The sequence below is a fragment of the Candidatus Nitrososphaera evergladensis SR1 genome (assembly GCF_000730285.1).
Lineage (GTDB): Archaea > Thermoproteota > Nitrososphaeria > Nitrososphaerales > Nitrososphaeraceae > Nitrososphaera > Nitrososphaera evergladensis.
Map to the genome: position 1 here is coordinate 282,950 of NZ_CP007174.1, position 114,955 is coordinate 397,904.

At 47.9% G+C, this 114,955-nt stretch carries 120 protein-coding genes, 1 tRNA gene and 5 pseudogenes (1 of these 126 only partly in view); 60 read left to right on the forward strand and 66 right to left on the reverse strand.

Annotated features, from left to right (window positions below; translation table 11 throughout):
- Window positions 1-63 carry the start of a sensor histidine kinase gene (locus tag NTE_RS01400; RefSeq protein WP_148699402.1) on the reverse strand. Its footprint begins 1,572 nt before the window's first position, so only the first 63 of its 1,635 coding nucleotides appear in the window; its start codon is at window positions 61-63; the stop codon falls past the left edge of the window.
- 183 nt (window positions 64-246) lie between these two features.
- The gene (locus NTE_RS01405; protein ID WP_148699403.1) at window positions 247-558 is read right to left on the reverse strand and encodes a hypothetical protein; all 312 of its coding nucleotides are present in this window, start codon (window positions 556-558) and stop codon (window positions 247-249) included.
- A 361-nt stretch (window positions 559-919) separates the two neighbouring features.
- Between NTE_RS01405 and NTE_RS01410 the strand changes: the two genes are divergently transcribed.
- The 3 genes from NTE_RS01410 to NTE_RS01420 all read left to right on the forward strand — a co-directional run bounded on the left by NTE_RS01410 (window position 920) and on the right by NTE_RS01420 (window position 4,380).
- The gene (locus tag NTE_RS01410; protein WP_148699404.1) at window positions 920-1,297 is read left to right on the forward strand and encodes a hypothetical protein; all 378 of its coding nucleotides are present in this window, start codon (window positions 920-922) and stop codon (window positions 1,295-1,297) included.
- Between the two features lie 1,134 nt (window positions 1,298-2,431).
- On the forward strand, window positions 2,432-3,385 hold the full coding sequence (locus NTE_RS01415) for an IS481 family transposase (protein WP_148699405.1): 954 nt from the start codon (window positions 2,432-2,434) through the stop codon (window positions 3,383-3,385).
- Between the two features lie 248 nt (window positions 3,386-3,633).
- Window positions 3,634-4,380 (forward strand): hypothetical protein, encoded by a 747-nt coding sequence (locus NTE_RS01420; RefSeq protein ID WP_148699406.1) that lies wholly within the window; start codon window positions 3,634-3,636, stop codon window positions 4,378-4,380.
- Window positions 4,381-4,844: 464 nt separating this feature from the next.
- Here NTE_RS01420 and NTE_RS01425 read toward each other — a convergent pair whose 3' ends face one another.
- The 10 genes from NTE_RS01425 to NTE_RS01480 form a co-directional block, all read right to left on the reverse strand.
- Window positions 4,845-5,027 (reverse strand): hypothetical protein, encoded by a 183-nt coding sequence (locus NTE_RS01425; protein ID WP_148699407.1) that lies wholly within the window; start codon window positions 5,025-5,027, stop codon window positions 4,845-4,847.
- Between the two features lie 2,465 nt (window positions 5,028-7,492).
- Window positions 7,493-7,831 carry a cupin domain-containing protein gene (locus NTE_RS01430; RefSeq protein WP_226987107.1) on the reverse strand — a complete coding sequence of 113 codons (339 nt, stop codon included), beginning with the start codon at window positions 7,829-7,831 and terminating at the stop codon, window positions 7,493-7,495.
- A gap of 820 nt (window positions 7,832-8,651) precedes the next feature.
- The gene (locus NTE_RS01435) at window positions 8,652-9,614 is read right to left on the reverse strand and encodes a S16 family serine protease (RefSeq protein WP_148699409.1); all 963 of its coding nucleotides are present in this window, start codon (window positions 9,612-9,614) and stop codon (window positions 8,652-8,654) included.
- Between the two features lie 298 nt (window positions 9,615-9,912).
- The gene (locus NTE_RS01445) at window positions 9,913-12,093 is read right to left on the reverse strand and encodes a CDC48 family AAA ATPase (protein ID WP_148701977.1); all 2,181 of its coding nucleotides are present in this window, start codon (window positions 12,091-12,093) and stop codon (window positions 9,913-9,915) included.
- Window positions 12,094-12,179: 86 nt separating this feature from the next.
- Window positions 12,180-12,716, reverse strand: coding sequence for an archaeal heat shock protein Hsp20 (gene hsp20, locus NTE_RS01450; RefSeq protein ID WP_148699410.1), 537 nt, complete (start codon window positions 12,714-12,716; stop codon window positions 12,180-12,182).
- A 175-nt stretch (window positions 12,717-12,891) separates the two neighbouring features.
- Window positions 12,892-13,575 (reverse strand): ArsR/SmtB family transcription factor, encoded by a 684-nt coding sequence (locus NTE_RS01455; RefSeq protein WP_226987109.1) that lies wholly within the window; start codon window positions 13,573-13,575, stop codon window positions 12,892-12,894.
- A 53-nt stretch (window positions 13,576-13,628) separates the two neighbouring features.
- Entirely contained in the window at window positions 13,629-15,290 is a 1,662-nt protein-coding gene (thsB, locus tag NTE_RS01460; RefSeq protein ID WP_148699411.1) for a thermosome subunit beta, read from the reverse strand.
- Window positions 15,291-15,736: 446 nt separating this feature from the next.
- Entirely contained in the window at window positions 15,737-16,135 is a 399-nt protein-coding gene (locus NTE_RS01470) for a response regulator (protein WP_148699413.1), read from the reverse strand.
- Window positions 16,136-16,144: 9 nt separating this feature from the next.
- Window positions 16,145-16,873, reverse strand: a complete 729-nt coding sequence (locus NTE_RS01475; protein WP_148699414.1) for an Lrp/AsnC family transcriptional regulator — start codon at window positions 16,871-16,873, stop codon at window positions 16,145-16,147.
- 161 nt (window positions 16,874-17,034) lie between these two features.
- Complete coding sequence (locus NTE_RS01480) at window positions 17,035-17,601, reverse strand: hypothetical protein (RefSeq protein WP_148699415.1); 567 nt, start codon at window positions 17,599-17,601, stop codon at window positions 17,035-17,037.
- Between the two features lie 191 nt (window positions 17,602-17,792).
- Here NTE_RS01480 and NTE_RS01485 point away from each other — a divergent pair, with 191 nt between their 5' ends.
- Together NTE_RS01485 and NTE_RS01490 are read left to right on the forward strand one after the other, a co-directional pair.
- Complete coding sequence (locus NTE_RS01485; RefSeq protein WP_148699416.1) at window positions 17,793-18,110, forward strand: hypothetical protein; 318 nt, start codon at window positions 17,793-17,795, stop codon at window positions 18,108-18,110.
- Between the two features lie 662 nt (window positions 18,111-18,772).
- Window positions 18,773-18,991, forward strand: coding sequence for a hypothetical protein (locus NTE_RS01490; RefSeq protein ID WP_148699417.1), 219 nt, complete (start codon window positions 18,773-18,775; stop codon window positions 18,989-18,991).
- A gap of 515 nt (window positions 18,992-19,506) precedes the next feature.
- On the opposite strand, the gene NTE_RS01495 is transcribed toward NTE_RS01490, so the two are convergent.
- Window positions 19,507-20,031, reverse strand: a complete 525-nt coding sequence (locus tag NTE_RS01495) for a hypothetical protein (RefSeq protein ID WP_148699418.1) — start codon at window positions 20,029-20,031, stop codon at window positions 19,507-19,509.
- Between the two features lie 163 nt (window positions 20,032-20,194).
- Complete coding sequence (locus tag NTE_RS01500; RefSeq protein ID WP_158384956.1) at window positions 20,195-20,860, reverse strand: PepSY domain-containing protein; 666 nt, start codon at window positions 20,858-20,860, stop codon at window positions 20,195-20,197.
- 283 nt (window positions 20,861-21,143) lie between these two features.
- Between NTE_RS01500 and NTE_RS01505 the strand changes: the two genes are divergently transcribed.
- Window positions 21,144-21,599 carry a hypothetical protein gene (locus NTE_RS01505; protein WP_148699420.1) on the forward strand — a complete coding sequence of 152 codons (456 nt, stop codon included), beginning with the start codon at window positions 21,144-21,146 and terminating at the stop codon, window positions 21,597-21,599.
- Between the two features lie 115 nt (window positions 21,600-21,714).
- On the opposite strand, the gene NTE_RS01510 is transcribed toward NTE_RS01505, so the two are convergent.
- Window positions 21,715-21,924 carry a hypothetical protein gene (locus tag NTE_RS01510; protein ID WP_148699421.1) on the reverse strand — a complete coding sequence of 70 codons (210 nt, stop codon included), beginning with the start codon at window positions 21,922-21,924 and terminating at the stop codon, window positions 21,715-21,717.
- 386 nt (window positions 21,925-22,310) lie between these two features.
- A complete protein-coding gene (locus tag NTE_RS16200) occupies window positions 22,311-22,487 on the reverse strand; it encodes a hypothetical protein (RefSeq protein ID WP_158384958.1) in 177 nt (58 codons plus the stop codon).
- Window positions 22,488-22,677: 190 nt separating this feature from the next.
- On the opposite strand from NTE_RS16200, the gene NTE_RS01515 reads away from it, so the two are divergent.
- The gene (locus tag NTE_RS01515; protein WP_148699422.1) at window positions 22,678-23,376 is read left to right on the forward strand and encodes a response regulator; all 699 of its coding nucleotides are present in this window, start codon (window positions 22,678-22,680) and stop codon (window positions 23,374-23,376) included.
- 349 nt (window positions 23,377-23,725) lie between these two features.
- Here NTE_RS01515 and NTE_RS01520 read toward each other — a convergent pair whose 3' ends face one another.
- Window positions 23,726-24,310, reverse strand: a complete 585-nt coding sequence (locus tag NTE_RS01520) for a PepSY domain-containing protein (protein WP_148699423.1) — start codon at window positions 24,308-24,310, stop codon at window positions 23,726-23,728.
- 201 nt (window positions 24,311-24,511) lie between these two features.
- Here NTE_RS01520 and NTE_RS01525 point away from each other — a divergent pair, with 201 nt between their 5' ends.
- Window positions 24,512-25,090, forward strand: coding sequence for a hypothetical protein (locus NTE_RS01525; protein ID WP_148699424.1), 579 nt, complete (start codon window positions 24,512-24,514; stop codon window positions 25,088-25,090).
- A gap of 197 nt (window positions 25,091-25,287) precedes the next feature.
- Here NTE_RS01525 and NTE_RS01530 read toward each other — a convergent pair whose 3' ends face one another.
- Window positions 25,288-27,174, reverse strand: a complete 1,887-nt coding sequence (locus tag NTE_RS01530) for a sensor histidine kinase (protein ID WP_148699425.1) — start codon at window positions 27,172-27,174, stop codon at window positions 25,288-25,290.
- A gap of 266 nt (window positions 27,175-27,440) precedes the next feature.
- Complete coding sequence (locus NTE_RS01535; protein WP_148699426.1) at window positions 27,441-27,794, reverse strand: hypothetical protein; 354 nt, start codon at window positions 27,792-27,794, stop codon at window positions 27,441-27,443.
- Window positions 27,795-28,157: 363 nt separating this feature from the next.
- Here NTE_RS01535 and NTE_RS01540 point away from each other — a divergent pair, with 363 nt between their 5' ends.
- A complete protein-coding gene (locus NTE_RS01540) occupies window positions 28,158-29,333 on the forward strand; it encodes a cytochrome P450 (RefSeq protein WP_226987110.1) in 1,176 nt (391 codons plus the stop codon).
- Window positions 29,334-30,126: 793 nt separating this feature from the next.
- Here the strand turns inward: NTE_RS01540 and NTE_RS01545 are convergent.
- Window positions 30,127-30,690, reverse strand: a complete 564-nt coding sequence (locus NTE_RS01545) for a methane monooxygenase/ammonia monooxygenase subunit C (RefSeq protein WP_148699428.1) — start codon at window positions 30,688-30,690, stop codon at window positions 30,127-30,129.
- A gap of 458 nt (window positions 30,691-31,148) precedes the next feature.
- Window positions 31,149-31,691 (reverse strand): 4Fe-4S dicluster domain-containing protein, encoded by a 543-nt coding sequence (locus NTE_RS01550; RefSeq protein ID WP_148699429.1) that lies wholly within the window; start codon window positions 31,689-31,691, stop codon window positions 31,149-31,151.
- A gap of 699 nt (window positions 31,692-32,390) precedes the next feature.
- Here NTE_RS01550 and NTE_RS01555 point away from each other — a divergent pair.
- The 3 genes from NTE_RS01555 to NTE_RS16205 all read left to right on the forward strand — a co-directional run bounded on the left by NTE_RS01555 (window position 32,391) and on the right by NTE_RS16205 (window position 33,699).
- Window positions 32,391-32,606, forward strand: coding sequence for an Lrp/AsnC ligand binding domain-containing protein (locus NTE_RS01555; protein ID WP_148699430.1), 216 nt, complete (start codon window positions 32,391-32,393; stop codon window positions 32,604-32,606).
- Window positions 32,607-33,398: 792 nt separating this feature from the next.
- Window positions 33,399-33,530: a hypothetical protein gene (locus tag NTE_RS17235; RefSeq protein WP_264357932.1), complete on the forward strand. Its 132-nt coding sequence runs from the start codon at window positions 33,399-33,401 to the stop codon at window positions 33,528-33,530.
- A gap of 4 nt (window positions 33,531-33,534) precedes the next feature.
- Window positions 33,535-33,699, forward strand: coding sequence for a hypothetical protein (locus NTE_RS16205; protein WP_158384962.1), 165 nt, complete (start codon window positions 33,535-33,537; stop codon window positions 33,697-33,699).
- A gap of 141 nt (window positions 33,700-33,840) precedes the next feature.
- On the opposite strand, the gene NTE_RS01565 is transcribed toward NTE_RS16205, so the two are convergent.
- Together NTE_RS01565 and NTE_RS01570 are read right to left on the reverse strand one after the other, a co-directional pair.
- On the reverse strand, window positions 33,841-34,314 hold the full coding sequence (locus NTE_RS01565; protein WP_148699432.1) for an SRPBCC domain-containing protein: 474 nt from the start codon (window positions 34,312-34,314) through the stop codon (window positions 33,841-33,843).
- Between the two features lie 664 nt (window positions 34,315-34,978).
- Entirely contained in the window at window positions 34,979-35,170 is a 192-nt protein-coding gene (locus NTE_RS01570) for a hypothetical protein (RefSeq protein ID WP_148699433.1), read from the reverse strand.
- A gap of 402 nt (window positions 35,171-35,572) precedes the next feature.
- Between NTE_RS01570 and NTE_RS01575 the strand changes: the two genes are divergently transcribed.
- The gene (locus NTE_RS01575; protein WP_148699434.1) at window positions 35,573-36,334 is read left to right on the forward strand and encodes an Lrp/AsnC family transcriptional regulator; all 762 of its coding nucleotides are present in this window, start codon (window positions 35,573-35,575) and stop codon (window positions 36,332-36,334) included.
- Window positions 36,335-36,751: 417 nt separating this feature from the next.
- Window positions 36,752-37,162 carry a hypothetical protein gene (locus NTE_RS01580; protein WP_148699435.1) on the forward strand — a complete coding sequence of 137 codons (411 nt, stop codon included), beginning with the start codon at window positions 36,752-36,754 and terminating at the stop codon, window positions 37,160-37,162.
- Here the strand turns inward: NTE_RS01580 and NTE_RS17495 are convergent.
- Entirely contained in the window at window positions 37,109-37,321 is a 213-nt protein-coding gene (locus NTE_RS17495; RefSeq protein WP_420835299.1) for an archaellin/type IV pilin N-terminal domain-containing protein, read from the reverse strand. The genes NTE_RS01580 and NTE_RS17495 overlap by 54 nt on opposite strands.
- Window positions 37,322-37,662: 341 nt before the next feature.
- Between NTE_RS17495 and NTE_RS01590 the strand changes: the two genes are divergently transcribed.
- Window positions 37,663-38,910: a cation:proton antiporter gene (locus tag NTE_RS01590; RefSeq protein ID WP_226987111.1), complete on the forward strand. Its 1,248-nt coding sequence runs from the start codon at window positions 37,663-37,665 to the stop codon at window positions 38,908-38,910.
- Between the two features lie 77 nt (window positions 38,911-38,987).
- Here NTE_RS01590 and NTE_RS01595 read toward each other — a convergent pair whose 3' ends face one another.
- Together NTE_RS01595 and NTE_RS01600 are read right to left on the reverse strand one after the other, a co-directional pair.
- Window positions 38,988-39,431: a hypothetical protein gene (locus NTE_RS01595; protein WP_148699437.1), complete on the reverse strand. Its 444-nt coding sequence runs from the start codon at window positions 39,429-39,431 to the stop codon at window positions 38,988-38,990.
- Between the two features lie 155 nt (window positions 39,432-39,586).
- Window positions 39,587-41,290 (reverse strand): MCP four helix bundle domain-containing protein, encoded by a 1,704-nt coding sequence (locus NTE_RS01600; RefSeq protein WP_148699438.1) that lies wholly within the window; start codon window positions 41,288-41,290, stop codon window positions 39,587-39,589.
- Between NTE_RS01600 and NTE_RS01605 the strand changes: the two genes are divergently transcribed.
- Window positions 41,284-41,982, forward strand: coding sequence for an RAD55 family ATPase (locus NTE_RS01605; protein ID WP_158384964.1), 699 nt, complete (start codon window positions 41,284-41,286; stop codon window positions 41,980-41,982). The genes NTE_RS01600 and NTE_RS01605 overlap by 7 nt on opposite strands.
- A gap of 115 nt (window positions 41,983-42,097) precedes the next feature.
- On the opposite strand, the gene NTE_RS01610 is transcribed toward NTE_RS01605, so the two are convergent.
- The gene (locus NTE_RS01610; protein ID WP_148699440.1) at window positions 42,098-42,721 is read right to left on the reverse strand and encodes a hypothetical protein; all 624 of its coding nucleotides are present in this window, start codon (window positions 42,719-42,721) and stop codon (window positions 42,098-42,100) included.
- Window positions 42,722-42,851: 130 nt separating this feature from the next.
- On the opposite strand from NTE_RS01610, the gene NTE_RS01615 reads away from it, so the two are divergent.
- A complete protein-coding gene (locus NTE_RS01615; RefSeq protein WP_148699441.1) occupies window positions 42,852-43,646 on the forward strand; it encodes an MEDS domain-containing protein in 795 nt (264 codons plus the stop codon).
- Between the two features lie 1,027 nt (window positions 43,647-44,673).
- On the opposite strand, the gene NTE_RS16210 is transcribed toward NTE_RS01615, so the two are convergent.
- Entirely contained in the window at window positions 44,674-44,814 is a 141-nt protein-coding gene (locus NTE_RS16210; RefSeq protein ID WP_158384966.1) for a hypothetical protein, read from the reverse strand.
- Between the two features lie 230 nt (window positions 44,815-45,044).
- On the opposite strand from NTE_RS16210, the gene NTE_RS01620 reads away from it, so the two are divergent.
- The 3 genes from NTE_RS01620 (at window position 45,045) to NTE_RS16215 (ending at window position 47,065) form a co-directional block, all read left to right on the forward strand.
- The gene (locus NTE_RS01620) at window positions 45,045-45,605 is read left to right on the forward strand and encodes a hypothetical protein (protein WP_226987112.1); all 561 of its coding nucleotides are present in this window, start codon (window positions 45,045-45,047) and stop codon (window positions 45,603-45,605) included.
- Window positions 45,606-45,799: 194 nt separating this feature from the next.
- Window positions 45,800-46,723 carry a zinc ribbon domain-containing protein gene (locus NTE_RS01625; RefSeq protein ID WP_158384968.1) on the forward strand — a complete coding sequence of 308 codons (924 nt, stop codon included), beginning with the start codon at window positions 45,800-45,802 and terminating at the stop codon, window positions 46,721-46,723.
- 186 nt (window positions 46,724-46,909) lie between these two features.
- Entirely contained in the window at window positions 46,910-47,065 is a 156-nt protein-coding gene (locus NTE_RS16215; protein ID WP_158384970.1) for a hypothetical protein, read from the forward strand.
- 184 nt (window positions 47,066-47,249) lie between these two features.
- Here NTE_RS16215 and NTE_RS01630 read toward each other — a convergent pair whose 3' ends face one another.
- From NTE_RS01630 to NTE_RS01645, 4 genes are all read right to left on the reverse strand, one after another.
- Window positions 47,250-49,367 (reverse strand): hypothetical protein, encoded by a 2,118-nt coding sequence (locus tag NTE_RS01630; protein ID WP_148699443.1) that lies wholly within the window; start codon window positions 49,365-49,367, stop codon window positions 47,250-47,252.
- A gap of 225 nt (window positions 49,368-49,592) precedes the next feature.
- On the reverse strand, window positions 49,593-50,414 hold the full coding sequence (gene uppS, locus NTE_RS01635) for a polyprenyl diphosphate synthase (protein ID WP_193354083.1): 822 nt from the start codon (window positions 50,412-50,414) through the stop codon (window positions 49,593-49,595).
- 557 nt (window positions 50,415-50,971) lie between these two features.
- Window positions 50,972-51,772 (reverse strand): glutamate racemase, encoded by an 801-nt coding sequence (murI, locus tag NTE_RS01640; protein WP_148699444.1) that lies wholly within the window; start codon window positions 51,770-51,772, stop codon window positions 50,972-50,974.
- Window positions 51,773-51,799: 27 nt separating this feature from the next.
- Entirely contained in the window at window positions 51,800-52,174 is a 375-nt protein-coding gene (locus tag NTE_RS01645; RefSeq protein ID WP_148699445.1) for a hypothetical protein, read from the reverse strand.
- A 260-nt stretch (window positions 52,175-52,434) separates the two neighbouring features.
- On the opposite strand from NTE_RS01645, the gene NTE_RS01650 reads away from it, so the two are divergent.
- On the forward strand, window positions 52,435-53,922 hold the full coding sequence (locus tag NTE_RS01650) for a polysaccharide deacetylase family protein (protein WP_158384974.1): 1,488 nt from the start codon (window positions 52,435-52,437) through the stop codon (window positions 53,920-53,922).
- A gap of 954 nt (window positions 53,923-54,876) precedes the next feature.
- Window positions 54,877-55,464, forward strand: coding sequence for a hypothetical protein (locus tag NTE_RS01655; RefSeq protein WP_148699447.1), 588 nt, complete (start codon window positions 54,877-54,879; stop codon window positions 55,462-55,464).
- A gap of 71 nt (window positions 55,465-55,535) precedes the next feature.
- Here NTE_RS01655 and NTE_RS01660 read toward each other — a convergent pair whose 3' ends face one another.
- Window positions 55,536-56,006, reverse strand: coding sequence for a hypothetical protein (locus tag NTE_RS01660; RefSeq protein ID WP_148699448.1), 471 nt, complete (start codon window positions 56,004-56,006; stop codon window positions 55,536-55,538).
- 24 nt (window positions 56,007-56,030) lie between these two features.
- A complete protein-coding gene (locus NTE_RS01665) occupies window positions 56,031-56,648 on the reverse strand; it encodes a hypothetical protein (protein WP_148699449.1) in 618 nt (205 codons plus the stop codon).
- Between the two features lie 32 nt (window positions 56,649-56,680).
- On the opposite strand from NTE_RS01665, the gene NTE_RS01670 reads away from it, so the two are divergent.
- From NTE_RS01670 to NTE_RS01685, 4 genes are all read left to right on the forward strand, one after another.
- Window positions 56,681-56,977: a hypothetical protein gene (locus NTE_RS01670; RefSeq protein ID WP_148699450.1), complete on the forward strand. Its 297-nt coding sequence runs from the start codon at window positions 56,681-56,683 to the stop codon at window positions 56,975-56,977.
- 464 nt (window positions 56,978-57,441) lie between these two features.
- Window positions 57,442-58,719 carry a molybdopterin-binding protein gene (locus NTE_RS01675; protein ID WP_148699451.1) on the forward strand — a complete coding sequence of 426 codons (1,278 nt, stop codon included), beginning with the start codon at window positions 57,442-57,444 and terminating at the stop codon, window positions 58,717-58,719.
- Between the two features lie 173 nt (window positions 58,720-58,892).
- Entirely contained in the window at window positions 58,893-59,543 is a 651-nt protein-coding gene (locus tag NTE_RS01680) for a Snf7 family protein (protein WP_148699452.1), read from the forward strand.
- A 22-nt stretch (window positions 59,544-59,565) separates the two neighbouring features.
- Window positions 59,566-59,775 (forward strand): hypothetical protein, encoded by a 210-nt coding sequence (locus NTE_RS01685; RefSeq protein ID WP_148699453.1) that lies wholly within the window; start codon window positions 59,566-59,568, stop codon window positions 59,773-59,775.
- Window positions 59,776-59,959: 184 nt separating this feature from the next.
- Here NTE_RS01685 and cobM read toward each other — a convergent pair whose 3' ends face one another.
- Window positions 59,960-60,772 carry a precorrin-4 C(11)-methyltransferase gene (gene cobM, locus NTE_RS01690; RefSeq protein WP_148699454.1) on the reverse strand — a complete coding sequence of 271 codons (813 nt, stop codon included), beginning with the start codon at window positions 60,770-60,772 and terminating at the stop codon, window positions 59,960-59,962.
- Complete coding sequence (cobI, locus tag NTE_RS01695; RefSeq protein WP_148699455.1) at window positions 60,759-61,484, reverse strand: precorrin-2 C(20)-methyltransferase; 726 nt, start codon at window positions 61,482-61,484, stop codon at window positions 60,759-60,761. The genes cobM and cobI overlap by 14 nt, the downstream gene beginning before the upstream one ends.
- 179 nt (window positions 61,485-61,663) lie before the next feature.
- On the opposite strand from cobI, the pseudogene NTE_RS01700 reads away from it, so the two are divergent.
- Window positions 61,664-62,777, forward strand: a pseudogene (locus NTE_RS01700) (RNA-guided endonuclease InsQ/TnpB family protein).
- 1 nt (window position 62,778) lies between these two features.
- On the opposite strand, the gene NTE_RS01705 reads toward NTE_RS01700, so the two are convergent.
- On the reverse strand, window positions 62,779-63,201 hold the full coding sequence (locus NTE_RS01705) for a ferredoxin (RefSeq protein WP_226987295.1): 423 nt from the start codon (window positions 63,199-63,201) through the stop codon (window positions 62,779-62,781).
- Window positions 63,202-63,393 (reverse strand): annotated as a pseudogene (locus tag NTE_RS17500) (DnaJ domain-containing protein); the annotation flags it as partial.
- A 253-nt stretch (window positions 63,394-63,646) separates the two neighbouring features.
- Between NTE_RS17500 and NTE_RS01710 the strand changes: the two are divergent.
- From NTE_RS01710 to NTE_RS01720, 3 genes are read left to right on the forward strand one after another with little or no spacing between them, the layout of a single operon-like run.
- Entirely contained in the window at window positions 63,647-64,330 is a 684-nt protein-coding gene (locus NTE_RS01710; protein ID WP_148699457.1) for a hypothetical protein, read from the forward strand.
- Window positions 64,331-64,378: 48 nt separating this feature from the next.
- A complete protein-coding gene (locus NTE_RS01715; RefSeq protein ID WP_148699458.1) occupies window positions 64,379-64,972 on the forward strand; it encodes an HD domain-containing protein in 594 nt (197 codons plus the stop codon).
- A 58-nt stretch (window positions 64,973-65,030) separates the two neighbouring features.
- Window positions 65,031-65,834: an SIMPL domain-containing protein gene (locus NTE_RS01720; protein WP_158384976.1), complete on the forward strand. Its 804-nt coding sequence runs from the start codon at window positions 65,031-65,033 to the stop codon at window positions 65,832-65,834.
- 112 nt (window positions 65,835-65,946) lie between these two features.
- Here the strand turns inward: NTE_RS01720 and NTE_RS01725 are convergent, their stop codons facing one another.
- Entirely contained in the window at window positions 65,947-66,249 is a 303-nt protein-coding gene (locus tag NTE_RS01725; RefSeq protein WP_148699460.1) for a hypothetical protein, read from the reverse strand.
- 88 nt (window positions 66,250-66,337) lie between these two features.
- On the opposite strand from NTE_RS01725, the gene NTE_RS01730 reads away from it, so the two are divergent.
- The gene (locus tag NTE_RS01730; RefSeq protein ID WP_148699461.1) at window positions 66,338-66,616 is read left to right on the forward strand and encodes a peptidylprolyl isomerase; all 279 of its coding nucleotides are present in this window, start codon (window positions 66,338-66,340) and stop codon (window positions 66,614-66,616) included.
- Window positions 66,617-66,622: 6 nt separating this feature from the next.
- Window positions 66,623-66,877 carry a hypothetical protein gene (locus NTE_RS01735; protein WP_148699462.1) on the forward strand — a complete coding sequence of 85 codons (255 nt, stop codon included), beginning with the start codon at window positions 66,623-66,625 and terminating at the stop codon, window positions 66,875-66,877.
- 2 nt (window positions 66,878-66,879) lie between these two features.
- Here the strand turns inward: NTE_RS01735 and NTE_RS01740 are convergent, their stop codons facing one another.
- Window positions 66,880-67,896, reverse strand: coding sequence for a hypothetical protein (locus tag NTE_RS01740; RefSeq protein ID WP_148699463.1), 1,017 nt, complete (start codon window positions 67,894-67,896; stop codon window positions 66,880-66,882).
- Window positions 67,897-68,034: 138 nt separating this feature from the next.
- The gene (glnA, locus tag NTE_RS01745) at window positions 68,035-69,441 is read right to left on the reverse strand and encodes a type I glutamate--ammonia ligase (protein ID WP_193354096.1); all 1,407 of its coding nucleotides are present in this window, start codon (window positions 69,439-69,441) and stop codon (window positions 68,035-68,037) included.
- Window positions 69,442-69,579: 138 nt separating this feature from the next.
- Between glnA and NTE_RS01750 the strand changes: the two genes are divergently transcribed.
- The 3 genes from NTE_RS01750 to NTE_RS01760 all read left to right on the forward strand — a co-directional run bounded on the left by NTE_RS01750 (window position 69,580) and on the right by NTE_RS01760 (window position 71,177).
- Window positions 69,580-70,149, forward strand: a complete 570-nt coding sequence (locus tag NTE_RS01750) for a DNA replication complex GINS family protein (protein ID WP_148699465.1) — start codon at window positions 69,580-69,582, stop codon at window positions 70,147-70,149.
- 38 nt (window positions 70,150-70,187) lie between these two features.
- Window positions 70,188-70,478 (forward strand): hypothetical protein, encoded by a 291-nt coding sequence (locus tag NTE_RS01755; protein WP_148699466.1) that lies wholly within the window; start codon window positions 70,188-70,190, stop codon window positions 70,476-70,478.
- Window positions 70,479-70,601: 123 nt separating this feature from the next.
- Window positions 70,602-71,177, forward strand: coding sequence for a hypothetical protein (locus NTE_RS01760; RefSeq protein ID WP_148699467.1), 576 nt, complete (start codon window positions 70,602-70,604; stop codon window positions 71,175-71,177).
- Window positions 71,178-71,195: 18 nt separating this feature from the next.
- On the opposite strand, the gene NTE_RS01765 is transcribed toward NTE_RS01760, so the two are convergent.
- Together NTE_RS01765 and NTE_RS01770 are read right to left on the reverse strand one after the other, a co-directional pair.
- Complete coding sequence (locus NTE_RS01765; RefSeq protein WP_148699468.1) at window positions 71,196-71,561, reverse strand: TfoX/Sxy family protein; 366 nt, start codon at window positions 71,559-71,561, stop codon at window positions 71,196-71,198.
- Between the two features lie 170 nt (window positions 71,562-71,731).
- Window positions 71,732-72,235, reverse strand: a complete 504-nt coding sequence (locus tag NTE_RS01770) for a hypothetical protein (RefSeq protein ID WP_148699469.1) — start codon at window positions 72,233-72,235, stop codon at window positions 71,732-71,734.
- A 328-nt stretch (window positions 72,236-72,563) separates the two neighbouring features.
- Between NTE_RS01770 and NTE_RS01775 the strand changes: the two genes are divergently transcribed.
- Window positions 72,564-73,307, forward strand: a complete 744-nt coding sequence (locus NTE_RS01775) for an SDR family oxidoreductase (RefSeq protein WP_148699470.1) — start codon at window positions 72,564-72,566, stop codon at window positions 73,305-73,307.
- Here NTE_RS01775 and NTE_RS16220 read toward each other — a convergent pair.
- Entirely contained in the window at window positions 73,304-73,480 is a 177-nt protein-coding gene (locus NTE_RS16220) for a hypothetical protein (protein ID WP_158384978.1), read from the reverse strand. The two genes, NTE_RS01775 and NTE_RS16220, sit on opposite strands and share 4 nt — an antisense overlap.
- 69 nt (window positions 73,481-73,549) lie before the next feature.
- Between NTE_RS16220 and NTE_RS01780 the strand changes: the two genes are divergently transcribed.
- Window positions 73,550-74,731, forward strand: a complete 1,182-nt coding sequence (locus NTE_RS01780) for an NAD(P)/FAD-dependent oxidoreductase (protein WP_148699471.1) — start codon at window positions 73,550-73,552, stop codon at window positions 74,729-74,731.
- Here the strand turns inward: NTE_RS01780 and NTE_RS01785 are convergent.
- The 3 genes from NTE_RS01785 to NTE_RS16225 form a co-directional block, all read right to left on the reverse strand.
- Entirely contained in the window at window positions 74,723-75,286 is a 564-nt protein-coding gene (locus tag NTE_RS01785; protein ID WP_148699472.1) for a hypothetical protein, read from the reverse strand. The genes NTE_RS01780 and NTE_RS01785 overlap by 9 nt on opposite strands.
- Window positions 75,287-75,325: 39 nt before the next feature.
- Window positions 75,326-77,050 carry a DNA polymerase/3'-5' exonuclease PolX gene (gene polX / locus NTE_RS01790; protein ID WP_148699473.1) on the reverse strand — a complete coding sequence of 575 codons (1,725 nt, stop codon included), beginning with the start codon at window positions 77,048-77,050 and terminating at the stop codon, window positions 75,326-75,328.
- Between the two features lie 248 nt (window positions 77,051-77,298).
- Window positions 77,299-77,454, reverse strand: coding sequence for a hypothetical protein (locus NTE_RS16225; RefSeq protein WP_158384980.1), 156 nt, complete (start codon window positions 77,452-77,454; stop codon window positions 77,299-77,301).
- 161 nt (window positions 77,455-77,615) lie between these two features.
- Between NTE_RS16225 and NTE_RS01795 the strand changes: the two genes are divergently transcribed.
- The 7 genes from NTE_RS01795 to NTE_RS01820 all read left to right on the forward strand — a co-directional run bounded on the left by NTE_RS01795 (window position 77,616) and on the right by NTE_RS01820 (window position 82,726).
- Window positions 77,616-78,698 (forward strand): transcription initiation factor IIB, encoded by a 1,083-nt coding sequence (locus tag NTE_RS01795; RefSeq protein WP_148699474.1) that lies wholly within the window; start codon window positions 77,616-77,618, stop codon window positions 78,696-78,698.
- Between the two features lie 334 nt (window positions 78,699-79,032).
- Window positions 79,033-79,161 (forward strand): hypothetical protein, encoded by a 129-nt coding sequence (locus NTE_RS17240; protein ID WP_264357933.1) that lies wholly within the window; start codon window positions 79,033-79,035, stop codon window positions 79,159-79,161.
- Between the two features lie 162 nt (window positions 79,162-79,323).
- Entirely contained in the window at window positions 79,324-79,746 is a 423-nt protein-coding gene (locus NTE_RS01800; protein WP_148699475.1) for a hypothetical protein, read from the forward strand.
- Window positions 79,747-79,784: 38 nt separating this feature from the next.
- Window positions 79,785-80,324, forward strand: coding sequence for a deoxycytidylate deaminase (locus NTE_RS01805; RefSeq protein ID WP_148701982.1), 540 nt, complete (start codon window positions 79,785-79,787; stop codon window positions 80,322-80,324).
- A gap of 14 nt (window positions 80,325-80,338) precedes the next feature.
- Window positions 80,339-81,013 carry a hypothetical protein gene (locus NTE_RS01810; RefSeq protein WP_148699476.1) on the forward strand — a complete coding sequence of 225 codons (675 nt, stop codon included), beginning with the start codon at window positions 80,339-80,341 and terminating at the stop codon, window positions 81,011-81,013.
- Window positions 81,010-81,885, forward strand: a complete 876-nt coding sequence (locus NTE_RS01815; protein WP_148699477.1) for a GNAT family N-acetyltransferase — start codon at window positions 81,010-81,012, stop codon at window positions 81,883-81,885. The genes NTE_RS01810 and NTE_RS01815 overlap by 4 nt, the downstream gene beginning before the upstream one ends.
- A 13-nt stretch (window positions 81,886-81,898) precedes the next feature.
- Window positions 81,899-82,726: an alpha/beta hydrolase gene (locus tag NTE_RS01820; RefSeq protein ID WP_158384984.1), complete on the forward strand. Its 828-nt coding sequence runs from the start codon at window positions 81,899-81,901 to the stop codon at window positions 82,724-82,726.
- Here NTE_RS01820 and NTE_RS01825 read toward each other — a convergent pair.
- Window positions 82,723-85,209: a M1 family metallopeptidase gene (locus NTE_RS01825; protein WP_148699479.1), complete on the reverse strand. Its 2,487-nt coding sequence runs from the start codon at window positions 85,207-85,209 to the stop codon at window positions 82,723-82,725. The genes NTE_RS01820 and NTE_RS01825 overlap by 4 nt on opposite strands.
- A gap of 57 nt (window positions 85,210-85,266) precedes the next feature.
- Window positions 85,267-87,192 (reverse strand): acetate--CoA ligase, encoded by a 1,926-nt coding sequence (locus NTE_RS01830; RefSeq protein ID WP_226987114.1) that lies wholly within the window; start codon window positions 87,190-87,192, stop codon window positions 85,267-85,269.
- Window positions 87,193-87,323: 131 nt separating this feature from the next.
- On the opposite strand from NTE_RS01830, the gene NTE_RS01835 reads away from it, so the two are divergent.
- From NTE_RS01835 to NTE_RS17515, 5 genes and pseudogenes are all read left to right on the forward strand, one after another.
- On the forward strand, window positions 87,324-87,992 hold the full coding sequence (locus NTE_RS01835) for a hypothetical protein (RefSeq protein ID WP_148699480.1): 669 nt from the start codon (window positions 87,324-87,326) through the stop codon (window positions 87,990-87,992).
- Window positions 87,993-88,030: 38 nt separating this feature from the next.
- Window positions 88,031-88,336, forward strand: a complete 306-nt coding sequence (locus tag NTE_RS01840; RefSeq protein WP_148699481.1) for a metalloregulator ArsR/SmtB family transcription factor — start codon at window positions 88,031-88,033, stop codon at window positions 88,334-88,336.
- Window positions 88,333-88,731, forward strand: a pseudogene (locus NTE_RS17505) (SRPBCC family protein); the annotation flags it as partial. The gene NTE_RS01840 and the pseudogene NTE_RS17505, both read left to right, overlap by 4 nt.
- Before the next feature lie 39 nt (window positions 88,732-88,770).
- Window positions 88,771-89,187 (forward strand): annotated as a pseudogene (locus NTE_RS17510) (SRPBCC family protein); the annotation flags it as partial.
- 54 nt (window positions 89,188-89,241) lie between these two features.
- Window positions 89,242-89,694: pseudogene (locus NTE_RS17515) on the forward strand (SRPBCC family protein); the annotation flags it as partial.
- A gap of 196 nt (window positions 89,695-89,890) precedes the next feature.
- Here the strand turns inward: NTE_RS17515 and NTE_RS01850 are convergent.
- From NTE_RS01850 to NTE_RS01870, 6 genes are all read right to left on the reverse strand, one after another.
- Window positions 89,891-90,427, reverse strand: coding sequence for a tRNA (cytidine(56)-2'-O)-methyltransferase (locus NTE_RS01850; RefSeq protein ID WP_148699483.1), 537 nt, complete (start codon window positions 90,425-90,427; stop codon window positions 89,891-89,893).
- Entirely contained in the window at window positions 90,384-91,523 is a 1,140-nt protein-coding gene (gene hflX, locus NTE_RS01855) for a GTPase HflX (RefSeq protein WP_148699484.1), read from the reverse strand. Before hflX ends, NTE_RS01850 begins: the two co-directional genes overlap by 44 nt.
- A 6-nt stretch (window positions 91,524-91,529) precedes the next feature.
- On the reverse strand, window positions 91,530-91,958 hold the full coding sequence (locus tag NTE_RS01860; protein ID WP_158384986.1) for a multiprotein bridging factor aMBF1: 429 nt from the start codon (window positions 91,956-91,958) through the stop codon (window positions 91,530-91,532).
- A 40-nt stretch (window positions 91,959-91,998) separates the two neighbouring features.
- Window positions 91,999-92,121: a hypothetical protein gene (locus tag NTE_RS17245; protein WP_264357934.1), complete on the reverse strand. Its 123-nt coding sequence runs from the start codon at window positions 92,119-92,121 to the stop codon at window positions 91,999-92,001.
- Between the two features lie 211 nt (window positions 92,122-92,332).
- The gene (locus NTE_RS01865; RefSeq protein ID WP_226987115.1) at window positions 92,333-92,551 is read right to left on the reverse strand and encodes a hypothetical protein; all 219 of its coding nucleotides are present in this window, start codon (window positions 92,549-92,551) and stop codon (window positions 92,333-92,335) included.
- Between the two features lie 81 nt (window positions 92,552-92,632).
- Window positions 92,633-93,712 (reverse strand): phosphate uptake regulator PhoU, encoded by a 1,080-nt coding sequence (locus NTE_RS01870; protein ID WP_148699487.1) that lies wholly within the window; start codon window positions 93,710-93,712, stop codon window positions 92,633-92,635.
- 88 nt (window positions 93,713-93,800) lie between these two features.
- On the opposite strand from NTE_RS01870, the gene NTE_RS01875 reads away from it, so the two are divergent.
- The 4 genes from NTE_RS01875 (at window position 93,801) to NTE_RS01890 (ending at window position 95,904) form a co-directional block, all read left to right on the forward strand.
- On the forward strand, window positions 93,801-94,334 hold the full coding sequence (locus NTE_RS01875) for a PUA domain-containing protein (RefSeq protein WP_226987116.1): 534 nt from the start codon (window positions 93,801-93,803) through the stop codon (window positions 94,332-94,334).
- 10 nt (window positions 94,335-94,344) lie between these two features.
- Window positions 94,345-94,680, forward strand: coding sequence for a nascent polypeptide-associated complex protein (locus tag NTE_RS01880; protein WP_075054939.1), 336 nt, complete (start codon window positions 94,345-94,347; stop codon window positions 94,678-94,680).
- A 48-nt stretch (window positions 94,681-94,728) separates the two neighbouring features.
- A complete protein-coding gene (locus NTE_RS01885; protein WP_148699488.1) occupies window positions 94,729-95,169 on the forward strand; it encodes a hypothetical protein in 441 nt (146 codons plus the stop codon).
- Between the two features lie 75 nt (window positions 95,170-95,244).
- On the forward strand, window positions 95,245-95,904 hold the full coding sequence (locus tag NTE_RS01890) for a RuvC family protein (RefSeq protein ID WP_148699489.1): 660 nt from the start codon (window positions 95,245-95,247) through the stop codon (window positions 95,902-95,904).
- 65 nt (window positions 95,905-95,969) lie between these two features.
- Here the strand turns inward: NTE_RS01890 and NTE_RS01895 are convergent, their stop codons facing one another.
- Window positions 95,970-97,010 carry a hypothetical protein gene (locus NTE_RS01895; protein WP_148699490.1) on the reverse strand — a complete coding sequence of 347 codons (1,041 nt, stop codon included), beginning with the start codon at window positions 97,008-97,010 and terminating at the stop codon, window positions 95,970-95,972.
- Between the two features lie 367 nt (window positions 97,011-97,377).
- Between NTE_RS01895 and NTE_RS01900 the strand changes: the two genes are divergently transcribed.
- A complete protein-coding gene (locus tag NTE_RS01900) occupies window positions 97,378-98,151 on the forward strand; it encodes a hypothetical protein (protein ID WP_148699491.1) in 774 nt (257 codons plus the stop codon).
- Window positions 98,152-98,342: 191 nt separating this feature from the next.
- On the opposite strand, the gene NTE_RS01905 is transcribed toward NTE_RS01900, so the two are convergent.
- A complete protein-coding gene (locus NTE_RS01905; protein ID WP_148699492.1) occupies window positions 98,343-98,867 on the reverse strand; it encodes a hypothetical protein in 525 nt (174 codons plus the stop codon).
- Between the two features lie 390 nt (window positions 98,868-99,257).
- On the opposite strand from NTE_RS01905, the gene NTE_RS01910 reads away from it, so the two are divergent.
- Entirely contained in the window at window positions 99,258-99,890 is a 633-nt protein-coding gene (locus tag NTE_RS01910) for an adenylate/guanylate cyclase domain-containing protein (RefSeq protein WP_148699493.1), read from the forward strand.
- 362 nt (window positions 99,891-100,252) lie between these two features.
- Here the strand turns inward: NTE_RS01910 and NTE_RS01915 are convergent, their stop codons facing one another.
- Window positions 100,253-101,149 (reverse strand): MinD/ParA family ATP-binding protein, encoded by an 897-nt coding sequence (locus tag NTE_RS01915; protein WP_148699494.1) that lies wholly within the window; start codon window positions 101,147-101,149, stop codon window positions 100,253-100,255.
- Between the two features lie 412 nt (window positions 101,150-101,561).
- Here NTE_RS01915 and NTE_RS01920 point away from each other — a divergent pair, with 412 nt between their 5' ends.
- Window positions 101,562-102,338 (forward strand): Fic family protein, encoded by a 777-nt coding sequence (locus NTE_RS01920; RefSeq protein WP_158384988.1) that lies wholly within the window; start codon window positions 101,562-101,564, stop codon window positions 102,336-102,338.
- A 185-nt stretch (window positions 102,339-102,523) separates the two neighbouring features.
- Here the strand turns inward: NTE_RS01920 and NTE_RS01925 are convergent, their stop codons facing one another.
- Genes NTE_RS01925 through NTE_RS01935 form a run of 3 tightly spaced genes read right to left on the reverse strand, consistent with a single transcriptional unit; the run spans window position 102,524 to window position 104,946 of the window.
- Window positions 102,524-103,231 (reverse strand): iron-containing redox enzyme family protein, encoded by a 708-nt coding sequence (locus NTE_RS01925; RefSeq protein WP_158384990.1) that lies wholly within the window; start codon window positions 103,229-103,231, stop codon window positions 102,524-102,526.
- 31 nt (window positions 103,232-103,262) lie between these two features.
- Window positions 103,263-104,648 (reverse strand): hypothetical protein, encoded by a 1,386-nt coding sequence (locus NTE_RS01930; protein WP_226987117.1) that lies wholly within the window; start codon window positions 104,646-104,648, stop codon window positions 103,263-103,265.
- 19 nt (window positions 104,649-104,667) lie between these two features.
- Window positions 104,668-104,946 (reverse strand): hypothetical protein, encoded by a 279-nt coding sequence (locus tag NTE_RS01935; RefSeq protein ID WP_148699498.1) that lies wholly within the window; start codon window positions 104,944-104,946, stop codon window positions 104,668-104,670.
- A 311-nt stretch (window positions 104,947-105,257) separates the two neighbouring features.
- Between NTE_RS01935 and NTE_RS01940 the strand changes: the two genes are divergently transcribed.
- Entirely contained in the window at window positions 105,258-105,911 is a 654-nt protein-coding gene (locus tag NTE_RS01940) for a class I SAM-dependent methyltransferase (RefSeq protein ID WP_148699499.1), read from the forward strand.
- 135 nt (window positions 105,912-106,046) lie between these two features.
- On the opposite strand, the gene NTE_RS01945 is transcribed toward NTE_RS01940, so the two are convergent.
- Both NTE_RS01945 and NTE_RS01950 read right to left on the reverse strand, forming a co-directional pair.
- On the reverse strand, window positions 106,047-107,969 hold the full coding sequence (locus NTE_RS01945; RefSeq protein ID WP_148699500.1) for a sensor histidine kinase: 1,923 nt from the start codon (window positions 107,967-107,969) through the stop codon (window positions 106,047-106,049).
- 122 nt (window positions 107,970-108,091) lie between these two features.
- Entirely contained in the window at window positions 108,092-109,063 is a 972-nt protein-coding gene (locus tag NTE_RS01950) for an adenylate/guanylate cyclase domain-containing protein (protein WP_148699501.1), read from the reverse strand.
- 818 nt (window positions 109,064-109,881) lie between these two features.
- On the opposite strand from NTE_RS01950, the gene NTE_RS01955 reads away from it, so the two are divergent.
- Window positions 109,882-110,793 (forward strand): ADP-polyphosphate phosphotransferase, encoded by a 912-nt coding sequence (locus NTE_RS01955; RefSeq protein ID WP_148699502.1) that lies wholly within the window; start codon window positions 109,882-109,884, stop codon window positions 110,791-110,793.
- 256 nt (window positions 110,794-111,049) lie between these two features.
- Here the strand turns inward: NTE_RS01955 and NTE_RS01960 are convergent, their stop codons facing one another.
- Both NTE_RS01960 and NTE_RS01965 read right to left on the reverse strand, forming a co-directional pair.
- Window positions 111,050-111,439 carry a type II toxin-antitoxin system VapC family toxin gene (locus NTE_RS01960; RefSeq protein WP_148699503.1) on the reverse strand — a complete coding sequence of 130 codons (390 nt, stop codon included), beginning with the start codon at window positions 111,437-111,439 and terminating at the stop codon, window positions 111,050-111,052.
- A 19-nt stretch (window positions 111,440-111,458) separates the two neighbouring features.
- Window positions 111,459-111,692, reverse strand: a complete 234-nt coding sequence (locus NTE_RS01965; RefSeq protein ID WP_148699504.1) for an antitoxin VapB family protein — start codon at window positions 111,690-111,692, stop codon at window positions 111,459-111,461.
- Window positions 111,693-111,889: 197 nt separating this feature from the next.
- On the opposite strand from NTE_RS01965, the gene NTE_RS01970 reads away from it, so the two are divergent.
- A tRNA-Gly gene (locus NTE_RS01970) sits at window positions 111,890-111,964 on the forward strand.
- 361 nt (window positions 111,965-112,325) lie between these two features.
- Here NTE_RS01970 and NTE_RS01975 read toward each other — a convergent pair.
- Complete coding sequence (locus tag NTE_RS01975) at window positions 112,326-113,978, reverse strand: phytoene desaturase family protein (protein ID WP_148699505.1); 1,653 nt, start codon at window positions 113,976-113,978, stop codon at window positions 112,326-112,328.
- A 158-nt stretch (window positions 113,979-114,136) separates the two neighbouring features.
- On the opposite strand from NTE_RS01975, the gene NTE_RS01980 reads away from it, so the two are divergent.
- Window positions 114,137-114,838, forward strand: coding sequence for a TetR/AcrR family transcriptional regulator (locus NTE_RS01980; protein WP_148699506.1), 702 nt, complete (start codon window positions 114,137-114,139; stop codon window positions 114,836-114,838).
- Window positions 114,839-114,955 lie beyond the last annotated feature (117 nt).

Here is a 114,955-nt window from a genome sequence, read left to right on the forward strand (position 1 = left end):
AGCCTGGACAATATTATCGAAACCTTGAACCATGGTCACTTTATCCTCTGAAGAGTCCCCCATGAGCCTATATAACGAAGAATCTTTTGCCTTTTAAGGTCATTGTTTAGGAATATGCCATTCTTGGGCTTTTCTGATGATTGATGACTAATGTATTTGCCTGTCCCGAGGTTGATATAGTTTTGTATGAGCTAGACCGTGCTACTGAGGTTTTGTAGGATAATGCCCAAGGCGTAGAAAATGATTTCACTTGTCCGCCAGTGAATCCATGCTTGTATTATATTTTGAATATTCTTCGTCGCTGGGAGGATACTCTCGCCTAAATCGTCCCTTTTGGTCTTGCGTAATGTTGAACCATACCGTCCTTCCGTCGTACTTCTGGGCCAAAGCCTTGGGAAGATAATATGTGTCCTTCGTTGCCAAGCCTTTCTTTGTCACAATATAAGTATTTCCCATTTCATGAATTTCTCCAAAGTCGACATTTTCATTTACTCCGCGTGCTTCTTTTCCTTTAAGCACCTTCCAATCTATACGGTCAATCGCGTGATCCTTAGACATAAGGTATGTACCTGCAGCACCAGAATTATAATGACATACGTCAAACGTCCAACTTTAGCCAAAGGTCCGCCAGCTGGTAATTCATTGCATGTGTATTAAAGTTAAATGTAGACCTTCGGTTTCTGCCGAAATTTTTTCGGAGACATTAATGAACCAAATCGCGATATCTGTCATGTGCCTTAATTTTGATATTTGTGAACAATTGTTATGTTATTTGGGGATATTGGATTTTTTATGTGAAAAACATATTTTTAGTATATCAAACTAGTTACATACTATATGGAGTTTGGCATGAAGAGGGGTACTCTGTCTGATTTATTGGACATCGAGTCGCACATTGCGTAGGAGGATAATACTCTCCTTGTCTGTAGATATTCTATTGAAGGAAATAATGGACGCAAACCGAGATGTAGTTGCCGCTCTCTTCATGGAAGACGGAGAATTGACTGCCTGGCGAGGGAGGGATGATGTGGCTTTGCCTCCTGATGACAAAGTAAAAGACCTGCTTTTTCATAGATTCCTGATAAACGCATTACTTGGTACTAGGAAAGAATATGTGGGAAAAGTGCATTTCAACTTGACTCGATATGATCTTATCGACATTGTGCACTTTGGATGGTTCAGTGCAGAAAAAGAAGTCATCCTAGTTGTAATGATGTCAAAATCAGCAAATACCCTTGAAGAGATCGAGAAACTTCAGACTTTGATAACTCGTTGGAAATCGATGTCGGAAACTTGAGTCTAGCATCACAGACATTGCGTATGTTTCTTGCACAAGCCCTGAAACTAGCTACTTCAATCATTCAGAGAAGAAGTTGTCATGTATACACATGAAGCGATAACTGATAGGATTAAAGATGAAGCGAAGAGGAACACCTTCTAAGGCTTGTCTACTCAGAGGTTATTTACTGTCTCTATAAACCCAACATCGCATGCACGCGTGAACAAACCACCATGTGTACATGCACATATTTGCCGAACATCCGCACCCGCGCTCTCTGTGCAGGCAAAAAACCTCTCCACGTCTGACATGGTTCCACAAGTCTAATTGGAAGGCGCGGGTATTCGTCTCTATCTCTGATTCAATACAAGCAGAATTAAAAGTGCAAGGCCAAGAAAGCCGGCTAATGATTCACCACCACGCGAACCTTGGTCAGGTTTTCCTGGCCCTGTAACGGTCTTTGGGGTTAACGACTGTTGCCTGAATATATGCTGGCAAGTAGATAAAGTGTCAGATTACATAGAAATAATATTCTGGAATTTCATAGAATTATTGCAGTGTACATGCTTTGCATGCCTAATCTCGACCAAAGCATGAAGCAAGATCATAATATATTCCGGAATTAGACACCACTATTTTTATTATTTTCAAAAGTATAGTTCTTTCAGAGTCATACCATTCCTGCGTCCCTTCAATAACACCCCTGTTGTACTACTGGTTATCTCGCTGGACAGAGGGACGCGGGGAATAATTTCGATTATGGTTGTTCGAACTCAAACGACCTTCTAAATTTTGTCTACTGAGAGATTATTTATCATCACATTGTAGCAATATCGCTCTGGGGTAGATCAGAGCAAGGGCACCCGCGTCCTTTTGCGTACGCTTTGTACCTGATCTGCAGACAGTCATAGCAGGGGCGCGGGTGTGTTTTTAATCCATATAACACAAAGAGGGAGAGACCCTATCATTTACTTTCTAACCCCAAGCTTTCAGACCTAACGAGCAGGTAGGTGTGTATGTATGTGTATGTGTGCCTATCTTTCTTTCTTCTTGGAGGCGAGTCTTCGTGGACTAGTTGTTGTACTACCGGACATGGTTGACATTTTAGCTACCCAACATGGCTGACACTCCAGTCTTGGAGTGTAGCAACAAATGGATAGAATAGAAACACGACTCAGAATGATAACCATGCTGGAGTATTCTGGCAAAACAGTATCAGACGTTTGTGCAGAATTTGGAGTTTCCAGAGAAACATGGTACAAATGGAAGAAACGCTATGACACGTACGGCCTGGACGGGCTGAAGGACCTGTCGAGAAGGCCGCACCACATCAAATATGTCAAGGTGACAGCTGATGTGGAAAAGCTCATCCTCGAACTGCGGCTGAATCACCGGTTTGGTCCAAGGAGGATAGGCTTCAGACTAAGGAAAAAGTACGGTGTGGTATTAGCTGCAAAGACCATTTACCACGTCCTGAAGAAGCACAAGCTGAATGTACTGTCAGTCAAGCTAAAGAGAAAGTACAAACGGTTTGAGAAGAAACACTCCAATGACATGGTCCAGATGGATACCAAGGGGCCATTCTACTTGAGAGGATCGAGAGAAAAGCAGTACCTGACCCATTGCATAGACGACTGCTCAAGAAAGGTGGTGAGCGAATGGGTAAACAGGCGTTCAACAGAAGAGTCGCTTATGGTGCTCAAAAAGTGGATTGCAGAGAATGGAAAGCCAAAGAAAGTGATGCATGACGGCGGAAAGCAGTTTGTATCCCGGGGATTCCAGAAATTCCTTCAGGACAACGACAGCATCAAAGACAAGCAAATTCCACCAGGTTACCCACAGGCGCAGGGGAAGGTTGAGGCGTACAACAAGATAGTCATATCGGAATTTCTGGAAGTAGAGGAGCTAAAGGGCAAAGAAGATGGCAAGAAAAAGTATGAGGCATTTGTCTGGTTCTACAACAATGAAAGGGAACATGGCGGCATAGGCGGCATGACACCGGCCGAGAAATTCAGAAAACGGTTAAAGCAACCGGGGTTGCAGGCAAAAGCAAGACAAAAAGTGTCAGTGATGTCGGTACATCAATTTGTCAACCATGTCCGGTAGTACAACAACTAGTTATTAATTGTAGAACGCGAGAAACTAGAACAGTAATATCCTGTGCTATGCGGCAGTCGCTATCTTTTATCTTATTATTACAGATGAATATTATCCTTCATAAGATACAGAAATTTTTAGATACTACTAATATGGAAAAGAGAAACTCTAGGGTAATTCCATATTAAATTTACAACATGGTGGTGTTATAGGCGGATCTTGCTCAAGGCTTTAAAAACATCGTAGCATGTCAGCGCATGAACAACAAGATGTCAAGTATCGCAGGAAACAAAAAGGTATTCGTCATCTTTTCCGTGCTAGCTTTGAGCATTGCACTTGCATCGTCGACCATAGTGTCGCCGACTGCTGCGTTTGCAAGCTCTAGCTACGGGGAAGAAGATGATCATCACCACCACAAAAAATACACCAAGGATGATGTACGCAAATGGCTAGAAGATCACGAGGATGAATGTTCCGACAACCACATCTATCGCTGGATCGCCAACCACTTTTACAAATGGGAAGACGACCACAAATCAAAGTGGATCGTCAAGCACTTCCAGTGGGTAGTTGACAATGTAGACTGCTCGGATGACGAGGACCACGACTACAACTACTACGGCGAAGACGACCACAAATACTATGGAGACAAGGACTACAAGTACTATGGTGATGACGATGACGAAGAAGGCCACAAGTACTACAGGGACAACAGTGAAGATCACAAATCCTACGATGATCACAAGGACTACAACAAGTACAACAGCAACGACGACGATAATAATGGCAAAGATCACGAGTACAGTAAGGACGGCAACAATGAAGATCACAAATCATATGATGATGATCACAAAGACTACATCAAGTACAACAATTACGAGGAAGGCAACGACAAGGATCACAAAGACTACAAAAAGTATGAAGATGACAACAACAAGAATGGCAAGGAACACAACATAGAAGTTGCACTCAACCTTCCGCTGGTTAGCGTCGCAGTGAACTGATCCAACAACAGCAAAATAGCGATTTCATAATCCGTCCAAAAAATACCCAACACGTAAAAGGATAGGCTGCAGCAAAAAGCCTCTCTTTCTTTCTATCTTTTTCTTGAACATTTCCAAGAATAACAAAAATTGAGTGTCGCAGTATCGTGCACATTTGTATCTAGATATTTTTGTGTAACAGCGACGACAGTACCTTTCTTCCTCTGAGAATCTGTTGTGCTATTTCGTCTCGCGGAGGACACGAGTGTTTTTTCGTTCGTTGGTCTCAGCTCAGCAAATGGAAGTATCATCTTCTAGGATTTGGCTTCTCAGAAATTTTTGTCATCCTGTGTGTGTGATTCTGCAGATACATGACGTAACTACAAGCATATGCATACACGCACACATCGCATCCGTGTCCTTCTCTCATAAACAAAGGTGCATGTACATAGCTCTAGACAGAGAGATGGGCACGTGTGAGCGTGCTATCCAACAGGAGATCCGGTCCATGACCACGAACTGGTCACTAGCCGCGTTACTATTTTCTGACGTATGACATCAATTCGAGTGACGTACATCTGTCGCTCTTTATTCTCTTCAATATCGTCAGGATTGTTCTTGATGGTTTCCTCAATATTCGCGATTTCCTTGGCTAGGATAAACCTCAATAGTTCGAGATCTCCTGGAGTTAGCGAACTTTGCCTTTCTATGCGCATACGCTTTATGATCTCATCGAGTGTGCCGGCCTCTAAAAAAGTTGTTGAAAAAGGAACTTTCCACATCTTTATCCCTTATCTGGAAGTCAGTATGTGACTAGATTTAGCAATGGTAGGATAATGGAGGCTGCTGACCTTTGCATAGTTATACCTCTCTTCTACCAATGGGACAGCAGAGTCCCGTAGTATGGTTTGCGTTGACATTGGGGTATGTCCTGCTAATTGCCGGAGTATAAGAGCTTGGTTAACAAGGTCCATGCTCTTATCTGGAGCTGTGTACAATGTGGATGGCGTGGGAATATATTCTTCTTTTCTTTATCCTCTACTACAATCAAGTTATAACCAAGAGGTATTTGAGCTCAAATGAACAGGAAAACCTTCTGAGGTTTGCTTCCTTGGAGACTTAATTACTATTATTATCCATAGACAATTGCATGCACATAGACGAGGATATATGCACACACATGCCCGCGCCCTCCCAAGCACGCGTGCACACGCACGTACACCTATCAGGGTCTGACATGATGGTGTTGTACTCGTCTAATTCAAGGACGCGGGTTTTTGTGTGTATGATTTTTTCATTCACGTACAAGAAAGATATAGAACAATCGGAGGGAGCGCCCTTGCGTTGTCAATATTAATGCAATGTTTGAAAACATTATCAAGTTAGCCTCGTTCATTAAACCCGCGCTCCTCATGATCAACGTCTGGACTGGCATCTCACTCTGGGAGCGCGGGTATATATCCATTCTTCATTATTTTACAACAAACGAATAGAACAATCGGCAGGAGCGCCGATGCATTGGTAATATTAAGAGATGCTGCCTCTAAATGTTATGACGACGTTACCTGGGACCACTATACCCGCGCTACTCTATTTGGCTTGGCATTGCAATGTAGCGCGGGTATCCTCACCTCTTTTTCATCAAACTTTGAAAATGAGAGAGGCCGGAGATAATTTAAACTTTAATAGCATTCAATTAATGTGGACCTGTGGCTAGTCGGCATCAATTTTAATAATTATTATTTCAAAAGCAGAATCACGTACGCAGACAAATACACACACGCGTATACGCGTGTGTGTACATAACAATAACCACCCAAAATCCACTTGTGCCTCCCTCCTTCCCCCCCCCAACCTACAAACATATGTGCGCATCGAACAGTTGCTCTCCGTCTCTGCTCTCTAGAGGGGTGCAGGAATTCTTACTGTCGAAGCTGTCTTTTGCGGATGTCTCTACAGTATTACTCTTGCATTAATTTTAATAGTCTTTTCCAAAAAGAGGACTCGCGACCCAACTTTGGGTACATCCTGCCCGCGTTCCTTGCTGTTGTGCTTCGAATCGACATGATGTTTAAGGACGCGGGTAGTTTCCTTATCCTTACTAAATATTATCCCTACAGTACTATGGATTTCTTCTAGAATTAAGGAATGAGTGGAAGATAAGCTCCTATACTCTGGCAGGCTCTAGGTTGAGCCTGCATGACGGTTAATACATTTTCGATTCTTACTATAGAACACTTTGACATGTCACCCGCGCCCTTGTTAGCGCTTGACATTGCAGCTAAGAACGCGAGGAAGGGCGCGGGCACTTATCAATTACTTGATCTTTTCAGGATAACAAACTAATTCACTTGCAGGGCTCCGCCATCAGCACATCAGGGCAATAGATAGAGTATGCAATGTAATTTGGAGCAAAACAGGGCGCTGGGTTTAGAGCGGGAAAGAACCTCTTCTTCCTGTTTTTTTTTTTGCGTGTGATTACACCTACTCAATTGCTGCTTAGCTCCCTTTTGATCCTCTTGTTTTCTATAGCCAAGATAGCAAGCTGAATCCGATAAAGGCAAGCTGGAGCGCTTCTGTGACAATGTCTATGGCATCCAGATCTCCTGCCCTATGCGTGATTGGATTGCCGGGCATGCGTGTTATGGTCCATATCGCAATAAAGACTGTCGTGCCTGCGATGCCTATAGAATACCAAACCTTTCCCCATCTCCTTAGAATAGGGAGGATCCAAAAGATCTGGGCAATGCCACCGACCAAGAAGAGTATATGACGCTGTTCCCAAAACGGTGATGCGATATGGAATTAGCAGCCAAGTACAGGTGGATTATTCCCGCCAAGGCAGTCGTCGTTGCGGCTGCTAAATAACAGAAGCGATTCATCAAATTACTGTCGTTGTTACTTCTGTTCATTTTTTATGCTGTCACAAGAATGAACTTTAAGTATTACGTAGATTTGCTATATTGTGTACAGCTAGTAACTGAGCATTATTCTCGTCATGGGCCAACGAAGGTTTTTGCTCTCTCCCTCTCTCCTCCCACAATGTTCGATCAGATTTCTTCAGCTGCCGGAGCGCATCATCGAGTTTCCAAAAGATTGAACTCTACATGACCGCCGCAATAGCCATTCTGAATCAGGGTTTACCTTGAGCGTATGTCTTGGCACCGGTGAAATCAATTGCCACACAGGGTTCGTTTCCGACTACCCATGCATCATGTCCTGGAGGAACTAATCCTGTATCGCCAGCGGAAAATTCCTGTTCGCTTCCATCGTCCATCCTAACTTTCATTCTACCAGAAATCACATACATCGTGTGGGATTGCTTGCAAGAATCCGTCTTGACGATGGGCTTCACCGACGTAGACCACTTCCAACCTGGCTCAAATGTTGCTTTGCCGATTGTCGCTTCTCCAAGATTTGTTAGGTCGATTTTTCCATTATCGAATTTTCTTGTCTCGTCCGGACTTGACATACTCTTTCTTTGCATTTCCACCATATTGTAATTAAAAGAATGACGATGGTTTCTAAAATCGATTGTGAAAGTTACTACCTAGCTCTTCTTCTAGAATTTGCTCGTAAAACGATAGTGGCAAATATGGAAAATAACCGATAGCCATCGAATTTATAAAATCATTTTGCTTCTGATAAGTTTTGAATAAAAATTTAAAAACTCACAATGACAGAGTGCCATGGGGCAATCCTACAATGCCTTTGGTATCTTCCTAACCTTAGGAAAATTGTCTAATTATTAAGAATTGTGGAACGAGTGCTTGGTGCAAGGCGTGCAGTTTTGTCGCCCTATCATTCAGAAAGAGTCGTTTGCTTATGCGCATGTAGGCCGTGCATTGGCATTGCCAGAAGGTAGAAAGGCTATATCAATCTCGTGATAATACGATGCTAGGAGGTCTAGTTTCAGGCGCTCCATAATATATGGAGGGAAGTCATAAAAATCACGTTCAGCTTGAAATCTTTTTCTGCAAGTCAGATTGAATCGTCAACAGTTCGATGTAAGGACGTATGTCATGTATGTTGATGAAAGCTACGACGGACATGCAAATTCATTATCCTTGCCAGCTTCGAAAAATTAAAATATTTTCTCTTAGCATCACAGCGTGCCCGTGAGCGGTTTCGTCCGTTCGTTCGTACGTTAGGTAAAGACTTCACGTCCGTTCAATGTCCGTTGTCGCTCACGGGTCCCCGCCATCGTCACTCTGCCCCGTATGCATTGTGGGGGCGGCGGGGTATTTTACAGTGGTAATTGAGTATTGCTTAGCTCAGATTGGTATAATAAGTCAAGATTGGAAATATGTTAATGCATCCTTGATATTCTTGACCTCTATTACTTTCATGCCATAGTTTTTCTCCGTGTAATCTGAAAGTGGCTTTTCCTGAGAACGACAGGTCTGATAAATGAAAATTCCTTCTTGCTTCTTTTCGCAAGTTTGCTCGTTATAAACTGCTTGCCCCGAAGGAACTAGAAAGATTTTGGCACCGTATTGACCAGCCGCTATTGCCTTTTCAGGCACACCGCCAACAGGGCCTATTGTTCCGTCAGGTTCTATCGTTCCGGTCATCACAACATCCTGCTTTAGTTCTGCATTGTTGTTTCCAATGGCGCCAAGTTCTGCAGCAAGCAGGGCAGTCATCGCCGCCCCTGCGCTTGGACCGTCTACTGCTTGAAGGTCAGTTGAAGTGCTATTTCCTCCCTTTGACTTGATAGAAAAGATGACATCTTTGTTGCTCAAATCGGCCTTTGTCATTGATTGCGCTACCTTTACTGCAGTTCTTGCCGATGTCTGAAAGTCCACGCCTGTTGGTATCTCTGTATTAACTAGAACAAGACCCTTACCATTATCCCGAATGTCGACGGTTATGTCTATAGCCACTCCTTGATATTGAACGGTCTGAAAGAATCCATCTGTCACAGGAACTGCCTTGACAGCAACAGCTGTTATTGACTGGCTCGTCGTGTTCAGTAAGAATTTGCTGTTTTGTTGCTGCGATCTATTGGACGTAGGTGGTAATACTCCAGTAGCTGGAGGTGGTGGAGAAGAAGAACCTATTGTTGTTGAATTCTGGTTGTTGTTATTATTGTTGCTATTTGCATTTCCAAGACTATCAGTCAATTTTCTATTTGTGTTTTGGAGCTGAGTAACGGTATTCTCAAGAGATGCAGTCTTTTGATACAAATAAACATTGGCAAATGCAGATGCAATAATTAGAATCCCCAACAGGATTGTAATTTTTGCAGTCATATGATTGCCTTTTTTTACTTCTCTTCAATTATTATTGTCTTTACTGTACCGGTCTTGTGGCCTGCCCCGATTGTTCTTGGTCGCGATCTCGCCAGCAATATTCTCTTTTTAGATTTAGGGTTGTGGGGCTTGACTCTTAGTCTGTAGTGGCAGCAAGGGCACCGCAGACCTTCATAAAGGATAAAAAGACTGCAGATCTGACATCTCTTTTGACCAATGCCATATCGTCCGCCGGCATGTGATGGAGGTCTTGGTGCCTTGTATCTAATGCACAACCCTTTGCAGCTCATATTATATGTTAACTACCTGCTCCCCGGAAAGTTCTATGAGCGCCAGTCTTGGTTATTGACCTTCCTACCTTCATTTTGTCTAATGCAGACTCGAAGTGTTTCATCGAAATCTTTAGTTTTCCCGCCTTTTTGCCCTCATTCTTGTTGCTGCTGCTGACAACGTGCTCTTTTATTGCAGACATGGCTGCCGCATTTACTATTGCGGCAATGTCAGCCCCTGTCATGCCGTCTGTCATTTCCACTAGTTTGTCCAGGTTAACATCAGAATCGATAGGCTTTCTCTCGGTATGAACTTGGAATATCTGTCTTCTCGCCTCCTTGTCAGGTATTGGAATCTCAAGTATCCTGTCAAACCTACCCGGCCTGAGCAGTGCTTCGTCAATAATGTCCGGCCTGTTGGTTGCTCCGATAACTACGACACCCTTCAGGTCTTCTAAGCCGTCCATTTCTGTCAGCATCTGGCTTATCACCCGCTCTGTCACACGAGCATCTCCTTCCGACTCTCCTCCTCTTCTTGGTGCAATAGAATCTAGCTCGTCAAAGAATACTACACATGGCGCTGCTTGCCGAGCCTTTCTAAAGACTTCTCTGACGCCTTTTTCGGATTCTCCAACCCACTTGCTTATCAATTCGGGTCCCTTAATGCTTATGAAATTAGCCTCCGATGTTGTCGCAACAGCTTTGGCCATCATCGTCTTGCCCGTTCCAGGCGGGCCATAAAGCAAGATGCCCTTTGGAGGCCGGACATCGGCCTCAGTAAAGAGGTCGCCATGTTTGAGGGGCCATTCTATTGCTTCTGCCAATTCATCCTTTACTTGCTGCAGTCCGCCAATGTCCTCCCACCTCACGTTTGGCTTTTGTATCAAGACCTCTCTCATTGCAGAGGGCTGAATATCTCTTAGCGCCCCTTCGAAGTCCTGCTTTGTGACTTTGATCTTGTTCAATATTTCAGCAGGAATGTTTGGCTGCTCTAGATTAATCTCTGGCAGTATTCTTCTAAGAGAGCGCATGGCGGCTTCTTTGCTTAATGCTTCCAAGTCAGCACCAACAAAGCCGTGTGTGACTCTCGCAATCGATGCAAGGTCAACGTCTTCCGTCAACGGCATCCCCCGGGTGTGAATCATGAGTATGTCCAGACGACCTTGTTCATCCGGTATTCCTATCTCTATCTCCCTGTCGAACCTGCCGGGGCGTCTAAGTGCAGGGTCGATCGCATTTGGTCTGTTGGTAGCGCCAATTACTACAAGCTTGCCCCTAGACTTTATGCCATCCATCAAAGTCAGGAGTTGCGATACGACTCTTTTTTCAACGTCGCCACTGACCTCCTCTCTCTTTGGCGCAATCGAGTCTATTTCGTCAATGAATATGATTGACGGCGCATTTTCTTCGGCCTCTTTGAATACTTCCCTTAACCTTTCCTCGCTTTCGCCGTAGAACTTGCTCATTATCTCCGGCCCGCCAATAGAGTAAAAATTGGCGTTGGTCTCGTTGGCCACCGCCTTGGCAAGCAGCGTTTTTCCTGTCCCCGGAGGGCCATGGAGTAGTACCCCTTTAGGGGCTTCAATCCCTATTCGCTCAAATATTTCAGGATGTCTCAGAGGTAGCTCTATCATCTCCCTGACCTTTTGCACTTCGTTCTTAAGGCCGCCAATGTCTTCGTACGATACCCGTGGTACTCCTTTGGCAGCGGATTTTGGCACGGATCCGATTACGAATTCAGTATTGCTGTCAATTAGTGATGCCACGTCTGATGGGGAAGTACCTGTGACAGCAAAGCCGATTCTTCTACCCATTATGTTAAGCGGGATTATGTCACCTTTTCCAACTACACGACCTTCCAGCAGTTCTGGTAGGTGCTCTTCAAGGCCGACGATATTGAGCTCTTCTGTTGGAGCAAGAATAACTTGATGTGCTTTTTTCACGCTGACTTTTTGTACAGTTACAGTATCGTCAATTCCAACTCCAATGTTATTGCGGGTATACCCATCTATCCGGATAAGCTTCTTGTCATAGTCGTCTCTCTGACTTGACCAGAGTAACACGTAGCTTTTCTTGCCCTTGGCGCTGACTTCCAATACATCCCCTGCAGATAAATTCAGCTCTTCTACGACTTTCGGATCAACTAGTGCCATCCCTCTGCCGACAAATTTTGCGTTAGTTTCGGCTACTCTCAATGTTATTCTATCCACACCAGTCTTACCATCACTATTTTTTGCCAATCCGATTTTCACCTCTTTTTTCAGTACAACAAATTAAGGGAGGTTTTGACCCGTTTTCACTCCACTTTCACGTCTGTTGCCTTTGGTTTCGGAGCCTCTTTCAGCTTTATCTTCAACTCCAGTATGCCGTTTGCATATGTCGCCTTTGCAGACTTGTCGTCCAGTGCCATGTTGACAGGAATTTCGGTGTGGTACTTTTTGTTGTCTTTTTCTGCGTGTATGCTGACTTGCTCTTCAGACACGCTAACCTTGATGTCCTGCTTTGTTACACCAGGCATCTCTGCTGTGATGGTCAGGACGTTCTCTTTTTCATCAAGCGCCGTGTCTACAAGTGGCTCTCTCGTTTCACTAGGTGCCACCAAGCCTTTTGTGCTGGGCTTGATGTTGCCGAATTCCCTCACATGTGGCCTGCCGTCAGGACCCACAGTCACCTGATAGCCATAATAATATGGGAAGTTCGTGGCTATTTCTTCAGGTCTCAGATCTCTGACTGTCCTGAACATTCTGTTCAGCATTTCCTCTGCTTCTGCGAACTCTCTGTCAATGTCTTCAAACAGCCGTCTTCCAAAACTAAAGTCTCGATCTCTCCACATATGTCTGTAAGTTCACCTGCGTTATAGAATGTGTAAGAGATATTTATTCATTACTCACATCATGTGAGTAACACATAGAGGCGGAAGCAAACTGACTGCATTGAAGGTGGCGCTGGAATTCGCTGCTGCCATTGTCTTCCCTTATCAGCGTAAAGAGTTAGTCTATCTTTTGCTGCTATTGTAGGTCGAGCAAGGTCTTTGCATTGTCCTTGTTCATCTTGTTTCTCATTGCACTTATGGTGGTTTTCAGTCTAGATTCTTTTTCGTCCATCATCTCTGACAGCTCTGCAATAGAGCTTGGCGATTCTGTCACTATCTTGTAGAGGATCTTCCTCTCATCTTCTTCAAAGCTGTTTATTCCAATTTTATGGAGTTTACTTAGGATAAGCTGCTTTAGCGCACGTAGGTCACTGAGGCGCGATTCTAAAGCAGACATTTCTGCTTCTATGTCAGATAGGCTTTCTTGTAGCGAAGCTAGTGCTTCTCCAGCATCTTCAGGCATTAAATCAAGCACCTTGTAATATTTCTTCGACTCCTTATGCCGTGACTCTACAATCTCTTGCTTTGTTACCGTGAAGTCATCTTCAGATAGCGAGATAGTCAAAATGAACGAATTATTGAGACGGTAGTATTTTCTATCCGGAGCACCAAGCTTGCTTTTTTCTGTATAAGTTTCAACTAGGCCACTCTCTTCAAGCGCCTGTAAATGCCGGAGCACCGCCTGCTGGCCAATGTCTAACTCCTTTGCCAGTTGGTTGAAGTACATCGGCTCTTGAGACAGAGTGGCCAGTATCTTTCGCCTAGTTTCATTTCCCAAGATGTCTAAAATAATGTCAGAGTCCATTTGTGCATGCTCCACTAAACCAGGTCACCGTGCCAAAATAAAAAGGAAGGGCTATTGGACATTTTTTGCTACATGTCCATGTCGCCCATTCCGCCCATGCCACCACCCATACCGCCTCCGGGACCTCCAGGCTTTGGCATGTCTTTTGACTTTGACGAGGCGGCTATCACATCGTCTATGCGCAGTATCATGCATGCAGCCTCTGTTGCCGCATTGATGACTTGTTCTTTGACTGCTAGGGGCTCGTAGATATCCTTAGCTGCCAGGTCAGCCACCTTTCCATTCGTTACATCAATTCCATAGCGCGCCTTTCCAGTACTGCTCTTTGACCGAAGCTGCACCTGGGTATCGAGCGGATCCATACCTGCATTTTCCGCCAAGACGATGGGTATGGTCTCTATGCCATCTGCAAATTTCTCTGCCGCTAGTTGTGCTCTTCCAGATAACGTAGCCGCCCAATCTCTTAGCTTCAGTGAGGCCAGCGCTTCAGGGGCTCCGCCTCCAACCAGCACGTACGGGTACTCGACCACATCTTTGACAGCCATTATTGCGTCATGTACCGACCTTTCTGCTTCGTCCACTACCCTCTGTGAACCACCGCGGACAAGTATGCTTACAGACTTGGGGTTCTTGCATCCCTCGACAAAGACCCACTTGTCCGTCTCCACCTTGCGCTCCTCAACTACCTTGGCAAATCCCAAGTCTCCTGCAGCAAGCTCATCGAGGTTGTTTACGATTCGCGCGCCTGTAGCTCTTGAAAGCTTGTACATGTCGCTTTCCTTTATCCTCCGCACGGCAAGAATTCCGGCCTTCGCAAGATAGTGCTGCGCAATGTCGTCTATTCCTTTTTGGCACAGTAGGATATTTGCACCAGCCGCTACCACCTTGTCTACCATCGCCTTGAGCATGCGATTCTCTTCGTCGATGAACCTCTGCATCTGATCTGGTGAATTGATGTTTATCTTGGCGTCAAATTCGGTCTTTTCAATTTCTAGAGCCGAATTGACGACAGCTATCTTGGCATTTTCAATGCGCTTGGGCATCCCTGCATGAACGACCTCCTTGTCCAGCACAATTCCATGGATGAACTTCGTGTCCCGGACGCTTCCACCTGCTTTCTTTTCTACCTTAATATTGTCGATGTCCACCTTGTGTTGTTCGCCTGACCTTTCGGCGACGGCAAGCACTGCATCAACTACCATGTCGGAGAGCTCTTCCGAGTCAGCCGATACCATCTTAGAAGCCATCGAAGTGCGTGCTATCTTGTTCAGAAAAGCCTTGTCATTTGGGTCTACCTTGGTGGCGATTTCGCGCAATGTCTCGATGGCCTTTTGTGATGCCTTCTTGAAGCCTTCGACAACCACCGTGGGATGCACATTCTTTGTGATCAGCTCTTCCGCTTTCTCTAGCAAAGAACCTGCCAAGACTACGGTAGAGGTTGTGCCGTCGCCCACCTCATTGTCAGTGGCCTTGCTTATCTCCACCATCATCTTTGCAGCAGGATGCTGGATGTCGATTTCTTTTAAAATAGTTGCACCGTCGTTGGTGATAGTAACATCACCAAGAGTGTCCACCAGCATCTTGTCCATTCCGCGTGGTCCCAGGCTTGTGCGTACTATTTCCGCGACTGTCTTTGCTGCAGTGATATTGTTTCTCTGTGCTTGGTTGCCTTTTGTTTCTGAAGTACCTTCTTTCAAAACGACTATGGGAACTTGAGTTGTTGCTGACATAGATTTTGTTTCACCTATGTTAGTAACAATATGTGTGTAATTGGATATTTAAGTTTTATTTTGTGATCTTTGCTTGCGGTCGCCGCCTAATCATTAACGTCTAGATTTGGTAAATTTGTAGAGAAGGAGAGAGATGGAAGGAGCATCATCATATTCATAGTCTATATCCTGGTGGTAAAAAAAATCCAGGTTACTGCCGATTCCTATTGCTTTTGGACAAGGAGATCTCGGTGAGCTGTCCTTATGTGGTTTTTCAGCTGTCCTTGGCTTCCGCCCACATCCTTGTTGCAGTAAACGCATCTCCAAACTTCTTTAATTATGCCCATTTCGTCATTTTGACGAAAGACATGATTTTAAAAAATTTACAATGCTGCAAAAATTGCCATATTCCTTCCGTGCTAAAACCTTTCACAACATTTTTTTAAGGCGGCCGGTCGGCGCCACATTCATGTTAGCGACGATGTGGGTTGGCTTCTCTTTCTTTCGTAAACCGATTTTAATAGCTCCAAAAGACTATCAAGTTCAAAGGGTTTCTGCAGGACTTGGATCTCCTCTATGCCAGAAAACAAACCCTCCAATTCCTTGCTATATGCAGTTATCATTACTATTGTCTGGCCAGGATGAATTGCAAGAATTCTTTTGGCAGCGTCGCGACCGTCCATCTTTGGCATTCGATAATCCATCATGACGACATCAAAAGGCAGATTCTTTTGATTCCAAAGTTCATACTGTTCAACACATTCTATTCCATCCCGAGAAGTGATAACATCATGTCCTTCGCCTTCAAGAAATATTTTGTACATCAAGAGGATATTGGACTCGTCTTCAGCAACAAGAATTCTCAAGCTATATCATTACACTGCTCCTTCCACTATCGAGAGGTCTAATTCTTTTTTCCTCCCCAAGAGCTCAAGTGATTCAAACCAGCATACTTTTTGAATACCCGGGATAGCCTTTATCTTCTCAGACGTCTCCATAAATTCCTGATTACTTTCTAGTATAGCTTCAACTTTCAGGTCTGCACCATCTCCAAATGTACGTGCAACGGCAATCACTTTTTCAAGACCAAGGATTTCATTTGCAATCGCATTCTTATCTACAGCTCCAAGCGAAACAATGAACGTAACCTGTCTCTTGCCAAACTTTTCATATTGAAGGGAGTAGAATTCATTTACAAACTCGTCTTCTAACCTTTTGCGTCTTCTCTGAACCGTACTTAATGGAATGTCAAGCTCTCTGGATAGCTGAAGAGAAGAAGGGTTTCCCCTTAATTCAAGCAATGCCTTCAATATTTTTTTGTCAATTGAAGATAGGGTGCTCCCGGCTAATTTTTTCGTAATTCTTCTGCCTGCTGCTGAACCGGCATTTGCATTTATTGCTCTGTTAAGGCCAAATAGCAAATCGGCGAGTTGGTCTACTGTGAGCGTTTTGAAAAATTCCGGATTCACATCTATTTTTGCCAATTCTTGCTCTAGGGCTAGTCTCGAGGTATTATTGTTGTTATTTTTATTGGATGATGATGATGATGGTGGTGCATATATAGTTGCTTCAACGATTGAAGCTTTCTGTCCGTCGCTAGGCATAGCCCTACCTTATATCGGCAGGATTTAAATCTATCTTTAAATCATTAACTGCATCATTAGAATAGAGAAGCTAAAAAAAGTAGAATAGGGAAAGAATCGGAACAAAAGAAATAGGATGAACAGAAATAAAATATGTGATAGTTAGCGTCCGTGAACGCTAACTATCTCTTTTTCTTGTTTTTCGCTTTATTAGCCTGGTTTAACTTGACTCTTATTTTCTTTGACGCAGATTTTGCATTTTTGGTGATTTTTCGAATGTTTCTTTTTGCCTTCTCCTTGTCTTTTCTTAATGTGCTTCTGGCCTGTTTTTCCATCTTTCTGCCTGTCTTTGCAGCAGTCTTTGCGCCCTTCTTTGCCGCCCTAGTTGTTTTTGGCGCAGATTTTTGAAATTGCTTTGGTGTCTTTTGCACAGCCGCTGCAGTCTTGGTGGCATCGCTGATGGTCTCGTCCATAGCCCTTGCGGTCTCTTCAATGACCCCGCTCTTTTGAATCTCCTCTGTTGTCTCCCTGGCGCTTCGGGTGGAGTCCCGAGCAGCTACCGCTGCGTCCCTTGTTGCTTCAACGACTTCAGTTACAGCACCGCTTTCATTGAATGTTTTTACCGTGTCTCTAACAGCTTTGGAAGCCTCTTTGATCTTTTGGGCGACTTCCTTTACACTTTCAGCCGTCTTTTCTGCATCGTATACTCCTTCTTTAGACGAATTAGTATCTACTTTTGTTTCAGTCAATGATTATAGTGCGAAGTCAGAATATAAAAGAGGGAGGTTTTTTAACAGATATCTTTTCTGCCTGCCATGAAGAAACAGTGCCAAGTCTTTTTGGTGGAAACGGCAGAAAAAGAAGGAAAGCCTGATGTATGTGCATATGTTTGGCCAGTCGCGACAAACCCGTTAATATTTTGCATAAGTAACATTTTCTTGTGTATACACCAAAAAAGATAGAGGATAACGATGATGATAATGACGGGAAGATGATTATTCCTCTGGCAGAACTTGAAAGAATGGAGAAACTGATACACACCCTAGAAATAGTAATCACCATACTCAGGTACTTGCCCATCATAATAGGTGTCCTTGCAGCAATATCGCTTGTTTTAGCCGCGTTCAACTTTGTGGATAAAAGCTATGGGTGGGCCGTGGTTAACCTTCTGCTTGGCTTGGCAGGCGTATCGTTCGTGCTGGGAGTGACAAGGCGTCGTCCAAGGCACTTTGCGAAGCCATCTGACGTAGCCCACTAGTATGCACAGAGTTGAAAAGAGATTTTTCAAGTCCATGTTGTTGTAAGGGTCCAACAATGGCGATGATGCGCCAAAATGGATTTTGGAGAATACACTTTGTGTGTGTATCTTTAAAGTTTGAGGAGGGAAAGAACTAAAATCGTAGGACTCTAAAGCATTAAAAAATAGTGGGAAGGGATAATAATATTCAACCTCCGTCATCCTTGGCAAGACCGGCCGCTTGGAAGTAGCTTGTCAAGGCATGGACGTCGTTTATCCCGTAAGTAGTTTTGCATTGCACTGATCAGTGCGTTGTCGTAGAAAAGATGTGACATATCTCTTTCTGCAGCATTACTTGCGCACTCATCATTGTTAAGTATTATCACAAAAAAAGCAGAGCACTTGATGTCGTTGCATGCTAGGTCTCTGAAAACTCGATGATTGCCCCGCCGGATGCCATGAGCCCGTGAAGCGCGAAGAGGATGCCCCGGCGGGGCTGGGAAGTGACTTGACTGGTAGGCAGACATTATATCTACCAAGCATAAAACTATCAAGTATACACAGCAAACGGATGCAAATTTGCAATACCCAAAAATATCCTTTCAAGGTTGTCAATGGTTTAACCCTTTATGAAATTCGTGTGTTAGTTACAATAGTAGTAGTGGTGGTGGTGCAACTGCCATATGGGTCTGTTAACCTTGGTGCTCATTGTAGCAATAGTCCTGGTGATAATTGGGATAGGTGCCGACGCGTTCTTTTCAGGTCTATGGACGGGCGCACAAAAAGTCGGCAGCAATCCCATTGTCCAGAATATCACCGAGCAAGGTAAACAGTTTGCCAAAGAAGCAGCCCAGAACGCTACGGGCAAGCTTCAGAATGCTACAATTGGAATGCCAAAGTGATGGGCAGGAGAGAGAGGGAGGGGGGAAGAAGAGCAACCGGGTGCTGCAGCAGTCAGGTATTGTCGATGCAGCAACTATTTCTTCTTCTGGCGACGACTAGTTCTGTCAGCGGGTAAATCTTGCTTCATCGTGAGCACCAGTAATTGATAAGCCTCTTCCCTGCCGCGCATCCAAAGAGTTGAGATCAATGTCCTCCTTTGCACATACGCTGGCAGCCTGCTCCTCTCCTATCTACTCGTCATTTGTGCCTCACGCTAGGAACAATCATGGAAGCGAAAAGGCCCTACTTGCCCCCGTCCCAGAGAAGGGGCTTTCGGGACCTAGTCTGAACTTTTGATGTTGCTGTGTGATGTATCGCTTCCGCAGATGGATGATATCTCCCAGCGGATTGTGGCAACAGTATTCTAGTCCAAGCTTCTATTAAGCAGAATCGAATAGCATTCTATGGTTTTCTTATAGGATAGTTTTTGAATAATATCCATGCACTATACCCACTAAATGTAATAACCGTCGTCCTATGATGCAGGATCTAAAATTTCAATTGTCAACGTATTGTCGGTTGCTTGAATTTTTGTCTTGTACCCAACATTATTGATCAATCTCTCGATATAGGTCATTGAAAAAACAGACCAATTGTGCCCGACATCGTGGTGCATCACCAACTTCCTTGCACCCTTCTCTCCACTATCAAATTCCCTCAAGGTAAAACCCGATTTTTTGACCCTGTTCTTTGTAAAAGATATGACCGATTCTAGGTCGACTTTTCCGTACAGCATAATAAGCTCGTTCTCAAAATTATCTGCCGCTCTTGTTGCTATCTCTTTTATTTCTTCTTCAGATACTCTGTCAAACAAGTCTTTCAAGACAGATTTCTGCATGGGAACAAATCCTACTTTTGGAGCAAGGAACTCCCATTCTAGGTACGAGTCTATGATATTGTTTACAAGAGTATTAAGAGACATTTTGCTATCCTCTGCCAGCGTTCTCAGGCTTTCTAACTTCTTGTTAAGGACGCGAAATGTAACACTTGTAGACTCCATTTTTCTCTCTCTCTTCGCCCTGTTGCTATGGGCAATATCACGTATTAATATGGCTTGTCCGTTTGCTGGTGTACAGCTGATGCAATTTTATTGCAATGTACTACTGCAAGCGAAAATTAGAATCTCGTTATTGTGCACCACCTCCGCTGCTAACTTGTTGTTATTATTGGTGCCCAAAAACGCCTTCAATTCCTAGATCGCCAATGGGCATTCCTTTAGATATAGAGGCCGCGTTTCCGGTAGCTGCATCAATATCTACCTTGTAGATTAGCCCCTTGTCCAGGTCTGCCACCATAACGCTATATACAAGGGCGTTTCCCTGCGTGACTGCAAAGCTACCTGCAATTGCCGTACTGTTCTCAATTTGATTCTCCGCTACGTCTGCGGCATCGATCATCGTTGCATTCAGGTCCTCAAAGGACGGTGGAATGCCAAGAGCGCTCACGGGCCTTCCCACAGACGTCGACACTATCTTTCCATCGCTGGGATCAACATACACGCGGTAAGTCACGTTATTGTCTGTGTCTGCAACTGTAATGTTGTATGCTAGATAGCCTTCCACCGCGTCAAGCCTGCCTGCAATTACGGTGCTGTTCTGGACCTGTCTTTCTGCCGCCTCGGCGGCATCGAATAATGTCGCATTCAGGTTGCCGTTGATAAAGTCCACCGCCGCCTGTTTGAGGTTTATTCTGCCGGCCGCTATCGGGCCCCCTTCTGCATGCGTGTTATTGCTGCTACTATTACTCTGCGTAATGGCGCCGTCGCCTCCAGAGTTGGTCGAGGTTTGTGCAAACGCAAGCGATGGCATTATTATTGTTGTCCACGTCATCGTCAATAATGATGCGGCCAAAGACAGTGCAGCAGGGATCAAGAATGATCTGTTATTGTTTCCTCTTGTCCGCGTCGACATGCATATTATCGTTGCAAAAAACGCTGCAATGATTCTTAAAACTTGGGTTAGCAAAGCCGGCTGTCAAGATAACCTAAAATGCTCATAGAAAAATCGCTGCAGATCTGCTACCAGCTACAAAATTCTTTTTTTGTACAATGCCGATTTTCTTCTATGAAAATCAAATTGCAGTTTATATTGTTTTCAGACAAATTTCGCTTTCATGAGTATTAAAAGAAATAGTAGTAGACTCATCCTGGGTCTAGCGTTTGCCGCGGTTTTGATATTTTCCGCGGCATCTATGGGCAAATCAGTGTCTGCGCAAGGCAACAACAATAATAATGCAACAGCAAGCGGCGGCGAGACAGCAGCAACAATTACTCCGCTCCAATACATAGCCAATATCAAACAGCTCTTGGGCGAGATCCAGACTGAATACAACAATGGAAATGCCACGCGGGCCGAGGAACTTGCAGTGCAAGCATATCTGGATAACTTTGAGAATGTAGAAGGTCCACTGGCTCAGGCAGGTCAACGAGATCTCATGGAACAGCTGGAGCATATGTTAAGAGAAGAATTGAGGCAAAAGATCCGTGACAAGGTCTCTTCTGACGAACTGGCAGCGTTCATTTCAACCATAAACACCAAGCTTGGAGAAGCCGAAAAAGCGTTTAGCTGAGAACCGGCTATTGTGTGACTCTGCGTACGTTCCGGCGGAAGAAAAATTCCGCCAAATCGTTTTTCCAAGCACGCTTTGGGATTATTTTGTCATCTGCTCTCTGTGTCCCTCTTGTCTATGACATGATTTTCTTCAAGGCGTCATTGAGCTGATTGCGGGTCCTGTCAATTTCTTTATCAAACCATGCTTCAACCTCATCTGGATTTGCCCTCACTTTGGCCTTCATAGAAGCAAGCTCATCCGCTCGACTAGCAGACATCTCTTTTAATTTGGGGATGTAGGTCGATAACGCGTTTTGTACTAATTTTTCAGTGAACTTATCCATTATGATTTTGTTGATCTCCTTTTGATTCTGATCTTAGAGTATGCCAAACAAGAATTTCAGCAGAAGCACAATAAGGATGATTGCTACAAGTGCGGATACAATCTGCCATAACATATACTAATTGCTGTACCCAATGAAAATACTAATGAGTTGCGTACATATTTCCAATTTTTGTATAGATTCTCTCTCTAAAGATGAAATACCTGATAACATATCACTAATATCTTACTCTTTCTGCTACTAGGCATAAATAACATAAAATGCTGAAGACAAAAAGATTTTCAAGCTCCGATATTTTTTACATCCTCTGCAAAGTCTGGCTCAAGTGCCAAAAGAAAACTACTATGAGGCGCATATTCTATACATTATTGCAAGTGAGCAATTCATCATTTGCCATCTTTTTCCATAAGTTCCATTATTTTGTGTGTCAGCAAGGCAAGCTCTTCGTCCGTTAGGTTGGCTTCTATGACGGCAGGCACATTCACCCCAAGTGACCTGAGACGTTCATAGGCCATGTCGCATGTCAAGTCGCTTTTCACCACTACTTCAACATCTATCTTCATTTTAAACCTAGATGATAAATGGGCCAAACAGGCGCTATGGTTATAGAATAGATATAAAACGAAGTTGTCGCAATGTAAAATATTGCAGTAATAAGCTTTCTTTTGTTAAATCAGAAAGGTTAAATCTTCCAAAAGTATCCAAACCCCGAGCAAATTGAAGTGCGAAATCGTCGAGAATGACACCGACAAGGTGGCGCAATCAATACTGCATAATCTTGAAAACACTTTTGGTGCTCGTGTATTTGATGCACTAATGGCAGAAGTGCTGGATAGTTATCTGGGCAACGAGATGGACGCGCTTGCGGTAATAAAGAAAAGACCCGACCTTTTTGACAGGGCTTTTGTGGAATTCCTTGGTGAGCCTGGAGAGAAGCTGCTTTCAACTGCATGTAAAGATGTCTCTGCAATGTTACACTTGGGCAGAAGCGTCGCCTATTCAAAAGTTGGAGATCTTGTCAAATGGATGAAGGCAGTAGTAGTAGCGTCCCACAATCCGCGAATCATGGTTATTGATGACGAGCAAGACATCTTGACAGTCGTTGAAACGTTTCTTCAGGACGGGGGATGGGAGGTTGATACGTTTGATAACCCTTTGAAGGCATTGGAATATTTTAAGGAAAATAATTGCAGCGACTGCAACGATGATGATAATTATTATTCGATTGTCCTGATTGACGTCAGGATGCCGGCCATGAGCGGACTGGATCTCGCTACCGAATTGCTCAAAATCAGATCCGACACAAAGATATTGCTCATGACTGCATTTGAACTTGAGAAGGAAATGCAAGACAGACTTCCTGTGACAAAGCACGAAGATATACTGAAAAAGCCCTTTCAACTTGAGCAGGTTTGTACTGCCATAAAAAAGACGATGACTCTGACACACTGATGTGTGTGTATATATGTGGCTGTCAAAAACTGAAAGAACACAACGATCTCAGTGACTGACTAAATGATTTGTCCGGGCATTCGCCCCCGACAAGATATGATATAACATTATTATCATAATAATAATTGAAAAATAGGGAAAAGCTCTCTCCCTAGAGAGAGCCTTGGCGTCTATCCGTGCATGTGTGTACATATGACTTCTCTGCAGAGCCTCTTTGCCTTCATTTACTGACTGTCCATTGTCCCGTGTGACTGTTGTTTCTCAAAAGAAGGCAATTGTATTGGAGCCACTGCTGACGCCATCATCATCATCATTTTCCTACTTCCAGTGTTGTGATGATGGCTGGGTCTTATCCTTCCTCTTCTTCACCACTACTCTCTTCTATTGCATTTTGTATTACTGACTTTTCCACCGGTATGGGAGGCGATGTAAAAAGCACGTTTCCGTCGCCGGCGTCAACAATTACCGTGTATGTGGTGCTGTTTGGCACATCGGCTAGAACCACGTTGTACACAAGGTAGCCTTGTATTACAGCTAGGTGGGCATCAACCACTGTGCCGTTGAAAGCCTGGGTTTTTGCAATGTTTGTGGCATTGGCAACCGTTACGTTCAGGTTCTCTTCTGGGAATTCGTCTGCCGTTGCGTTTTCGTTAACGCGTATCGTTCCTACAATCATTTCAGGTCCCTGTTCCGATGCCTGTGCGGTGTTGTTCTCTTCAGGAGCTGTTATGGTACTGTTGTTTTCTTGGTCCGTAGTTGTATTGTTCTCTTCAGGAGCTGTTATGGTACTGTTGTCTCCCTGCTGGTCGGTCATTGTCTGTGCGGAAGCAACTGATGGCAACAACAACAATATTGCCGACGATCCAACAGCGGCCACGACAGCAACCAACAAGACAGGAATAAACAACTTTTTGTTTCCTGTTGGGCTTGACATCAACTCGAGATACCGCGTCCATGATTCTTAAAATTTGAGGAAAAAGCAATAGCTACAAAGATTACCCGGAATAACGCTAGTAGCAAAACTTCTGCGAAGCTTCCAATATCTCCTATTTTTTTTGCTTCAAAGAACATAAAGTAAATGTGATATTGTGCGGTTGCAATAGCTGTAATCATCTACATGCCTCAACATTTTTTTGTGGAAAAGGAAAGCAGCATGGTGGCTCCTTTACCTGCCTCTTGCTCCTCCCTCTCCTCTTCATCATCTTTATCAATGTCGGAGACAGAGAGAATCGACGTACGCGCAAGCAAGATCACCATAAGTCTCTCAAGAATGTTTGAAACCGTTATCGGGTATCATCTTTACATTGTCTACGCAGACAATGAAGGGCAAGAGTTTATCTTCGAGGGCCTCCCATTTGATCCAAAAACTGGGAAAGTGCCCCTCTTTTCTCCCTCGACACTTTTTCTTAACCCTTCTGGCCTGCTAACGCGAGGCCAATGCATCGCTTCTCAATGGAAAAGAGAAAGCTCCTTCTATGTCCCAAGTGCACTCTCCGTGACCGTCATCGCAGGCGCCAAGGCTTCGGAGAAGTATAGGTGCCTTCAAGAACAGACCTGCGCGTTCAATTCCGCAAATATTCCATACTACATGACTACGGGACCTAACAGTAACTCGTATGTACGAACCATGCTTGAAAGATGTCGCATCCCTGCAATAAAGCCGATATCTGCAATCCCTGCACCCGGATGGGATCTTTCTATTGAACTGCATTAATGAAAATCGCTCCTCGGGGTATATGGCGTGCCAGCTTGACATCTATTGCCGAGCTTGTCTCCCAGATGGAAGAAGGAGTGAAAGACCTGCTTGTAAATCGAGTGCTTTTTCGTTTACAATCAAAATAGAGTTGCGTTGTAGTACACGTACCATTAACTTGCTTGTCGTGCAAAGCCTTTGTGTGGTTGCCCGGCAACCTATGGCTTTACAAGCGGCAGCGTGAAAGCAAAAGTTGCACCTTTGCCGTCTTTGTTGTTGTTCTCCGCCCATATCCTTCCCCCGTGAGCTTCGACGATGTTTTTTGCAATGAAAAGGCCAAGGCCCGTGCCTCCCCTTTCCCTGTCGGCCGAAAACCTTGTGAACAGCCTTGGAAAAATGTCGGCACTTATCCCTGCTCCCTGGTCTTTGACCGACACCACGACCATTTCGCCGTCCTTTCTGTCTGTTGTAATTGTAATGACGGTTCCTCCTCCTCCACTACCACCATTACTACCATGACTGCTGCCACTACTACCGCCATTATCATCATCTCTGGCTGAAAACTTGATTGCGTTTCTGAGAAGATTGGAGACGACTTCGAATATTCGCAGTTTGTCCGCCTTGACAAGCAACGGGATTGGTCTGCCTGATTCATCTGCTAATGGCTTGAAATGTATTTTTATGCTTTGGCCGTGAGGGATCAGGCTTTTAGCGTCTGCAATCACGCTTCTCATCCTTTCGTTCATTTCAAGCACTTCAAGGTCTAGCCGGAACGTGCCGCTTTCAATCCTCGTCGTATCCAAGATCTCGGCAGACAGTTTCTGGAGCCTCTTGGCGTTTCTGTCTATTAGCTCCAGCTGTTTTGCCGTAACTTCGACTTTGCCCTTGCCGCCGCTGTCATGAACAAGCCTGTTCTTTAGAATCTCTGTCATGCCGACAATAGGTTGAATGGGCGTCCTCAGTTCGTGCGCGGCAATGTTGATAAATTCAGATTGCATCTTGTCGTGCGACTTGATTTCTTCGTTCGCCTCCCTGAGTCTCTGGTTTGTGTCTGTTAGCTGCTCGTTTGCCTCTGCAAGCGCCCTTGTTCTTTCAGACACTTCTCTGGCAAGCCGCCCGTTCAGTCTGATGAGAAAAAAGATGAGTATGGCAGCAGCGGAAACCAGGCCTGCCATATGGTAAAGGCTCTGCGTGTTCTGTTGAGCCAAGACGGACTCTATGTCCGAATAGATCAAAGAAGTGGGAATGCCTAGCGTTACAAAGTACGCGGCCTTTCCGTTAACGATGACTGGCTGCCCCGTGGCGAGCCTTTCTCCAAACCCTACGTCAAATGTGGCATCCGCAAATTGACCCGACAGAAATTTCCTGTAAAAGTTGTTTATTATTGGATCGTTACGGACAAATTCATCTTGAACGTCTTTGTCAAAAAAACTCTTGCCTACAATGGCAGAATTTGGGCTTGCGACATAGACCGCATTTCTATCCAGAACGTTAAGATAAGTTGATGAGTTGAAATCGTCAACGTTGCCGTATTCCTTAAAGAACGGCTCTGATTGTGCTCCAACTCCGACGAGTCCAAGGTACTGCCCGCTATCTCTGTTGATTATTGGATATGTGATGGTAATTCTCGGCCTGCCGTCGGCTCCGACAAATACGTTAGAAAAAACCGGCCCCAAAGAGGATCTGGTTTCTTTTACGTAATCCCTGCTTGAGGCGTCAAATCCCAAAAATTGCCGAGAATCTGTGTCTTCTTTTGTATTTGCTACCTTGACCACCATGTTGTCCTTGTCCAAGATATAGAATGCGTCAATAGCTCTATGGGCGGCTGTTATTTGCGAAAAGACGCTGCGGGCCAATCTGTCTGCATCTTGTCCCGTCAGATCGCCTCCCTGCAAACCTTGCGAGACTGCCAAGACCTGAAGGCGTGCCGCGATCGAATCTAGATCAGAGCCGATGCGGCTTGCGATGGTTCTTGTGACCCTGCTCTGGTCCTGTTTGGCTTTCTCAAAGAGTTTATCGCGTATGTTTTCATTGGCGATTTGTTGGCTATAGAATAGCACTGATATTGAAATGGCTGACGCAACTATTACAATTGTCAGGGACATGGCCAGCCATTTGGAGTTACCTATCGCATTCACCACCAAGCGTCATACACGCATATGCTCATATCCTTTTTTCTAACTGCTGCAAATTCAAAAAACCTGTACAAGCATCGCGATGACGATGATAACCCGCCTTGACGCGCATTTTATTCCCCAAGGATTGGCGATGATGCAAACCGGGATCTACCTGTACTTCCTCCTACTACTACGAATGGCCTGCAGAGTCAGAGCTATCATCGTCCCGGCCTGCTTTTTTGGCAAGCACTTTCTCACGCAATGATGGTGGCAGTAGCAGCGTGCCGTGGAGCTGAAGGCAAAGCTATGGCTTGCAACTGTTCCTTCTTCTTTTTCTCCCTGTCCCACATGGCTATAATTGCAGCCTTGTATTCGGGGTCCCTGTACAGCCTTCTAAGGGCCTTGTCCTCTATGCAAGAGGGGCATATCAGCTTGTGCATCTTTGCATTAGTGGGATGTGCCACGGCACGGCGGTTCCCAAACCTGTGCCTGCATACAAGGCATACGATCGCAAAATCCTGTACTAGTCTTATAGAAGAGCCGGATGTAGCGGCAATATCTTCATCTTCTTCTCTGGCATAATAGTACATCATAACGACTCTGTGCATAACCAGCGTCGGGCTGACTAATTAGTACCCTGTCCAGCTGCAAGCGCAAAAACCTTGTTTATGGTGAAATAGCCGGCTTTTTCATATTACGCTTGCAAGCCTTCGTAAACTATTATGGTCATTTTTTTGATGTCGATCCTCGCAGCTATGGCGCCGTCGCTAACGGTTTGCGGTTTACCAGCACTGATCGCCGGTCTGTCCAAATATAGCAAATGAAATTACCTTACTTGTACATCTAAGGTCGTTACAGGTTCCCGACGTAACCCATAAAGGCTTTTTATGTGGATCATAGTCTGGATGCAAAAAAGCACAAGCTCGAATTATAATAACGAAAAACTAAACCCTTTTCCCTTCTATTCTGTCATGCGAAAGAACAACCCCGTTGAATACAATGAAAAAGCCGACGTGTGGAACGTCTACAGGTACGACGACATAAAAAAGATACTTACCAACTACGTGGACTTTTCCTCCGACTTTACAAAGGCAGCGACCCGATTTCAAGACGAGCCTTTTAGGCGCTCTCTCTTGTCATCCGATCCTCCGGTGCACAGACACCTGCGCAGCACGATTTCATCGGCGTTTAGCACTACCACCATTGAGAGGCTGGAGCCCAGAATCCGGGAAATTGCAAATGACATGATAGACAAGGTGATTGAAAAGGGCTCGACGGACCTTGTGCGGGACTTTTCGTACCCGCTGCCAGTGACTGTGATAGCTGAATTGCTTGGCATACCGGCCAAGGATCGGGACCTCTTCAAGAGATGGGCTGATGAGCTGCTAAAATCAATAGACGAAGCTGTAGAAACAGGCAATCCCCGGAGAAATAATGACAAGCTACAAAAGCTGCAGAAGGAAATGGACGATTATTTTCTTAAGGTGATTGCTGAAAAGAGGAAAAAGCCGGGGCAGGACCTTGTAACGCAACTTATTAACGCGGAAACCGACAATAAGAAACTCTCCCAGGACGACATACTGAGTTTCTGCGCCTTGCTCTTGCAGGCAGGGCACTTGACGACTGTAAACCTCATAAACAACTGCGTATGGTCGCTCTTGGAACATCCCAAACAACTGGCGCGGCTAAAGAGCAACCCTTCATCGTCATCACCATCATCATCCTCGTCTTCTCTGCTGACGTCTGCAATCGAGGAAACACTGCGCTACCGCTCTCCGGTTCAAGCTCTGGTTCGGTTTACCACAAAAGATGTACAAGTTGGTGGCAAGGCCATAAAATCTGGCCAAAGGGTTATCACATGGATAGGCTCGGCAAATCATGACGAGGTTGTTTTTGGAAACTCTGAAGAATTTGACATCATGCGCAATCCTAATCCGCATGTAGCATTTGGAGCGGGAATTCACCTGTGCTTGGGCGCTCCTCTGGCACGGCTGGAATCTCACATAGCTATGGAAATATTGCTGAGCCGTTTGCAGGGGCTTGAGCTAGGCGACGATCCAAAAAATCTTGAACCCGCCAACGGCAGCGCGTTCCTGTACGGCATAAAGAGCCTGCCACTTTCATTTGAAGCCGCTGCTGCCGGATAACAGCACCGTGGAAAATAGCATGAATGAGATGATGATGTGATAGTTAACATGGTTGGCCTATACTGTAATTGCAGTTCTGCCAATTGCACACGCGTGTACATCATACATGTATGAAACCGGTTTCAATAACAATAACAGCAGTGGTAGTGGAGAACAAGAGAGAGCTTCTTCTATCAATGTTACTTTTCGGGTTAACGTTCGCATAATGAACAAGCTACGCACAGAATCAGAAAAGAGGCAGACAAGCCTTAATGCATACATCAACCAGATTCTGCGACAGCACGTAGAGTGGGACTTGTTTGAGCCCAAGATTGGGATGATACCTCATTCCCAAAGCCGGTGCTGGCCAATATTTTTGCCGGTCTGGACGGCGATGAGATCGTAAAACTGGCAAGCGGTATTGGAAAGAACACTGCAATTGATATGTCGATATTTGTCCAAGGCAAAAATTCAACGTTGAGACGTTCCTTTCGTGGATTGAGATGCGTCTGAAAAACTCGAGGTGCAAAGTTGAGCGGCGGCGCGCAGAGGAAGACGGCACGGAAACCATCATCATAAAGCACGACCTGGGAAAAACTGGTCGCTGTACCTGAAGACCATGCTTGAATCGGCGCTGAATGAAGCCTTTGGAAAAGCGCCGGCCTTTTTCATCACAGACTCGCTCGTGTCCCTCGAATGCAAAATCTGACCTTTTTCTTTTTTTCAAAAAAAGAAAGAGTGAGGACAGAGGCCAAACATGAGATCCTCTGCCCTCGACGCAGATGCATGTGTGTATGTGTACCAGAGCTTGCTCTTACGGTATCGACCTGCTGTACAGCTTGCCTTCAAGCGCTAGCTTGTACATCTCTGCTACATACGGGTTCCTTGCCGGTGTTTCTGCACCCAGTTCCACCAGTCTGGCGTACACCCTTACCACAAATGCTAATGCACCCATGAATGCCACTACGACACCCATGTTGAACATCCAGTGGTTGGGTACTGCAAATATCTCTTCTACGAACCAGAAGTGCCATAGCTCATTCACACCGATTGTGAACATGGTCGCCAGATAGCCGAGGATGGTTATCTTCAAGCCCGTGTTCAACGAGTTGCCTGGACCCCGCAGTACTGGAATCCTTCTGCAGTACATTGCTACCATTCCCCATCCTAGCGGGAGGGCCACGAAGTGGCTGTACAGCCACCAGTGAGCTGGCGTGAATGCAGAGTCACGTATGGTCGTTTGGTGCAGCGAGCCATCGACGAAGTTGTCTACTTCGACGGAGGCTGCAATGGAACCCAGCACTATGCAAAAAATGTAGATCTTTTTCAGTCTCTGGATTTCGACTTCTTTTGGTATCAGTGCGGGCATTTGTGCCATATTTTAGTACCTCGTCATTCTACAGAAAATCATAATTCTAATTGCTTGTGTTGTAAAACCTATAGCAAATGCATATAGGTTTTACAAACCTGCTCTTGACGGTGCGTTATTAGTTGTGTCATGGAAGAGCAATATTATAGAAATTATATGAGAAATTAGGCAATCAATTATGATTTATAATATTGATAGGTATTCTTTGCAAAAAAATGCGTTTCTGTGCAAGTCCATGCAATGTGTTGCATATGGTAGGCTCCTCCGCCTATGCAACGGTCAAGACTGCAAATTGTCAAGGCCAAAACTACTGGATCACAAATCATTCTTTTACCAAAAAAATCTAGCGTTTTAATTCTGTCGATGGGTACGCGCAAAACGCATGTTCAGACGGCCTTTCAAAAAATGAAGTAGGGCAGACAAGAAAAAAGATTTGGTTCGTTGTTGTTGTGATGTATGTGTGTATGTTAATGTGCGTGTGGTGGAGGCGCGCTACCCTTTGCCAGCTCCTCGTTGAAGGTGCCTGCAGCCTTTTCGTGGAACTCCAGGTTGCTCTGGTCAACCTTGACTGCCTGCGGCGGGCACACTGAAACGCACGCCATGCACCATATGCAGTCGTGCTCCCTTATCGGATCCGACTTGTCGGTAAAATCCATGCGCCCATCTTTTGAATGGTCTTCGCCCTTGCCAGCGCTGGTTGCGTTTTGCATTTCTATCGCGGGCACATCCTGATGATCTGTCCTGTACCATTCATACACCTGGACCGGGCACGCCTCTATGCAGGCACCATCGGCAATGCAAGAGTCCCAGTCGATTGCGACCATCGTGCCGTGAACGCCTAATGGAACAATCTGTTCGCCTCTTGTTTCATACGCTTTCTTGACTTCCTCATTCTCCGCTGCTTCTGCTACCTTTCCCGGCCCCCACACAAAATGAAAGTGCTCTCCGTCTGCAAGTTTGTGTTTTCCTATGACCTGGTGGTTTTTAGGAAACTCTGGGTCTATTGGCATCTCTTGTACTCTATGTCGCCAATTCTTTTAACTCTTTAGAAATTATCTGCAATCTGCTCTAATAATTACCTATAATTACATAATAATTTTTATCAGGATAAAATAAATGTACAAAACAGACATGCGACAAAAAAATCTAACGCCAGCTGGGCGGTTAAAGGTGCTGCAAAGTTTATGCCATGTTATTTTTAGAAGGAAAAATACTTCTTGCAGTACACGTGGAAGCAAGCGGCGCGCTGAAATGCAGCTGATTTGAGGAACAAAGTTACCCAGTGATTATATCGTCGGCATTGAGTATTTTGATTATAAATGTCCAAGCCCTTCAAGACAAGGCCTCTGCTACCGATAAAGTATAAACCGCCCCAGCATTGCGGAACTTGCTCAAAAGAAGCGACAACTGAGGCGTTATTTAGGCTGGAAAATTGCATAGTAATCCAGAGATATTGCGATAGCTGTGTGTCCAAGGCCGAATACGAAATTAATCGTCATCAGAGCGCGGAATAAGGGTATAATGCCGGCCAAGAAAGTGGCAAGGTGAATCAGCTGTTATCATATATCGCGCGCCATATTGTGTTCAGTTCCGATTTGCTAGTCAAAACATCCGGTATGCGTGTGTGTATATTTCTGCCTGCTGTAGCAGCCGGAAGCACTTTAATTTGATTAAATTTCTACGAGATCGAATTGATTCCAATCGGCTTTATGTTTATAGAGTGTGTAGAAGGTAGCCAGAATGACCTATTGCAGAGGATAAAGGAAATTCCCGGGGTATCCTACGCTTACAAACTAGACAAGACATACAATCTAGTCGTCAAGGTAGAATCAGACTCGGTCGACAAATTCGCGCTGGCGATAGCGCAGATCAGGAAATTGGGAAATCTCTTGAATACCGATACAATGGTAGGATTCAAAGGCTAGCGGGTTAGAGCCTGTTTTTTTCTTGGCTCTTTCGCTTCCAACTATTGCTTCTTTTGAAAGCCAAAATAGCAAGAGTAGCAATACTGCTTTCCGTATATCACGCCCTGCGAGCCGCAGCCCTGGCATTGCTTCTCGTGCTCAATTGTGGAATTGAGCGACTTTGCCTTTTGCAAGCATTTGCCGCAGATTGGCGCTTCCAGGTGGTAGCTAGACAGAAAGCCTTCTCCACACTGGCCACATCTCAAACTATACATCTTGCCTTTTGGTTTCCAGCCAAATAATCTCATATTCTTAAAGACGTCAATACTGTATTGACACTTCCTACTTAAAAATAAACGGTAACACAGTTCTCCTATTGATCTGTGTATGTGCGTGTACATATGGAGCGCAGCTCAAGCCGAGTTATTCAAATGCTGAGGTTATTGTGTGCGCCGCGTACTGCTTCTCATCATCCGCCTTTGACAGCGGATGAATCCTCCCCATAATGATGCTATCCTTCAATGTTGCAGTATCCGCAATCGCACATGCATTCTCCAAACGATTCACATCTGCTTTCTTCAAAAGCATACGATGCTGTTGTTATTTTTTCTTCTTTTTCCATGGAAAAAGTTAGCCAGAATTCTGTTTAATTACTTGCTAGCACATAGCTTTGAAATTTCAAACACACGTTTGATTTGTCGGTGGCCGTCAGGCTAACGTCAAATCATTTATGATTAATTTGACTGCGTTATGAATGGTAATAACCAAGAGCTAGGATCCTTAATCCCTAATCTCTACGTAACTTGGTCTGCAATGAACCTGCTTGAATCTATTTCATGGGTAGCCCTCGGCTTTGTGCCAACATTTGCGGCAATGGAGGCGGCGTGGAGAATGGCTAAGTGGAGACAGGCAAAACTGTTTGGAGCAACACAGGTGAGGCTGTAAAAAAATGGAACCTGTAGGCCTTGTATCTGTTGTACTGGGATCTATAGTCCTGGCTGCAATGGCAACGTTGATAGTCGTTGATGGGATAAAAAGAAGATCAATGGGCAGACAAGCTATCTCTGCCATAGACGGTAGATGGAAAAAGCTAAAGGTAGAAATCCCTGCCTGACAGCCAAGCCCATATTCTTGCACGACAAGTATGCGCGCAGACTTGCCCGATGTTGCACACGAGCTGCAAGCACGCACCATATATGCACACAACGACAGGGAAAAATATTTTCAGCGTCTTTTGACAAAAACCTGTACTCGGTTAGCCGGCTACATCGCTCTTGTCGGGCGGCGGGTTTTCCTTCCAGCTTTGTTCCGCCCGTTGCTTTAGCGCCACGTTCATGCTTTCTAGCTGCTTGCCAAGCAGCGGCTGCAGGTTTCTTGCAACAAGCGAAACAATGTCTCCTCCAAACCGCACGGTCTGAAGGAACGTCACACGGCTGTACGCAAGAGGCTGTATTGCAAGCCGGTGCTCCACGCCAAAGAGATTTCCTCCATTTTTTCCGCCCCAAGCTATTTCGCGTTCTGTCTCCGCGTCCAACACTACAAATTCGTCGTGCACGATCTTCTCGTTGGCAAGCTTGATCTCCATTTCAAGTTTGGAGTCTATTTTCAGCTCGCCGCTTATCTTTAGGATGAAAGGATTCCATTCGGGATACTTTGGAAAATCTGCAATTATATTCCACACTACAAACGCTGGAGTGTCAATAACGACCGTTGTGTGGATTTCTTCCACGAAAAACTAGATGGCCATGATGCTATTAAGTCAAACTGAACAATATGCATGTTGTTTCAACAAAGACTATGTTGCCCTTACTACTACAACAAAAGACGATATCCCGCAACTCTACATTTCTGTCTAATTACACTAAAAATGTGTTAGTTAGATTGTTTAGTAAAATGCTACCATGGGGTCAGGATTGTCTCACCTAATCCTTAACATAGAAAAAATGTGACTTACCCGCAGGTACAGTGGTCATGAGAAAGAGCGCTTGTATCACGAGTATAACCACTCAAAAGTTGGAGGTGCAACCTCATGATGACTATTCGCAATAATGACATAAGTGAAGGAGTGATTGCATTTAGCATGTGGCTGAGCTTGCATGAAAGGAAGAATTTTTCTGCAACCGAGATATCTCTTACAAATTTGTAGTGGATCGCCTTGTCCAGCTGCATGACTATGTTCGGCAAAAAGATGTCGCTGTTGAAATCTCTGACGGTGTACCATTCTGCACAGAATGCGACTCGAATGATTGTGCACATGTCGGCTTTGCTATTGCGCAGAGCAGATGCATAGGAATTCGGCCTTGGAATAATAATATGATAATACGTTTTTTCAATAATAAAATCTGCAGAAAATCTTTATTGCCGGTTTGTCCTAAATGTTCGTCGTCTTCTATTTACGGCTGTCGCATTTCTCTAGTTTTGCTTCCGACAAGTCCGAATGCATAGTCGGCCTCTTCCGTAATCTCTCTGTTTAGAAACGGCTCGAGCAGGTCATGATCTTCAACTCCAAAATAATCCATCAGCGCGTCAATCTGGTCCCTAGTAAAGAATGGATGTCCATACCTTTGCAAAAGTTCGTGCTCCATAACGTCCTGTTGGTATACGGGCTAGATCTATATCCTGTCCAAAAATGCTCAATATAGAGGGTAATTATGTCATTTAATACTAATAGATAATTCTACCCTTTGAATGTGTAAACGCAAAGGCATGCTGACTCTGCCGTAAGGAGGTTCCCCATATGAAGGAATTGACCTTGTTGTTTATTGCTGGCATAGGAGCCATACAAGCTTATTATTTTTACCTATTATGGAAACAACTATGCATTATATCCCGAGAAAGGATTTGCAGCAAAATCAATTCATCCTGAAACATCCTTAGTGAAAAGTTTAACCATTTACTATAACTCGTAGTGACTAAAATGTTCATTTTGCTGGGTATTTACGAACGCTTTCTCTATATCACTAGCTACTATCTTCTCCTACTAGAAGATGATACCGGTGGCTGCATCGCTAACAACCGAACAATACAATAGCTCTGCATCATCCAAAAAAGCTGACGAATATGCAATTGAAGTAGGAACAAGTCCAGAAATGCACAAGGAATGTCAATCCAGACATGAAATCCTGAAAGAATTGGAGGATCTTGGCGTTAATTCAGAAGAACTGGCTTCAGTGTCGATAGATAGTCTTGCAGGTCTTTTGAAGGGACTGCACGCCTTGATTGACGCTCATAGCGAGCAGCACAGGAGGAGACCTGGAAGGCCAAAAAGAAGTGAAAGCGACATGCCGGTTTTGACAAAGTCGGACAAGACTATACTGCATCATCTGTTCTCATCACAGGGGCACGTCTCATCTCTTAAACTATCAAGAGAACTGGACATTCCCTTAAGTACAATTCAAAGGAGACGAAAGCGTCTGCAAGATGGCCTACTTGAGACCCATTACTCTCTTCGGATAGAAAAGCTTGGTTGGAGAAGTGCGACTCTGTTGATTTCAACAACGAATAGGGCAATAGAAAGTATCGGAACGGAGATTCTAGGCATGAGTGATCTTGTGTCTTCTGTTTCAAGAGCAATGGGAGGCAGTAACTTTGATCTCCGTGTGGAAGTGGTGTTCAAGACAAATGCGGATCTGATGACACTAATAGATAGAATAAAGTTGACCGAAGGGGTAAGTGGCATCATTTGGAGTGAATCTCTAAAGTTAATCGGTAAGAAAGACACCAACGACAAGATTATCAATTCGACCTGATGATGGCGGCAATGATGGTGATGCTGCCGCCACATAGGTCTGCCAACACTTAGTGTCGTGATACGCACGTAAATGAAAAGTTTCCATAGTCAAGAAAGAGATGTCTTTTATTGGAAATTCCCAAGCGATATAACCATTATTGTCATTCTCATCATTTCCTCGGTCATCACCTTGCCCCTTTTCCTCTCTCACTCCTCCTCAAACTCTATCTGTTTTTCTCTGTTGGATGCGAAGACAGAGAGATGAGCGCACTTTCTACCATACCGCAAAAAGCTTAATGCGCATTGTGATTATCATTCCGAATAGAATTTTCTTATCGTTTCAGATGCTAGTATTTAATTAGATAATTACCCACAAAATTCTGCCATAATGAGCCGGGAATTTTCATTGAGCTGCAAGCGACATTGTTGTTGACAAATGAATTCCGTTAGAGACGGTCGCTTCAAGAGTGTTGCAAGAACATTTACAGGCGCGCACAAGACAAGTGTCAACGGCAAGGCTGCTGCTCCCGTTGTGGGCCTGCTGTTGTTAGGAATGCTGGCAACTTCACTGCTCTCCTTTTCAACCAATTCTGCGCTAGCCGCGACGTCTTCTTCTTCTTCGTCATCATTGGTAGGTGATTCTAGCCGCGATGCTTTTCAACTTGCCGTTACCCCTATCGCGCCAAAACTGCCTGCGGACGGCAATGACTATTTGATCATGGTCCAGCTGCAGACGGCCAAGGATGGCAAACCCCGCGAAGCACCCTATGACATCGATGTCACCCTGCTAACTTCAGATAACACCGTAGCTTCGCCACAGGGTAAAGTGACAATAAAGACTGGATGAGAAGCCGGCCAGCGCTGCGGCTATCACGACTGCGACTGCAACGAGTATGACTGTTGCAATGACAGGCGAGATGCCTTTTTTTGCCCTTCTATTGTTGTTTCTTGCGTCAAATGTCTTGTTAGACATAGCATCCGATATAGAATGGAATTCTATAACCATAAGCTCTGTTTTACTTCTATTTTAGTAAGGCAATTACCCACGTAATTCCTTTAAATTGAACAATCTTCTATTCGGTAATACCTAGTTTAAATACTAGTAGCTGCTTTCTGTCAAATTGCAAATCCTGACCTCTGCTTACGGGTAAAGAAGTTCAACTGCTTCTTCTGATCCCGTCGCTTTCCTTTACCAGTCATATCAAGGCAACAGAAAAACATAATGGCAAACCCTGCACTTTTCATAAACACGTATGCACATGTCATTGCAGTTATTGGATAATGCAAACCATGATACCAAAATTTTTCGCGTACATTTTTAACCAATGCTATCTACTACTAACACAGATGGTAGCAGAAGCAGCCCAAGTTATCCAGGATTTTGCAATTGTGATGGTAATTGCTTCTGTCATGGCCCTTGTCTTTTACAAGATAAAGCAACCAATGGTCATAGGCTACATCGCGGCAGGGATGGTCATCGGCCCTTACACCCCGCCGTTTTCATTAATCTCCCATCCAGAGGTTGTCAATCTTCTTGCAGAGATAGGGATTGTCTTGCTGCTATTCGTTGTCGGCCTAGAATATCCTATAGCCAAGCTGCGGTCGGTTGGAAAGAAGGCCCTTGTCATAGCAATGACCGAGGCTTTTGGCACGTTGGCTCTTGGCTATGTCGTAGGCCAGGCGATGGGGCTGGCGCTGTTTGACAGCCTGTTTCTGGCGCTTTCAATCTCTGTCACAAGCACGGTGATAGTGATGCGCGTGCTTGAAGAGCTTGGAATGTTGCAAGACAAGGCATCGGTTCTACTTCTTGGTGTTGCAGTAATCGAAGATATCATCATAGTCTCTATCCTTGCAGTATTGCAGTCAGTTGCATCAACCGGCAGCCTTTCAATACTGGAAATAGGCGTCTCTATCGGCCTTGTTCTAGCGTTCATTGGAGGCGCTTTGTTTATCGGATCCAAGACCGTTCCCAAGTTCGTAGACCTTATTGGCAGGACCAACCACCACGATCTGGTCATAGTAGCTGTTTTGGGCGTGGCCTTTGGCTTGTCGTTCATTGCAAACGAGATAGGGATATCTGTTGCAGCCGGAGCCTTTTTTGCAGGCGTGCTTGTAGCAGAATCCAAGTCTCATGCGGTGGCTCGAGTATTGTCAATGCCTTTGAGGGACATGTTTGCAGCCCTCTTCTTTGTCTCTGTGGGCGCGCTTATGGATATTTCCCTGCTTCCGCTCTTTATAGCACCTGCCCTAATACTTATTGCAACGTCCTTTGGGTCAAAATTTGCAACCGTGTACTTTTCTGCCAAGCTGCTTCGCACTGACAAAAAGACCTCAATGAAGGCGGGCTTTGCCCTGTCCGCATCTGGAGGCGAGCTTGCACTTGTGACAGCCAAGGGTGGCGCTGACGTTGGCGCGACAAGCGCCTTCATACTTCCCATGGTCGGTACGATGACTATAATCACCACATTCCTTTCGCCTTATGTCATCAAGTTTGGCTGGAAGCTTGCCAACTCTTTAAGGGGAGAAAAGAAGGAAGAAGAAGAAAAAGAAAAAGAGGAAAAACGGGAAGAAGGCGGCGACCTGCCTCCATCTTAATCTGTAAAAAATTATCGTACTACATCATCGTTTGGATTTCAAGTATCTGCAGAGAGAGCGTGTGAGTGGAGTGGAGTTCAGTTATGAAGCAACTGATGCAGAGTAGAGTTGTTCTCGACTTGCAATTCTGCCTCTTCACGCCAATCATCCACGTAAATTACAGCAAGATGATGCGCGACTTCTTCTCTTGTATGATCCATCATTAGGTGTCGACGCATACTTTCTGATGCATACGTGCGATTGCATATGTAACACAATGGATGCTTGAGGTCAAGGGTGGTGGATTTGGCTTGATGTCTGTCCAGCACTTTGTTAATTCTTGACGCAACGATTTCTGCGCTATCGCCCAGCATCTCTTCCAGATAATTTGTAAATTCTCCTCTGTATCTGACAAGAGTGTTCAGATCCATCCCATACCTGTCTTGGATGTAATTTAGAATCACGTTTCTTGATTCGGTTCCAACAATTGCCAACGCTTTCTCTATGGCATCCAAGGTTATGCTATGGCTGTCAGAGGACATGTGTTCAAAAAATAAAGTTTCTAATATAAGTATTTTGATGAGGTACGCAACTCTAATTGATTATAGTTTACTTTGTTTTCAAATGATGAAAAAATGTGAAGTTTATTCTAGGTAATATAGTAGTGTGTTTGTCTTTGGATGGTGTCCTTTTCTCCTTATCTTATGAACGCGTTGCAAATAGTCGCAATAGCCTCTACCTCATTTCGAGGATGTGCATTCTCATTGATCAATACAATTATTCTCGAATTTGGATACGGTGAAACTTCATCAGACACACTTTGGATAAGTGAAAATACCTTTGCAAATCCAAGCTTATGAATTAATTCTGTAATATTGTCCAAAACTATTACAGAATTTGGATTTTCCCGTAAGGTGCGTTTGATGGCTTCCAAGATTAGTGACGTCTGGTTGATTGATATGACTAAAAGCCCATCTGCTGATGTTGTAATTGGATCTTGCGATGACGATGACAGGACATAAATTGTTGCACCCGCGTTGCGCCCAAGCGAATACAGATTGCTGGTCCTCTTCGTTATCAGCACGAGATTGGTTTTTTTATCTCTGGCAGAGGATTCTGATGATGGCGACGATGACGATGTTGTTCTTAATGATGTTGATGATGAGGATGGCGATGATGAGGCGTCGCCGGTAGCTGTCGTAAGGTAGTAATCAAGCAGAGAATCGGCTACTGTTCTTATCCTTGTCTGTTGTTGATTATCTTCGGATGCATGCTGTCTCTCCATTAATTCTTTGTATTGGCTGAAATGCAGTAGTATCATTGGTCCTTTCTGCAATAGGTCTCCAACTTGCTCCTCAAGCTCTTCGGGTACAAGATTGTCATTATTATTGTTGTCACTATTGTTCCTACCAGTCTGAATTAATGCAGAGGGAGTTGATTCACTAGTTTTTTCTTTCTGCACGTTGTTGGTCGAGATTGTAGTAGCTAGCTTTGACGAGTCGTCATTGCCTCTTCCTTTGCCGCCAATGCCTTTTGAAATAAACATCTCGATCTTCTTTCTTGCTTCCCTCTGCAATTCGTCGACCGAAGGAGCAAGCCTTTTGGAGATGAGAAAAGCTGCTGCAACTGCAAAGGCGATGGATGAGGCAGACGTAATAACTGCAAATGTATACGCTTGCTTGGCAACTGACTGAGATTCATCAAACATTATGGATGCCAAGTTGTTGTTCAGGTCTACAATTTTGTTGTAGCTTGTTGCCAGCTTTGAGAACCTGTCTGCGGCAACTGTATTGGAATACGCCGTTGCGTTCTCTCTCGATCCTTCGTTGGTTAAAGTGATGACCATGTTTCTCGCTTGCTGATATTCTAGCCAGTCGTCATTAACCTGAGTAAGCAGCGAATCCTCATACGAGGTCATGTTGCTCAGCCCTCGACGTTGAAGTATGTCTATTTGCAATGGAAAGTCATCTATCTCTTTGTATCCTATTAGGGTCCTTAGAAAATTGCCTTCGTTCTGCTCTATTTGCTTTAAAATGCCTTGTTTCTGTTGATCGTCAGTGGCAGAGATAAGACGGCCCACGTTTAGCCTCATTTCTATCAGATCTTTGTGACCATCCGATAGATTGCTGATAATAGTCACGGTTCCAAGGTAAATGTTGGATATACTTTGCTCCAGTCTTGAAAGAGAAAAGAACGATATCGCAGATAGAAGCGAAGCTGGAATTACCGAAATTATTACGAATGACAAGACAAGCAACGCCCTAGTCTGCATTGAAAATGTACTTGCTTGGCTTCGACACTTCCGACTAAAAAGTGCTTGTTTTAGGGCACATATTGCGCCTAAAATAAGAGAGTATAAAAATGCCTTACAAACCGATAATGGTGGGGTACATATTGTCAAACTCTGCAGCGTTGGCCAAAACTTGGATCCCCGGATTTGATAGTTTGATAGGGGGTGGATTTCCCCGCTCAAGCTTTATCATACTTGCGGGTCATCCTGGGACCGGCAAGTCTACTTTTGCAATACAATTCTTGTTAAATGGCGCTATGAATGCAAAGGAGCCGGGTGTTTACGCCTCATTTCTTGAGCGTGAAGAAATTTTTATGCGCAACATGTCAAAGAGCTATGGCTTTGACATCAAAAAATCTATCGAAGAAAATACCCTCCGTTTTCTAGAATTCACGCCCCTAGCATCAGAAGCAGTATCGGATACTCTGAATAAAATTGTCAAGACAGTTATGGAAACTGGCGCCAAGAGGCTGGTAATAGATTCGCTGAATGCGCTCTTTGGTGATGTGCCTCCTACGGAACAGAGAAGGATCCTAGAGATCGTATTAAACAGGATAATAAAAGACCAAGGGTGTACAGTCATCGCCATACTGGAGCAGAGCATAGGCAAAACCGAGATTGGCTTTGGAATTGAGGAATTTGTCGCAGATGGCTTAATTGTCTTTGAGTCTTACATTGAAGGCTACGAGGCAAAGAAAAGAGCAATAATCAGAAAGCTGCGCGGGACCCAGCATAGTTCTAGGTATCAGGCCATTCTCTTGAATCCGAGAGAAGGGATCTCATTTCTACAGTTGGCCGGATAGAGCGACACAAAAGTTTGTTAGTATTTGTACCAGTATTTGTGTGCATATGCACACAGGTCTAGGTGTTCATGTGTGTGTGTTGTGAAGTATGCGTATGCATGCACAGACGTGCACACTACTGTGGCTTTACTACCTGCTGCTTATTGATGCCGACTTCACGGAATGACAGCGAAATTCCACGCTTTTCGTCAACTTCAACTAGGAATTTTTCATTACTCATAACTGGTACGGTAGAAACTATCTTGCTTCCGCATGACAGGCATTTTGGTTCATGACACTCTCGAAGAACCGATGCACACCAGAAGCAGCTATCGCAGATTAGGAAATGCACGACATCTGTTATTCTTTTCCTTTCATATCCCGCTGGCTTGCCGGAAACAGATCTTTTTTGTTCTTGTAAGACAGTAGTGTTGGTATTTTTGTTATGGTTATGGTTATGGTTATGATGGCCGTTGCCATTGGTATTGTTATTACAATTGTCGTTGTAGCGGTTGTTGTTATTATTTCTGGATTCGTACAGTGTCGCATCAATCTTCGAAATTATTATTTCGGCGCTGTCCCCAATTGTCTCGCGCAGATAATTTTCAAATTCATCTTTATAATCTACAATTAGCTTCGTGTTCATGCCGTATCTGACATTCAAGTAATCGAGAATAACTTGCTTTGATCCTTTTCCTATCAGTTCAAGAGCTGATTCAATAACGTGTAGGATGTGAGAATTGTCGTAGTCCTGGGGCATTGCACGCCATTATTTTAATTTACCATATTTAAAGATCATGTGTACAACCGCAACAAACGAAATCGTCATAAGGCGTAATGATCGTGAACATTTATAAGCTCTCAGAGATAGTTGCAATGCAATTATTCTCATGCTACGTGAAACGCACTCTTTATGTCTGCTTCAGCAAACCGAGTATGCTTACCTCTATGACATAATTGGCAGATACCTTTCGAATGGATATGCGGTGATTTATGCCGCTGAACCTAATACTGATAAAGTGCTGGAAAGGATGGCTCGAGCAGGAATTGACGTTGAACAATATTTTGAAAATGGCATGTTAAAAGTAATGTCATTAGATTCGGTCTATATCTCTGACCATGAAAAGAACTTATCTGTGTCGCAAACACTGGAGTCGTGGCACAATATTATCTCACGAACAATGGATGAGACAAAGGCTAAGGGCATTCTGGCAATAGGCAGTACAGACGCCTTCATCCAAGATGGTCAGGAAGAACACGTCAAAGAATATGAAGACAGTATTGGCAAAAGACCTCGATCTCTTACTGAAGCGGTATGTTGCTACGATACAGACTCTTTTTCTGATACGTCTGTAAGCACTCTAATCGCCATCCTAAATGCCCATGAATATACCATTCATTACGGTGCGCAATATGCGGAATGGAAGGAAGACAAATTGCAGAGCGTATTGGCCTCTGCCTTCAATAAGGTTCTTGGCTCTACAACTTCTGATCTAATGCTAAAGACTCTAAAGTCAGTTTACAAGATAGATGAAAAAACAATCCTTTCTGATCCAGAAGTTTTAGAAAGTGCTGTAGCCAAGTTCTTCAAAGATTCTTCGCCTGCCATCTTGGCAGCTGTGTTAAAAGATTTAAAGACCGAAATAGCATTTCGCCGTCAAGTACCTGCCGTGTCAGCAAGCTAACAAAATAAGCACGACGCGCGACTCCTGTCATAAGAGTGAGGGACTATCCCAGTAGCGCTTCTTTGAGACCCACATATGCTCGCACACACACAAATACAAGCAGGTTCGCTCCGTGTATTTGTGAGAGAGATATGCTGACGGTCTAAAATTAGACCGCGGTGATTATGATGGCAATAATAAGAATGTGCCAACTGGCTTTCGAGGACATGTGGCTTTCCCTTCGAGACTACCTTCAAGGGTCCCAGCGGCCCCGTGGTTTGCCCCTGCAAAATACATTCGGACTATCCTCATACCCTTGCGGGCAGCGGATTACCTTTTCCAGCGTCTTGCAGGCACTGCTTTTTAACCTAGGCTCAGCAGGCCTTTACCTGCTGCGCGGCGCCGAACAGTGCATCTGTCTTCTTTTTCGGCCAGTTGGCTACGTGTCTTTTACAAAAATTAGCCTTAAGGCTTTCTGTCACTATCTTTAGTTTTAATGAAATATTGGACGTAAGCTTGGTCCCTTCATGATTCTTCGTGTACTATCTTATATGATATTTTGACCGTATTTGCTGGAACATATGCGCATACGCACACGCGCATATGTGTATATGCTTTTGAGATGTACTGTAGAGAGAGAGGATATGTGGGCTCGTCAAGAAACTTGGTCTAGCCGCAGAGAGCTTAATGAAGAGCAGCGGGTGCACTAGTACCGTTATCCAGTTTGACTGGGATGCAACTTACCTGAGTGTTTTTGCAAACAGGACAGGCATCTGGCTTCCAATTCGCAATGTCAGAAGCGGCCCAGAAGCATGACGGACAGAGCAAGAAATTCAACATCCTAGACTGTGACCGTCGAATACCTGGTAGATGAAGTTGAGTAGCTTCCACATTCTGGCCCCCAGACGCTTCCGGTTCTATAAACCGCGAACAAAAAATAAAAGGGTTTATACGATTATCGAAAAATTTACTGTGGGATTCGGATGAAAGAATCCTGTAGCACCGAATAACGACATTATTATCGCCAATTCTTTTTGTGGTTATTCGGTTAAAGCCCTGTAGTATTGCCTAGATGACGTTGTTGTTGCTGCTGCGAGCAATACTCTCTTGTTTTCTCCTGCAACCTTTTCAACACCTGGTTTGCTTGCTCTGGCGTGACAAGCCCGGAATCCAGATAAGTCCTCATCATAAAGAAAATGGCACCTTCCAAAGCTGATTCGCTCATGTCAATTATTGTCCATCATAAAGCTGCCCATTATAGAAACGTATAGTGGTCAAAATGTAAAATAATCCTAATCAATAACGCCAATCGTCAACTTTTTGGTATGGTTAAACTAGGATTTAATGCCAACTGGAGGCGTCTTGTGTTATTCTTTCAATTGAACACATATAATTACAAGCTTGGATTATAAAGAAAAAGTGATCGAGGAAAAGCAGCACCGCATCGTATCGCCGTACTCCATGCTGACCCTCCTAGTTCCAATAGCGGGCCTTATCTTTGCCCTTGTTTATGGAAACCTGCTCGTTCTTAATTACGTCCACGTGATCACCGGAGGTACCTGGACAGGCATCGACCTCTTTATGGGGCTTGTTATGAGCAGGGTGATGAAAGGATTGGAGCCGCAGGCAAGAACGCAGGTGATCAAAAAACTGGTGCCCGTCATGCTCTTTCTCATGCCGTCTCTTGCATCGGTGGCGATAACCTCCGGGATAAACATGGCAGGCAAGCTTGGCCTGCTGACGCTGGAATCGCCCACCATAATTGCGGCCATAGTCATCGTGATCATCCTCTCAGTCCAAGGATTTGGAATGATGATGCCAACCGAGATCAGGGTTTACCTTGAACTTCGCAAAAAAGAGCCCGACCGGAACAAGATCATAAAATGGGGCATGAGAAACGTCAAGCTGGCAGGAAGCCAGGGAGTATTTCAGGTGGCCTTGATATTCGTGATGGCAAACCTGGCACTGGGCTTTGTATGATGGGTTTATCATGTGTATGTATATGCATATGTAGATGGCGCAAAAGAAGGGCGCAGAAAAAAATATGGTGCGGGGAAAAGTGAGTTGCGTAAATATATACAAATACGCTAATCTCTTTCCGGAAGATAACAGCATAATTTCCGACTATGGAAGAACCGTTTAGATTAAAATACTACTTTTTGCGTGCTGATCGCATGGGGAAAACTGAAAAATTTTCTGGACTAAATACCGACCTAGAAAGGCTTGCCAACAGGGTGGAGATGTACCTGCAGGAAAACGGGTTTGAAGTAGCATTCTCAAAAGACCCTACCGCGCCTGCATCGTGGTTCTTTATCCAAGCAAGAAAGGCCAGCGCCTTGCGCACCGTTGCGGGGGCAAGAAGGAGCACGGACATCACCATAAAGGGCTCTCCAGGCAGCTTTGAGGTTTCTGTGGGCACGGGTGAGTGGGGCAAAAACTTGGTAACTTCTGCGCCGCTCTTTATCGTGCCCGTCGTCGGCATAAGCGCCACCTTGGTAAAACTGTACACTGCCAAGAAATTCGAGGACAACCTCTGGAAGTACATCCGGGACCAGTCAAGGTTCCTTGCAGATAGTGCACTTTCTACTGCTACTGAAAAGTCGTCTTCTTCCTCTTCTGCCGCCTCTGGAGTCGGCATAGATAGCAGGGCGTACGAATGCGACTATGTCGAAGGCTATCCCGGGTGGAATGAGCAGATTCTTGGAGGCAAGCTGCTCCTTGTGCGAGAAAAAGGTGGCGGCAAGAACAGACTCGCCTTCAAGTCGCCGGATTCCAAGGAAATCATGATACCATCTGCCAACGTCATCGAGGCTCACATCATTGCAAGAAAGAAGGGGCTCAACGAGGACGACTTGATGATCCAGCTGACGTGCAAGGATGCCAGCGACGGTAGAACTGTCAGGCCGGTGTTCAACCTTAACGATGACATCATACGGGGTGTCTTGGCGGGTATTAACGAGCTTGTGGGAGAGGACAAGGTGCTAAGGAGCTTTGAGCAGGTAAACGTGACGACAGAAACAAAGTACTGCACCAGCTGCGGCGTCCAGATACCAAAAGAGGCCAAGTTCTGCTCGTCTTGCGGCACAAAGCAATCCTGAAAATATTTTCTTCTCCTTTTCTTCTTTTTTATAAGCATGTATACAAGCAGCGGTAAAGGCCGCTTGTTCGCTGGGTAATAACAATGATGATTATATTATGGTGGACGACACTTCCATTACCTTTATCTGGTCCTTTGCATTCGTTCTATCCGAACTTTCCATGTTTACGAACGTGAGGGGGAACGAATGAGCTACTCGGACAACCGCAACGAGGTATTCATCTCAAAACGGAGGATTGATACTACAAGCAACTACGTCATCGAGCAAACAGACGTCAGCTTGAAAAGCAAAGATCTCTCGATCGACGAACTGATAAAGAAGGCAAAGGAAGCCGTGCATTAAAAGAGCCGACTTCTTCTTTTTTCACTTTTTTCTACAGCAATATGTTATTTGTATATACACGTACAATATCGCAGGATTTTGTTTTTTGTACATACAGACGTTCCGCCCTCGGCCTGTACGAAAAAGTGCAACTTGAGAGGAAGCTAAATATGATGACCTCTTAGCTTGCAGAGAGCTGGTTTCTCTATTCCTGTTGTATTATTTTCTCGATTGTGTCCTCTAGTAGATGATGGTGCCTACTCCATCTAGAGCCGTCTTCATCGTCATCATCGTTGTGGCGTTCCGACTGGCGATTTCGTCTGTCGTCATCATCATTGTTATTATTATCATGTTGATGATCATGCCTGTCGTCTCGTCCATTCCCGTCTCCCTCCTCATGCTCATCTCCGCCACCATTATTATTATCATCCCCCTTATTACTATCCCTCTCTTCATCGTCATCATCATTGTGTTCATTCCGATCTCCGTCACTTGCTGACCAATGCTTCTCCTCTTTTTCACCCGAATTGTCATCATCTGCTTGTTCTTGCTCGTCATCGTTGCTGTCGTTGTTGTCATCATTACCATTATTGCTATTCTGCGTTGCTTGCGTCGGCTTTTCCTCCTGCACCGTCCCGGTCCCATTATGCGCCGCAGGTGTGGATGCAGCAGCAGTAATAGGAGGAGGCTGCAGCATGCTGCCTCCAGCCGTACTCCCTGACGCGACGGCTGTCGTGTTGGATACCGCTGCAGTTGCATTGCCTGCAATGGCTTCCTGCGCAGCGACAGCAGCGTTATCGTCTCCTCCTTCCTGTTCTCCCTCTTCTTCGGGAGGCATCAGCCCATTGGCAATGTCCTCTCTCAGATAGAACATCACCTTCTCATTCTCGTCAAACCGGCCGTCCTTGAGCTCGCCCATAAACTCCTCAAACGAGACGTCTGTCCCAAACTGCTTTGCAAAGCTGCTGTCCCTTTCAAAGAGGTCTATGGTGAAGAGGTTTGGCGGCGGGTTGGGAGGAGGCAGGAATATGGTGACGTTTCTGAACACGGGGTCAAACGTCCCATCAAGCGGCTTTGACAGCTGCTGCATGTCCTCATCAGATAGCGTTTTTCCTCTGAGCGATGGGTCAAGTATCATCGTGTCGACTCCATTTACCATGATGTGGCCCGGGACGTACGAGTGGATGGCCCTCAGTGAAAGATCGCCTGTAAGGTTCTCCTCTCCGTTCTCCTGCACTTCATGCTCGCTAGGCGCCGCATCAGGAAATGGCTCGTGGAACGTGTCTTCATAGGCTTTTGCCACCATCTGCAGGTAGACTTGGACGGTCTGTGCTCTTGCAGCTTCCGGACTCATCTTCTTGTCTATCACGAGGTCAAGGTACATCTTGCCTAGCTTTACCGCCACCGTGTGAAGCGCAATGTTCTCGCTGTTCCTTGGCTCGCCGCCCAGAATTATCTGGTCCTCTCCATGGTCAAGCAATGTACTTAGGTTCAGCCTCTCGTCTTCAATGCTTCCCGGGTTTGGCCCATCGCGGATGGTGTTGTACAGGTCGTGGGATACAAGCTGCAATACTCCAAGGTCTTCAAGCGTAACCCTGTCGCCTTTGTTGTATACTCCTAGGAGATTCAGAGATGACCCGTCGGCCGGCAAGGTGATGTCGCGCGTCCTGCTTCTGTCGTTGTTGTCTTGCCAGTGATTGAAGATGATGCTGATTGGCGCGGGTCCAGAGAGCGACGCGGCTCCTTCGCCAAGAGAAGCACTTTCGGCCTCCTGGTTTCCAACTGTCAGCTGGTACGTTCTGCCCGGCGCCCCACTAAATGTAAAGGGCGTCAGCCCAGAGCCTACAGTTTGCAAGCCCGACCTGACAGTCGTCCACATGTGGAGCTCTTCGCCATTTGGCGTCATAGCATTTACAGTAAGGTTTGGAGGCATGGAGACCTTTTTGAAAAAGGCCGCCAGCGTAGTATCTTCTGAAAGCAATATCGCCTTGGTATTGCTCTTGCTGCCATCCTGCCAGTGGTCAAATGCATAGCTCTGGCTGTTACTTACCTTGATGGTGTATATCGTGCCGGCTTGTGCTGCAATGGTCAGCGGGGCAAATCCCGACTTTATCAGGTTGCCTCCAGCCCGGATCTCCACCAATACGCTGACCGCGTCGCCATCTGGCAGGGAAAACGCGTTTATGGTGAGGCTCTCTGACGTGGCGGCCTGTGCAGCGCCTATCAGAGGATACGCCGCATAGCCAACAATTAGCAACAACAGCACCCCCGCCACTAACGTATATTCTACTGCTACCTTCCTTGCGTCTGAATAAAGATTCATCCTTACCCTTGCGCATCAGGAAAAAGATAACTTAAAGAGATTATGGAAGGTAAAACTCAACTCTTATTACCTACAAATATTATATGAGAGCGACGTGCACTAATGTCGCCTCATCTGGCGTAAAGTATCATCTCAACAACAGCATGTAAGGCAAAAAGTCTTTTCGTCGCTTTTTTTACATCATCGCTAAAAGACTCCGTCTCTCTGCTGCTATCGCAGAGTCTCTTACTTTCCGTACCGGCGTACTCTGCGCTGGTACGTCCTGATCGCGCGCATAAGGTCTATCTTGCGAAACTCTGGCCAGAAAACGTCCATGAACATGAGCTCGCTGTAGGCGCTCTGCCATATCAAAAACCCGCTCAGGCGCTTTTCGCCCGAAGTCCTCAGGATAAGGTCAGGCGACGACTGGGGCAGGTGAGACGTGTAGAGACACGCCTCTATTGTTTTTTCATTGATGTCTTCTATCTTTATCTCGTTGTTCTTGGCCATGCCTGCAATCTTTTTCACGGCATCCACAAGTTCCTTCTGGCCGCCGTACGCAACTGCGATGTTGAGAAACATCTTTTCGTACTCTGCAGTCGCTTCTTCAAGCTTGCCCAGTATCTCCTGCAGGCTGCGGGGGAGCCTGTGCTTGTCGCCTATTGCCTTTATCTTCATCTGGCGCCTGTGTATCCTCTCGTCATTGTACAGCCTGTTCAGCTTGACCTCAAGCAGCCTGTAAATGTTTTCGAGTTCTTCGTCATCTCGCTCCAGGTTCTCGTTTGAAAGGATGTAAAGGGTGGTTATCCTGACGCCAATATCGTGTATCCAGTTGAGCAGATCCTCTGCCCTGTCTGCGCCGTGGGCGTGACCCATTTCCGTGTCAAGGAAATGGTAGCGGGCCCACCTCCTGTTGCCGTCAAGGATTATTGCGATGTGGTTTGGCAGGGGCTGGCTCAATATCTCGTTTTCCAGCCTGCGCTCATAATAGGAATAGATGCGGCTTGCGTGGAGCAGGCCATCCATCACGGCTCTCCCTCCCCTATCAAAATCCTCGCTTAGGCCCATCTATAATACACACTCACCTGTGGAATTCTGTGCCTCTATATTTCAATATTCAGGAGGACTGGACCATAATTAGGAACAATGATGATGATAATGATGGGATATGTTCAGATGCTTGCACGGCCCGCCCAATGCACGTCATACGGGCCGGCGCACCTTTTTTGCTAGTTTTCTCGATTCACGTCGTCACGCTTTGGCTGCTGCTATCAACAGCACGACTGAAAGCATTTCTCCAGATATCCCTCATCGCAGGCAGCATGGTTGCAACTGGCCCGCGTTGCACCATTGTGCAAGCGCAGGCTCATGCCGCCCACGCATAGCCAGCTAGTTGTGTTATCTCCCTCCCCGCTCTTTTCTTCTGCTTTATCGTTTTTCCCTGCGTCACCTGCGTCTTTTCTTCTCTTGCTTCAGCAATTTTTTCCTCGTTATCCGCTTTTTGCTGGCTGAGGCTCTGGGCTTTCGTTTCGCATCACTTGCTTGCTATGTCGTTTAATGAAAGCAATAGTCAGCTTTGTGGACGCTTCAATTAATTTTGCCTTAACCTACCAAAATATTGGTTGTTAAAACGTCAAAAACACTTCTTCTACGGGCTCTCTCACGCCCATGGCCCGAATGGACTTTTCAAACTCGCGCTTGCCGTCAGAGACAAGGATCTGCAATCTGCCGCTGCCGCTCTTTTTTGCCATCCTGTAAAAGCTCAGAAACTTTCTCACGTCTTTTGCGACCATCTGGGCAGGGTCAACAAACCTGACGGTGGGAAGGAGCGCGTTGAGATAACTTTTCACAAACGGCAGGTGCGTGCTTGACAGGGTCATGACGTCTATCTTTTCGTCCACGCCGTCGCCAAGCACCCTTGACACCACGTCAAACGTCCTGCGCTCGTTTTCAAGGTGCACGCCGTTTTCCACGAGCTCGACTATGGGAGACGCGTTGAATTTTGTGACAAGTATGTGCTGCGGGACCTCGCGCCGGATCTGGTTTTCAAGCTCTTTGCTGTTTATTGTCCCGGCAGTCGCCATGATCCCGATGTGTTTTTTCTTGGTCAGCCGCACGGCCTCCTTGAGGGGCGGCCGCACGCCGATTATCGGCATCCCGCCGACCCTCTTTTTGACTTCCTCAAGCACCTGTACGCTTGGAGTGTTTGACGCCATGACCACGAGCTTGGGCTTGTAGCGCTTCAGGTAGTTTATCGTATTGACCGTTATCTCCAAGAGCTGTTGGTGCGACTTGTTTCCGTAGGGAAAGTGCGCCCTGTCGGCAAAGTACAGCAGGTCCTCGGCAGGCACCGCCTTTTTCAGCTCGCGTATTATGGAAAGCGAGCCTATGCCAGAGTCGAAAACCGCCACGGGGTTGTTGGTCAATGGGTGGTTTGTACGTGCCTTGTGGGGTTATTGTAGGTTCTCTTTTCTAGACCGCAGTATGCCGGAGACCTTTTTTGCAAGCACCTCCATCCTGTAGGGCCTCTTTACCCTCACCACGAGCATGGACTTTTCGTCCCTGCCATGGTCAAACAGCAGAACGTCCGAATCGTCGTACCGGCCTGCGACATAGTGCAGCCTGCCAAGGAACGTTTCATGATTCTTTGCCAGCGACATCATGATAAACCTCTGCATCATCACGCCCTCCATCTCATGAGACCCGGGCATCCTGATGCCGGGCCGGGCCCTCCATTCCACTATCGCCCCGTCCTGTACAAAAAACACTGCAAGTATGTTCTCATGCAGCCTGGCTATCGCATGGCATATCTCCTTTTGCTGCTGCATGATGCAGTGATCTCGGCTTTCCGGGATCTAGATAAGATTTTTCCCAGATCTATATGACATTCTACTAGAGTTAGGTGTGGGAAACTCTTCTGATAATTTCATTTTTGGTGAACAATATACAGTTATCTACCTTCTAATAAGAACAGCAGGAATCGATGTCTTCTAGACCTATTCTTAGCAGTTTTGCTCTAAAATTCCTGTCACCGTTAACAACGCTAGTAAAGTCTGCGCCTTTTTCCCGTGTGCTTGGCTCCCGCCGCTTGCTTGCCTTTGCAATGTTTGCCCTGATTGCCATGAGTGCGGCCATGCCCAGCGCGTTTGCACAGAGACCGGCGGACAAAAACCTTGACCGGGCCGGCAATGTCGTGCATAAAGTAGTTGGCAGCGCCCTTGGTTCAGTGGCCGACATTGCCAAGATGCATGATAATGGGCATGATCATTCTAACAACGATGATGATAATAGGACTGACAGGCATGATGACGAACGCGATGACGACGGTAGCAGACACAGCGGTGGTAGAAATAGTAGTAACAGCGATGACGACGACAACGGCGGCGGCAATGATGACAGAGGCAGAAGAGGCAATAATGACGATGATGACGATAATAATAACGATGACAGAGACAGAGACAGCAGCACTAACAATAGTAGTAGCGGGAATGGTAGTAATGATGGCGGCGGCAGCAGCAGCGGCAACGATGGCGACCGCTGCAATTGCATCGTAATGCGTTTGGACGACGTGCAGGATGAATGGGTCAGAGACGTGCAGCTTGCCCTCCTGAACCGCCTGATCTCTAACCATGTGCATACGTCTACTGCGATCATAATGAAAGATTTTGGCAATGACTCTGCAATAGTATCAAAAGTCCGGGAAGGCGGAGATGCAGGCTTGTTTGAATACTCTATCCACGGCTGGGACCATGTCGACTATGCTACCCTTTCCCTTGAAGAGCAGAAAAGCACTCTGGAGAAGGCCAAGGCCAAACTTGTAGACGTCCTTGGCAAGGATTCTGACATCTTTGTCACGCCCTACAACAACTTTAGCGAAAATACGCTAAGCGCCATGGATCAGCTTGGGATGACTATCATAAGCTCCGACGAAACCGACCTTTTCCCGGCGGCTCCAAAAGAATCGCCACTCTATCCCAACATTGCGCACATGCCGCAGACGATAAATTTTGCAGAGCAGGTTGGAGAGGTGAAGGTCCTCCGTCCCCTTAACGAGATTGTTTCCGCTGTCAGCGCGGACATACGGGACAAGGGGTACGCAGTTCTCACACTGCACCCGCAGGACTTTACGCAATACAAGGGTACAGAAGTGCAGAATGAAGTAAACCCCGTGGCGATGCTGCGGTTGGAGCAGTTTATCAAGAGCGCCAGAGACGCAGGCTTCTCCTTTGCAGGCTTTGAGCAAGCGCTTGAGGATAACCATCCTGACCTTTCGACCATACCTGACAAGTCAAAGCCTTACGAGAGCGTCCTGACCCCGAGCCCCGGGTCGTCGTTTTCGGTAAACTCGGAGGTTACGGTCACGGGCAGGGCGTTTGATGACACTGCAATAAAATCGGTAGAAGTGCGGACAACTGATTCGTCGTACCGCGCTGCGTCTACTGACAACAACTTTGAGGACTGGACGGAAACTGTCCAGATGCCGTCAGCACCCGGAACCGTCGACATCATTGCCAAAGCGACTGATATCGAGGGGAAACAAACTTGGGTGTACGTCCCAGTCAACGTCACGCAATAATATAGTAGCCGCAACGAGGGATGATGATATGTGTGTGTGTGCCTATGCGCGAATGAATAAGATTTTTTTCACAGGCACATATACACACACTCGAGCGATGCTAAAAACATACACTGCGGCTCGCATAAGCTTTGGACGCCGCCACGCTTGCGGCAATGCCTTTTGAGTCCCCCTTTATAGTATAGAAACTATATAGCTTTATTCTATTTTTCGCTATTATAGGGGAATATACATGATATTCACACTATACTTTGATATATCTAACTATTAGTTCTTGTTGTGGATGATGTCAGCAAAACTGCCGCAGAATATTCATGACAGAGCCCTGCTAACGGAACATGGCATCGACAGGCAGTTTCTGTCGATGTTGACTGACCAACAGGCACAAGACCTTCTAAAGGGCATCCTCTACCTTAAGGAAAAACACAAACACCTGCTTCAATCTTGTACCGACCTGTCATGCAATTAGGTGCCGCAATATTCTGGAGCCTAGGCGATTTTTCTCTGAATCTCAAGTGTGTATATTCTCCATAACGCCAATCGAAGGACCGTTTAAATATTAGGCTAACCTAATTAGGCTTGCCTAATTTCCAGGAAGTCTGGCATATTGGCATCTACCAGCAAGTCTCAAATCACCTCCCGCCCAGTGTGTCACGCTTCAGCTGGGCGGGCCTAACCCTTCTTCTTCTTTGCAAAGCTTGCACATCTTCTGCTAGAAGAGACATCAATAATGTGCCAAATGTACACACATAATTTCATGTTACGCATTATTATAGGGAATTCTTCTCAGATATTGTTGCAGAACAAGTCCAGTTTCTTTTGTATGCAGGATGGAACCTGTGTCTTGTGTACGCAAGAGCAATCACGACGACATTGGTTGGTGTGATTGCTGCGATTATTATTGTCATCAATAATCTGCCGGCTGCATATTCTTGCAGAGCACCCGAGCAGCACATGAACGTTTTAGTGATCTCTGACGACAGCGGGTGTTCCGCAGAGCTGATAAAAAAGGGAATGCTGCTCCCGGATGTTGAAGGCAACAAGCAGTATTTTCCAAGGGATTATGACGTGACGTGCATCGACGGGCTGGTCAAAAAAGGGACAAACACTTTTCAATATATAGAGAAGGTGACAGTGCCTGCACTTCGCAAGGCCGCGCAGGAAAAGGCGGGAAATATTGAAGAGCTCTACATCTTTGTGTACCCGCAATCGCTTGAAAAACAGTTTACGGATTACATTTCCATGCGCTTTGGAGCCGAGCGCGCTAGAACAGCGGATGGGTGGGCAAACGTTGCCGAAAATACGGCATTCTCTCCTGTCTGGGCGGCCACGATATACCACGAAGGAAGGCACCTTGCAATTCATGGTACTTGGCACGATGACGCTGGCAGGCTGCTTCCAAACAACCAGATAAACTACTATCCCGGCTTTGGTCCCAGTCAGAATGACAATGGCAATGACGCTGGAGCGGGGCTGCTAAAGTTCCTCAACATCCGGCCGGCAAGCCTGCCGGGCTGCGGCCTTTCTGTCGTGAACAGCTAATGAAGCCTCTGTTTGTCTGATTAGCCACCGTGCAAAAAATAATATAATAATATTCTTCTCCTTCTTTTGTGTCAAAGCTCGTTTTTCCTTATTCTGTCAACCATAGTCCCGCCCTTGACATCTTGAATTGCCAAAAACTCTACTGCGTCTACGAACGCATACTGCGCAAGCACGTCAAACTTTTGCGGCTTTGTTATGTCCTGCCAGCCGAACTTGATGTACGTGCGCCCGTCGTGAGTCTCTTTGAACTTGTGCAGGGACGCCAGGCTTGAAAACGACCTGTATATGACATAGTTTATTTGCGCCGGGTTCATCGCAAGCGGATATGCGATAAACTCGTACTTGGCAGGATGCTCTACAAACACCGCATGAAACGCCGGAGAATTGCCGTGCATATCCATGACCCTTGACCAGCCTTTCTCTGCATTGTGCCGAGAGTCAAATATCGGCGCGACAACGTCCTGCCGCTCGTCGCCGAAATAGCCCATACCGAGAAATTCGGAGAATCTGACCACCGGGGCGCGAGGCTCTTCTTCTTGCAATACACGCGCAAAAACGCACTTTCGCTATATATTGCTACTTTGCCGCTGCAATCGTTCTTTGAACCATACGTACACCGGTATCAGAGGATGCGAGCCAAGCTCCTGCTCGCTCTTTCTGTTGTAGCACACCATTATCATCCTGCCCAAGAGCATGCTGCGAATGTCGGCTGTCAGCTCGCCTTCCTTCAGCGGCCCGTACAGGCCAAAGAAATAATCCTGCTTGTAAAACGCAACATGCTGCGCAAAGCAGTCTGAAATGATTGCAGGGTCGCCTGCAAGCCTGCCCGCGCCGCTGCTATTCTTTTTTTCCACCGCAAGCTGGAGCTCCCGGTTTAGGTACTTGCTCCTGATGTACTCGGAATCAAGCTTGCCGGCGGAGCTGTTGAGGTAGCTGTCGATGTCGATTGACACCTGCCCTGCCGTGCGCTGGGCAAGCGCTGCTGCCTCGGCAACCTCTTCATGCCTGACCCCTGCCGACCTGCCATAAAGGTACATGATGCACGCAAGCTCGTCTTTTTCAATGAATGGAAAAGCCCGCTTACCTGCAACAAACGCAGAGATCCGCTCTGAAATATCATCTGGGAGCACCATTGCCATGTGCGAATCGGCCACTATCATGACCCCTGACAGGGATACTAACACGTTTATAGTCCTACCCGCGATCCATGTGTGTTATGTCCCAAATAGATAGCACTAAAAAGGTCTATGTGATTGTGCACGGCCAGCGCAATCTGGTAGAGCCGGTGAAGGAGAAGCTTGCGGCGGCAGGATTCAAGAACACCGAGATGGCGTCCTTGGACAAGGCCGGCAACGCCGGCGAATATGTCGCCATGCTGTGGCCTCCAATGGCTGCAAGCGAGATTATGGTAAGCGTCATAACTGGCCCGGCCGAGCCGGGCAAGAGCCAGGGCATGGGGGCATGGGGCTCTGTAGCCACCAAGGAAGTTATGCGCCTACCGCTAAAGAAGTAAGAAAGAAAAAAATGCGCCATCCATTCTTTTTTTGTGCCGTCTGATGGGTAATTTTTCGGCAACACCAAAAATTACGGCCCAGTAACTTGCAGGATGTGGCGGCCGTGATAGCTACAAGCAGCGCGCTAGAATTCTTGCTCATCAGTTGCCGATATGACAAAAAGTTCCGGTATCACTTGTGCCGTTGACGTGTTTATTGATATATCTTGCATGTATCCGACAATCGAGACATCATCGTGTACGCACGCATATGAGCCACAAACAACAGGAGAGAAAATTTGCCTGTAAAAAGACATTCCAAAAAAAGCAATGCTAACCACCGAGCTGGTATTGGCCAAGAAGAAGATGAAAAAAGCACGAGAGGTTCCACAGCAAACGCTGCCGGCCCTTTTGGTGATATTATCATTATCTGCAAGTGGCTTGTTTTTGCAGCCTTGTCCGCAATGCTGGCATTGTCTCTTTTTTTGACGGGCGGAGCTATTGGAAATGATGATGTCGTCTCTGCGATAGAAGGAAATGGCAAAAAAGCTGCGCCTTCAATAACTATCGATCCGCTGCCTGCAAACAACAACAATAGTAGTGGTGAGCCTATAGCGTCCAACTCCACCACTACTGCCATCATCATCAACGGCAAGGCATCGGGTTTTGGCAACAGCACGATAAAGATGGTCGAAGTCCGGATCGAAAACGCCACCTATGAGCCTGCGACGCCTGCCTCCCCGGGTGACTGGTCAACGTGGACCTACCATTACTATTATTATCCATACCTGCTGCAGCCTGGAATCCATGAAATAGTTGCGCGTGCGACAGACAGCGACGGGAGCCGCCAATGGTACGTCATGCCCATAACGGTTTCCCAAGCCCAAGATCCGAGCCAGTCCGTTCAGGCGGCAAGTCCTTTGCCTGTGCCAGCAGCAGCGACAACAGACAGGTTTGGGATCACCAAGCTGTACCCGACTGCAGCCGGCGGGCTGGAATGGTCTTCAAGCTGGGACAACGACAATCCCCGGCAAATCGGCAACGAAATTGATCCTGACGACAGCTGGTTTGATACCGACCACGGTGAAGGGACATACACCGTCGACGGCAACGGCACCCTGACGGCGGCCGGCAACTTTACACGGATGTACGTGCACGACCCTGCCAACGTCAGGGAATGGTCAGAGAACCTGGAAATAACCGTGTATGTCAATAGGATAAACGAAACGCAGCTTGTTGACTATTCTGGGCCAGAGATATTTGCCCGTACAAACCACGGCACGAACGCCGATGAAAACGTGAACCTCTGTGACGACAGGGGTTATGGCGGTGTAGTGCTAGACAGTGGCAAGTGGGCGTTTGTAAAGGAAATAGCCCACCATCTGCCAAATGGCTACACCGAAGTAGGGACTGTAAATCCCTGGAGCGAGCTTCCAAAGAACACCTGGGTGGGCATCAAGTTTGTGCTCCGCAACATGGACAACGACACCAAGGTAAAGCTGGAACTGTACCGCGACATGACTGGAGGATTGAACGGCGGCAGGTGGGAGAAAATGACCGAGTTTATAGACAACGGCACGAACTTCGGGGTCGGCATGGAGCCGTGCAAGTCCTTGGTAAATCCTGCACTGCCACTTGTGCACTCGCTCGTAGACGCCAGCAGCGAATCGAAAAAGCCCATGCTTTCTGTCTATATAAGAAGCGAGTTTGCTACGGTAGGATTCTCTAACTTTAGCATAAGGGAGATCAACCCTCTCCCCTGACCTGAGTGTGTGAATTTGCGTTTTATTGCCGTATCAATGTTTGCACAAATGTAGCTTTTTGCTACATTTTTCCTCTATAACATGCGCGCCTCAACAACGCGGCTTGCTAGCTGACCTGCTGGTTTACCGGATTATACACCCGAAATTAATAACAAAAAACAGCATGGCAATCCATGACTGGCTTCGACAAGAACTGGAGCAACCAGAGCAAGGCTTCGGCCAGCGATAAACTGAAAGAGTCCCTGAGACCGCAGGGACCGCTGAAACCGAGGATCGAGACGGCTGTTAACAAGCTTCAGCTGCAGACATCAAAATTAGACACAATGATCACCAAGATGAACGAGAGGGACGCCGCCCTGTTCAGGAGGGTGGTGGACGCGATGCAGAGGCACGACGCCGACACTGCAAAGGTCCTCTCAAACGAGCTTGCAGAAGTGCGCAAGATCTCCAAGACGCTTGGAAACGCCAAGATGGCAATAGAGCAGGTAAACATGAGGCTGTCCACGGTGCACGACCTTGGAGACGCAATGGTGGCGCTTGGCCCTGCAATGGCCTCGATAAAGGGCCTAAAGTCAGGGCTCACACGCTTTATGCCAGGCGCGGACGCCGAGATAGGCAACATGCAGAACCTGCTCCAAGGCATCATGATGGACTCGCTGCAGGGAAGCGGCATGGGAGTCGAGCTGAACGCAGGCTCGGGCGGCGACATCGACCAGATAATGATGGAAGCATCCGCCGTTGCAGAGCAGAGGGTGACAGACAAGTTCCCCTCAATCCCGGTCGGTAGCACGAGGGTGTCTGTGGAGGGACACCAGCAGCAATAAAACAGCAGTAGGTGAGTATGAGATGGCATCAAGAGCAGGCATAATAGGAATATTTGCAGCCATTGGCTTTGCGATAGGCTTCATGGCGTACCTTGCAACCCCTGCGGTTGGGCAGTACCTCAAGGACATGTGGCCTATGCTGGACCAGAGCATCATCCTTGCCATGATCTGTGGCGGAGCAGGCGCGGCGATAAGCACCATAACCGTCACGGCGTGGGCAAAAAGGGCCTAAAAGCAAGCAAAAAACAAGCAAAAAATCATCTCTCTCTTTTTCCCTTTTCTTTTTTCATTTCATTTCTTGTGAAATTAGCGCGCTCTCTGTTTTCTAAACCATCAAAAAAGATCATCATCTTTTTTTGACGCAGGCTTGCATGACGCAAAGTCTGGGCAGTTGGTCAAAAGAAGACCCCTGACCGCTAGGTTGTTGTCTGCAGCTTTTGCTTGTTGCTACCTTCTTCTGCCTTTCTGTACCCGTGCGTAAAGCCGGCGTCGTACACTTTTGCGTGCTCGTATTTTTTGGGCGCAATCACGTCTCCGACTATGATGAGCGCAGTCTTGATTATCCTTTCCTTCTTTGTTTTTTCCGCAATGTCGCCAAGGGTGCCCTTGATTATCTTTTCATCCTCCCAGGTCGCGCGGTATACCACTGCCGCCGGCGTCTGCTCCGTGTACACGCCGCCTTTCAGCAGTTCCTTCACGACGTCGCCTATCAGGTGCACGCTCAGGTAGAAGGCCATCGTGGCGCCGTGCTTGGCAAGCTCTGATATCGCCTCGCGCTCTGGCACCGGCGTGCGAAGCTCTGCCCTCGTTATTATCAGGGTCTGCGTGATGCCTGGCAGAGTCAACTCTAGCTTCAAGTCTGCCGCCGCGCCAAGGATCGCAGTCACGCCGGGCACCACCTTGCACGCGATGCCGTCAGCTTCAAGCTTGTCTATCTGCTCTCGAATGGTGCTGAAAAGCGCCGGGTCGCCGTCGTGGAACCTGACTGCCAGCTTGCCCGCAAGTGCGCTGTCGCGGAGGATCTGGTAGATCTTTTCCCGGTCAATAAGTGCCGCATCGTGCAGCTCGGCATCCTTGCGGGCGTACTCTAGGTTCTTTGGGTTGAAAAGCGAGCCAGAGTAGATGATGACGTCTGCCTGCTCGACGAGTCTTTTTGCCTTGAGCGTGATAAGCTCGGGGTCGCCCGGGCCGGAGCCAACAAAGTATACCGTCTTCTTATCGCCTTGCATTTTTCTTTGCCACCATTATCGAGAAGTATTTCTCTGTAGGCCCTTTTCTGCCACGCTGCTCTGCAAGCGTCGTCATTTCAAGGATCTCGCCTTCCGAGTCGACGTCCTGCGCTATGGCAAGGGACGCGTCGTCGGGGAACCCCGCCTCGCCGAGTGTGGAAATCACGTTGTCAAAGTACCTGCCGTCCTTTAGGAAAATCACCGTGTCGCATGCCGCAGCGGTCCTTTTCACGCGCTCCATGTCGTAGCACGCCGGGACGACTGCCACGGTCTCGTCGCCCTCTGCCAAGCTTATCTTGGCCTTGTTTGCGATGGCAAATATCGAAGTCACACCGGGCACTATCTCCACCTCGACGTCCGGGTGGTTTTTCTTTAGCTCGCGGTGTATGTATATCCACGTGCTGTACAGCGCCGGGTCTCCAACCGTCAGGTAGACGACCTTTTTTCCGGACCTGACCGCGGAGGCAATCTCGCCGGCGTTCCGGATCCAATAATCCTTGAGCGACTCTCTGTCTTTTACCATCGGGAAAACTAGGCTGACTGCTTTTGCAGCCTTGTCGACATACTGTTCGACCACCGAAAGCGCGATGCTGGGCTTGCCCTCCCTTGCAGTCGGCGCAAATATCACCTCGGCTGCCCTTATCAGGTTCACGGCCCTGACTGTCAGAAGCTCCGGGTCTCCGGGGCCGCAACCGACGCAGTAAAGCTTCATGGGGTACACGCAGTCTAGTTCTGCAATTTAAGTTATCAGAATGGAGGGTACGGGAGCCAGAGAAAACCCACACCGTTTACGGGTGGGATGATGAATCCTGTTCCAGTCACGTAACAGACCAGACCCTCTCCCCACAGTACACCTGTTTTTAAATAATAACAAACCTAGCAAACAATATCGTGCTCAACTACAAGTTCCGCCTCTATCCCACAAAAGAGCAGGAGCTTGTACTGGGACATACACTTAATGGCTGCAGATGGGTGTACAACTATTTTCTGTCAATTCCACCAATGTCGGAATATGATATGAACTATGCCTTAACCGAATTAAAGGAGCAGCACCCTTGGCTCAGGAACTATCATTCTAAGATGCTCCAGATGGTGGGAAAGCAGGTGGCAGCAGCAAGAAAGGTTACTACTGGCAAATTAAAGTACAGAAGAGACTATGACTACAATGCTTTCACGTACAACCAGACAGGATTTCGACTTGACAATAGAGGAGTACTGATATTATCCAAGGTTGGAAGAATCAAGATCCTCCTCCATCGTCAGCCTGTTAATGTCAAGCAAGTAACAGTCTGTAGAAAGTATGGAAAATGGTACGCAATTGCGGCATGCGAAATATTGCGCAGTTCATACTCCAACATAATCTACAAAAAACCTGTGGGAATAGACGTTGGCATAGCCAAGTTTGCTCATGACTCAGATAACCATGTAATCGAGAACCCCCAGTTTCTGTCGAGAATGCTCAAACCATTGCGAAGGGCGCATCGCATCAAGAAGGCAGATAGGCAGCAACAACCACGGGAAAGCCAAACACATGCTCGCCAGCCTGTACGAGCGCATAAACAACAAGCGCAGAGACTTTTTGCACAAAACATCGATGTACTATGCCAGCCACTATAACCTGATATTCTTGGAGCGTTTACGAGTGGCAAACCTGACAAAGAACCACAGACTCGCACGCAAGATACTTGACGCAAGCTGGTCAACGTTCAAGACCATGTTGCAGTACAAAGCCAATCGCGTTGTAGAAGTAGAACCGGCGTACTCTTCCATTGACTGCTCTCGATGCGGCCATCCTGTTCCAAAGTCACTCGCAATGCGCACTCATGTATGTCCAAAGTGTGGGGCGGTGCTTGACAGAGATTATAACTCTGCTATAAACCACCTGCAGAATGGAATAGAACTTTTACGCCTACTACCGGTGGAGCGCCGGGAAGTCACGCCTGTGGAGATTGCATCACTGCGGCAGTCGAAGAAGCAGGAAGCCTGTGGATTTATTCACGGGTAGTTCACGGGAAGAGCTGCTCGCCGGTGTACCGGTCAATTATCCTGATGGCCTTTGTGGGGCACATCTGCGCCGCCGCGTGTATTGTCTCGTAATCGGCGCCCACCTCTGATTCGACCCTTGCCTTTGGGTTTACGCGCTTGTTCTTTTCCACGACAAACACCTTTGGCGCAAGCGTCTCGCAACTGCCAAACGCCATGCACAGCGACGGCTCGACAATGATGTGGAACCTGCTCTTTGGCGTCTCGATGTACGTGGGTCCACCGTAGTAATAGTCACTGGTATCCTTTTTTGCTTCAGACTTTTTCGCCCTTGCATGTTGTTGCTGCTCTGCCGCGTAGTACTCTGTAGCAGCTGCATGCTCTTCTTGTTCTTGCACATGCCGCGGCTCCTCCTCTTGTTGCACGTGCGCCTCTTGCTCGACCACGTCGCCAAAGCTTGATTTGTCGTACTGCTCGCGCTTGTGGATGTCTGATAAAACTTCGTATGCCGCGTTTATCTTTTTGATCATGTCCTCGGCGTGTACCGTGCCGTTCCTGTCAGGATGGTATTTCCTTGCAAGGCGCCTGTATGCCTTTTTGATCTCAAGCTGGCTTGCCCTCTCTGGCACCCCAAGAATGGCGTAGTAACCCTTGTTGTCGGCCAAAACCTGAAGCAAGTGTGTATTTTAGCATTATTATGTCTTTTATGGGTCGTACTGTAAAACCATGCCTCTAGCCGTGTAAAAAAAGACACACACGTACATGTCTGTAATTGTGCCCTTGTGTCCCTTGTTGCTGCCGCCCAGTGCCTATTGACTTGCCCTGGTTGTTGCTCGTTCGGCTAAACATACACCCGGATAATTTTGGCCTCTGCCTGCTTGGAAGGCATACATGCTCAATAAAAAAGCAAGCACGATAGCAGTACTAGTCACGTCAATGCTGTTGATAGGGATTTTGGCCTCCGTCCCGCCAAGTAATAATGCGGTTGCGGAAGAGGAGAAGCAAGACGATAACAACAATAATGATGATGGAGCCATCCATACGCGTGTGTTTATCACCAAGCCGTCGTGCACGGACAAAAGCGCATGGGAGCTCCAGCAGAGCATAACGCTAAACAAGTACGGGTATTATTCTTATACCAACAATTCATCGCTTGATGTGGTTTGTTTTCCGCACGTCAGCCTGCTTACTCTGGACCGCACCGTGGAAAAGGCGAGGGTGGCTTATCCAAAAGACATGCTGATCTTTGTCTACGACCTTTCTTCTCCAAGGGCCGCAAGTAACAACAATAGCAAGAACGCTCAAACCTCGCTTGTCTCTGACCAGTGGGAGTGGAATCTCTGGCTGAGGTTGTATTCAAATATCCCGTCCACTTTTGACTACAGCCTCCTTCTGGGCAAGGCGTGGATAGACAAGGGCTACGCGGTAGCAGACTATAATTCAGAAGTCATAAACCACGAATGGGCCCACCTAGCGACCTGCAAGATCCACGGGCCAAACACCGACGAGGGCAACCCTGCAACGTGGCAACCATTCTTTGCTCAAAACGAAACCCGGCCATGGTGCACCAGCTGATGATGTCGCCGAATCACATTATAAAGGGTCAGTACACTCTTCACAGGCGTGGAACAGAGTTTCGACGATTTCACCAAGGCCGGCTTTGCGCGCCTTTTGAAGCATTTTGAGGGTAACACAGACGAGGTCGTCAAGCTGACAAGGGCCTTTGCCCTTGCGACCAAGGCCCACAAGGGCCACGTCATAGACAACAAGGAGCCGCACGTGAACCACTCGCTCCGGACTGCGCTCATACTTTCAGAGGAATTGCAGATGCGCGACGTTGACATTGCTTCCGCTGCGCTCTTGCACGACGCGCTGGAAGGCGTGCAAGAACAGGAGGTGAGGGAAGAATGCGGCGACAGAGTTGCCGAGATGGTGCGCGCCGTGGCAGAGCCCCGGCCAACGCGCCAGCAGCAGGGAGACGAGCGCGACAAAATCCTGGGCGAATACTTTGCAAAGCTTGCCAAGAGCCCAAAAGAGGCGCGCTGCGTCAAGCTTGCAGACAGGCTCGACACTGCAAGGTCGATGAAGAATCACGCCTACCGCGACAGCGCCTTGCGCTTCAAGGAAGAGGCGCAAAGACACGCCGTGCCGCTTGCGCAGGCAACCGACGAGCGCCTTGCCTTCAAGCTGTCGGTCGCGCTGTACGAGATCAAGTGACGAGGGCTATAGAATTTTTTTTCAAAAGGCTTATCACGAATCTTACCTTATGCTGTACATGTTTGCACCTTTAGGAAAAAGCAGCATGCTTGCTATACAGCTGGCAGCAATAGCAGCAGCTGTACTTGCAACAAGCCACCTTCTTTACGGCAGCAACGCGTTTGCCCAAATCGCTCCCGTTCCGTCGCCGCCACCTCCTCCACCGCCGCAACCGCCGCAGAACTTCACCACTCTCGAACACACGATCCTAGTCTCTGGCACGGCTTCTACAAAGGCGATTCCCGATAGGGCCATCGTCACGTTTGCAGTCGAGACAAGGGATGCCACGGCCGCGGCGGCCCTTGAAAGGAACTCTGACGCCATGAACAAAGTCCTTGCCGCATTAGAAGAAGTAGGAGTGCAAAAGAACGAGACCAGCACGGCGTATTTCAACATCTTTCCCATCTACAACTATACCCAGACTGGAAACGTCCAGTCGCTTCAGGGCTACACTGTGACCAACTCGCTTACCGTGTCAAGCGCAAATACGGGTAACGTGTCTTCTTGGATTGACGCCGCCGTGCAGGCAGGTGCAAACAGGGTCGACAACGTCCAGTTTGTGTTCTCAAACGAGCAGCTAGCCAAGATCCAGTCCGACCTGCTTGAAAACGCCATAGACAACGCAAGGGCCAAGGCCGACACGATAGCCGCAAAACTTGGAGTGCAGATAACAGGTGTGCAGAGCATAGTTTCAATCGACTCTGGGTATATTCCCGGCCCGCTCTATGCGGCGCAAGCCCGGCTTGGCCCGTCCGGGACGCCAATAGTGGTAGGCGCGCAGGAAATCTCGGCAAGCGTCAGCGTGATATACATAATAAGTTAAAAGCCCTCACACACAGAGAGAGGCACCCTCCTCTCTCTCTGGCGTCCTGCTTTTTTTTATTATCTTTCATTATCTATATATGATGAATGCGCGCTGCTCAGGCATCTCTCTACTACAGTATGTGCATCATGCCACCGGAAACAACGTTGACGAACTGCACTGATGCAAGCTCTTTTGTCCTTGCGATCACCGCGTCCATCCACAGGCTGTCTATGCCCTGGCTCCATATCGTCACCTTCTTGTAAATCCGCTGGCCTCCGTGGAAAAAGCCGGTGCAGTCCTCAATGGTCATGTTGGGGTATTTCTGGCTCACGTCCTCGACTACAGCTGCCGCTTCGGCCGGCAGGTACAGGATTGTAAGCGTGGGAAAAGGGATTGCCTCGTTTGACGCGGCCGGAGACGTGTCTTCTGACATAGGTTTACGCCTGCTGACGATTATATCATGATTTCGGGTATATGGAGCAAAGGTTAATTCCTGCCGTACGCCTGTTTCCTGCTGCAAAATGTCAAACAAGATCAAGTGTTCACACATACTTGTCCAGAAGCAGAGCGAGGCTTTGGCCGTCCTTGAGCGGCTGAAAAAGGGCGAGAGCTTTTCCAAGCTGGCGCAAGAGCTGTCGCAGGACAGGGGATCTGGCAAGCGCGGCGGTGACTTGGGTTATTTTGCAAAGGGGGTGATGGTCAAGCCCTTTGAAGAGGCAGCGTTCAAGCTGGAAAAGGGACAGCTGTCAGAACCAGTCAAGACCGAGTTTGGCTACCATATCATCAAGCGGGTGGACTAGTGTAGTTTGGACGCCTATCTGGAAGAGGAGCTGTACGACTTGCTCACGTTCTGCATCCAAAACCCGTCTGCGACTTCTGACATTGCAAGCAAAAAGGGGCGCGTCGCCGAGATAGGCAGGGAGCTTGCCGCCGACGGTGGCGCGGATGCGATGGAAAACATGTTCTTTGCGATTGAAAACCGCATACAGGGCGAGATAGGGGCCGACGCCCGGCCGTACCGGGCGTGGTGGAACGGCATCGCTTCGGAGTGGAAGTACTAGTGCTAGCGCCGCGCTTTAAGCAGCACAAACACCGCTATTGCGCCCATCATGCCTCCAAGGGCCATCAGCACCTGCAGCTGAAAGCCGAGCGCCGGCACCACCGTGTGCTTGCTGCTTGAAGTCACGTACTCGACGCCGTTCTGCTCCTCTGCCTTGGCATAGCCGGCGACGGTCACCTGCCCGCTTGGCGGGGGAGTGCTTGCGTGCATCTTTACCTGCGCACCGTCTACGTCAATCGTGGCGTCCATCTCTTTTGGCACGTACACGCCTTCGCGAAAGCTGCTCTCGCCTATCGAAAACACCGATACCGTCTCGCCCTCGCCCGGCCTGAACACGCCATAGTTCTTCAGTTGCTCGCCTGTCACGTCAAAGAGAAAGTGCCACTGCTGCATCGGCAGGTTAAACCGGCCAAAGTCAAGGATAGGGTCCTGCATTATCTTCTTGCTTGCTTCTGCAGCCAAGAGCTTGTCTGCAAGTTCAGGTACAATTGCGGCAAGCGCGCCGACTGGCTGGTTGATATTTATTACTTCGCCATGACCTGCCGCTGCAACAGTAACCGGGCCCTGCACGGACAGGTTGCGCCATGCAAGGTCGAGGATTGCAGGCTTGCTGTCCTGCTCTTTTTGCAACACGTATTTTGATATCTGCGCCTTGATGTCTACCCTGTACGATATCTGCGCCCTGTCTGCATAGTCCTTTAGCGTTGCTGCATAGTTTACAGTCGCGTTTTCAAGCACAAGCAGGCTTGCCCTCTCACGGGCCGCCCTGTTCAGCGCGTCGACTACTGCCTGCGCGTCCTTGCCCTGCACGGAAAATTCCAGCCTCTCGCCCTTGCCGGCAAGCGTCTTGGCAAGCGCGCTTGCCTCGGGGTAGCGCAGCTCGATTGTGCGGAACGCCGTAAAGTGCACCTGTGAGCTGTCCTGCGCGGGAAGCAAGAGCGCGTCCATCTGGTTTGCATGTGCCGCCTGCGACGATGCAAGGCCTGCAAAAAGAACTGCTGCAACCGCGGCTGAAATCATCGCATGTTGTTTCACGGTACATGTGTATTGGCGCGACGTTTTCTTATCGCTTGTTTTTGGCAAGATTTTGGGCGCGTCTCACGCGCGCCTTCATCTTGGGGATGTACTTTTGGGGCTCCCTTGAGGTGAGTAATGCATCTATACGTCGGCGTACAGCGCAAATTCGTGGGGGTGGGGCCTCACCGAGACTTCGACGTTCTCCCTTTCCTCGTGCTCGATTATCTTTTCAATAGTCGCGTCGTCAAATATCGGCTTGAGGAACGCGCTGTCGCTTTCAAGCGCCTCGTACGCCTGGCGCAGCGACGCCGGCAGCTGCGTGATGCCAAGCTCGCGCCTGCGCTTTGGAGCCATCTTGAAAATGTCCTCGTTTATAGGGTCGCCAATGTCGCGCTTTTTCCTGATGCCGTCAAGGCCGGCGGCCATGATTGCGCAGAACGCAAGGTACGGGTTGCATGACGGGTCTGGCGCGCGGAACTCTATCCTCTTCATCGCAGAGAATTTCTGGCCCTTGTAGTGCGCCGGGATCCTGATTATCGCAGAGCGGTTGCCGGTGCTCCACGCCACGTACACGGGCGCCTCGTAGCCGGGCACGAGCCTGCGATACGAGTTGGTGGTGGGCGCAACTATGGAGGCAAGGGCCTGCGCGTGCTCCATGATGCCTCCGCCGAAATAGCGCGCGGTCTGCGACATTTCCGCGTAGTCGTCGTCTGCATCGTAAAAGAGGTTCTTGCCCTTGTTCCAGAGGCTGACGTTTACGTGCATGCCCGAGCCATTGTCAAGCGCAATGGGCTTTGGCATCATAGTCGCCATCATGCTGCGCTTTTGCGCGATGTTCTTTACTATGTACTTGTAGCTCTGGACGCTGTCGGCCGCGTTCACGAGAGTGTCAAAGCGGATGTCTATCTCGCACTGCCCGGCTGTGGCCACCTCGTGGTGGTGCGCGTCGCAGACTATGCCAAAGTTGTTGGTAAGCACGTCGACGCACTGGTTGCGGTATTCCATGAGCGTGTCGCCGGGCGCGCTTGGCAAATATCCGTCCTTCAGGCGCAGGGCGTAGCCGACGTTGTCGCTTGACCAGGGGGCCTCCCTTGACGTGATGTGGTAGCTCTGCCCCTGGTACGGAGTCATAGTGTTTACCTCTAGCTTGTCAAACACGAAAAACTCGACTTCCGGGCCCCAGTACGAAGTATCATAACCTTGCTGGCTGCAGTATTTTTCCGCCTTTTTTGCAAGGCCGCGGGGGTCGCGAGGAAAAATGTCCCGCTTTTCTCCGCCGCTCAAAATGTCACAGATGAGCCTTGCGGTGGGAGCCTGCTCTATCCACGGGATGGTCGCATACGTGGCGGGGTCCGGCCTGATTATGAGGTCGGATTCGTGGATTTCAGTAAAGCCCCGGATCGACGAGCCGTCGACCTTGGGGAGGCCGTCGGCGAAATCCTCAATGCGGAACATCTTGGCGTCCATCGTGGTGTGGTGGAACCTGCCAAAGAGGCCGGTGAACTGGAGGTCAATGAATTTTATCTTGTCCTCCTTCAGGCGCTTCATAACTTCTTCGGCAGTAAATGTTAACGGGACTATCTTACCGTCAATTAATTTATAAGGCAACCAGCTAACCTCTCTTCCAGTAGGACACGCGAACCCTATAATTTAAGGCTTCCATGCCAATAGTTGGCGACCAAAAAAATGAGCGAAAACGAGAACGACATCTCCCTCAAGTACATTTACGAGCTTCTCAAAAAAGAGATAGAAAATCCTGCGCTCCAGCAGATCGAGCCGGACACCTACCAAAAGGTCGCCACGTCTCTTGGCAGCCTGAAGGGCCAGGGGTTTGAGGGCGTCGAGGCAAAGGTCCGGGATCGCATGGTCGAGCTCCTTTCCGCTTCTGCAAGGCTGCTTTTCGAGGTGCGCCAGCGCAAGGTGCACGAAGAAGGATCGGAACCTCTTGACTATTCGAGGCTGACTGACGAGGAGAAATACGTCCTTGACGGCGAGCAAGAGGCCGCCGGCAGGCTGGATGAGGTAGTTGCAGCGACCACGAAGGGCAGGCCAAAGGTGCTTGAGGCAATATCTGGACGCGTACGTGAAAAGCGCATCGTCGTGCGCTTTGTCAAGGCGCAGGAGCAGTTTGTAGGGGTGGACATGACAAAATACGGGCCGTTCCAGCAGGAGGACGTAGCCACGCTACCGCTTGAAAATGCGCGCTCGTTCATAGAAGCAGGCGCGGCAGTGCAGGTGCACGCCCGGCTGCTGTAATAAAATTAAATACCCAATTTGCATAGTTTACTCCACAATTGACGCACAACGGCGTTGACATTGTCGACTTTGTGCTATACACCATTTACCCGACTGCCGCGTTCTTTGCGATAGGCATAGCCGCCAAAAAGACCGGCCTGCGCCAGCTGTACGTCTACCTGATACAGGCGTTCGTGTGCTTTGCGTTCTCTATCGCCTATATTGCGTTCATCCCGCTTGGGGGCGGCCAGGGCATTGCCATCCTGCTTGCGATGTTTGGCGCGCTGCTCTTGTTCATGGCAAGAAAGCAAAAGGTCCAGCCTGCAGAGGAAGAGCAAAAGAGCACCTGATAAAATTTTTACACATTTGTTGGTTATTTATTGATAAAACTTTGTTACGTCCAAATTGTCTGTAACATATTACAAATAATCTAGTAAGTACCCTAAAATATTTGAAATACGTATAGACTCTATATGCAGTTAGTAAGGATCAATTCGGCAACCCTCATTGACTCTGTCAAGGCCGGCATAGCTGCAGGCCAGGCCGCCGCGTGGGCTATATTTGGGCTGATTCTGGCAGTGGACGCGACTCTGGTAACTCCGCCGGGCACATTTTACAAGATGATAGGAATGGCCCTTGGGCAGGGGCCTTCTGCAGATGTCTACCTGGGCTTTCTCATGCACATGATAACTGCCACGGTGATAGGCATAATCTACATGATAATCTCCAATTCGGTGAAAAAGCTGTACATCAGGTCCGTACCCAAGGGCCTTGCGACTGGCGTCATCACCGGCATAGTGGTGTGGGCAATCCTGTTCCTTCCGCTGAACTTTGGCTTGGTGCAGCCGATGCTGCAGGGCATAGTCGCGCAAGGGCCGCAGGCACCTATGTTCCAGCTTGCAGAAAAGCTGCTCACGCTTTCAACTACAATCCTTGCAGGCTCGCTTGCGCTGCACATAGTCTTTGGAGGGGTACTGGGGTTCATTGGCAGAATAGCGACTTCGTCTGGCGAAATTCTGGGAGAGCAGGAGCAGGAACAGGGGCGCTAGTTAGCTCCGTTCCTCGACTCATTTTTTTTGCTGCGCCTTTTTTTTGCGCTTTTTTGCCGGCAACAAAGAAACGTAATCTATGCCCATTTCGACGCACTTTAGCAATATCGCGTCCTTTTGCCAGCCGCCGGGGCCGACATAGACAAAACCCTTCATCGGTTTGCCTGTAAAGTCCATCGGCCTTGCATGGGGCAGCGCCAGCGCCTCGTCGTTTCGCTCGGCTCCAACGCGCAGCACAAGGTCGTCGTTGAGTATTCCTACGCACATCTTGCCGCCAATCATGAACGACAGCCCGCCAAACATCTTTTTCTCGCTATAGTCTTTTTTGCTGCGGCTTGCAAGCAAGATGCGAAGCTTCTCTGCAAGGTTTTCATTGTAACCCATATTTTACGACATCATCATATCCTATCCCGAACGCTTTGGTAATTCGCGGGGATCGTAATAGATTTTCTGTTTTGCAATCTTGGCCTTGGGCGACACTTGGATCCAGCCATAATGATGTTTTTATTTGTAAAATGCCGCACAAAAAAATAAAGAGAAAGGGCCGGCCGGTCTTAACTGCTTGGCTCTAGCGCGGTGGCCTTGACAGAGTACGTTACGGTAAAGGGCTTGCCGCTAAGCGTGTGGAAAGCAAGCGCTGACCCGGTAAAATGCGTCGATCCGCCGGCTGCAGGGGTGTTGCTGGCTTCTTTGTAGAGCGAAATTGCAACCTTGCCGTTTCCAAATGGCGCGTTCAGCGGTTCGCCGTGTGCATCGTCAGCACCTGTGCTGTTGTACACGTGCAATACCACTATCTCCACAGGCTGGGATGCTGTCCACGTGACGTCGCCGTCCCATATCCTGCCGTCGTCCCTTGGTGGCACGGCAAGCACGGCTTGGTGCATAGAGTGTCCTGGCAGAGGGTCGGGCGCGGATTCGCCAGTCTTTTGCGCCACAAAAAGTTCGTTCTGATTTACTTGTGCCTGCACGTTTTTCTGGGAGGCTGCAACAGCGCCAAAAATAATGACTGCTGCGATAGCCGATATGCCTGCGATCGTGTAAGTTTGTTTCGTGTTCATGGCAAGTCAGTGTTGTTCAGTTGTATATTTATCAATACAAGTAACTAAATTATCTATAAAATAGAAAGAAAGAAAGCCAGAATTGTAATATCTGTCGATAAAAGTGCAATATTCAAAAGGCTAAACTGCATTGGCGGCTATTACCAATGAAAAGGCGCACGGCGTCAGTTCGCAATCACATAGTATCAATTTGTGACTACCGATCGCAAGAACTACACACGCGCAACTTTTTAGAGTCGCCGCGCCTGTATAGGGTGGCCGTATTTTGTAAAAAGCCTTGGGCTAACACACATATTATGACAATCATGCATCATAGCATCCACATTATATGACGATAAAGGGCAAGGTTGCAATAGTTACAGGCGCAAGCAGCGGCATCGGGCAAGCAACAGCGCTTGCGCTGGCAAAAGCCGGCGCCAAGGTTGCCGGAGGCGCAAGGCGCACGGACAAGCTTGACGCTCTGAAAGCCGAGATTAAAAAGGCAGGAGGCGAGGCGTTTGTACAAAAGCTGGACGTCACAAAAAAACCAGAGTGCGACGCCTTTGTCGACGCGGTGGTCAAAGAGTGGGGCACAGTCGACATACTTGTCAACAACGCGGGTTTGATGCCGCTGTCGTTTTTCAAGAACATGAAGGTCGACGAATGGGACAGGATGATAGACGTCAACCTGAAGGGCGTGATCTATTGCACCGCCGCGGCAATACCGCACATGATGGCCAAAAAATCAGGCCACATCGTCAACCTTTCCTCAATCGCAGGCAGGGTCGTCTTTCCTGCGGGAAGCGTCTATTGCGCTACAAAACACGCCGTCACGGCGTTTAGCGAGGGCCTGCGCCAGGAGTTCAGCCAGCGCTCAGGCATCCGCGTGACATGCATCGAGCCGGGGGTAGTCGACACGGAGCTTAACAACAGCATCACCGACGCGTCGCTTGCAAAATTCGTCGAGTCTACAAAGCAGATGGAGTCGCTAAAGGCGCAGGACATTGCCAACGCCATCCTGTTTGCCGTCGACTCGCCTCATTATGTCAATGTAAACGAGATAATGCTGCGGCCTACTTCGCAGGAGCGCTAGTCGTAGTTGTGTTCAAAGTGTCTGTGCATACCATAGCGCTTGATGTACCTTAACAGGTCGTCGTAGCTAGAAAAATGGTGCTGCAGCTTTTCCAGAGTCGCGTCGTCGTACGTATAGCGGCCGGCAACAGCATTTCTTTCTTCTTCCTGCATCTTTTCGGCCGCTTCTTTCATTGTACCATTATTTCAATGCATGTGCTATGCTAAAAGGTTTTTACCGACACATGCTCATCGTTTATTGGCATGGGCAAGCAAAAAGTGACAACAACAATAGTCATTCTGGGCGCCGGCTTTGGCGGCCTTGCCTGCGCAAACGCGTTGCGAAAGGGCCTTTCCCGGGACCACCGCGTGATTGTAATTGACAGGAAAAAATCGTTCATGATGGGCCTTGTCAACCTGTGGATACTTACCGGGAGCAGAAAGCCAGATGAGCCGCAGGCGCCGCTTGCCGGCCTAAATGCAAGAGGAATGGAATACCTGAACGACGAGGCAATTAGGATCGACGTTTCAGCAAAGAGGGTGCAGGCAAAAGAACACGGCTTGATAGAGTATGATTATCTTGTAGTTGCGCTTGGAAGCGAGCTTGTGCCTGAAAAAATAGAGGGGTTTGTTGGCCGGGGCTACAACCTCTATGACGCAGAGCAGGTGCAGCCGTTGCGCGAAAAGCTGCTTGCGCTCAAGCAAGGGAGGGTGGCGGTATCGGTGATGGGGATGCCATACAAGTGCCCTCCTGCCCCGTACGAGGCGGCCATGATAATAAGCGACATCCTGGAAAAGAATGGCACGCGCAAAAATGTGCAGGTGGACATGTACGTGCCGGCGCCAATAGCGCTTCCAGTGGTGGGTCCGCAGGTGAGCAAGGAAGTAGTGGACATGATGGCCCGCTACAACATCGGCTTTCATCCAAACTGCAAACCAAAGGTGGTGAGGGATGACGAGATAGAGTTTGAGAGTGGTGAAAAGGCGGCGTACGACGTGCTCGCCGGTGTCCCTCCGCACAGGTCGCCTGAAGTGGTCAGGATCTCAAGCCTTACGACATCGTCTGCAGCAGGAGAATGGGTGCCAGTCGACAGGCTTTCTCTGCGCACCGGCCACCCGGGCGTGTTTGCAATAGGAGACGTTGCCGAGGTAAAATCCGGAACCGTCACGGTGCCCAAGGCTGGAATATTTGCCGAGGGGCAGGCCAAGGTCGTGGCGCAAGAGATTATAGATGAAATAAACAACAACGGCGCGCCGGCGTCGTCAGCAGCATACAACGGCCAGGGGTTCTGCTTCATGGAAGTGGGCAACAACATGGCCGGATTTGTCGAGGCCGACTTTTATCACGAGGGCGGTCCTGCGGTGAGGCTGGAACCTCCGTCCGCGCAAAACTACGAGAAAAAGCACGACTTTGAGAGAAGCAGGCTAAAAGAGTGGCTACTGTAGCACCTGGTCGCGCTTGTTCGGCTTGGACATGGTGTAAAAGCCGTGAGCCGCTATGAGAAATGCTGCAAGGGACATCTTGGTCGCAAACACCAAGTTCCAAGGCGTCTCTGGGTTGGGATACTCGACGCTCTTGTTGTCAAAGTCCAAGACACCCTTTATCGCGTCAGCGGTGATAAGTGAGTTCCACACGATAAAGTTGTACACAAACTCGTACAGCGCGACAACTGCTATCATGAGCACCACCAGCTGCAGTATCGACTTGATCCACTTGGGCATCCCGCTTACCTTATCGCCTCCAAGCCTGACCACGCAGTACCATGCGACCACCGACACTATCATGAGGTACGTCACAAGCTTGGCGACTCCTGGAACCGGCCACTCTGTGTCGACAAGCACCTTGCCTATTATGACGCTGCCAGTCCTCTGGTACTCGTCAAGGCTGACGTACATGGCGTAAAACGTTATCAATGCCATGGCCGTGGCGCAGACGTAAAAGACGGCCAGAAATACCTTCCTCGTCCGCCTGTCATCGTCCTTTTCCAGAGCCGAGCGCACAGCCTACCGTACATGAATTCGGGATATATCGTTTACTTGCTACTTTAGCGCCTTTAGGAGCCTGTCTGCCGGCAATGTGTTGAGGACGTCCGCGGCTGTAGCCCACCCGCGCCGGGTCTGCCCTATGCCAAACTGCAGAAAAGCATAGTGCACAGGGTGGTGCGCGTCAGAGTCTATCGTCAGTTTCACGCCCTTTCTGACGGCCATCCTGACGTACTCGTCCTTGAGGTCAAGGCGGTTGTAGTGGGCATCTATCTCTAGCGCAGTGCTGGTGTCCCTTGCAACGTCTGTCAGCTTGGAAATATCCACGGGGTAGCCCTCGCGCCTGTTGATGAGCCGGCCAGTCGGGTGAAAGATGATGTCGACGCTTGGGTTCTTTGCGGCATTTACAAGGCGCGCAGTCTGCTCCTCCATTGGCAGGCCAAAGTGGGAATGTATTGCGGCACCTACGATGTCCAGTTTGTCAAGTACGTTGTTTGCAATATCAAGTGACCCGTCCTTGCCAATGTTGACCTCTGCAGAGGAAAGCACCCTGATGCTATCAAGTTTATCGTTGAGCTCTGCTATTTTCTGCGCCTGGTCCAAAAGCTCCTGCTCGTCAAGCCCGCCGGCCATCGCAAGGCTTTTCGTGTGGTCGGTAATGGCAATATAGTCAAGGCCAAACTCTTTGGCGGCAAGGGCCATCTCCTGTATAGTCGCCGTGCCGTCGCTGTTGTCGCTGTGCACTTGCAGGTCTCCCTTTAGGCTGCCGTACTCTATCAGGCTTGGCAGCCTGCCTTTGGCGGCAAGGTCTATCTCGCCGGCGTTTTCCCTCATCTCTGGCGCTATCCACGCAAGCCCCAGGGCCTTGTAGACATCCTCCTCGCTTGCGCCGGCTACCATTTTCTCGTTGTTTTCAAAGACGCCCCACTCGTTGAGGCGCAGGCCCCGTGCAATCGCTATCCTGCGAAGCTCCACGTTGTGCTCCTTGTTCCCTGTGAAATACAAGAGCGCAGAGCCCCAGCTTTTCTCCGGCACCGCCAAGAGGTCGCAGTCAATCCCGCCTGCAAGCCTCACAAACGCCTTGGCCGGCCCCCTGCTCTTTATCTCCTCGACCTCCGGCATTTTCACAAAAAAGTCCATGACGCTTTCCGGCTCGGAAGCGCACACGATATAGTCAAGGTCGCCTATTGTCTCTTTCATCCTGCGCGCCGAGCCCGCAAGAGCCGCAAGCTTGACACCTTTTAGCCCTTTCAGGCGCGCCTCTATTTTTTTTGCAAGAGGCCACACTTCTCCTATTATGCTCCTTCCTCCGCTCTTTTTTGTAAACTCGATTTTCTTCAAGATGTCCTGCTCTTTTCTTGCAGTGATGCCCGGTACTGTCTTTAGCCGGCCTTCGCGCGCGGCTTTTTCAAGGCCGGCTAGGTCCGTCACCCCCAGCTTTTGGTGGATGGCCTTGAGCGTCTTTGGACCGATGCCCTCTATTGCTCCAAGCTGGCTGATGTCTATCGGGATCTTTTCCCTCAGCTCGTCAAGGTGCTTTATCCTGCCAGTCGTCAGGTACTCTTCAATTTTTGAAGCGATTGCCTTTCCGATGCCCGGCAGCTCTAGCAGCGCGTTAATGCCTCCTTTTTCATAGACATCCGCAACATCCTGCTCTAGCACCTCGATGCTGTCCGCCGCTTTGTAGTATGCACGAGACTTGAACTGGGCGTTCTCGGCGTCTTCGACTTCTGTCAGAAAGCCGATGTCGCGCAGCGCCTTGGCAACCTGTCCGTTTTTCAAGTGATCATACTACCTTACTGCGCATGGTTCTTAACGTTTATCAGTGAGCTTGCAGAAAATACGGGCACTGTTACTGCTGAACGGTAATGATGATGGCTTTCTAGCTCTGAGCCGTTCAGATTCTATTAATATTATGACCCCTAGCTTGCACACACACAAAGTGCCACTGTAAAGAGAGAGACGAAAAATGGGAGTGTATAGAGCCCGCGGCTGTACAAGCTTTGCCGGCGTGGTGCTGTGGACTACTACTACTCCTCTCCAAGTCTGGCCAGCGTGTATCCTCCATCGACATATTTCTCGATTGCAGGGTAGCCAGGGTCTTCCTGCACTATGAATGAGGCCGCAGTGTCAATGTCTGCTGTCTTCAACCCATTGAGCTTGGCAAGGCTTGCGCTTGTCTTCATGGTGCAGGTTTCATCATCGATCGAGATTCCGCCTTCAGCCGTATTTCCCGCATCGCATAGTTTACCTTTACTCCGATATGGGGGGAAAGCCTAGTTGCCGATAGCCAGAAGTTTCGTTCGGCGTCGGCGATAAAGAATTCTTGGGTACGTAAGCAAGCGGAGTGAATCCTGATCCCTACCTAGTACATTTCAAAAAATCTTGCTTTATAGGTCTGTACTGCTATACTGTATGCATCACCATGCAAACAACTCTTGTTTGCTTTGCATGCGGAAACGAGCTGTTGATATCCGACCAAGAGTCAGGAGAGATTGTCTGTGGTTATTGCGGAGTCGTATTAGCTGAACGAGAAGAGGATCTTGCGCACGATGCCCGGACCTTTTTTGACGATTTTAAAGACGGAAGGAGGACCGGCCCCCGTTATTCTTTATCGCAAAATAACAAAGGATTCTCTACAAAGATGGGCAGAAGGATCTACGTGTCAGGCACACTGCCTGAAGGTTCTTCCATAAAATTGCGCGATTTTGGTAGAATCAAGGTTTGGGACTCGAGAATAAGGAATTCCCATGAAAAGGGGCTTAGGCCTGCCTTTCATTATCTTCAAGGGATCCGTGAAAACCTTGGCCTTCCAGACGCGGTGGTTGAAAGGTCTGCATACTTTATCAGAAAGGCAAGCGAATTGGGCCTAACAAAGGGGCGCACCATCGTATCGATTACAGCGGCATCCGTGTATCTTGCATGTCGAGAGTCTGAAACCCCGCGGAGCCTTGCCGAAGTCGCTAAGGCTAGTAACACTGACCGCAGACGGCTTTCAAAAGACTACAGGCTTCTCTTGCGTACCTTTAACGAAAATCTCCCAGTCACTTCCATGTCTAGATGTGTCACCAAAATAGCAAACATGGTTGGTGTTAGCGAATCCAAAAAGAGGCAGGCAATTGAGCTCGTAAATGCATTGGAGTCTGTCGGAGTGTCTACTGGCAAGTCCCCTCTCGGATTTGCGGCTTCGGTTATCTATCTTGTTTGCAAGAATACCAATGAAGAGAGAACCCAAAAACTTCTTGCCGAAGTTGCCGGTGTCACAGAAGTGACGATAAGGAACAGGTATGCCGAGCTGGTTAAACTGATTACGTCAAGAAAGGTACTGGTTTTTGATGCGTCATTACTATCCATTTTGGCGCCGGTTTCTGTATATCTTGTCGTGATAGCTCAGCATATGTGGAGACATTTGCCAGTGATTGCACATTAAAGAATTTGCGAACATATAGCAGTCAAAGACTGATGCTTAATTATTATACTAAAGGAACATGGGAAATGGGACTTGGTGGAAATGCCGTAAATGACCACTTCCCATGTTCATGTGAGTCGTTACTAGCGGTTATATGATATGCGATTTTACCATTGATAATACGCCTTTTTGCGCTATCATAAGCGATAGCTATTACTCAAAAGCGCCGCTGATACAATTTGTACAAGCTGATTATTCAACGCGCTTTTGATTCCTACAAAGTCCCGCTGACGCCTATGTCCGTGCTATGAGCATCGTTAATCTCTGTTCTTTGCAATATTATGTCGTGATCGAAATGATCGAAGCAATCGGATACGTGGCAATGGGCTTTATTGCGACATTCGCGGCAATGGAAGCTGCCTGGAGGATCGCAAAGCGCGATGCACCTGCTCTGCAAGCGGCCGCTGCGGCAAGGGTCAAGTAAAAATGGAACCCTATGAAATCGCCGGCATTGCCGGCGTAGCCTTTATCGCGTGGCTTGTATGCTCTAAAGTGCTCGACGACGAGATGCGCCTGCGGCTCAAGAGAAAGTCCTCTGGGTAGGTAATATTATAAGGCAATGGGCAGGCACAGCTGCTCTGCACACATGCCGCCGTACCAGGACGCAGACGAAGGGCACAGGATTTTGATAGACGACGTTTTAGCGCACTGCAGGCAGGTCTTTGGCCAAGGCCTGCAGCTTGAAGCGATACTTTTGGCGCACGAATACCTTGAGCAGAGGCTCAACAACTTTTACAAACACGGAGACGTGCAGGTGCACCGCAAGTTCAAGCATATCATTGACGCCCTGCATTCAAACCGCCACCTTTCAGACGAGGATTACACTGTTCTAAACGAGTTCAACAGGCTGCGCAACATAAACTCGCACAGGGCGCTTGACGATACGCTTGAGCTGCGGGGCGCAAAAAAGGGCGACATGGCAAGGGCAATGGATCTTGCACAGGAATGCGATGCGATAATTTCCAGGCTGCCAAAGAAGAGGGCGGCTGGAAAAAAGAAGCGCATCTAGCCGACAGCTTTTATAGTAATCCTGCCAACTACCGCATGATGCAAAGGCCCGACTGGGATACCTATTTCATGCTGCAGGCCGAGATAGCCAAGCTCCGCTCAAACTGCCTGACGCGCCACATCGGCGCAGTCATTGTCAAGGAAAACAGGCAGATAGCGACCGGCTACAACGGCACCCCGCCGGGGATAAAGAATTGCTTTGAGGGCGGATGCCCAAGGTGCCTTGCCCGGGTCAGGGGTGAGGTCAAGTCCGGCGAGAGCCTTGACAGGTGCCTGTGCACGCACGCTGAGGCAAACGCAATAATGCAGTGCGCCATGTTTGGAAACGCCGGCAGCACCCGGGGTGCAACCCTGTATTCCACTTTTGCACCGTGCATTGAATGCAGCAAGATGGCGATAAGCGTCGGCATCAAGAGAATAGTGGTAATTGCAGATTATCCTGAGGACGGGACGCAGCTACTGCGTGACGCAGGAGTAGAGCTTGTCAAGCTGAACCCTGAAAAACTAAGTCCCTGGCTCACCATCATCCCGCAGGACCCCGAGTCGTCGGCTAAGGCAGTTAGCAGTAGCCGCAAATAATATAGTTGTAAAATATGAACAACGTCCACACCACGCAGTTCAACGTGCAGCTGTATTTTCGCAGGCCGGCACTTGACAGCGAGCTTTTGGGAACCATGTTTTCAAGCGCGCAGGGGTTTGAGGCCAAGCCGGTCACGGACGATTATGGCACGCACCCCATGCAGGGGGCGATGTCGTTTTACCGCGAGGGGTTCCGGATTGCGCCTGTGCAGTCAAACGTGCTGCCGTTTCGCATCTTGCAGGTGATGAGCTACCCAAACGTGCTGAAAGAACCTGACTCGGAGACGCTTGCGTGCCTGCGCTTTGCCGTGTCGAAGTTGCAGGAGCACTTGCATATTGACATTGAAAACGACATCTACGCCGTGCGCGTCGTTTCGCACGCCATAGTGGACGGCAGCAAGCAATACGTCCTTTCAAAACTGACAACCATTGAAAACGTGCCTGCGCTTGCCGGCAGGTACGTCGCCCACAAGAACCCGATGGACGCGCTGCAAATAGTGACGAAAACCGGAAGCGAGCTGTCGCAAAAATCGTGGAGCGACATCCGCGTGAGCCAGTTCAAAGAGAGCTCGTACGTGGTGACGATTTTCCATGAAGCCGAGTCGCTTGCCCTTGCGCTGGACTGGATAGCGCAGGTAAAGCAGTTTGTCGCGACAATGATCCAAGAGATGGAACAGGCAGTATCATGACTATAAAGATACGACGGGCGAAAAGCTCTGACAAGGAAGAGATCCTCAGCTTTTGCACCAACACGTTCAGCTGGGGCGACTATATTGACCAGGTATGGGACTATTGGTTTTCTGGCAAGAACGGGCGGCTGTTTGTCGTCGAAGATGACAAAGGCAGGCGGCGGATAGGCATGTCGCACGTCGCAATGTGTCCGAGAGGCAGATCGGCATGGCTTGAAGGCGTAAGGGTACGCCCCGAATACAGGAGGTTCAATATTGCCACGGAGCTCTTGAACGAGATGCTTGCCTATGCAGGCAGGCATGGGGCAAGGCAGGCATCTGCCATAGTCTCTAGCGAGAACGTGCCGTCACAGCGTATGATGGAGAAAAACGGCTTTGCCGTTGTTTCAAGGTGGGTCTATTACAGCACCGACCAAAAGTTTGGACGACAGAAAACCAAGGCGAGGCTTGCCACCTCGGCAGATATCGACAGAATCTGGACATACCTGCAAAAGTCACGGATCTACCGCCTGTCTGCCGGCACGTACGTCAGGGCATGGCACTGGTATCCTCTTGACAAAAAAGCGTTGCGAGGACTCATCAGGAAAAAGAGCGTCGTCATGACGGGCGAGATCGACGGCGTCGTTATCATCAATGCCAAGGGCTACTGGAAAAGGACTGACGTGCTGCAGATCGTGTACCTTGACTCGGCATCGAAAAAGTCCTTGCAAGATCTCCTTGCATTTGCCGCCAACATGTACAGCAAAGGCAGGTATGAGCGCATGCACGTTGTATGCTACGACAGCAAGAGCATCACGTCAATGCTTAAGAGCTTCAAGAAGGAAGAGGATTCGGAACTATTTTTGCTATATAACAAGAAATTTAAGCAGTGATGCTTGCAGGCACATGATGATGGCGCTGGCAATGGACTTTAAATTCCTTCAAGTCGGCGGGCTGCGTGTGCGCTATGTCGACTTGGGCAACAGCGGCAGCAGGCCCTTGCTCTTGTTGCACGGCTTGGGGGGTGCGATAGAGAGCTGGACAAACAATATCGACAGGCTTGCAAAGGAGGAGAATCTGCGCGTGGTAGCCCTTGACCTGCCTGGCTTTGGATTTAGCGACAAGCCGAAAATGAGATACACGATAAAGTTCTATGTTGATTTTGTCGCAAAATTTGCAAAGGCGCTCGACATTGCGCCATTTGCAGTCGCCGGCTCGTCGCTTGGCGGCCACGTTGCCTGCGAGCTTGCCCTCACGCACCCTGACCTCGTTTCAAAGTTGATCCTGATAAGCCCGTCCGGGGCACTTCCAAAATCGTTCAAGGGATCGCCGGCGCTCTGGCGCTACGTCAAGGTGCTCAAGGCAAAGTCGGTGGGAGGGGCAAAAAAGGCGCTTTACGCTGTCGACAACAAGCCTGTGAGTGACGCTTATGCCAAGGCCGCGTACGACAAGTTTGCCATGCCCGGGGCAAAGGAGGCGTTTCTGTCCGCCTTGGCGGGGAGCGCACGAGCTCCGCGCCTCACCATCAGCCGGCTGTCAAAAATCAGGGCGCCGGCCCTAGTGCTGTGGGGCAAGGACGACACCATGATCCCTGCCAAGTATGTTGAGCCGTTTGTGAAAACAAAGAACATCCGCGTCGTGCTCTTGGAGAACTGTGGCCACCGCCCGCACGTCGACAGGCCGCAGCTCTTTGACAAGATAGTTGCAGACTTTGTAAAGGAAAATGATGGCTAGCGGAGGCCGCCCCGCTCAAGCCTGTCCATCCTTTGCATCATCTCTAGGCTCTTTGCCTTCATCCTGTCAAGCTCGTCACGCATCTGCGCAACCTCCTTTGGCTTCTTTGCCGCGTCCTTTATCAGGTTGATGCACTCTTCGGCCACGCGCCTTACCCTGTGGTCAAGGTCGGTCTCTGACACCCTTGTCAGATCTGGTATCGCCTTGACGTATTCTGCGTCGGCAAAAGCCCTGCACGCGTTTATCCTGACGCGGAACCAGCTGTCTGTCAGCAAGAGCTTCAGCTGATCCACTACTGCATTGCTATTGCTGCTGTCGACAAACTTGGCAAGCGCAAACGTGGCGGCTTCTCTTATGCGGTGGTGGTTGCCTACCCTGCTCTTTTCGACCAGCAGGCTTGCGATGTCTCTGTCGTCTGGGAATTCCTTGAGGCCGGAAATCGCGCCCTGCGCCACGACGTTCTGGAACGAAGTCGTTTCAACGGCTTTTTTCAGGATGGGCACAGCGTCGCTGCTCTTTGTCCTGCCCATCGCAGTGAGAGCCTCCGACTCGACGAAATAGCTTTCTTCGTGCAGGTACGGCCTTAGCATAGCGATAGTCTCGTGGCGCTTGAAGTCGCCAAGCGCCTTTACCACTGCGCGCCTTGCCTTTGGATGGCTCACCTTCAAGCACTTTTCAAGCGCCCTGTATGCGCGGTCGGTCCTGATTGCGCCAAGGGTCTTTGCCGCCTCTGCCGCAACTCCCCAGAACCTGTCGTTCATAACTGCCTTGTACAGCGCGTCGACCACGATGTCTGCGGAATGCTCTTTCAGTGCGCGCGCAGCCTCGACCCTCTCGACCACGGTCTGGCCACTGTGCAGCTGTTTTACCAGCATCTCCTTTGGAGCCTTGACCGACACTGTTTTTAAGACTTTGAACTCGGGGTCGACAGAGAACCACTCTATCTGTCTTTCCACTGGGATCTGAAATACGCTTTCCTTGCCCGTAACGTCGAACGTGTACGTCTTGGCATCGCCACCCCTTGCAAATGCCAGCTTTACCTCAAGCGCAAAGGAGAATGGCTCTTGCTGCTGCGCCTGTTCTACCCTTATCCTGGCCGTCTTTTTGTTGTCCTGCGAAAATTCTACCTTTAGGTCTGGATGGCCCTCGCGGAATACCCACTGGTCAAAGAACTGCTGCAGACTCTTGCCCGTTTCCAGCTCAAACACCTTTCTCAGGTCGTCTGTTTCCGCGGTGCCGTTGGCAAACCTCTGGAGGTACGTCTTTAGTGAACGGCGAAAGTACTTGTCGCCGACAAAATTGCGCAGCATGTGGAGCACGCACCCGCCCTTTTCGTACGTGTGCCTGTCAAAGAGGTCGTCGGGGTGCTTGTACGTCTTGGTCACTATGGGGCGCACGTAGCGGCTGGCCGCCTCGTCAAAATAGTCGTCGGCCGTCTGTATCGTGTAGTAATGGAATTCATTGATGCCCCTGCTTGCCTCCCAGTACAGCGCCTCGCAGTAGGTCGCAAACCCCTCGTTGAGCCAGATGTGCTGCCAGTCCCTGCAGGTGACAAGGTCGCCAAACCACTGGTGCGCAAGCTCGTGCGACACGAGGTGGTCGCTTGTAAAGTCGACGTGGGCTTTTCTGTCATGCAAGGTGTCCTGCGTCAACGTGGTGCAGCTGGAATTTTCCATGCCTCCATAAACGAAATCCTGAACGCACACCTGCGAGTATTTCTCGTACGGGTATCTCGTGCCGAGGTATTCCTCGAAGAACTGCACCATGTCGCCCGTCCTATCAAACGAGCGCTTTGCATCGTGCGCCAGCTCCGTCGGGACGTAATAGTAGAGGCTGCCCTCGTTTATCTCGACGTACTTGCCCACCACCACTGACGTGAGGTACGCCGGGTGCGAGTTGCTCTCTACCCAGTGGTACTTACATTTCTTGCTGCTGTTGTTTTTTTCAGAATTGGCGAGCCGGCCGTTAGAGATTGCCGTAAAGCCCTCCGGCACTGTCACTATGGTCTCGCTTGAGAATTTCACCTGTGGGTGGTCGATGCAGGGAAACCAGTGCTTTGCCTCGACCGTCTCGCCCTGCGTCCATGCCTCTACCCGCTTGTTTGGGTAGTGCTTGTCGGGCGCCACAAAGTAAAAGCCCTTCCTTGGCTTTGCAGAATATGAAATGGAGATTTGCGCTCGGTCGCCTTCCTTGAGGGGTTTTGGCAGTTTTATGACAAGCCTGTCGTCGATGTTGCGGAAGGAAACTGCCTTTTTGCTGCTGCCAAAAAGGACGGATTTTACCTCAAGCTCGGCGGCATCCAGCTCGATTTCGTCCGTGTTCTGAACAGCGACGATATCTAGCCCTTGCCTGCATGAAATGGTATGCGCCTTGAGGTCAGGTTCTATTTCCAGCCTCATGTGGCTTATGGTGAAAACAAGCGACGGGGCATAGTGCGCCTTGCTTCCTGCAAGCTCGAACTTTCTTCTGGTCTCTTCCTGCATATGTCTATACGACCCCTGCTAGCAAAAGTCAGTAGGATAAAGGTTGCTAGTATATAGCTAGATCAGGTCGAGGCAGTGGGGATTTTCGACGGTAGAGACGTCCTGCCCTGACATGCTCTCGCCGGCCACCTTTGCCCTCACGAGGCGCCTAACCAACTTGCCTGTCCTTGTCTTTGGAAGCTCTGGCACGAGCCTCACCTCGTCAGGTCTTGCAAACCTGCCTATCGCCTCTTCTACCTTTTTTGCTATCTCTGATTTTAGACCCTCATCAGGACGATGGCCGTCCTTTATTACCGCGCAAATCACGATAATCTCGCCCTTGAGGTCGTCGGGCCTGCCGACTGCCACCGCCTCTGCCACCGCTGGGTGCGACGCTGCTGCGGCTTCCACCTCCGCGGTCCCGATCCTGTGGCCAGACACCTTGATGACGTCGTCGGCCCTCCCCCGCATGTACCACAGCCCGTCGCTGTCAACCAGCACGATGTCGCCGTGGTACCAGACGTTTTTTCCGTATCTTGACCAGTAAGTCTCGATGAACCTTGCAGGGTCGTTCAGTATCCCCCTGCTCATCGAAGGCCACGGCTTTTTTATCACGAGCAGGCCTTCGCTTGCCGGCCTGCCGCTTTCATCGAGTACATCTGCATCAAAGCCCGGTATCGGGCAGCCGACCGTGCAGGGGCGCAATGGCATGACTGGAAGCGCGCTCAATATGGCGCCCCCTATCTCCGTCCCGCCAGAGAGGTTGATGACTGGGCACTTTTTCCTGCCCACCTTGTCAAAATACCAGTTCCATGCCTCCCTGTTTATCGGCTCGCCCGTGCACGCAAGCACGCGAAGCGAAGAAAGGTCGTAACTGTCGGTATTGACGTTGCTCTTCATGAACAGCCGTATCGCAGTTGGCGCCGCGCCAAAGATGCTGACTCTGTGTTTTTCGACGAGCCTGCACCAGATGTCCGGCGCAGGATAGTCAAGCGCCTCTTCGTACACGAGCGCCGTGGCGCCCACAATCGGGCTTCCGTACACCACCCACACCTGCCCAGTTATCCAGCCAATGTCCGCGTACCAGAACAGGACATCGTCAGGCTTTAAGTCAATAAGGTACGCGGCCTGCTGGGCGGCAACTGCCATAAAGCCGCCGTGCACCTGCAGCGTGCCCTTTGGCTGACCGGTGGTGCCAGAAGTATACAGTATGAAAAGCGGGTCTTCTGCGTCCATGACCTCGGTTCTTGCCTGTCCCTTGCCTTGTACAAAATCGCCGTAATTGACAATATTGTTGCTTCCTGCACTCTTGCCTCCGACCGTGACTACCCTTTCGACTTTTGTGCCCTCTTCTATTGCCTGCGACCACTGCGCCTTTAGGTCAATGTCCTTGCCGCGCCTTTTTGCGCTGTCTGCCGTTATCAAGAGCCGGGCACCAGAATCGACAAGCCGGGAGCGCAGCGCCGGCGCAGAAAACCCGGAAAACACTGTCGTGTGCACTGCGCCAATCTTGGAGCAGGCAAAAATAGCAAAGAACGCCTCCGGCACCATTGGCAGGTAGATGCCCACCACGTCGCCTTTCTTTATGCCCGCGTCTAAAAGTGCAGATGCAAGCCTGCCTACTTCAAGGTCAAGCTCGCCGTACGTGACCTTTCTTGTACTCCTTTCATTGGCAAATATGTACGCGATTTTGTCAGGGTTTTTCTTGGCGTGCCTGTCAATCGCGTTTGCCACAATGTTGCACTTGCCGCCAACGAACCACTTTGTCCACGGTACGCCGGCGGAAGAAGAATCATAGACATTGTCATATTTCTGGAACCATTCAAGGCCGAGGTCGTCGTTGACTGCGTCCCAGTACCACGAAATGTCGCCGTTTGCCTTTTCTACAAGCTCTTTGTAGCCGGAAATGTCGTGCTTTTTCATAAAGCGCGCCACGTTGCTGTCCGCTAGGTGGCCTGCACCGGGCTGGAACGCAAACGGCTCTTCCCGCTCTTCTTCCTCCAAGTTGTGTTGAAAGCAAGCGCCACCAGACGTCTATTTTACTTAACTACCGGGCGGTATAGAGGAGTCAAGACAGCCCGGTACTGGCACAAGAAAAATTAAATGCAGATGCCCGGCCATACACAGAAGATAGCTTGGTCGTCGAAGAGGTCCGGTACGATTTTGCAGATTATCCAAAATATGCGGACGACTTTGTGCGCGACCTTGTAAAACTGATGATAATGTCAAAGATGAACTCTACCGCGCGCAACACCTCCTCAAAAGCGTATTTTCAAAAGCTGGTGTCGCAGATGGAAGGCTGCGAGGCAAACGTTGTAAAATATGGCCAGCCATTACTGTACGTAAAGTACCGCGGGGTCCAGTTCACTGACCAAAAGGTGACGTCGCAGTTTGTCCGGACCAAAGGCCATGTCATCGACGTGACTATGGAGTCCGTCTTTGGCGAGTTTGTCAAGACGTTTGACAGCCTTGCGTCCATGTCTGAAAGCAAGGTGAAATGGGGTCTTGCTGGCGCCGACGAAAAGGAAAAGCCAGAGCCAATGTTTGCGCTTTTAGATAAATTCGTGGATGCCGTGGGCCGGCTGACTGCGCTTGACCCTGCAAGCCCAAACAGCCTCGCCGAAAAACGCTTTGGCATAAGAAACGCAAGTGTTGCAAGAAAGTCGCTACACCTGGAATTCCTGATAGACGGCCGGCTCCACATCGTAGAGCTGAACCCCTCCAAGAGGAAGGAAAAGGCAGTCGAGCTGTTGTTTGGCGCTTCTGAAGCTGCAAAGGCAATAGTTGCTCTCATTATGCAGTAACTAAATACTTAAATAATTATTTAATTACTTAATGTGCCATGGGATCACCCTGGAAAGCAGTAGCCGACGACAGCCGCCGGCAGATACTTGTGATGCTGAAGGAAAAGGAAAGGACGCCAAGCGAGATAGCCACGCATTTTGACTTTACGCTCCCCGCGCTTTCGACGCACTTGCGCGTGCTCAAAGAAGCTGGCCTCGTAAGTGAGCGCAAGGAAGGACAGAACAGGCTCTACTCGGTGAACAGGGCACAAATGTCTGAAATGATGCGGTTCTTTGACGCGTTCTGGGACGACCAGCTGGACAGCCTGAAGGAGTACGTGGAGAAGGAGGCGAAAAGAAAGTGACCGGTACAATACAAAAGAGCCTGGTCGTCAATGCTCCGCCGGCCGTGGTATTCAAGGCACTGACAAGCGAAAACGACCTAACGCACTGGTTCCCAAACATTGCAAGACTTGAGCCGCGCGTAGGTGGCTCGGTGGAGTTCCGGTTTACACGCGACCACAAGGGCAGAAGCGGGCTGGACCACAGGGTTGTCGGCAAGGTGCTTGAATTCGTGCCCGACACAACATTCTCAATGTCGTGGAAAAACACCTCCGACCCGGACTTTCCAGATACCACAGTCACGTGGACGCTTGAGCCGGCGGGCAATGAAAGGACAAGAGTTACCTTGGTGCACGCCGGGTTTGAGAAAGGCAGCAGCTGGTTTGACCTGCATGATGACGGATGGTCGTACTTTACCGTCCAGCTTGCAGTATTCTGCAAGGACAACACAAAAGAGATCAGAAAGACGATAATCATCGACGCGCCTCGCGAGCTCGTGTTCAACATGTGGACCGATCCAGAACACGTGACAAAGTGGTGGGGTCCAAGAGGTTTTACGACTACCATTTATGAAATGGATGTAAGGCCAGGCGGCGTCTGGCGATTTGTCATGCACGGCCCGGACGGCACCGACTACCAGAACAAGATAATCTACGACGAGATCGTAAAACCAGAGCGCATAGTCTACTCGCATGTCTCAGGTCCGCAATTTCGCGTGACTGCTACTTTTGACGAACAGGAGGACGGCAAGACCAAGCTTACCATGCGAATGCTCTTTGAGTCGGCCGGAGAACGTGACAATGTCGTCAAAAAGTACGGAGCCATTGAGGGGCTGAATCAGACTCTGGAACGCCTTGTGGAACAATTGGCAAAAGTGTCTGCAGAGCGGCAGGAGTTTGTCATCACACGCGTCTTTGATGCTCCCCGCGACCTTGTATGGGAGGCGTTTGCCGAGTCTGAGCGTCTGGCGCGGTGGTGGGGCCCAAAAGGCTTTGCGATGCTTGTAAACAAGCTGGATTTCCATCCCGGCGGCATCTTTCACTTCAGCCTGCGATCCCCTGACGGTCAAGAGATGTGGGGCAAGTTTGTTTACCGCGAGATTGTCAAGCCGGAGCGAATCGTCTTTGTCAATTCTTTTTCAGACAAGGATGGTAACACGACCCGGGGTCCATTTAGCGCAACTTGGCCTCTAGAAATCCTGAGCACTCTGACGTTCTCTGAGGATGAAAAAGAAAAGACGACGACACTCACCCTTCGGTGGAGACCCATAAACGCGACAGAGCAAGAGCACAGAACCTTCGAGGCTGAGTTCAAATCAATGCAGCAGGGCTTTGGCGGGACTTTTGACCAGCTTACGGAATACTTGGCAAAGCATAGGTAGGTTTCCAAAGGCTCGATTTTTTTCTTTCGAGCCTATTCAGACAAAGGACTGGCAAAAAGAAGAAGAAAAGTGATGTGCACCTAGGGCGACACACTTTTTTCAGTATGTCTCAGTCGAGGTGCATTTCCTCATCTCGCTGAATGGGCGATCGGCGCAGGTTAGTGTCATCACTGGAACTTGTGGAATTGGAGAGCGATTAAATCTTTTCCTCCACTTGCTTGCCCCTTTCCGACGGTACTATCCTCATCTGGCCGCCTGCGACCTCTTTTTTGAACTGCTTTCCTTCAAAGACCCTGTCAAGGAATATCGCAAGAGCAGCTATCTCCGAGTGCGGCTGGTTCCCAATGGCGATGTTGTAATCGGCAAGTTCGTACGCTTCCCTTGGCACCTTTTCTGCGCCTATTATCACCAACAATTTTTCTTCCTTGCGCACCTTTTCGACCGCGTCATCAATGTTGATGCCGTACATCGTCAAATGCGCGATCTTGCCCCCTGATTTTTTCCATGCCCTTGCAACCCCCTTCCAGTCCTCGATTATCTCCATCTGGAAATTTCCACCCCAGCGTTTGCCGACTGCGTCGACAGTTTTTTTCACCGACTGGTCTATGCCTGTCATGTAGATCCGCTCGGCGCCAAATGCCCTGGAGACGAGGGCCGCATGCGTCGTGACGCGGTCGTCCCTGACCAGCCTATGCCCTATCCTGAGCACCATCACTTGTTTTTTCTTCTTCATTGTCTTCTTTGATCTCCTCCGTTTCAAAAAGCAGGGACCTTGCCAGGCTTTTCAACTGATCCATGTTGTAGCCCGTCTTTGCCGACACCGGCAGGACGCGCCTTGACGCAAGCAGGCCAAGCTGGCCTGCCTTGTCAAAGGCATCCTCGTCTGTTGTCTTGTCTGCCTTGTTCAGGACATAAACAATCCTGGTCTCGGGCACCTCAAACTCCCTTATCACTTCAAGTGAGCTTGCAAGCTTGCGCCTTATCTCAAGGATGGGCTCGCTGATGTCTATTACAAGAAACACGAGGTTTGCGTATGACAGCTCTTCAAGTGTGGACTTGAACGCGTCAATCATGTACGCCGGCAGCTTGCTGATAAAGCCAACAGTATCAAGCAACAGCACTTTGTCGCCGTCAAGGTCTATTGCGCGGGTAAACGTGGAAAGCGTGGTAAAGACACTTGACGCCGTGCTCTTGGCCTCGCCGGTGAGCGCGTTGAAAAGCGTGGTCTTGCCTGCAGACGTGTAGCCTGCAAGGGAAATCGACATCAACCCTGCCTTTGCGCGCTGGTTCCTGTGCAGCTGCCTCTTGGTCACTTCTTTTTCTAGCTTTTTCTTGAGCGCCTGGGCACGGTTTTTTATGTCAAGCAGGTACGCGTCGGCCTCGTACTTGCCAAGGCCGTAAAATCCCGGCTGCTCGCCGGCCTTTGCAAGCCGCACTGCCTCCCTTGCGCGGGTCATGTCGTAGCGCAATTGCGCCAGTTTTATCTGCGTCTTTGATTCCGTGGTGCTTGCCCTGCGCTCAAATATCTCCAGTATCAGGCGTTCTCTGTCAATTACTTCTTTTTTGCAGACGCTTGCAAGGTTGTAGGTCTGGCTAGGCTTGAGCACCTCGTCAAACACTATGACTTCAGGCTGGATCTCCTCTGCAATCGCCTTTACTTCCTCTGCCTTGCCCAGGCCGATCCCATAGCGCGACTTTGTGATGTGCTTTTGCGTCACGATTTTTTCCACCCTGTAGCCGGCAGCGTCGGCAAGGGACACTGCCTCACTTATGGCCTCGTCATAAGGATACGTTATCAGTATGGCCTTTCTGTGAAAATCAGCCGACAAACATCTTCACTTTTCTTTTTCTTCTGTTGTTGCTGCCGTCGAGGCGCTTATGTATAATTTGATTCCAAGATGGCGCTCCAGTTTTTTTGCAAAAAGCTCGTCCGGCTTGAGGGCGCCTGTTTCAAACCTCCTCAGCAGGTTGGCCTTTTCGTTCATCTGCATGCCCAGCTGCTCGTGCGTAATGCCCTTTTTCATCCTTGCTTCCCTGATGAGCCTTGGAAACTCGGGGTCAAGCACAAGGTCATCTGCCATGCCGATTTTTGGCTGCCTCGCTGGAGCCGGTGTTGTTTTCTTCTTTTTTGACGCCGGCACCTGCGCAGGCGTGTAGGGCTTGCCGTGCTTTGAGCATGACATGCAGACCTTGAAAACGGTGCCGTCAACTACCACCATCTTTCTTTCGGCGGCAGGCCTGCCGCACAGCTCGCAATAGGACATTTTGTGTTTCTTCCAACCGGCTAGACGCATACGGATGAAATTAACCTTTCCTGCCATGCTTGCGCATGTAGATCTCGATGGTCTTTTTTGTGCTCATCCGTGACCTGCCAACCTTTGGGCCAAAGCTGCGCGGAGTGCCGTGGCCTATGGCAAGCGACGCCAAAGGAGATACAGAACATCTAATCCTGCATCAAAGTCACTTCTTCCTACCGTGGAGTACCTGCACTCCGCTTCGCCAAGGCAGCCTCGATATTTGCTGACATGGTCGAGAGTATTTGAAGGGTTTCCTCATATTGTTCCTGGCTCAGCCCCTCGAGAATCATATTACGAGTCTCGGCAACTCGAGCGGCGAACGTAGTGTGCGCGGCCCGGCCCTAGTCGGTCAGGGCAAGTATGCCCGTGGCCCCGTCGTCGCTTCTAACCCAATGTCGTGCGATCATGCCGTCCGGCCCGTCAAGCAAAGCGTCCAGGCTTTGGGTTGCGTCGTCCCAGAATGGAGCAAGAGACTGCAATGCCTCTGTCCTGCTGCGCTGCCCGCTGCTCAGCAAGTTGAGGATCTGCCAATGACGACGCGTCATTCTATAATCGGCCAAATCAGCTTCGAAATGTGCCTCGATGAGGTTGTGTAAATGCTTGAGCCAAAAACCAATCGGCTTGTCTGACGGTTTCATGCATCAACCCTTCCTGATTGTCTGCTGCACAGTCATATTGAGCACGATTTCTGCAATGTCGCTTGCATACTCGGAGACGCGCCGGACGTTTTCTGTGATGAGCTTTATCCTGTACATCTCGCTTGCGTCCTTGGGTTTTGAGATGGACTTTATTATCGCCTTTTCCATTTCGTCAACTTTGCGCGCTTTTTCAATAGCCCTGTCTGCAGCTTCATAGTCGCGCTTGAACATCGACAGGCACGCGTCGTCGAGCACCTCAAGGGCAAAGCCGCACATCTCGTCTATCTTCTCGATGACTTCCTTGTTTGCTGGCTGGTGCATTTCTATGATGTCTTTGGCAATTATTGCCGCATGGTCTGCAACGCGCTCGACTGACTTGGCAATGAGCCTGTACCCGAGGCAGTTGCGCGGCTCCTCAAGGCCTATCTCCTTGAGCAGGTGTTCGTTCTTGATGGCTATTTTCAGCTGCCTGACTATATAGAAGCTGAACCGGTCTACTTCGTCATCTGATTTTATCACTTCTTCTGCAAGCTCGGCGTTGTTTTCACGAAGCGCTATCATCACGTCGCGATACATCGACTTGGCAATCAGCAGCATGCGCTTGAACGCGGCGTCTACAGACAGGTCAAGCAGGTTGATGAGCACCTGAAGCGTTATGCCGCTCGCCGAGTCGGCGATGATCTCTGTCCCCATGAGGATGCGCCGGGCGATATTCTTGATGACTTCGCGCTGTTCCACCTGCAGCCTGCCGTCCTTTGGAACGATGTTTATGACGTTGTATCCAAGAAAGTAGAGCGCAATGAGCTTTCTTGCGATAAAGTAAGGGTTGTTGTCCTTTGCGACTTCTATTGTGGCGTCCTTTTGCTCTTTTGTTATGCGCTTTGACGCAGGCGCAATCTGCAAGGTAGAGTTGCCCTGCCTCAGTATCGTCACGTGGTCGCCCTGCTTGAGGCCAAGCTCCTGTATCCATTTCTTTGGAAGCGACACAATGTACGACGAGCCGCCGGTGTACTGCAGCTTTCTAGTTTCCTCGCCCCGGCCGTCACCCTTGCCGTTGCCTCCATTTTCTACATTGCTTTCCATTGGTTGTAGGTTTTTACTCGATTCTATATATGCCTACCCATATTCTATATAGAAAGAACAAACGACAGTAAGGTGGCACTGTATTTATGTGGGATTCCATGCAGTCCTGATGCCCAAATTGAATCCGCTTCCACTTGATGCACGGGATAAGGTTTGCCGGCACATAGACGCCCTATTTGGCGCCGGCGTGTCAGAGACCCTGCCGGCCACCGATAATGATAACAGCATGAAGTTTGAATACTCGCGGAAAACGGGCAGGATCAAGAACTTTTCAATCGACGGCGCACTTGCCGCCACCTTGCGCACAGACGGCGGTCTTGCTCTCACCGTGGAAGGCGCACAGTTTTTTGTAAATAACAGCAGGGCTTTTTTGGAAAACTGCGTGGTGCCTGCAGAAGAGGCCGTGCCGTTTGTGAGCGAGGGAAGGTCGCTTTTCTGCCGCCATGTGACATGGTGCGGCTCTAACGTCAAAGCAGGCTCGGATATTGCCGTCCTTGACAAGAAGGAAAATGGCAGTGTAATTGCTGTCGGCATTGCCATCCTTGGTGCCGGCCTGATGAACAAGTTCTCAAAGGGTGTCGCCGTCAAAGTCAGAGAAGGAATAAAAGGTAGAACGGCCTAGCAAGTGTGACATGATGCGCGGCAACCGCGAAATGAGGCGCATGCTGGACAAGATGGGCCTCGACATGAAGGAGATGCCAAACGTTGAAGAAGTCATCATCAAGACAGACACCAAAGAATTCTACCTTGTCAAGCCGCAGATCATTGAAATGAAGGGCAAGGACAGCACCATCTTTCAGGTGGTTGCAACGGACATTGAGGAAAAGCAGCGCGAGGTGCCGACGTTCAAGGAAGACGACATACTGCTTGTCATGCAGCAGGCAAATGTGTCGAGGGAAAAGGCGGTTCAGGCGCTGACTGAGTCAAAGGGCGACATGGCGCAGGCAATCCTGACGCTCACAACCTGACAACAGCCTCATACTTTTAAATAGCCCTGCCACGGCAATTGTCCTGTCTTGGGACACGATAAACCTGTTGCCACTCTTACCTCGCATTCCGCCGTGGAATCCATCGTCGGCGCGCTGGCCGAGCTGGAGAGTGACATCGACAGCATGAACGCACGCGTAGATGAAATGAAAAAGCGCCTGCTTGCACACTCTAACGAGGAAGTGGACAAGCTAAAGCAGCAGATAATCTCAATGGCAAACGAGGAGGCCAAGAGGATCGTAGATGCGGCAAGGGCGGAAGCCGAGTCCGAGTCTGCGCAAATCATGAAGGAGGCCGAGACGAGCCTGGCCGCGATTAAAAAGAATATCGACGCCTCTTTTGACAAGGCAGTCGAGAGCATAGTAAAGACGGTCCTTGGGCAGGAAACAGCGACGACAGAAAAGGGCGAGAAAAAGGCCGCTTCCCCAAAGATCAAAAAGTACGGCTCTGACGGCAAGCCAGTCAGCTGAGGGGCAGCAGTAAAGCTTAAAAGCGATTTTCCATACAGGTTAGCTGTCGATGAAGCGCCCCTGACAAAGGAGCTTTTGCAACAACAATACAAGGTAGCAGTGGCAACTCTCCGCGGCCGTCCATATTATGAAATCACACATGCGCTAAAGCAGATGGGGATAAGGTACGATTCGATGTCGCCAGAGGAAGCGGCCGATTCTGATTGCAAGGTCGTAATTACCACGCGCGACGAGGCCGGCTCCATCAGTAGTGCTGTCACAGGGAGGAAGGCAATGATGGTGATGCTTGACACCGAGCTTGTAAGATATCCTGCCATAGCCAAGGCAAAGATGCTAAGGAGCATCGCCGGCCCACAGGTCGACGATCAGCTCACCATTGGCATCGACCCCGGCAACAGGATTGGGATCTCTGTCATGTACCTGCACGAAGAAATAGCAAGCATTGTCGAGTCGTCGCCTGCAAGCGCGGTAGAGGAGATCTCTGCAGTGCTTGAAGGCGTCATCTCACGCAGAAAGGTGGTAAAGATCGGTGACGGCAACATCAGGATGGCACTTTCGATGGCGTGGGCGGTAAAGAAAAAGTTCCACAATGACGTTGAGGTGGAGATAGTGGACGAGCACGGCACATCCCGGCCGCAAACCAACGAGGTAAACAGGCGAGGCATCCGCGACAGGCTATCTGCAAGGACAATTGCGTTTCGCTCTGGCAAGCCATACTACCTGTCGCCAAGATAATGACAGTCGCACATTTTATACCATCATACGCTTTTGCGAAGTCTTTTTTTGTGGAGATATATGTGCTATGTTCCAGTTTCTACAACTTCAAAACTTGCTGTACCAGTATTGCCATGATAAGTCACCACGACAGTGTATTGCCCCGGAGAAAAGTTCTTCAAAGTTGTGAAGAAACTACCATCCGATGAGACTCCCGCAACGGTGTTGTATACAACCTTGCCTGAGGAGTCAGAAACATCCACCTGTGCCACTGTACCAGAAACTGGGTCATTCACCTTCCCGGTAACTTGGGGTATTTCATTTGGACCAAATCTGTCGCTATCAATTGTTACAGTAATAATTTGTTCGCTGCCTCCGCCCCCACTATTTTCGCTGCCGCCGCCAACTGAACCATTCCCTCCTTCTTCTGTTCCAGTATCCGTTTCCGTGGCTTGGCAAACACTTTCAATTGACATCGCAGGCCCTGGCGTCGACGAACAGTTAATGATGGACTCTACTGTGCCAACAATTGGCTGCCCTGCAAAATGATGACCCGCACTTTCATCATCTATCGCAATAATGATTGATGAGCCATCCCTGATACTTATGACAACCGGTACGCCCGTCCATGTTACGCTGTTATTTGTTCCTACATCGATTGTACCATTGGTAAAGAAGTTATTATCAGAATCACGAATGCCAATCTCGCCTGGCTCGAAGTTTAGCAATTGATGGGTATGGGATTTGCCTAGTTCCTGTGATGAAGGTATAGCGGCCATGCTTCCTTCAAACTGCACTACGTTGCCATCCCTAACATGCATGCTCCAGACGCCTTGCAAATCATATTTTAGAAATTTTGTAATAAAGGTAACAGCGTTTATCGTTCCATTAGCGTCAAAACTTTGCGCGTCCGCAGTTGGTGCTTCTGAATTTTGGAGCGATGATGATGATGATGATGATGATCCATTGCCCTCGTCTGTTGATGGATTCGTGACGGAAGTACCTATTGCAACGCTCGTGTTCTGGTCGCTGACTGGCTTTGCAAATGCAAGAGGCATAACTATCCCCGACGATGCGACAATGAGGCCTATCGTCAATAAGTACAGCACCTTGTCAGAAGCAGACATTATGTAACGTATAGCGTTAGGGTAGTTTTAAAGCTTTGAGTAAATGTGGCAGATAATGCGCTTATTGTGAAAATTAAAGGTAGGGCAAAAGCATAGTATTGCAAATTTTTGCCTCAAAACTAACTATTATTGTATTTTGCAAATTGCATGTTACCACAAATACCCTTCCTTGTTCTCCCTCTCGCTATCACACCTGCATTTTTGAGGTGCACTATATATTGGAATTAAATGCGTAAAGGAGATAACATTCTATCAAAATCGCTATTGCAATTATAAGATAAGGCAATTAGCAGAAATTATATCAAATAATTACTAGGGTAGAAGGTGGCGTCAGATTTTTTATTTGCTTGAAGCTTATTATGCTGACATGTCTTTTTTCAACAAAAAGAAATCCGTTAGAGGCAGTAATGGCAGCGGTGGTTTCAGTCCAAGAAATGCAGCCATGCTCATTTTGGTAGTTGCTGCGTTCAGCTTGGTGATAGCACCAGCGGTAAGTAGTAGCATGGCAAGACCGGCAGCAGCGGCTTCCGCAGAACCTACATTCCGAACACAACAAGCTCCGATTGCCACAGATGCTGTGGGCAACCTTAGCGGTAACGAGGGGGCAGCGGACAGTGGCAATAATACCGGTGGTGGCGGTAACGAGAATGGTAATGCACAGTGTCCTCCGGGCTTTCAATGCCTTATCCGCGGAGACGTCGGTGCTACCAAACAATTTGCACTCGATATATCTGCTACGGGGAAGGTAAGTGGTTCCAACGCACTTGCAACGGCAAAAATAGAAGCCATAGTAGACATCGATACCAAGAAGGGCTCTATTTTGCGAGTACAAGAGAATTCAGTCTCTGGAAGCGCAGAGATCAAAGACAGGAATGGTAACACCGCTGCAACTTTGGATCTTAGCAACATCACATTCGACGTCAAGGGAGCAAAATTGACCGTCAATGCAGATTTCACAGACCAGGATGATGATAAAGGCAAATTCACTGCATCATTATTCGCCAAGGACAAGATAGACGCCAACAGTAGCACCGTAACGTTGAATAGCAAAAGTAACAGCCTGTCAATAAATTATAATACAGTGAACCAAAGATTCACGGCAACAGGCAACAGTGTAGAGGCTGAGCTCAGCTTAACATGAGATAGCGTGTGTGTAAGGTAGAGGATGATGAATCCGAAAAGAAAAGGAGATGTAGAGTAGTAGCATTATCTGACGCCGATGATCAGAGGAGAATTGCTGACAACACCAATTTCACCCTTCTCTCCTTTTCTTTATGTCACATTCCCTAGCGCTCTATTCCGTGGATAGAGACTCTGGGGACGGGCATTTATTTAGAGGGTGAATTCTTTGCCGTACGCATCACGGAATCTCATGAACAGAATGGCGCATTCGCGTCTGTCAAATGAGTATCTTTCGCCATCAATCTCTCGAGTTACCTCGTGGCTCCCGAGAGTGTTGCCGCAGAATGAGCAGGACCTACTTCCCGTCATCGTCTTGGCCTTCGTAACTGCATTCTTGGGTAGATGCTTGCCCAAATTGCCTTCCGCAAGGTTCTGTTCGCGGGAGAATGCAAGTAGCCTTTCGAGAGCCTCCTCCGATGTGTCGGACGGTCCCCCACCAGTTTGCTCAAGGAGTTTGTTGAAACTCCTGCCAACGTTTGTTATGGCGATGATGGAGCTGTCAGAATCCTTTGAATCGATCCATCTGAGCGTCTTTAGTAATCTTAGGTATCTTATGAGCGCGGAATAGTTCAAACGCGCCCTCCCCGCAAGCACCGTTCTCTTCATGTCTCCCTCATCCGAGAGAATTGAGAGTATCCTGGTTATGACATCCACGGAGAACGAGTCATCCTTCAAAAGTTGTACCACCTGATTAGTAGCAGTTGTGACTCTATAAAGCTGGCCCACTTATTTAAGAAATATCTTTTGTCGGGGTGTGTGTATAGACACGCACGTTCTTCTTTAATATCGAGTCTAGAAAGGAAGGCCTCAAAAGAACACTGAGCCATTGATACTTATCCTTGCGTCCGTATTTAGCGCTGAGCACCGCCTAAATAATCTGATGCCAAAGTTAGTAGTAGTATATGTTGTTGTGGGCAAAAGTTGACATTTGTGGGGATCTGGAAAAACGAACCCTAGGACACTATGGAAAAAGAAGAAAACGCAACATAATTTTCGCAAGGGAGGAGGCATCCTGTATCTTTGACTAGCGGGTTGAGATTTGAGTCCTCTGAAACGTGTGCTATCATGATGGTTGACATGGTAAATTCTACGCGGACCGCTTGTCAGCTCGGTAATTCGTCCAAACTGAGGCTCTTTTACGAGATTTTCATCAACACCATGTCACGTATCGCAACACGTCTTGATGCTAGAGTCGTCAAGAATGGCGGCGACAGCATTATCTGCTATTTTCCTGGAACTAGGGATTGCGTGGACAAATCCTGCTTGTTGCCGGTACTAACTTGCGGTCTGGAAATGATAAATGCGCGTATGGCTCTAAATTATGGCCTCCAGTCCATAGGCTTGCCTGCGGTGAGTTATCGTATCAGCGCTGATTATGGGAGGCACGAAGTTGCAAAAGACCCCTACTCTGACACTATCGATCTATTCGGGCCGACAATGAGTCTTTGTGCAAAAATAAACTCGCTATCGCCTGCAAATAGCCTGGTGATTGGAGAAGACCTTTACGAGATCGTGAAAACATTTTCAGATTTCACTATTACCAAGTGCGGTGAATACCGGCTTGACGAATTCAGGAGTTACCTTCTATACGTTGTTTCAAAAGGATCCAGCAAAGAAGATGACAATGACGTTCTAACAGGCCGGCGAGACTGCATAATAGAAGAGAGGACGCAAGACAAAGAAGTATTACATCTCTGACACCATGATTGATTGCCTGCTCTGCTTTTCCAGTCGAAAAAATATGATGCGGCGAATTCTGATGGATGATAATGGCAGTGGTAGTAGCAGTAGCGTCGCCAGCGCTATTTCTGCTGTCGGAGCAAGCCTCCGCAAAGTATACTACTTGCGGGTTACTACAAAATGACGGCCAAAAGGGAGGACGCGAGAGAGATAAGTCATTGCGTACTGTGTGGACGGCCCATAGCTGGAAATGAATTTGTGGAAACAATCGATAGCATGAATTATAGCTTTGATACAAAAACATGCATCATAACATTCAAGAAGCTGCACTCTGTGTATGGAAGCGAATTCATGACTGATTTTGTAAACCAGGGGTTTCGTTAATCACTTTTGATTTGCTGCGACATTGCCAGCTTTTCAAGCTGTTTTGCAAATGGATGTTCAGGATGCTCAAGAACTGTCAGGAACTCTTTTCTGCTAAACTGTATGTCGCAATAGCACGGGACGGCAGAAATCAAATCCATGCCAACCTGTTCGGATAAGGTTTTCCCTATCTCTTGCTCGTCTGTAACTGGCAGGGAAGAAATCATCCTCGTCATCTCTTGTTTGTCGTGGTGGATATGTAAATGAGGAGCTTGCGACGACTCGGGTACGCAGTAGCCTGCCACCCTGTTCAACAGGAGATATGACTTGGCACCAAACCTCGTAAACGAATTGTAAAGGTCTGTAGCCATCTTTCTTGTCCCTTCGATGTCGAGATCTCCAAATTTTAGCGTCAGGAAAATTGCGTCAGCCAACGCCAGCGCGTTTATCGACCAGTACCTTACCCCCGGGCTGGTGTCGACAATTATGTAGTCACAATCATACCTGTCAATTATCTCTTCTCTAACCTGTATAAATTTACGAAGGAATTCAATTTTATCATTTTTCTGCTTGCCGATGCCTCCTTCCATCTTGTAGATCTCTTCCTTCTGTGGATTGGAAAATCCCACCCAGAGTTTTCCAGTCTTCTTGCCTGGATCTGCAACAAGCTTGCTCACCGTAGATGATATGTCGACCATTACCTCAGACAGCTTTGCATTGCCCGATAGTAGGTCGTTGAGCCACGTTTCAGGATAATAATCAAAATAAACCTGCAGGCTTGGAGCGTATACATCCAGATCAAGCAGTGTGACATTGTAGCCTTCACTGGCAAGTTTGGCTGCAAGGTTGGCAGCCAGGGTAGTCTTGCCCGTGCCTCCTTTGTACGAGTGGAAGGCTATGGACCTTGTTGTCATAATATCTCAATAATCGAAGGAAACTATAAAAGATAATGACTGAGGATTTTCCGAATCTGAGGGGGTTAACCAACAAGTCTCCTAAACCAGGCAGGAATGTAAAAGAAAATATCCGTACACTCTAAGCTCTCACTTACCACTCTGTAATAATCATCCTTTATCGCTTCTGCCTTTATAGTTGCGATGTCATAGTCAAGAAATCATTTCTGGCATTCTAGGTTTGTCGTTCCTGAAAACTACTCTGAATGGGCTCTGTTAACTTGCCGTCAGCAAGGCATATGTCTCATATACCATGAGCAAACGACAACAGTACCTTAGAAAGCTATATCAGGTAAGCCATGAAAGGATCTCCGTTAGGCCGAAGGATTTCAAGAAGAAAATGAATGAACTCGATGGGAGTGAAAGTAGCATCTTGGAATATGATGGCTTGTTGGGGAAGATAAAGGATGGCTACTCCCAATGGAAAGCATCGTTGTCCTCATCACAATGGGAAAAAGAAACGCAATCATTCTCCGTCAGGTTTGCATTTGATACGAATAAAACACAACGAGAGTTATCGTTAGCGGCAACCAAGAGACTTCTCCGAGAAGGAAAAGCTCCAAAAGGCAGACCCTTCTGGCAATGGGGAATCACGCCACTGCAAGACCTCGGTGAAGCTGAAGCGCAATTAGAACTGTTCACCGAGATCCTTAGATCTAAGAATGATTTATCGCTACAGACAATTTTGCGATGGCACGATAAGATATTCAGCGCGACCAAGCCTAGCATTGCGGGCAAGATAAGAAAACACCAATCAACGATCTCTGGCAGCAGATTCACGCCACCATCTCCACTAGAATTATCGGCATTGATGAGAGATTTGTTTGCATGGTACAAGACAAGCAAAGGAAAGATTCATCCCGTAGAGCTGGCCGCGCTGATGCATCTCAAATTAGTATCCGCTCATCCGTTTGTTGATGGCAACGGCAGGATTGCGAGGCTAGCAATGAATTTTATCCTTTTTCGAAACGGTTATCCAATGTTCAAAATCCCATATGAATGGGTGGATGGATACTATAGGGCAATCGAAGAATCGCAAGTCAACAATTGCCAAGAAGCTTTTCTAGCATGGTTTGCCAGAGCATATGTTATTGTCAATGCCAGATATAGTACCTCCGAACTACCCAAGCGGTCCCAAAAACAAAAATGATTCTTCTTTGATATTATCATTTTTTTATTCCGAGAAAGGCTTTCTCAAGCAATATGAATATCGACAGGAGTTACCTTGACCAACATAATAATTCAGCAAAATTAGGAACTGGAACAGAGGCTTGACTTTCCTAGATTGTGTTGTTGTCCAAGCACACTAATCGTATATGTATCTCGAATTAATGGTTATGGGTTCCAAATATCATGGAATTTGCCTGCGGAGTACAACGCGTTCGACGTCACCCATTTTTGATGCTCTGATGTCAGCGGCAATTCGTCCAGCAAATCGTTAAGGTCGTCGCGATGTTGCTGGTCTAGCTCCGAGTGTTTGATTATTGTCCTAAATGCCTCTTCAGGATAATCAGTTATTTTTCTAACTAACTGGATCCACTCTGATGATGGTGGGTTCCCTTCCAAAAATGCAATATATCCTAGCAAGCTTACGGGATGCCAATGATTTATCCAGTAATACTGGGATCCAACAAGCTCGGCAACTACTTGAGACGGCACCCTTTCTAAACATTCACGACGGGGGACGCCAATGACCTCGAGATCTTGTATCAGCCATTCATCATGTCCTGTTTCCTCCTTGATATGCCTCTCAAAGTAACTCGCGAGGCTAGTGAGTAGTAGCGGGTTCTTTTCATCAGCCAGCAGCACTGTGCATCTATGACGAGCAACTTCCATAAGAGGAACGCTGGCTCTGATAATCGAATGCGCCTTAATCAGATAATCCTTGAACCAGGCGCGGGCGTTCTCAATTGACATTGAAGAAGAAGCGAACTGATTGCTTCTTCCATCACGCATCAGCGCAAGCTTGATTCTGAGCTTGCTACCAAATTGTTCGGCAGAATTATCAGTTCTTTGCGAGTAAACCATCTTTTTACTGCTCACTCCCACCTGAAAATCCGGATTCTGCCGTGATTCAGCGTGCCCTCCTTTGTCTAATTTTTTCTATTTCTCCAGCTACTTCATTGACATAATCCTTCATATCATTCTCAGGGATGGAGGCATCGATGCCTGTCTCTTGCCACACAGTCTGATTGTGTTTCTTTACGATTTCAGTCGTTACTCTTTCCACTTCATGGTTTAGGTCGGCTAATCCTATGTTGTCGAGAAGTTTGGATTCATCGAGCAGAGATTTCCGAATGGTCTGGCGCAGTCTTATATCGCCCGCTATTGTGATTGCGCAAGAGTAGATGCCAGAGAAGAACAGGTAAGTGCCATAGCACAAGAATGAAACCGAAATAATTCCAAACGGCAGATATGATCCGCCGGATGGGTTGGCAAAAAATGCAACAAAAAGAATCGTAACGCCTTTCGCGGAAAGAAGAAGATATCCGCTTAATCTAGATTGGGTAATCCCTCTATGATGCTTTGATATTTTTATAAATGCAAAGCCTAGCAAGAAGCCTTCTGACAAAATCCCGCCGAAGGCGATCATAGTGTATACAATTACGTTCGGGTCAAACACCGTAGTGACTGAAGACTGAAAAATTAGGAAGAATGTTACACCTATTATAATGCTCACAAGCGGCAGAGAGATCATCAGCCAGTACTTTCTGGGTCCAAATGAATTTGCATAATGCCTTAACATCACAGCAGTCGCAGCCCAGATAATAAACGATAGTGGAATGACTAGCCAGTTTACGACGGAAAGAATCACATACAATCCTGTAAGGTCGACTGGATTTGCCTGAAAGGGCTTTGTTTCTGATGAATGGGAACTAACCGAGAAAGATGATGTCTGAGTCATGATAACAATTTGGGGAACAATCCCCAACGCCAATACGCTTGCAATTAACGCAGAAGAAACGAAATATAGCAACACGAGTAAATTCCGCCTTACTCTGTACCACTGGATGAGCTTATAGGACATCAAGAGCATGAATCCTATGGATGCTGCCCAACTCATCCCCGTTAGTGTTATCATTATGTAAGTATAGTATTGTGATGTAAAGATCATTTGCAATGTAATTACAATCAACAGAGCAAGGATGGAATATTGAATGAAGGGCATAATGCGCGATGCGAAATTGAGTATATTGTTGGAACTGAATTCAGATCTTATCTTTCTTGTGTCAGAAAGGACGAGCCTTCCTCCAAAAATGACTGCAAGAATCGCAATCGCAGAAAACAAAGTAACTCTCGCTGACTCGGAAAACGACTGATTGACGAAGGTAGACAGGTCACTTAGAAGCGAATCCATCAGCAAGACAGCTATAAAAACGACCGCCAGAATAGAATGAACGGAAGAATTACCCTGTGATCCAGATAAACTCCGGGTCGCAGAGAATTTCTCTGGATTCATAATTTTTTTGCCTAAACCATTAGTAGTAAGAGACAGGCTCCGGTATCCAGCAATGAACAGACCGCATCTTTTCTCGGAATTTTGCCACGGCCTCAAGTTCTTCCATTGTAGCCGCAGATACTACCTTTTTGGCGTGTTCAGATAGATTGGTATAATTGAATCCAAATTTGTCTTGATGACGATCGATAGCTTGCGCAGGGTTTTCCACAAATTCTTTTCTAAATGTCGGATTGTTCCACGCTTGGATGTACACTAACCAGATCTTCTCCTTCTCTGCATCAGTTATTAATTCGGCCATTCAGAATGTGATGTCAATAACTTTTATTTAAGTATAGTAAATGCAAGGTAGTGAATATAATTAGAGTATTTGAATGTAGAAAATGCATAATAGGTAATATAATTACAGTATTTAGGTGTAGAAAATGCAAAATTATCTCAGAGGTGTTTGGGTCTCTCTCTCTTCCTCTAATAATAGTAATAGTGATAGTAATGAGATCCCAAAATTGATTGTGGATTAATCTGAATCCGGAAGAGCAAGCTTTATGGTCTGCTTCCAAGCAGTACAAAGTAATTACTTGTCTTGGCTTCTGCCGGAGGTAAGGAACGTTAGTGGGAATCGAGAGCTCTGATATGCCTGGCAATATTTCTTCTTCTGAAAACAGTCGCTTTTTTCCAGATTGGGATTGGGAAGAACTTTACTCGTATGGACCTCGAGTGAAGCGGCTGCCATGGTTCACCGAGCACCTTGATGCCGATCTAAAAAATGAACTGAACATTCGCAAGATTTCAAGTGGGAAATTTTTGGACATTGGGACTGGCGTGGGTTCACATGCAATAGAGCTATCCAAGCTTGGTTTTGAAGTGACTGCTACAGATATTTCTCAAAATGCAATTGATCGTGCGAGAGCTCTTTCCAAGGATGTAACATTCTTCGTTGACGATATCATTCATTCCCGACTTTCCGAAGAGGGTTATGTGTTTGACTATGCCTTTGACAGGGGATGTTTTCACACCTTGGATCCAAAATATAGATCGCAGTATGTTACCCAAGTAAAGAAATTGATTGTTAGCGAGGGTCTATTTTTTCTAAAAACATTTAGCACAAAGCAGCCCCAAGGTCCCGGCCCACACAGGTTCTCTACTGACATGATGGCAAAATATTTTGGAGATCACTTCAAGATACTGAAGTCGATAGAAACCGTGTATGAGGGAACTCTGCGCGTATTGCCCAAGGCACTTTTCACAGTTATGGCCAAGATGTAGCAGAATAGTAATACCACGAAGACTACCCTGACTCTATATGGCTCTGTTAACTTACCGTCGACTAGGCATCTGTCTCATCTATATCATGAGAAAACGGCAAGTTAACAGTACCCCCTTACTTTCAAACTCTAGAGGTTACTCTGTTTGTATAGGAATGGAAAAGGAAAAAGTTGCCCCTTTTCCGTCTGCATTGTTTTGAGCCCAAATCTTGCCGCCGTGTGCCTCTACAATGGCCTTTGACACATAGAGGCCCAACCCTGTTCCTCCAAGATTATCTCGAGACGAGGCCGAAGCAAATTTTTGAAATAGCCGGGGCAAAATGTCCTGTGCAATTCCACTTCCAGTATCTTTGACCTTGACTACTACTGCCGCCCCTCTTCCTAGGCCCTCGAAGCTCTTCTTTTCTGTAGATACAGTTATTTTTCCTTCTACTGTAAACCTGACGGCGTTTTGCATAAGATTGGTCATGACTTCGTACAATTTCGACTGGTCTGCTTCGACAACTAGGTTTCCATCATTGTGATTGGGCTCAAATACAACCTGTATGCTGCCTCTTTTGCTGTCTGGCATAGACTCGCTTGCATCGACAACCACATTATTGATGAGTCTGCCAAGGTCAAACTTTTCTTTGTGTAGACTGAAATTTCCACTTTCAATTCTTGCAGCCTGTAATATATCCGAAGAAAGCCGCTCCAGTCTCTTGATGTTTCGGAGAATAATGTCATAGTACCCTTCTGAAAGTATAACCATGTTCTCCCCATTAGGATCTCTGATGCTTCTGACTGTGTCAATTGATGTCAAGATTGGGGTGATTGGCGTACGCAGCTCGTGAGCTGCAATGTTGATGAACTCTTTTTGCAGCCTGTCGTGCTGTTTTAGCTGCTCATTTGCGGCCAAGAGTTCGGCTGTCTTGGAGGCCAGCGCTTGTGTTCTGTCTGCAACGGTTCTCTCTAGTTTCCTGTTCCACAACAATACCAAAGCGCCAATAAACACAGCCGCAGTCCCTATCACGGCTATCCTAGCCATGCTAGTAAATCTCTGCTGATCGATAAATGCCTCCACATCAGCAGCACTTCCATGGGATACTCTTGTGAAGACGACTGCGAAATTGGTATTGTCAAGCTTGACATATGAATATGCAATGCTGACCGTCTGGCCATCGCCATAAGTGAAGTCTGACACACCATCATCAGACCCAGAAGAAGAAGATGATGGTGGTGATGAGGATGAATTGGCAAGTGCATATCTTGTGAATTCCTGCAGTCCGCCGCTGCTGTTGCTAGTATCATCCGCTGCCTTCTCCTCCACGCCAGCTATTGCATCTTGGTATTCTTTGCTAAAGTAGTTCATTCCCAGAAGGCTTGGGTGCTTGGTCGTCTGAAGGATGGTTCCCTTCATATCCAAAATGTCCATGGCAATTTCCTTTTCTCCTGGATAGATCTGGCTGCCAAGGTAATTGTTTACCTTTGCAAGTGGAATTCCTGCGTATATCACGCCTTCAAAGCTGCCGCTCTGGCTATCTATTATGGGGTAGGAGATAAAAAGCCGGTCTATCCCGTCATCATCAGGTGATTTTTCCGCCGAGCTGGCATAGCCTTTTTTGGCGTCCCTCGCATTGATGAACCAATCCCGGTCGCTTTTGTCTGCTCCAAAGAAGAACTGAGCCGAGTTTTCATTATCGGTGATGCTGCTTGTCCGGTCTATCCTGCCATCTTTATCAAGCCATCCATAAAAGTCAGTCATGTCACCGCTTGTCTGCTGTGTAATTTCCAATAATGTACTGACTTTTTCGATGCTCTTCTCTTGGACAGACGATGCTTGCGCAATCATCTGTACGTTTTGCTGAATGCCACCAAGCTTGTTTGCAAGCGAATTAGCCAAGTCATGTGCTAATATGCGGGCGCTTGCCCTGTTTTCTCCTGCGGCAATTTCGGTTATCTTGTTTGATGCATCATTGAAAAATTGATAACTGGAAAAGGCCAGTAAAATGGCAATTAGAGCTATTGAAGAAACTAATAGAAGTGGTTGATTCCACTTTATTGCTGTAATATTCATCATTGCTAAGCCGTCTCTATAAATGGTCTATAATATTTAATCTGATGTTAAGAGCGTCCGTGTGTGTCACTCTCATAATAATAGGAGTAGGCTTGCGGCCTATGTTTGTTAAGAGAGAGGAAAGACTATAAGGAGCTGGCATAAAGGCTATACAGGTTTCCGGTCTTGCTACCCACATAACTCCAGGTCTCTGGAGGAGTGGACAGTAGTTTGAAAGCGTCCTTCTGCTGCTTATCCAGCTCCTCGTAAACATACTGGCCAATTACAATCTGGTTTGGTTGCGCAAGACCTGTAATTTTGGATGCGATGCTAATAGTATAACCAAGGATGTCGTGGCGCACTTTTCTAATAGTTATCTGTTTACCATCCATGACCAATGAATGAAGGTCCCATCCATACTCCACCACTACATTTTCTCCCAGATCTATTCCTATACGAACATCTAGTTCTGAATAGCCCTCTTGATTCAGGATGACGTTGAACCCTTCTTTCACTGCCCTGATCATAGATCTCGCACAGTGCACTGCATTTGTGCACGGCATGTACGGATTGGACTTGTCCGGAATGACAAAAAATGCGAGTATGGCATCGCCCAAGTATTTCAGTACGAATCCGCCATATGCCGACACCACAAGAGATATTTCGTACGTGAATCCGCGGACTATTGCGGCCAACTTGTCCGCGGGCAACGTCATCGAAAGCTTTGTCGAGCCGACTATGTCGATGTACAGTATCACGAAAGTGGCTTTGGACCCTGCCATTTTTTCAAGGATGTCCCGTGTGTCTTCGTCCGAAATGTTAAATTCCATTTCTCCTTTCAATGAATTCCACATTGCCAGTTGGGCTGACTTGATGATGTTCCCTATGTTGACAACTGCATCAAGGTAAAACATGCCTAGCAAGGCTCTATCGAAAGAAGAAGAGGAGGTCTGTTTGACCGATGTTTTTTCCTTCTCCTCCTCTGCTTCTTTGGAAATTCTATCTTTAATTATTCTATTGACTTCTTCTTCGCTGATATCGAGTTGTGTTGCAATCACCTCTGGAAAAATGCCCGCATTGTATAGATTAAACACGGTTTGCTTTAGTTTTGATTGCAATCGGAATGTGTATCCCTCTTTTGCACACGTATCATTAGGTACTCATTCTTATTAATCCGCGCATGTTACGCTGTTTCTTCTTCTTCGTCTCTCTCTCTCTACAGGCGGGCGGTTATAGAAAGAACCGTGTTCATCAGGACTCAAAAGCTCTTTGAGCCGAGCAAGCAGGGCCTTTTTAATTATTATTACTGCACTTCCTTTTTTTCTTTCTTAGAAATTCCTGCTCTGGTACTGTCTTCAAGAATTTTGGCACTATATCAGATAAATGACAAGGCGATGAAAATAGATACTGGGAGTGTGGGGGGAGCATTCCTAATCAAATCTATCCTTACAATACGTATTGTATTACATGCGCAAAGAAAAGACCGTTGGGTACGGTTTACTGTCCCGAGTGTGGCAGAAGGGTTCGCACGCACAGCTATCACCGAAGCAAGTCTCGTAACAAGTACGAAGCCGCAGAACGAATAGTTTGAAAATCTTGGAGCCTGGCATAGAAGAATTAAAATTGATACTTACGGAGTGCGTTAGCTCGTAAAACAGGCTGAAAGAGTGAGCCCGCCATGAGATGATGATGGAAAGAAAGATATGTGGCAGTGCCTCGGGAACCATATATTCTGGCTAAGACCCAATCATGGTCAGTTATTATTTCATGACCTTCTTGCTGCCTTGTTTGCTTTGTTGGCGTGCTCTGCCGTTTTTTAGACTCCTTCTCCGCCTTCAACTCGGACTTCTCTGCTTTCTCTGCTACTTTCTTCGCTTTGCCTGCCTCTTGGTCATTAAATAAATTAATTAATATTCATCAATGCCAATCGAAAACGATGAAAATTAATTCTGAGGATTTTATTGTATCTACTGCCGGTAGAAAAAAAGTAAATCTGAAGCACCGGCCAACTATTGTGAAACCTCTATACGGATCAAAGAAGCAGTACAAAGAGATCCTCAATGAACACATTGAAGAACTCAGCTCGTTACAAGAGCTGCTCTTTGCATCAAACCGCTACTCTTTGTTAGTGATCTTTGAGGGAATGGACGCAGCAGGTAAGGACAGCGCCATCAAGCATGTGATGTCCGGTGTTAATCCTCAGGGCTGCCAGGTATTTAGCTTCAAGCGTCCTACACCAATAGAACTTCAACATGATTTTCTGTGGAGGTATGTTGTCTGTCTGCCTGAACGAGGGCGGATTGGCATCTTTAACCGTTCTTACTACGAGGGAGTGCTAGCCGCTCGTGTGCATCCGGAAGTAGACCTTCGTAGCGAAGGATTTCTTGACCAAGACGACGGGCCAGCTGCAGATGAGGAGAAGAAAAAAGAAGAAGTGTGGGAACAAAGGTACGAGTCTATTGTGAATTTGGAGAAGCACCTGTATCATAACGGGACAAGAATAATCAAGATCTTCCTTCACCTTTCAGAGGAGGAACAGCGAAAACGTTTCCTAGAGCGTATCGATGATCCAAAGAGGAACTGGAAATTCAGCTTGGCAGATGTTGAGGAGAGGAAGTTTTGGCATGACTACATGAAGGCTTATGAGGACTGTCTCAGTGCAACAAGCACCACTACCTATGCCCCTTGGTATGTTGTTCCAGCAGATAACAAGGAGAACGCCCGGCTTATCATTTCAGAGATCATTTTGGAGACCCTGAACGGGCTAGAGATGAGCTATCCGAAACTGGATCCCAAACGTCTGGATGAATTGCAATCCACCCGCAAGAAGCTACTGCTTAACAAATGAGACCACCCGTACACGCACACATACATATACACAAAAAGGACAAGCAAAAGATTTCTGAATAATCTCTCATATCTTGGAGAGACCAAGATATGTGCATGTTGGGAAACGCTTTTATTTTTAGTCACAAAATTTCACTCCGAGCGAGTGCAAAGTTAGCCTGGCAGCCCGGTTAAGGTACGAGCTTCTTTCCAAGCTCGGGATCGCGGTTGTTATTCTTTCTCTCTCCACCTCGCTTCCTCTCCCCCCTCTATCCCTCCTACCAGCTTTCTATCCGCAGCCCCGGCACTCTTTCAAAGTGCTTTCTGTTACGAGTTACGATGGACTGTTTGTTCGTAAGGGCCATGCTGGCAATAAAGAGGTCAAGTTCTCCTATGGAGTTGGACTTTAATTTATCTGCAAGTTCTCCCCACAGTCTTGCAGATCCATAGTCAAGGTTCAGTATAGAGAATCTACTCAGGATTTTTTCTATTCGTCCAATGGCCCGGTCAGTGTTACGCGACGCATGGGCGCCATGATATAGCTCTGCTACATTTATGGTCGTTGTGTACACGGGTTCGCCTCTTTGTTCAAGTTCGTCTAGTTTTGCAATGGCAGCCGGACTGCCTCTATCTAGATCGGCAATAAAATCAGAATCAGCACATACCATATGGATTTTTTTGCCTCTCTTAAAGCTCTACCTTTCTAGTTTTGAAATTCTTGCGTAATTTGCGGCTTGCCGTTTCAATCGCATCTGCCAGCTCGGAGTCAGGACCTAATTCCAGGAGAACTGCCTTGATCGCGGCCGGATTACCCCTTTGAAATTTGCGCAGGATCACGTCTGAGAAGGATTCCCCTTCTCTCTTCTCGGCCTTCAGCGCCTTGTATGCATCGTCAGTTATAGTAATTGTAATGGTAGCCATGTATGTATACATATGCAGTGCACTTACATGCATTTAAGCCTTATTCCATAGATCATTGCATAGTACTCTTGCCACTGTGGTAACAATGATGATTATTATTATGGCGGTGCTTATTCTGGTTATGATGCGTATGGCTCTGTAACTTGGCAAACGCTTTTATCTTCAACTTCGAAATTCCACTTTGGATAAAAGTAGAAGCGAAGTTAGCCCAGCCCGGTTAAGGTACGAGCTTCCCAAGCTCGGGATCGCGGGTTCAAATCCCGCACTTCGCACCTTTTTCCTTCTCATTTTAACTGGATTGTTGACAAAATTGTTGACAATGGGGATTTTCAAGCAGGGCTCTGTAAACTACGGCAATTTCTTGTTGACAACGGCGGCGAGAACAGCAATAGTAATAATCATCATCATAATAGAAGTGGTGGCTTTGAGTTAGATAGCAGCTATAGCGTGCAGTACCTGTCTATGCAGGATGCAAGGGAAAGAATCTACCTTGAGCACTTTTTAATTGCAGTGCTGAACCCGGTGTTTTTACGGACATAAAAAATAGAGATCATTTTTTCAAAGCGCAAAAACAGCGCATCTGAGCAAGCCGTATGGCCGTGTGTGTGTATGGATGTATTATGGAAGTAATGACTATGCAGTAGTAGTGGTGGGAGGAACAGCAGTAGCAGGCGCTACAGTCCCTTGCTCTTCATCCCCTCGGCGCTTTTCCAAGATATCTTCTGCCGCGCGCTTGGCGCTTGAAAGACTGGCGTCCAATAGCAATCCTTCGTGGCCAACCCAGTCCCCTACTATATACAGATTCTTTGCGACGCTAACTTTGACCGGCGGTCTTCCTCGAATCCCGCCTTGAGATGCAGTTACTAGGGCATTTGAGACTACCATGTTTGGTAAGAACCTCTTTTTGACCAGCACCTTGCGCCATCCCGGCTGCATAAGGTCTAGCAGTCTCTCCAGTTCATTTTCCGTAGCCCTGGGATCCATGTCAGTTAAAGATCCAATGTATTTGACCACGTGTATTACCGCCGCTGGCCCTTGTACTTCTACGGAGTTACTACTATTACTACTACTGCCGCCGGCGCGCGAAGAAGGTGCAAGTTTTGCAAATGCCGAGTGCACAGACAGGTACAATGGTTTGTCTATTCCAAAGCCTGCAAGTCTGTCCGGCCTTGGCAGGCTATTCAATGCAACATCGAGAGTCGCGACCCTGACAGGTATTGCCTCCTTGGCAGCCCTTGTGATCACTTCTGGTCTCTGCTCTTTGCTGAATAATCTGTACGCATCTGAAGGACTTGTGGCTATCACAAGAGAAGTTGCATTGATCTGGCTGCCATCGGAAAGGTCGGCCGTCCAGGCACCATTACTTCTCTGTTTTACACCCACAGCTTTTTTACCCGTCAGTATCTGGACATTTTTTTCTCCCGCATCCAAGGCGGCGTCTCGAAGTCCATCGACGAGCGTCTGCCACCCCTCATCAACGTAAAGTACCCCACCAGATGATGCCAGCTTGAATTGAGCCAGAAGCGAACCGGCACTTGCAAACTTGGGATCGTTGCTGTAAGACGATACCCTAAGGTAGGTTTCTAACAGCTCTGCAAAATCCTGATGTCGTATCTCTTCCTTCTTCCAGCTGTCTAGGCTGATGGAATCAAACTGCGACGTCTCCATCTTGGAGAGTGAAGCAAGAAAGCGAATGGCTTCGATTTTACTGGAAAGCGACAAAAGCTTTGACGACATCATAGAATATAGACCACTTGGTAGTGGAAACACCTTGCCTTCCTTTATTGCGACATATCCCGACGGCGAGCCTCCGTGGTATTTTACTCCAAGCTCTTGCAAGATCTTCACGGCCGGTCCTGCAAGATATAGTGCATGAGGACCTTGGTTAAAGTGATACCCTTCAAAATCAGCCGTTCTGGCGCGCCCTCCAATGCTGCTTGACTGCTCGGTTATCACCACAGTCTTTCCGGCACGAGCCAGATACACTGCGGCAGTCAGGCCTGCCATTCCTGCACCTACTATCAAAACGTCTGTGCTGGTTATAGTAGCAGGAGCAGCTGCTGCTGTTGTTGATGATGATGCTGATGATGCTGATGTTGATAACGCTTGAAGGGGCTTGTCGCCTCTATCTCCAATGTCATGATCGTTATCGCCAACACCGTCGCTACCACCACCAATAAGCCTGTCCTCTTCTTCAATTTCTACATCGACATTTCTTTCTTCTTCTTCCTCGTCCTCCTCCTCATTCTTATTCGCAATTGTCCATTTCTCTCGAATCTCTACCATTCATTCACACCTCAGTTAGTCAACTAACTAAACGATTGCCGGCTATTAAATCTTTAGTTAGTGGACTAACTAAACCTTATATATCAACATGTGGTGGTATTCAATTAGAGCATATTCATTTGCTTATTCGTGTGGTCATATGAGAGTGAGTTTACATTATGAAGCCAGATAGGCAGGAAAAGGTGGATAGAATCCTTCGGGCTGCGGCCGTAGTTTTGGCAGAAAAGGGATATGAAAATGCGACCATAAAGGACATAGCTGCGGCAGCGCACGTCAACTGGGGTCTTTTGCATTACTACTTTAAGAATAAAGAAGATCTTGTTGTCAAGACCCTTCGATACGCGTCCGATGCTGCTTTCACTCCTACTCTGGGCCTATTCTCTGAAGGCAGGTCAAAGGAAGAAATAGTTGATAACGCGATAGAACTGCTAAAAAGGACTTATCGTGACAATCCTGGATTTTACAAATTGCTCTTTGAAATGTGGTGCGCAAGCGGACGCAGCAAAAAGATCAAAGCAGAACTTGTGGATTGTGTGAACCGCGTAATAGAATCACTTCGAACCGAGTTGGAAAAGATTTCTTCTTCTGCTGTTCCTACTGCTCCTACTGCTACTGCTGCGGCTGCCATTCCTGGTGCTAGTTTTGCGGATATTCCGCATGAAGAATCGACAGGCATTGCTGGCTTGCTCCTTGCCATGTCTAATGGCCTTGCATTTCAGCTCATACTCGATCCTCAAAAGCTAGAAGATGAAAAGACATGGCAGCCGTTTAGAGTTGCAGCGCTTGTGCTTTTGGGTGGTGATGTAAACGAGGCAAACAGCAGCAACAACAACAAGAAGAAGAAAAACGACAAACCCTGATCTCGCACCTGTATATCCAAAATTCCATCGCACCTTCCTCTCTTCCTCTCTTTCTCCCTCGCTAGAAAATCGGTTTTCATGCAATCGCCTGGCACTGTGGCTATTTCCATGGTTATG

Coding starts and splice junctions, on each gene's coding strand:
- NTE_RS01655 (WP_148699447.1), top strand. CDS start 54,877: ATGAACGTTTTAGTGATCTCTGACGACAGCGGGTGTTCCGCAGAGCTG.
- NTE_RS01880 (WP_075054939.1), top strand. CDS start 94,345: ATGATGCGCGGCAACCGCGAAATGAGGCGCATGCTGGACAAGATGGGC.
- NTE_RS01810 (WP_148699476.1), top strand. CDS start 80,339: ATGAACAACGTCCACACCACGCAGTTCAACGTGCAGCTGTATTTTCGC.
- NTE_RS01540 (WP_226987110.1), top strand. CDS start 28,158: ATGCGAAAGAACAACCCCGTTGAATACAATGAAAAAGCCGACGTGTGG.
- NTE_RS01435 (WP_148699409.1), bottom strand. CDS start 9,614: ATGACTGCAAAAATTACAATCCTGTTGGGGATTCTAATTATTGCATCT.
- NTE_RS01590 (WP_226987111.1), top strand. CDS start 37,663: ATGGTAGCAGAAGCAGCCCAAGTTATCCAGGATTTTGCAATTGTGATG.
- NTE_RS01550 (WP_148699429.1), bottom strand. CDS start 31,691: ATGCCAATAGACCCAGAGTTTCCTAAAAACCACCAGGTCATAGGAAAA.
- hsp20 (WP_148699410.1), bottom strand. CDS start 12,716: ATGTGGAGAGATCGAGACTTTAGTTTTGGAAGACGGCTGTTTGAAGAC.
- NTE_RS01820 (WP_158384984.1), top strand. CDS start 81,899: ATGATGATGGCGCTGGCAATGGACTTTAAATTCCTTCAAGTCGGCGGG.
- NTE_RS17495 (WP_420835299.1), bottom strand. CDS start 37,321: ATGGTTATAGAATTCCATTCTATATCGGATGCTATGTCTAACAAGACA.
- NTE_RS01680 (WP_148699452.1), top strand. CDS start 58,893: ATGACTGGCTTCGACAAGAACTGGAGCAACCAGAGCAAGGCTTCGGCC.
- NTE_RS17235 (WP_264357932.1), top strand. CDS start 33,399: ATGAACCTGCTTGAATCTATTTCATGGGTAGCCCTCGGCTTTGTGCCA.
- NTE_RS01505 (WP_148699420.1), top strand. CDS start 21,144: ATGAGTATTAAAAGAAATAGTAGTAGACTCATCCTGGGTCTAGCGTTT.
- NTE_RS01645 (WP_148699445.1), bottom strand. CDS start 52,174: ATGCAGCAGCAAAAGGAGATATGCCATGCGATAGCCAGGCTGCATGAG.
- NTE_RS01770 (WP_148699469.1), bottom strand. CDS start 72,235: ATGAACACGAAACAAACTTACACGATCGCAGGCATATCGGCTATCGCA.
- NTE_RS01555 (WP_148699430.1), top strand. CDS start 32,391: ATGTTTATAGAGTGTGTAGAAGGTAGCCAGAATGACCTATTGCAGAGG.
- NTE_RS16210 (WP_158384966.1), bottom strand. CDS start 44,814: ATGATGAGGACTTATCTGGATTCCGGGCTTGTCACGCCAGAGCAAGCA.
- NTE_RS01625 (WP_158384968.1), top strand. CDS start 45,800: ATGGGGAAAACTGAAAAATTTTCTGGACTAAATACCGACCTAGAAAGG.
- NTE_RS01910 (WP_148699493.1), top strand. CDS start 99,258: ATGATGGTTGACATGGTAAATTCTACGCGGACCGCTTGTCAGCTCGGT.
- thsB (WP_148699411.1), bottom strand. CDS start 15,290: ATGTCAGCAACAACTCAAGTTCCCATAGTCGTTTTGAAAGAAGGTACT.
- NTE_RS01710 (WP_148699457.1), top strand. CDS start 63,647: ATGCTCAATAAAAAAGCAAGCACGATAGCAGTACTAGTCACGTCAATG.
- NTE_RS01405 (WP_148699403.1), bottom strand. CDS start 558: ATGTCTAAGGATCACGCGATTGACCGTATAGATTGGAAGGTGCTTAAA.
- NTE_RS01725 (WP_148699460.1), bottom strand. CDS start 66,249: ATGTCAGAAGACACGTCTCCGGCCGCGTCAAACGAGGCAATCCCTTTT.
- NTE_RS01930 (WP_226987117.1), bottom strand. CDS start 104,648: ATGAATCCAGAGAAATTCTCTGCGACCCGGAGTTTATCTGGATCACAG.
- NTE_RS01685 (WP_148699453.1), top strand. CDS start 59,566: ATGGCATCAAGAGCAGGCATAATAGGAATATTTGCAGCCATTGGCTTT.
- NTE_RS01815 (WP_148699477.1), top strand. CDS start 81,010: ATGACTATAAAGATACGACGGGCGAAAAGCTCTGACAAGGAAGAGATC.
- NTE_RS01805 (WP_148701982.1), top strand. CDS start 79,785: ATGCAAAGGCCCGACTGGGATACCTATTTCATGCTGCAGGCCGAGATA.
- NTE_RS01575 (WP_148699434.1), top strand. CDS start 35,573: ATGATACCGGTGGCTGCATCGCTAACAACCGAACAATACAATAGCTCT.
- NTE_RS01615 (WP_148699441.1), top strand. CDS start 42,852: ATGCTACGTGAAACGCACTCTTTATGTCTGCTTCAGCAAACCGAGTAT.
- NTE_RS01500 (WP_158384956.1), bottom strand. CDS start 20,860: ATGACGTGGACAACAATAATAATGCCATCGCTTGCGTTTGCACAAACC.
- NTE_RS01535 (WP_148699426.1), bottom strand. CDS start 27,794: ATGCACAGAGTCGTTATGATGTACTATTATGCCAGAGAAGAAGATGAA.
- NTE_RS01955 (WP_148699502.1), top strand. CDS start 109,882: ATGAAAATTAATTCTGAGGATTTTATTGTATCTACTGCCGGTAGAAAA.
- NTE_RS16225 (WP_158384980.1), bottom strand. CDS start 77,454: ATGAAGACAAGCGCAAGCCTTGCCAAGCTCAATGGGTTGAAGACAGCA.
- NTE_RS01520 (WP_148699423.1), bottom strand. CDS start 24,310: ATGTCAAGCCCAACAGGAAACAAAAAGTTGTTTATTCCTGTCTTGTTG.
- NTE_RS01775 (WP_148699470.1), top strand. CDS start 72,564: ATGACGATAAAGGGCAAGGTTGCAATAGTTACAGGCGCAAGCAGCGGC.
- cobI (WP_148699455.1), bottom strand. CDS start 61,484: ATGAAGCTTTACTGCGTCGGTTGCGGCCCCGGAGACCCGGAGCTTCTG.
- NTE_RS01580 (WP_148699435.1), top strand. CDS start 36,752: ATGAATTCCGTTAGAGACGGTCGCTTCAAGAGTGTTGCAAGAACATTT.
- NTE_RS16220 (WP_158384978.1), bottom strand. CDS start 73,480: ATGAAAGAAGCGGCCGAAAAGATGCAGGAAGAAGAAAGAAATGCTGTT.
- NTE_RS01570 (WP_148699433.1), bottom strand. CDS start 35,170: ATGGAGCACGAACTTTTGCAAAGGTATGGACATCCATTCTTTACTAGG.
- NTE_RS01870 (WP_148699487.1), bottom strand. CDS start 93,712: ATGGAAAGCAATGTAGAAAATGGAGGCAACGGCAAGGGTGACGGCCGG.
- cobM (WP_148699454.1), bottom strand. CDS start 60,772: ATGCAAGGCGATAAGAAGACGGTATACTTTGTTGGCTCCGGCCCGGGC.
- NTE_RS01475 (WP_148699414.1), bottom strand. CDS start 16,873: ATGCCTAGCGACGGACAGAAAGCTTCAATCGTTGAAGCAACTATATAT.
- NTE_RS01595 (WP_148699437.1), bottom strand. CDS start 39,431: ATGTCCTCTGACAGCCATAGCATAACCTTGGATGCCATAGAGAAAGCG.
- NTE_RS01895 (WP_148699490.1), bottom strand. CDS start 97,010: ATGTCTGCTTCTGACAAGGTGCTGTACTTATTGACGATAGGCCTCATT.
- NTE_RS01975 (WP_148699505.1), bottom strand. CDS start 113,978: ATGGTAGAGATTCGAGAGAAATGGACAATTGCGAATAAGAATGAGGAG.
- NTE_RS01760 (WP_148699467.1), top strand. CDS start 70,602: ATGCAGTTAGTAAGGATCAATTCGGCAACCCTCATTGACTCTGTCAAG.
- NTE_RS01915 (WP_148699494.1), bottom strand. CDS start 101,149: ATGACAACAAGGTCCATAGCCTTCCACTCGTACAAAGGAGGCACGGGC.
- NTE_RS01840 (WP_148699481.1), top strand. CDS start 88,031: ATGGGATCACCCTGGAAAGCAGTAGCCGACGACAGCCGCCGGCAGATA.
- NTE_RS01765 (WP_148699468.1), bottom strand. CDS start 71,561: ATGGGTTACAATGAAAACCTTGCAGAGAAGCTTCGCATCTTGCTTGCA.
- glnA (WP_193354096.1), bottom strand. CDS start 69,441: ATGAAGCGCCTGAAGGAGGACAAGATAAAATTCATTGACCTCCAGTTC.
- NTE_RS01860 (WP_158384986.1), bottom strand. CDS start 91,958: ATGTCCTATTGCGAGCTGTGCGGCAGGCCTGCCGCCGAAAGAAAGATG.
- NTE_RS01800 (WP_148699475.1), top strand. CDS start 79,324: ATGCCGCCGTACCAGGACGCAGACGAAGGGCACAGGATTTTGATAGAC.
- NTE_RS01495 (WP_148699418.1), bottom strand. CDS start 20,031: ATGGAGTCTACAAGTGTTACATTTCGCGTCCTTAACAAGAAGTTAGAA.
- NTE_RS01980 (WP_148699506.1), top strand. CDS start 114,137: ATGAAGCCAGATAGGCAGGAAAAGGTGGATAGAATCCTTCGGGCTGCG.
- NTE_RS01630 (WP_148699443.1), bottom strand. CDS start 49,367: ATGAATCTTTATTCAGACGCAAGGAAGGTAGCAGTAGAATATACGTTA.
- NTE_RS01825 (WP_148699479.1), bottom strand. CDS start 85,209: ATGCAGGAAGAGACCAGAAGAAAGTTCGAGCTTGCAGGAAGCAAGGCG.
- NTE_RS01430 (WP_226987107.1), bottom strand. CDS start 7,831: ATGTCAAGTCCGGACGAGACAAGAAAATTCGATAATGGAAAAATCGAC.
- NTE_RS01415 (WP_148699405.1), top strand. CDS start 2,432: ATGGATAGAATAGAAACACGACTCAGAATGATAACCATGCTGGAGTAT.
- NTE_RS16200 (WP_158384958.1), bottom strand. CDS start 22,487: ATGAAGATAGATGTTGAAGTAGTGGTGAAAAGCGACTTGACATGCGAC.
- NTE_RS01780 (WP_148699471.1), top strand. CDS start 73,550: ATGGGCAAGCAAAAAGTGACAACAACAATAGTCATTCTGGGCGCCGGC.
- NTE_RS16205 (WP_158384962.1), top strand. CDS start 33,535: ATGGAACCTGTAGGCCTTGTATCTGTTGTACTGGGATCTATAGTCCTG.
- NTE_RS01740 (WP_148699463.1), bottom strand. CDS start 67,896: ATGATTTCAGCCGCGGTTGCAGCAGTTCTTTTTGCAGGCCTTGCATCG.
- NTE_RS16215 (WP_158384970.1), top strand. CDS start 46,910: ATGAGCTACTCGGACAACCGCAACGAGGTATTCATCTCAAAACGGAGG.
- uppS (WP_193354083.1), bottom strand. CDS start 50,414: ATGGGCCTAAGCGAGGATTTTGATAGGGGAGGGAGAGCCGTGATGGAT.
- NTE_RS01945 (WP_148699500.1), bottom strand. CDS start 107,969: ATGATGAATATTACAGCAATAAAGTGGAATCAACCACTTCTATTAGTT.
- NTE_RS01960 (WP_148699503.1), bottom strand. CDS start 111,439: ATGGTATGTGCTGATTCTGATTTTATTGCCGATCTAGATAGAGGCAGT.
- NTE_RS01545 (WP_148699428.1), bottom strand. CDS start 30,690: ATGGCACAAATGCCCGCACTGATACCAAAAGAAGTCGAAATCCAGAGA.
- NTE_RS01530 (WP_148699425.1), bottom strand. CDS start 27,174: ATGTCCCTGACAATTGTAATAGTTGCGTCAGCCATTTCAATATCAGTG.
- NTE_RS01490 (WP_148699417.1), top strand. CDS start 18,773: ATGGGTCTGTTAACCTTGGTGCTCATTGTAGCAATAGTCCTGGTGATA.
- NTE_RS01750 (WP_148699465.1), top strand. CDS start 69,580: ATGAGCGAAAACGAGAACGACATCTCCCTCAAGTACATTTACGAGCTT.
- NTE_RS01900 (WP_148699491.1), top strand. CDS start 97,378: ATGTCTTTTTTCAACAAAAAGAAATCCGTTAGAGGCAGTAATGGCAGC.
- NTE_RS01510 (WP_148699421.1), bottom strand. CDS start 21,924: ATGGATAAGTTCACTGAAAAATTAGTACAAAACGCGTTATCGACCTAC.
- NTE_RS17240 (WP_264357933.1), top strand. CDS start 79,033: ATGATCGAAGCAATCGGATACGTGGCAATGGGCTTTATTGCGACATTC.
- NTE_RS01730 (WP_148699461.1), top strand. CDS start 66,338: ATGTCAAACAAGATCAAGTGTTCACACATACTTGTCCAGAAGCAGAGC.
- NTE_RS01935 (WP_148699498.1), bottom strand. CDS start 104,946: ATGGCCGAATTAATAACTGATGCAGAGAAGGAGAAGATCTGGTTAGTG.
- NTE_RS01965 (WP_148699504.1), bottom strand. CDS start 111,692: ATGGCTACCATTACAATTACTATAACTGACGATGCATACAAGGCGCTG.
- NTE_RS01850 (WP_148699483.1), bottom strand. CDS start 90,427: ATGAAGAAGAAAAAACAAGTGATGGTGCTCAGGATAGGGCATAGGCTG.
- NTE_RS01420 (WP_148699406.1), top strand. CDS start 3,634: ATGAACAACAAGATGTCAAGTATCGCAGGAAACAAAAAGGTATTCGTC.
- NTE_RS01610 (WP_148699440.1), bottom strand. CDS start 42,721: ATGCCCCAGGACTACGACAATTCTCACATCCTACACGTTATTGAATCA.
- NTE_RS01720 (WP_158384976.1), top strand. CDS start 65,031: ATGTTTGCACCTTTAGGAAAAAGCAGCATGCTTGCTATACAGCTGGCA.
- NTE_RS01670 (WP_148699450.1), top strand. CDS start 56,681: ATGTCCCAAATAGATAGCACTAAAAAGGTCTATGTGATTGTGCACGGC.